The organism is Bradyrhizobium sp. CCBAU 51627 (assembly GCF_028128765.1).
Lineage (GTDB): Bacteria > Pseudomonadota > Alphaproteobacteria > Rhizobiales > Xanthobacteraceae > Bradyrhizobium.
Genome location: NZ_LBJG01000009.1, coordinates 1 through 111,811, shown reverse-complemented (window position 1 = coordinate 111,811; position 111,811 = coordinate 1). Strand labels below are relative to the sequence as shown.

The 111,811-nt window shown below is 64.1% G+C and carries 111 protein-coding genes, 1 tRNA gene and 1 pseudogene (1 of these 113 cut by a window edge); 52 read left to right on the top strand and 61 right to left on the bottom strand.

Going from position 1 to position 111,811, the window contains the following annotated elements; translation table 11 throughout:
- The 3 genes in view from XH88_RS06245 to XH88_RS06235 are tightly spaced (at most 16 nt apart) and all read right to left on the bottom strand, a layout consistent with a single transcriptional unit that may run on beyond the window.
- Positions 1-465, bottom strand: the 5' portion of a protein-coding gene (locus XH88_RS06245; protein WP_271614543.1) for an enoyl-CoA hydratase/isomerase family protein. It extends 354 nt beyond the left edge of the window; the window shows 465 of its 819 coding nt (coding positions 1-465); its start codon is at positions 463-465; its stop codon lies off the left edge, out of view.
- A gap of 15 nt (positions 466-480) precedes the next feature.
- Positions 481-1,641 (bottom strand): acyl-CoA dehydrogenase family protein, encoded by a 1,161-nt coding sequence (locus XH88_RS06240; RefSeq protein WP_271614542.1) that lies wholly within the window; start codon positions 1,639-1,641, stop codon positions 481-483.
- 16 nt (positions 1,642-1,657) lie between these two features.
- Positions 1,658-2,722: an acyl-CoA dehydrogenase family protein gene (locus XH88_RS06235; protein WP_271614541.1), complete on the bottom strand. Its 1,065-nt coding sequence runs from the start codon at positions 2,720-2,722 to the stop codon at positions 1,658-1,660.
- Positions 2,723-2,962: 240 nt separating this feature from the next.
- On the opposite strand from XH88_RS06235, the gene XH88_RS06230 reads away from it, so the two are divergent.
- Positions 2,963-3,748 carry an SDR family NAD(P)-dependent oxidoreductase gene (locus XH88_RS06230; RefSeq protein WP_271614540.1) on the top strand — a complete coding sequence of 262 codons (786 nt, stop codon included), beginning with the start codon at positions 2,963-2,965 and terminating at the stop codon, positions 3,746-3,748.
- Positions 3,749-3,880: 132 nt separating this feature from the next.
- On the opposite strand, the gene XH88_RS06225 is transcribed toward XH88_RS06230, so the two are convergent.
- Together XH88_RS06225 and XH88_RS06220 are read right to left on the bottom strand one after the other, a co-directional pair.
- Positions 3,881-4,153 (bottom strand): GlsB/YeaQ/YmgE family stress response membrane protein, encoded by a 273-nt coding sequence (locus XH88_RS06225; RefSeq protein ID WP_271614539.1) that lies wholly within the window; start codon positions 4,151-4,153, stop codon positions 3,881-3,883.
- Between the two features lie 40 nt (positions 4,154-4,193).
- Positions 4,194-4,760 carry a YidB family protein gene (locus XH88_RS06220; protein ID WP_271614538.1) on the bottom strand — a complete coding sequence of 189 codons (567 nt, stop codon included), beginning with the start codon at positions 4,758-4,760 and terminating at the stop codon, positions 4,194-4,196.
- Between the two features lie 180 nt (positions 4,761-4,940).
- Between XH88_RS06220 and XH88_RS06215 the strand changes: the two genes are divergently transcribed.
- Entirely contained in the window at positions 4,941-5,945 is a 1,005-nt protein-coding gene (locus tag XH88_RS06215; RefSeq protein WP_271614537.1) for a 2-dehydropantoate 2-reductase, read from the top strand.
- Between the two features lie 332 nt (positions 5,946-6,277).
- On the opposite strand, the gene XH88_RS06210 is transcribed toward XH88_RS06215, so the two are convergent.
- Entirely contained in the window at positions 6,278-6,901 is a 624-nt protein-coding gene (locus tag XH88_RS06210; protein ID WP_271614536.1) for a hypothetical protein, read from the bottom strand.
- 254 nt (positions 6,902-7,155) lie between these two features.
- Here XH88_RS06210 and XH88_RS06205 point away from each other — a divergent pair, with 254 nt between their 5' ends.
- From XH88_RS06205 to XH88_RS06190, 4 genes are all read left to right on the top strand, one after another.
- Entirely contained in the window at positions 7,156-7,395 is a 240-nt protein-coding gene (locus XH88_RS06205) for a hypothetical protein (RefSeq protein ID WP_271614535.1), read from the top strand.
- An 83-nt stretch (positions 7,396-7,478) separates the two neighbouring features.
- Positions 7,479-8,996: an AMP-binding protein gene (locus XH88_RS06200; RefSeq protein ID WP_271614534.1), complete on the top strand. Its 1,518-nt coding sequence runs from the start codon at positions 7,479-7,481 to the stop codon at positions 8,994-8,996.
- Between the two features lie 23 nt (positions 8,997-9,019).
- Positions 9,020-9,658, top strand: a complete 639-nt coding sequence (locus XH88_RS06195) for an RraA family protein (protein ID WP_271614533.1) — start codon at positions 9,020-9,022, stop codon at positions 9,656-9,658.
- A gap of 92 nt (positions 9,659-9,750) precedes the next feature.
- Positions 9,751-9,827: transfer RNA gene (locus tag XH88_RS06190), tRNA-Arg, on the top strand.
- 288 nt (positions 9,828-10,115) lie between these two features.
- On the opposite strand, the gene XH88_RS06185 is transcribed toward XH88_RS06190, so the two are convergent.
- A complete protein-coding gene (locus tag XH88_RS06185) occupies positions 10,116-11,375 on the bottom strand; it encodes an NAD(P)/FAD-dependent oxidoreductase (RefSeq protein WP_271614532.1) in 1,260 nt (419 codons plus the stop codon).
- A gap of 43 nt (positions 11,376-11,418) precedes the next feature.
- On the bottom strand, positions 11,419-11,823 hold the full coding sequence (locus XH88_RS06180) for a hypothetical protein (protein ID WP_271614531.1): 405 nt from the start codon (positions 11,821-11,823) through the stop codon (positions 11,419-11,421).
- Positions 11,824-11,892: 69 nt separating this feature from the next.
- Here XH88_RS06180 and XH88_RS06175 point away from each other — a divergent pair, with 69 nt between their 5' ends.
- Complete coding sequence (locus XH88_RS06175) at positions 11,893-12,498, top strand: TetR/AcrR family transcriptional regulator (RefSeq protein WP_271614530.1); 606 nt, start codon at positions 11,893-11,895, stop codon at positions 12,496-12,498.
- Between the two features lie 229 nt (positions 12,499-12,727).
- Positions 12,728-13,867, top strand: coding sequence for an amidohydrolase/deacetylase family metallohydrolase (locus XH88_RS06170; protein WP_271614529.1), 1,140 nt, complete (start codon positions 12,728-12,730; stop codon positions 13,865-13,867).
- On the opposite strand, the gene XH88_RS06165 is transcribed toward XH88_RS06170, so the two are convergent.
- Genes XH88_RS06165 through XH88_RS06155 form a run of 3 tightly spaced genes read right to left on the bottom strand, consistent with a single transcriptional unit; the run spans position 13,864 to position 15,352 of the window.
- Positions 13,864-14,427: a TlpA family protein disulfide reductase gene (locus tag XH88_RS06165; protein WP_333909233.1), complete on the bottom strand. Its 564-nt coding sequence runs from the start codon at positions 14,425-14,427 to the stop codon at positions 13,864-13,866. The two genes, XH88_RS06170 and XH88_RS06165, sit on opposite strands and share 4 nt — an antisense overlap.
- Positions 14,428-14,440: 13 nt before the next feature.
- Positions 14,441-14,902, bottom strand: coding sequence for a DsrE family protein (locus XH88_RS06160; protein WP_271614527.1), 462 nt, complete (start codon positions 14,900-14,902; stop codon positions 14,441-14,443).
- 21 nt (positions 14,903-14,923) lie between these two features.
- A complete protein-coding gene (locus XH88_RS06155) occupies positions 14,924-15,352 on the bottom strand; it encodes a DoxX family protein (RefSeq protein ID WP_271614526.1) in 429 nt (142 codons plus the stop codon).
- Positions 15,353-15,454: 102 nt separating this feature from the next.
- Here XH88_RS06155 and XH88_RS06150 point away from each other — a divergent pair, with 102 nt between their 5' ends.
- Complete coding sequence (locus XH88_RS06150) at positions 15,455-16,339, top strand: LysR family transcriptional regulator (RefSeq protein WP_271614525.1); 885 nt, start codon at positions 15,455-15,457, stop codon at positions 16,337-16,339.
- A 5-nt stretch (positions 16,340-16,344) separates the two neighbouring features.
- Here XH88_RS06150 and XH88_RS06145 read toward each other — a convergent pair whose 3' ends face one another.
- On the bottom strand, positions 16,345-17,490 hold the full coding sequence (locus XH88_RS06145; protein WP_271614524.1) for an acyl-CoA dehydrogenase family protein: 1,146 nt from the start codon (positions 17,488-17,490) through the stop codon (positions 16,345-16,347).
- A 132-nt stretch (positions 17,491-17,622) separates the two neighbouring features.
- On the bottom strand, positions 17,623-18,567 hold the full coding sequence (locus tag XH88_RS06140) for an SDR family NAD(P)-dependent oxidoreductase (RefSeq protein ID WP_271614523.1): 945 nt from the start codon (positions 18,565-18,567) through the stop codon (positions 17,623-17,625).
- A 76-nt stretch (positions 18,568-18,643) separates the two neighbouring features.
- Between XH88_RS06140 and XH88_RS06135 the strand changes: the two genes are divergently transcribed.
- Positions 18,644-19,291 carry a TetR/AcrR family transcriptional regulator gene (locus tag XH88_RS06135; RefSeq protein WP_271614522.1) on the top strand — a complete coding sequence of 216 codons (648 nt, stop codon included), beginning with the start codon at positions 18,644-18,646 and terminating at the stop codon, positions 19,289-19,291.
- Between the two features lie 81 nt (positions 19,292-19,372).
- Complete coding sequence (locus tag XH88_RS06130; RefSeq protein WP_271614521.1) at positions 19,373-20,047, top strand: alpha/beta hydrolase family protein; 675 nt, start codon at positions 19,373-19,375, stop codon at positions 20,045-20,047.
- A gap of 3 nt (positions 20,048-20,050) precedes the next feature.
- On the opposite strand, the gene XH88_RS06125 is transcribed toward XH88_RS06130, so the two are convergent.
- The gene (locus tag XH88_RS06125) at positions 20,051-21,025 is read right to left on the bottom strand and encodes a ketopantoate reductase family protein (RefSeq protein ID WP_271614520.1); all 975 of its coding nucleotides are present in this window, start codon (positions 21,023-21,025) and stop codon (positions 20,051-20,053) included.
- Between the two features lie 155 nt (positions 21,026-21,180).
- Between XH88_RS06125 and XH88_RS06120 the strand changes: the two genes are divergently transcribed.
- Complete coding sequence (locus XH88_RS06120) at positions 21,181-21,984, top strand: enoyl-CoA hydratase-related protein (RefSeq protein WP_271614519.1); 804 nt, start codon at positions 21,181-21,183, stop codon at positions 21,982-21,984.
- 197 nt (positions 21,985-22,181) lie between these two features.
- Here XH88_RS06120 and XH88_RS06115 read toward each other — a convergent pair whose 3' ends face one another.
- Positions 22,182-23,066 carry a LysR family transcriptional regulator gene (locus XH88_RS06115; protein WP_271614518.1) on the bottom strand — a complete coding sequence of 295 codons (885 nt, stop codon included), beginning with the start codon at positions 23,064-23,066 and terminating at the stop codon, positions 22,182-22,184.
- Between the two features lie 108 nt (positions 23,067-23,174).
- On the opposite strand from XH88_RS06115, the gene XH88_RS06110 reads away from it, so the two are divergent.
- From XH88_RS06110 to XH88_RS06095, 4 genes are all read left to right on the top strand, one after another.
- Positions 23,175-24,539, top strand: coding sequence for an FAD-dependent oxidoreductase (locus XH88_RS06110; protein WP_271614517.1), 1,365 nt, complete (start codon positions 23,175-23,177; stop codon positions 24,537-24,539).
- Positions 24,540-24,573: 34 nt separating this feature from the next.
- Positions 24,574-25,578, top strand: coding sequence for an ABC transporter substrate-binding protein (locus XH88_RS06105; protein WP_271614516.1), 1,005 nt, complete (start codon positions 24,574-24,576; stop codon positions 25,576-25,578).
- Between the two features lie 183 nt (positions 25,579-25,761).
- Positions 25,762-26,535, top strand: a complete 774-nt coding sequence (locus XH88_RS06100) for an ABC transporter ATP-binding protein (protein ID WP_271614515.1) — start codon at positions 25,762-25,764, stop codon at positions 26,533-26,535.
- Entirely contained in the window at positions 26,528-27,346 is an 819-nt protein-coding gene (locus tag XH88_RS06095; RefSeq protein ID WP_271614514.1) for an ABC transporter permease, read from the top strand. The genes XH88_RS06100 and XH88_RS06095 overlap by 8 nt, the downstream gene beginning before the upstream one ends.
- Positions 27,347-27,470: 124 nt before the next feature.
- On the opposite strand, the gene gtdA is transcribed toward XH88_RS06095, so the two are convergent.
- Positions 27,471-28,511, bottom strand: coding sequence for a gentisate 1,2-dioxygenase (gene gtdA / locus XH88_RS06090; RefSeq protein ID WP_271614513.1), 1,041 nt, complete (start codon positions 28,509-28,511; stop codon positions 27,471-27,473).
- Between the two features lie 185 nt (positions 28,512-28,696).
- Here gtdA and maiA point away from each other — a divergent pair, with 185 nt between their 5' ends.
- Entirely contained in the window at positions 28,697-29,329 is a 633-nt protein-coding gene (maiA, locus tag XH88_RS06085; protein WP_271614512.1) for a maleylacetoacetate isomerase, read from the top strand.
- Complete coding sequence (locus tag XH88_RS06080; RefSeq protein WP_271614511.1) at positions 29,319-29,831, top strand: MarR family winged helix-turn-helix transcriptional regulator; 513 nt, start codon at positions 29,319-29,321, stop codon at positions 29,829-29,831. The genes maiA and XH88_RS06080 overlap by 11 nt, the downstream gene beginning before the upstream one ends.
- 122 nt (positions 29,832-29,953) lie before the next feature.
- Here the strand turns inward: XH88_RS06080 and XH88_RS06075 are convergent, their stop codons facing one another.
- The 5 genes from XH88_RS06075 to XH88_RS06055 all read right to left on the bottom strand — a co-directional run bounded on the left by XH88_RS06075 (position 29,954) and on the right by XH88_RS06055 (position 35,233).
- Positions 29,954-31,567 (bottom strand): benzoate-CoA ligase family protein, encoded by a 1,614-nt coding sequence (locus XH88_RS06075; RefSeq protein WP_271614510.1) that lies wholly within the window; start codon positions 31,565-31,567, stop codon positions 29,954-29,956.
- Positions 31,564-32,703 carry an FAD-dependent monooxygenase gene (locus XH88_RS06070; RefSeq protein WP_271614509.1) on the bottom strand — a complete coding sequence of 380 codons (1,140 nt, stop codon included), beginning with the start codon at positions 32,701-32,703 and terminating at the stop codon, positions 31,564-31,566. The genes XH88_RS06075 and XH88_RS06070 overlap by 4 nt, the downstream gene beginning before the upstream one ends.
- 190 nt (positions 32,704-32,893) lie before the next feature.
- Complete coding sequence (locus XH88_RS06065) at positions 32,894-33,109, bottom strand: hypothetical protein (protein ID WP_271614508.1); 216 nt, start codon at positions 33,107-33,109, stop codon at positions 32,894-32,896.
- Between the two features lie 129 nt (positions 33,110-33,238).
- Positions 33,239-34,081, bottom strand: coding sequence for a cysteine rich repeat-containing protein (locus XH88_RS06060; RefSeq protein ID WP_271614507.1), 843 nt, complete (start codon positions 34,079-34,081; stop codon positions 33,239-33,241).
- Positions 34,082-34,231: 150 nt separating this feature from the next.
- Entirely contained in the window at positions 34,232-35,233 is a 1,002-nt protein-coding gene (locus XH88_RS06055) for an NADP-dependent oxidoreductase (RefSeq protein ID WP_271614506.1), read from the bottom strand.
- Between the two features lie 208 nt (positions 35,234-35,441).
- Between XH88_RS06055 and XH88_RS06050 the strand changes: the two genes are divergently transcribed.
- A complete protein-coding gene (locus XH88_RS06050; RefSeq protein WP_271614505.1) occupies positions 35,442-36,737 on the top strand; it encodes a dicarboxylate/amino acid:cation symporter in 1,296 nt (431 codons plus the stop codon).
- Between the two features lie 12 nt (positions 36,738-36,749).
- Entirely contained in the window at positions 36,750-37,670 is a 921-nt protein-coding gene (locus XH88_RS06045; RefSeq protein ID WP_271614504.1) for an amino acid ABC transporter substrate-binding protein, read from the top strand.
- Here XH88_RS06045 and XH88_RS06040 read toward each other — a convergent pair.
- Together XH88_RS06040 and XH88_RS06035 are read right to left on the bottom strand one after the other, a co-directional pair.
- On the bottom strand, positions 37,667-38,518 hold the full coding sequence (locus XH88_RS06040) for an ATP-grasp domain-containing protein (protein WP_271614503.1): 852 nt from the start codon (positions 38,516-38,518) through the stop codon (positions 37,667-37,669). The genes XH88_RS06045 and XH88_RS06040 overlap by 4 nt on opposite strands.
- A 197-nt stretch (positions 38,519-38,715) precedes the next feature.
- Positions 38,716-38,868 (bottom strand): hypothetical protein, encoded by a 153-nt coding sequence (locus XH88_RS06035; RefSeq protein ID WP_271614502.1) that lies wholly within the window; start codon positions 38,866-38,868, stop codon positions 38,716-38,718.
- On the opposite strand from XH88_RS06035, the gene XH88_RS06030 reads away from it, so the two are divergent.
- The 3 genes from XH88_RS06030 (at position 38,867) to XH88_RS06020 (ending at position 41,995) form a co-directional block, all read left to right on the top strand.
- The gene (locus XH88_RS06030; protein WP_271614501.1) at positions 38,867-39,640 is read left to right on the top strand and encodes a ferredoxin--NADP reductase; all 774 of its coding nucleotides are present in this window, start codon (positions 38,867-38,869) and stop codon (positions 39,638-39,640) included. The genes XH88_RS06035 and XH88_RS06030 overlap by 2 nt on opposite strands.
- A gap of 340 nt (positions 39,641-39,980) precedes the next feature.
- Positions 39,981-41,678, top strand: coding sequence for an FMN-binding glutamate synthase family protein (locus XH88_RS06025; protein WP_271614500.1), 1,698 nt, complete (start codon positions 39,981-39,983; stop codon positions 41,676-41,678).
- Between the two features lie 77 nt (positions 41,679-41,755).
- Entirely contained in the window at positions 41,756-41,995 is a 240-nt protein-coding gene (locus XH88_RS06020) for a PilZ domain-containing protein (RefSeq protein ID WP_271614499.1), read from the top strand.
- A 175-nt stretch (positions 41,996-42,170) separates the two neighbouring features.
- Here the strand turns inward: XH88_RS06020 and XH88_RS06015 are convergent, their stop codons facing one another.
- Positions 42,171-43,466, bottom strand: coding sequence for a hemolysin family protein (locus XH88_RS06015; protein WP_271614498.1), 1,296 nt, complete (start codon positions 43,464-43,466; stop codon positions 42,171-42,173).
- Positions 43,467-43,707: 241 nt separating this feature from the next.
- Between XH88_RS06015 and XH88_RS06010 the strand changes: the two genes are divergently transcribed.
- Complete coding sequence (locus XH88_RS06010; protein WP_271614497.1) at positions 43,708-45,783, top strand: methyl-accepting chemotaxis protein; 2,076 nt, start codon at positions 43,708-43,710, stop codon at positions 45,781-45,783.
- Between the two features lie 3 nt (positions 45,784-45,786).
- On the opposite strand, the gene XH88_RS06005 is transcribed toward XH88_RS06010, so the two are convergent.
- From XH88_RS06005 to XH88_RS05990, 4 genes are all read right to left on the bottom strand, one after another.
- On the bottom strand, positions 45,787-47,100 hold the full coding sequence (locus tag XH88_RS06005) for an ABC transporter ATP-binding protein (RefSeq protein ID WP_271614496.1): 1,314 nt from the start codon (positions 47,098-47,100) through the stop codon (positions 45,787-45,789).
- 12 nt (positions 47,101-47,112) lie between these two features.
- Complete coding sequence (locus tag XH88_RS06000; RefSeq protein ID WP_271614495.1) at positions 47,113-48,846, bottom strand: ABC transporter permease; 1,734 nt, start codon at positions 48,844-48,846, stop codon at positions 47,113-47,115.
- 170 nt (positions 48,847-49,016) lie between these two features.
- Entirely contained in the window at positions 49,017-50,981 is a 1,965-nt protein-coding gene (locus XH88_RS05995) for a carbohydrate porin (RefSeq protein WP_271614547.1), read from the bottom strand.
- A 464-nt stretch (positions 50,982-51,445) separates the two neighbouring features.
- Positions 51,446-52,252: a creatininase family protein gene (locus XH88_RS05990; protein ID WP_271614494.1), complete on the bottom strand. Its 807-nt coding sequence runs from the start codon at positions 52,250-52,252 to the stop codon at positions 51,446-51,448.
- Positions 52,253-52,391: 139 nt separating this feature from the next.
- On the opposite strand from XH88_RS05990, the gene XH88_RS05985 reads away from it, so the two are divergent.
- From XH88_RS05985 to XH88_RS05945, 9 genes are all read left to right on the top strand, one after another.
- Positions 52,392-53,414, top strand: a complete 1,023-nt coding sequence (locus XH88_RS05985; protein WP_271614493.1) for an ABC transporter substrate-binding protein — start codon at positions 52,392-52,394, stop codon at positions 53,412-53,414.
- A 95-nt stretch (positions 53,415-53,509) separates the two neighbouring features.
- On the top strand, positions 53,510-54,325 hold the full coding sequence (locus XH88_RS05980; protein WP_271614492.1) for an ABC transporter ATP-binding protein: 816 nt from the start codon (positions 53,510-53,512) through the stop codon (positions 54,323-54,325).
- Positions 54,322-55,140 carry an ABC transporter permease gene (locus XH88_RS05975; RefSeq protein ID WP_271614491.1) on the top strand — a complete coding sequence of 273 codons (819 nt, stop codon included), beginning with the start codon at positions 54,322-54,324 and terminating at the stop codon, positions 55,138-55,140. Before XH88_RS05980 ends, XH88_RS05975 begins: the two co-directional genes overlap by 4 nt.
- On the top strand, positions 55,140-56,129 hold the full coding sequence (locus XH88_RS05970) for a 2-hydroxyacid dehydrogenase (protein WP_271614490.1): 990 nt from the start codon (positions 55,140-55,142) through the stop codon (positions 56,127-56,129). The genes XH88_RS05975 and XH88_RS05970 overlap by 1 nt, the downstream gene beginning before the upstream one ends.
- A complete protein-coding gene (locus tag XH88_RS05965) occupies positions 56,129-56,821 on the top strand; it encodes an AprI/Inh family metalloprotease inhibitor (RefSeq protein ID WP_271614489.1) in 693 nt (230 codons plus the stop codon). Before XH88_RS05970 ends, XH88_RS05965 begins: the two co-directional genes overlap by 1 nt.
- A 143-nt stretch (positions 56,822-56,964) precedes the next feature.
- Positions 56,965-57,366, top strand: coding sequence for a YciI family protein (locus XH88_RS05960; protein WP_271614488.1), 402 nt, complete (start codon positions 56,965-56,967; stop codon positions 57,364-57,366).
- A gap of 31 nt (positions 57,367-57,397) precedes the next feature.
- Complete coding sequence (locus XH88_RS05955; protein ID WP_271614487.1) at positions 57,398-58,678, top strand: RNA polymerase sigma factor; 1,281 nt, start codon at positions 57,398-57,400, stop codon at positions 58,676-58,678.
- 88 nt (positions 58,679-58,766) lie between these two features.
- Entirely contained in the window at positions 58,767-59,141 is a 375-nt protein-coding gene (locus XH88_RS05950; protein ID WP_271614486.1) for a hypothetical protein, read from the top strand.
- 82 nt (positions 59,142-59,223) lie between these two features.
- The gene (locus tag XH88_RS05945) at positions 59,224-59,529 is read left to right on the top strand and encodes a hypothetical protein (RefSeq protein WP_271614485.1); all 306 of its coding nucleotides are present in this window, start codon (positions 59,224-59,226) and stop codon (positions 59,527-59,529) included.
- A 60-nt stretch (positions 59,530-59,589) separates the two neighbouring features.
- On the opposite strand, the gene XH88_RS05940 is transcribed toward XH88_RS05945, so the two are convergent.
- Positions 59,590-60,015, bottom strand: coding sequence for a Tautomerase enzyme (locus XH88_RS05940; RefSeq protein ID WP_271614484.1), 426 nt, complete (start codon positions 60,013-60,015; stop codon positions 59,590-59,592).
- Positions 60,016-60,176: 161 nt separating this feature from the next.
- Here XH88_RS05940 and XH88_RS05935 point away from each other — a divergent pair, with 161 nt between their 5' ends.
- Positions 60,177-60,758: a TetR/AcrR family transcriptional regulator gene (locus XH88_RS05935; protein WP_271614483.1), complete on the top strand. Its 582-nt coding sequence runs from the start codon at positions 60,177-60,179 to the stop codon at positions 60,756-60,758.
- A gap of 23 nt (positions 60,759-60,781) precedes the next feature.
- Positions 60,782-61,174: a VOC family protein gene (locus tag XH88_RS05930; protein ID WP_271614482.1), complete on the top strand. Its 393-nt coding sequence runs from the start codon at positions 60,782-60,784 to the stop codon at positions 61,172-61,174.
- Positions 61,175-61,181: 7 nt separating this feature from the next.
- On the opposite strand, the gene radC is transcribed toward XH88_RS05930, so the two are convergent.
- Both radC and XH88_RS05920 read right to left on the bottom strand, forming a co-directional pair.
- Positions 61,182-61,895, bottom strand: a complete 714-nt coding sequence (gene radC / locus XH88_RS05925) for a RadC family protein (protein WP_271614481.1) — start codon at positions 61,893-61,895, stop codon at positions 61,182-61,184.
- A 170-nt stretch (positions 61,896-62,065) separates the two neighbouring features.
- Positions 62,066-62,386 (bottom strand): DMT family transporter, encoded by a 321-nt coding sequence (locus XH88_RS05920; protein WP_271614480.1) that lies wholly within the window; start codon positions 62,384-62,386, stop codon positions 62,066-62,068.
- Between the two features lie 26 nt (positions 62,387-62,412).
- Here XH88_RS05920 and XH88_RS05915 point away from each other — a divergent pair, with 26 nt between their 5' ends.
- A complete protein-coding gene (locus tag XH88_RS05915) occupies positions 62,413-62,559 on the top strand; it encodes a helix-turn-helix domain-containing protein (protein WP_271614479.1) in 147 nt (48 codons plus the stop codon).
- Positions 62,560-62,573: 14 nt separating this feature from the next.
- Here the strand turns inward: XH88_RS05915 and map are convergent, their stop codons facing one another.
- Positions 62,574-63,392: a type I methionyl aminopeptidase gene (gene map, locus XH88_RS05910; protein ID WP_092292883.1), complete on the bottom strand. Its 819-nt coding sequence runs from the start codon at positions 63,390-63,392 to the stop codon at positions 62,574-62,576.
- 127 nt (positions 63,393-63,519) lie between these two features.
- Positions 63,520-64,836 (bottom strand): mechanosensitive ion channel family protein, encoded by a 1,317-nt coding sequence (locus XH88_RS05905; RefSeq protein ID WP_271614478.1) that lies wholly within the window; start codon positions 64,834-64,836, stop codon positions 63,520-63,522.
- A gap of 213 nt (positions 64,837-65,049) precedes the next feature.
- On the opposite strand from XH88_RS05905, the gene XH88_RS05900 reads away from it, so the two are divergent.
- Both XH88_RS05900 and XH88_RS05895 read left to right on the top strand, forming a co-directional pair.
- On the top strand, positions 65,050-66,843 hold the full coding sequence (locus XH88_RS05900; protein ID WP_271614477.1) for a potassium/proton antiporter: 1,794 nt from the start codon (positions 65,050-65,052) through the stop codon (positions 66,841-66,843).
- A 294-nt stretch (positions 66,844-67,137) separates the two neighbouring features.
- Positions 67,138-67,398: a hypothetical protein gene (locus XH88_RS05895; protein ID WP_271614476.1), complete on the top strand. Its 261-nt coding sequence runs from the start codon at positions 67,138-67,140 to the stop codon at positions 67,396-67,398.
- 110 nt (positions 67,399-67,508) lie between these two features.
- Here the strand turns inward: XH88_RS05895 and modC are convergent, their stop codons facing one another.
- The 5 genes from modC to mepA all read right to left on the bottom strand — a co-directional run bounded on the left by modC (position 67,509) and on the right by mepA (position 71,515).
- Positions 67,509-68,171 (bottom strand): molybdenum ABC transporter ATP-binding protein, encoded by a 663-nt coding sequence (gene modC, locus XH88_RS05890; protein ID WP_271614475.1) that lies wholly within the window; start codon positions 68,169-68,171, stop codon positions 67,509-67,511.
- Positions 68,172-68,173: 2 nt separating this feature from the next.
- A complete protein-coding gene (modB, locus tag XH88_RS05885; RefSeq protein ID WP_271614474.1) occupies positions 68,174-68,869 on the bottom strand; it encodes a molybdate ABC transporter permease subunit in 696 nt (231 codons plus the stop codon).
- Between the two features lie 12 nt (positions 68,870-68,881).
- Complete coding sequence (modA, locus tag XH88_RS05880) at positions 68,882-69,667, bottom strand: molybdate ABC transporter substrate-binding protein (protein ID WP_271614473.1); 786 nt, start codon at positions 69,665-69,667, stop codon at positions 68,882-68,884.
- 192 nt (positions 69,668-69,859) lie between these two features.
- The gene (locus XH88_RS05875; protein ID WP_271614472.1) at positions 69,860-70,363 is read right to left on the bottom strand and encodes a hypothetical protein; all 504 of its coding nucleotides are present in this window, start codon (positions 70,361-70,363) and stop codon (positions 69,860-69,862) included.
- Positions 70,364-70,573: 210 nt separating this feature from the next.
- The gene (gene mepA, locus XH88_RS05870; protein ID WP_271614471.1) at positions 70,574-71,515 is read right to left on the bottom strand and encodes a penicillin-insensitive murein endopeptidase; all 942 of its coding nucleotides are present in this window, start codon (positions 71,513-71,515) and stop codon (positions 70,574-70,576) included.
- Between the two features lie 509 nt (positions 71,516-72,024).
- On the opposite strand from mepA, the gene XH88_RS05865 reads away from it, so the two are divergent.
- Both XH88_RS05865 and XH88_RS05860 read left to right on the top strand, forming a co-directional pair.
- The gene (locus tag XH88_RS05865) at positions 72,025-74,109 is read left to right on the top strand and encodes a putative bifunctional diguanylate cyclase/phosphodiesterase (protein ID WP_271614470.1); all 2,085 of its coding nucleotides are present in this window, start codon (positions 72,025-72,027) and stop codon (positions 74,107-74,109) included.
- Between the two features lie 92 nt (positions 74,110-74,201).
- Positions 74,202-75,845 carry an amidase family protein gene (locus tag XH88_RS05860; protein WP_271614469.1) on the top strand — a complete coding sequence of 548 codons (1,644 nt, stop codon included), beginning with the start codon at positions 74,202-74,204 and terminating at the stop codon, positions 75,843-75,845.
- Positions 75,846-75,875: 30 nt separating this feature from the next.
- On the opposite strand, the gene plsY is transcribed toward XH88_RS05860, so the two are convergent.
- Positions 75,876-76,544: a glycerol-3-phosphate 1-O-acyltransferase PlsY gene (plsY, locus tag XH88_RS05855; RefSeq protein WP_271614468.1), complete on the bottom strand. Its 669-nt coding sequence runs from the start codon at positions 76,542-76,544 to the stop codon at positions 75,876-75,878.
- A 290-nt stretch (positions 76,545-76,834) separates the two neighbouring features.
- Here plsY and XH88_RS05850 point away from each other — a divergent pair, with 290 nt between their 5' ends.
- Positions 76,835-77,251, top strand: coding sequence for an SRPBCC family protein (locus tag XH88_RS05850; protein ID WP_271614467.1), 417 nt, complete (start codon positions 76,835-76,837; stop codon positions 77,249-77,251).
- Positions 77,252-77,276: 25 nt separating this feature from the next.
- Here the strand turns inward: XH88_RS05850 and XH88_RS05845 are convergent, their stop codons facing one another.
- From XH88_RS05845 to XH88_RS05835, 3 genes are all read right to left on the bottom strand, one after another.
- Positions 77,277-78,128: a L,D-transpeptidase gene (locus tag XH88_RS05845; RefSeq protein WP_271614546.1), complete on the bottom strand. Its 852-nt coding sequence runs from the start codon at positions 78,126-78,128 to the stop codon at positions 77,277-77,279.
- Between the two features lie 116 nt (positions 78,129-78,244).
- Positions 78,245-78,490, bottom strand: coding sequence for a hypothetical protein (locus tag XH88_RS05840; protein WP_271614466.1), 246 nt, complete (start codon positions 78,488-78,490; stop codon positions 78,245-78,247).
- A 130-nt stretch (positions 78,491-78,620) separates the two neighbouring features.
- Positions 78,621-78,830: a hypothetical protein gene (locus XH88_RS05835; RefSeq protein ID WP_271614465.1), complete on the bottom strand. Its 210-nt coding sequence runs from the start codon at positions 78,828-78,830 to the stop codon at positions 78,621-78,623.
- 202 nt (positions 78,831-79,032) lie between these two features.
- Here XH88_RS05835 and XH88_RS05830 point away from each other — a divergent pair, with 202 nt between their 5' ends.
- Together XH88_RS05830 and XH88_RS05825 are read left to right on the top strand one after the other, a co-directional pair.
- On the top strand, positions 79,033-79,260 hold the full coding sequence (locus tag XH88_RS05830; RefSeq protein WP_271614464.1) for a hypothetical protein: 228 nt from the start codon (positions 79,033-79,035) through the stop codon (positions 79,258-79,260).
- Between the two features lie 215 nt (positions 79,261-79,475).
- Positions 79,476-80,165: an aspartate/glutamate racemase family protein gene (locus tag XH88_RS05825; protein ID WP_271614463.1), complete on the top strand. Its 690-nt coding sequence runs from the start codon at positions 79,476-79,478 to the stop codon at positions 80,163-80,165.
- A 193-nt stretch (positions 80,166-80,358) separates the two neighbouring features.
- Here the strand turns inward: XH88_RS05825 and XH88_RS05815 are convergent, their stop codons facing one another.
- From XH88_RS05815 to lepA, 5 genes and pseudogenes are all read right to left on the bottom strand, one after another.
- Positions 80,359-80,589: a hypothetical protein gene (locus XH88_RS05815; protein WP_271614462.1), complete on the bottom strand. Its 231-nt coding sequence runs from the start codon at positions 80,587-80,589 to the stop codon at positions 80,359-80,361.
- 93 nt (positions 80,590-80,682) lie between these two features.
- Positions 80,683-81,114, bottom strand: coding sequence for a sigma factor (locus XH88_RS05810; RefSeq protein WP_271614461.1), 432 nt, complete (start codon positions 81,112-81,114; stop codon positions 80,683-80,685).
- Between the two features lie 78 nt (positions 81,115-81,192).
- Positions 81,193-81,421, bottom strand: a pseudogene (locus tag XH88_RS05805) (cupin domain-containing protein); the annotation flags it as partial.
- Positions 81,422-81,475: 54 nt separating this feature from the next.
- Positions 81,476-82,903, bottom strand: coding sequence for an alpha/beta fold hydrolase (locus XH88_RS05800; RefSeq protein WP_271614545.1), 1,428 nt, complete (start codon positions 82,901-82,903; stop codon positions 81,476-81,478).
- A 690-nt stretch (positions 82,904-83,593) separates the two neighbouring features.
- Positions 83,594-85,405, bottom strand: a complete 1,812-nt coding sequence (gene lepA, locus XH88_RS05795) for a translation elongation factor 4 (RefSeq protein WP_271614459.1) — start codon at positions 85,403-85,405, stop codon at positions 83,594-83,596.
- A gap of 126 nt (positions 85,406-85,531) precedes the next feature.
- Here lepA and XH88_RS05790 point away from each other — a divergent pair, with 126 nt between their 5' ends.
- Positions 85,532-87,157 (top strand): glycosyltransferase family 39 protein, encoded by a 1,626-nt coding sequence (locus XH88_RS05790; RefSeq protein ID WP_333909234.1) that lies wholly within the window; start codon positions 85,532-85,534, stop codon positions 87,155-87,157.
- Positions 87,158-87,163: 6 nt separating this feature from the next.
- Here XH88_RS05790 and XH88_RS05785 read toward each other — a convergent pair whose 3' ends face one another.
- The 5 genes from XH88_RS05785 to XH88_RS05765 form a co-directional block, all read right to left on the bottom strand.
- Positions 87,164-87,481 (bottom strand): HPr family phosphocarrier protein, encoded by a 318-nt coding sequence (locus tag XH88_RS05785; protein ID WP_271614457.1) that lies wholly within the window; start codon positions 87,479-87,481, stop codon positions 87,164-87,166.
- Complete coding sequence (locus XH88_RS05780; protein WP_007597752.1) at positions 87,478-87,879, bottom strand: PTS sugar transporter subunit IIA; 402 nt, start codon at positions 87,877-87,879, stop codon at positions 87,478-87,480. Before XH88_RS05780 ends, XH88_RS05785 begins: the two co-directional genes overlap by 4 nt.
- Positions 87,880-88,086: 207 nt before the next feature.
- Positions 88,087-88,551 (bottom strand): HPr kinase/phosphorylase, encoded by a 465-nt coding sequence (locus XH88_RS05775; protein WP_271614456.1) that lies wholly within the window; start codon positions 88,549-88,551, stop codon positions 88,087-88,089.
- Complete coding sequence (locus tag XH88_RS05770) at positions 88,548-90,338, bottom strand: sensor histidine kinase (RefSeq protein WP_271614455.1); 1,791 nt, start codon at positions 90,336-90,338, stop codon at positions 88,548-88,550. Before XH88_RS05770 ends, XH88_RS05775 begins: the two co-directional genes overlap by 4 nt.
- 116 nt (positions 90,339-90,454) lie before the next feature.
- Positions 90,455-91,156 carry a response regulator transcription factor gene (locus tag XH88_RS05765; protein ID WP_008542552.1) on the bottom strand — a complete coding sequence of 234 codons (702 nt, stop codon included), beginning with the start codon at positions 91,154-91,156 and terminating at the stop codon, positions 90,455-90,457.
- A gap of 240 nt (positions 91,157-91,396) precedes the next feature.
- On the opposite strand from XH88_RS05765, the gene XH88_RS05760 reads away from it, so the two are divergent.
- The 3 genes from XH88_RS05760 (at position 91,397) to XH88_RS05750 (ending at position 96,724) form a co-directional block, all read left to right on the top strand.
- Positions 91,397-92,143 (top strand): HugZ family pyridoxamine 5'-phosphate oxidase, encoded by a 747-nt coding sequence (locus XH88_RS05760; RefSeq protein WP_271614454.1) that lies wholly within the window; start codon positions 91,397-91,399, stop codon positions 92,141-92,143.
- An 89-nt stretch (positions 92,144-92,232) separates the two neighbouring features.
- Complete coding sequence (locus XH88_RS05755; protein WP_271614453.1) at positions 92,233-94,827, top strand: CHAT domain-containing protein; 2,595 nt, start codon at positions 92,233-92,235, stop codon at positions 94,825-94,827.
- A 280-nt stretch (positions 94,828-95,107) separates the two neighbouring features.
- A complete protein-coding gene (locus tag XH88_RS05750) occupies positions 95,108-96,724 on the top strand; it encodes a phosphoenolpyruvate carboxykinase (RefSeq protein ID WP_271614452.1) in 1,617 nt (538 codons plus the stop codon).
- Positions 96,725-96,825: 101 nt separating this feature from the next.
- On the opposite strand, the gene XH88_RS05745 is transcribed toward XH88_RS05750, so the two are convergent.
- Both XH88_RS05745 and XH88_RS05740 read right to left on the bottom strand, forming a co-directional pair.
- On the bottom strand, positions 96,826-97,641 hold the full coding sequence (locus tag XH88_RS05745) for an acyl-CoA thioesterase (RefSeq protein WP_271614451.1): 816 nt from the start codon (positions 97,639-97,641) through the stop codon (positions 96,826-96,828).
- 146 nt (positions 97,642-97,787) lie between these two features.
- Positions 97,788-100,304, bottom strand: coding sequence for a glycogen/starch/alpha-glucan phosphorylase (locus XH88_RS05740; protein ID WP_271614450.1), 2,517 nt, complete (start codon positions 100,302-100,304; stop codon positions 97,788-97,790).
- Between the two features lie 208 nt (positions 100,305-100,512).
- Between XH88_RS05740 and XH88_RS05735 the strand changes: the two genes are divergently transcribed.
- Both XH88_RS05735 and XH88_RS05730 read left to right on the top strand, forming a co-directional pair.
- The gene (locus XH88_RS05735; protein WP_271614449.1) at positions 100,513-100,740 is read left to right on the top strand and encodes a hypothetical protein; all 228 of its coding nucleotides are present in this window, start codon (positions 100,513-100,515) and stop codon (positions 100,738-100,740) included.
- A 284-nt stretch (positions 100,741-101,024) separates the two neighbouring features.
- A complete protein-coding gene (locus XH88_RS05730; RefSeq protein ID WP_271614448.1) occupies positions 101,025-101,456 on the top strand; it encodes a hypothetical protein in 432 nt (143 codons plus the stop codon).
- Positions 101,457-101,503: 47 nt separating this feature from the next.
- Here the strand turns inward: XH88_RS05730 and XH88_RS05725 are convergent, their stop codons facing one another.
- Entirely contained in the window at positions 101,504-102,283 is a 780-nt protein-coding gene (locus XH88_RS05725) for a DUF2865 domain-containing protein (protein WP_271614544.1), read from the bottom strand.
- A 175-nt stretch (positions 102,284-102,458) separates the two neighbouring features.
- The gene (pyrE, locus tag XH88_RS05720; RefSeq protein ID WP_209967862.1) at positions 102,459-103,022 is read right to left on the bottom strand and encodes an orotate phosphoribosyltransferase; all 564 of its coding nucleotides are present in this window, start codon (positions 103,020-103,022) and stop codon (positions 102,459-102,461) included.
- A gap of 174 nt (positions 103,023-103,196) precedes the next feature.
- On the opposite strand from pyrE, the gene XH88_RS05715 reads away from it, so the two are divergent.
- The gene (locus XH88_RS05715; RefSeq protein WP_271614447.1) at positions 103,197-103,823 is read left to right on the top strand and encodes a glutathione S-transferase family protein; all 627 of its coding nucleotides are present in this window, start codon (positions 103,197-103,199) and stop codon (positions 103,821-103,823) included.
- Positions 103,824-103,910: 87 nt separating this feature from the next.
- Here the strand turns inward: XH88_RS05715 and XH88_RS05710 are convergent, their stop codons facing one another.
- From XH88_RS05710 to XH88_RS05695, 4 genes are all read right to left on the bottom strand, one after another.
- Positions 103,911-104,546, bottom strand: a complete 636-nt coding sequence (locus XH88_RS05710) for a LysE family translocator (protein ID WP_271614446.1) — start codon at positions 104,544-104,546, stop codon at positions 103,911-103,913.
- 91 nt (positions 104,547-104,637) lie between these two features.
- The gene (locus XH88_RS05705) at positions 104,638-105,177 is read right to left on the bottom strand and encodes an NADPH-dependent FMN reductase (RefSeq protein ID WP_271614445.1); all 540 of its coding nucleotides are present in this window, start codon (positions 105,175-105,177) and stop codon (positions 104,638-104,640) included.
- A 9-nt stretch (positions 105,178-105,186) separates the two neighbouring features.
- Positions 105,187-108,249, bottom strand: a complete 3,063-nt coding sequence (gene polA, locus XH88_RS05700; protein ID WP_271614444.1) for a DNA polymerase I — start codon at positions 108,247-108,249, stop codon at positions 105,187-105,189.
- A gap of 82 nt (positions 108,250-108,331) precedes the next feature.
- Positions 108,332-109,174: a LysR family transcriptional regulator gene (locus tag XH88_RS05695; protein WP_271614443.1), complete on the bottom strand. Its 843-nt coding sequence runs from the start codon at positions 109,172-109,174 to the stop codon at positions 108,332-108,334.
- 95 nt (positions 109,175-109,269) lie between these two features.
- Between XH88_RS05695 and XH88_RS05690 the strand changes: the two genes are divergently transcribed.
- Positions 109,270-110,241, top strand: a complete 972-nt coding sequence (locus tag XH88_RS05690; protein ID WP_271614442.1) for a quinone oxidoreductase family protein — start codon at positions 109,270-109,272, stop codon at positions 110,239-110,241.
- Positions 110,242-110,246: 5 nt separating this feature from the next.
- Here the strand turns inward: XH88_RS05690 and XH88_RS05685 are convergent, their stop codons facing one another.
- Positions 110,247-111,317: an acyltransferase family protein gene (locus tag XH88_RS05685; RefSeq protein ID WP_271614441.1), complete on the bottom strand. Its 1,071-nt coding sequence runs from the start codon at positions 111,315-111,317 to the stop codon at positions 110,247-110,249.
- 186 nt (positions 111,318-111,503) lie between these two features.
- Here XH88_RS05685 and XH88_RS05680 point away from each other — a divergent pair.
- Positions 111,504-111,811: 2-dehydropantoate 2-reductase N-terminal domain-containing protein (locus XH88_RS05680; protein WP_271614440.1), on the top strand; the 308-nt coding region annotated here is incomplete at its 3' end.

Here is a 111,811-nt window from a genome sequence, read left to right as displayed (position 1 = left end):
GAAGCCGGGATGGAAGCCGAGTTTGGTGAAATTCGCGGAGAAGCGTGCCTCGGGGCAGGTGACGCGGAAATCGGCCGACACGGCAAGGCCGAGGCCGCCGCCGATGGCAGCCCCCTGCACGGCCGCGACGATCGGCTTCTTGGCGCGGAAGATGCGCACGGCCTGAATGTAGAGATGATTGATCGGGCCGAGGCTGTCGGCCGGATCACCCTTGGCCTTGTTCTCGGCTTCCTTCGCTTCCTGTGCCTGGCGCGCCGGGTCCTGGAAATTGGCACCGGCGCAGAACGCTTTGCCCTGCGCCGACAGAACCGAGGCGCGGATCTCGATGTCCCGGTCGAACTCGTCGAGCGCATCGGCGATCTGGTTAATCAGCGAGACGTCGAAGAAGTTCAGCGGCGGGCGGCGGATCTCGATGGTGCCGACGTGGCCGACCTTCTCGACGCCGATATCTGTGTACGTGCTCATGATGTCCTCGAAGGTTTAGCGCAGGCCCAATCCGCGCGCGATGATGCCGCGCAGCACCTCGGTGGTGCCGCCCTGGATGGTGAGTTTCGGTGCAGTCTTGATGGCGAAGTCGAGCTGCCGCTCCAGCGTCTCGCGATTGGTTGCGGTTTCCTCGACAAAGGCGGCGAGATCGCGCACGCGATGCGGAAGCTGCTGCTCCCAGACCGTGCCGATGTCCTTGACGATCGAGGCTTCGACCACCGGCTCCTTGCCGGCCTGCAGCATGCCGGCAACCGACACCGACATGCGCCGCATGGTGTGAAGCTGTGCCACGAGCCGGCCGATGCCTTCGGCGCTGCGCGTGTCCGGATTGGGACCGACCGCGCGGACCAGCTCGGTCAGCACGTAGTAGGTCTCCAGGAAGCGCTCGGGCCCCGACCGTTCATAAGCGAGCTCTGATGTCGCCTGTTTCCAGGCACCGTCGACCTCGCCGAGCACGTGATCATCGGGAATGAAATGATCGGTGAAGACCACCTCGTTGAACTCGTACTGGCCGGTGATCTGGCCGATCGGGTTCACCTTGATGCCGGGCTGCTTCATTCTGACCAAAAACTGAGTGAGCCCGTGACGGCGGTTTTCCTTGGTCGGTGGCGAGGTGCGGAAGATCGCGATCATGTAGTCGGCGATATGCGCCGACGAGGTCCAGATCTTGGTGCCGTTGATGAGATAGCCGCCGTCGGTCTTGGTCGCGCGGGTCTTCGCCGCGAACAGGTCCGAACCCGAGTTCGGCTCGCTCATGCCGATGGCGAAGCAGATCTCGCCGCGGCAGATGCGCGGCAGGATCTCCATCTTGATGTGTTCGGGCGCATATTTCAGCAGTACCGGCCCGCTCTGGCGGTCGGCGACGAAGAAGCGTCGTGTGGGCGCGTTGGCGACGCGCATCTCTTCCGTCACGACGTAGCGTTCGAGGAAGGAGCGCTCCTGGCCGCCATATTTCTTCGGCCATGTCATGCCGAGCCAGCCCCGGGCGCCGACCTTGCGGGAAAATTCCGGCACGTCGGTGTCTTCGCGGTTGGGCTTGTGCGGATCGAAGGTGCCGGCGGCGATTTCCTCGGCGAGGAAGGCGCGCACTTCCTTGCGCAATTGCTCGCACTTCTCGGGCAGGCGGATGGGATCGAAACGAAGGGCAGCGGTCATGTGTTTCTCTCCTGGATCAGCGCGACGCCACGAGCGGCCACAATTCGTCGGCACCTCTGGAGGCGACCAGCTTGCCGAGCTCGACCGCCCAGTAGCTCTCCGAGCCGAAATCGTCGCGCCAGGCCAGCGCGCGCAGCGAATAGCGGTGCAGGATGTGCTCCATCGTGAAGCCGATCGCGCCATGGACCTGATGGGCGATGCCACCGCCCTTTTCCGCCGCCTCCGCGCAGCGGATCTTGGCCGCGGCGGCTTCGAGATAGATCTCGTCGTTGAAAGACTTTGCATTTGCGATAGCATCGGCGGCCGACGTTGCGGCCGCAAGCGCCGCGGCGGATTCGCCGGCGAGGCGGGCAAGATTGTGCTGCACCGCCTGGAATTTCGAGATCTTCTTCTCGAAGGCGACGCGCTCGTTGGAATAGCGTACCGAAATATCGAGCATGGATTCCAGTGCGCCCGCAATCTGAAGGCTGCGGGCGACGCCGCCCATCAGCATCAAGGTGGTCTGGTCAACGGCATCAGGCGCGGTCTTGATGGTGACGGGCTGCACCTTGTCCAGCGTCACCGTATCGCTCTGGTCGTAGCCGACATTGAGCCCGGATTCGATCCGAGCCTTGCTCGCTTCGATCAGCGCGATGGAGATGCCGTCCTTGCCCTGGGCCAGCACTGCAAAGTGCTTCGCTGTTTTGGCAAAAGGCACGCCGCGAGCGCGACCGGAGAGCGTGCCGTCGGCATCGATCGCGATACGATCATTTGGAGAGGCCGGAAGCACCGTCATCTCGCCTTCGGGCGAGGTGATCTTCGCCCGCGCCAGCAGCCAGCCGGCCAGCATGGTTTCGGCGAGGGGAACCGCGACGGCGAAGCGGCCGGCGGCGTTCAGCAGCGCAAAACCGTCCGCAAGGCTTGCGCCGGAGCCGCCGAGCTCGTCCGGCACCCAGGACAAGGGCAGGCCGGCTTCGCTCAGCGCCTGCCATAGCGGCGCCCGCCACGTACCCTTCTTGTCGTTGTTGATGGTTTGCGGATCGGCGAGATCGGCGAAGATTTTTTCCGCGGTCTCGACGACGATATTGTCACTCTCCGCCACAGCGTTCCCCGTGTTTTGCCATTGGCGCGTCCCGCCCAAGGGACGGCGCGCAGGTTCTTCTTGCGCCCGATGATCCGAAAAAGCCATGGCTCTGACAAGCATTGATCGCAGATCAATCTGCGGTGTCGGCATGGGCGATAAGCTAATTCCGCTTAGCGGAGTTTGCTCGATTTGCAGGGCGCGGCAAACTCGCTAAACAGGGCCAAGAGTTCGCATTCAATCAAGGGGAAGGAAAACCGGATGGCCAAGGACAGTTTGTGCGCAATCGTGACGGGGTCCGCATCCGGCCTCGGGGCTGCGACCGCAGAAATTCTCGCCGCGAGCGGGGCGCGGCTCGTCATCAACTACTCCTTGAGCCAGAAGGAAGCCGAGGCCACCGCAGAACTCTGCCGCAAGGCGGGTGCGGCGGAAGTGCTGGTCGCGCAGGGTGATGTTTCGAAGGACGACGATTGCCGCAGGATCGTTGCGGCTGCGAGCGGCTGGGGCCGGCTCGACATCCTCGTCAACAATGCCGGCACGACCAAGCACGTCGCTCATGCCGATCTCGACGGATTGTCGGCGGAAGATTTCCAGCGTGTCTATGGCGTCAACACCATCGGCCCATTCCAGATGGTGCGCGCGGCACGGAGCCTGCTCGAGGCCGGGTCGAAGGCGTCGGGACGCCCGTCCGCCGTGGTCAACGTCTCTTCGGTGGCCGGCCTCAGCGGGGTCGGCTCGTCGATCGCCTATGCCGCGAGCAAGGGCGCGCTCAACACCATGACGCTGTCGCTGTCGCGTGCGCTGGCGCCGCTGATCCGCGTCAACACGGTCTGCCCCGGCTATATCGACACGCCCTGGTTCACCAAGGGGCGCGGCGAGGCCGGTGCCAAACAGGTCCGCGACAGCGTGATCGCGAAGGTGCCGTTGAAAGTCGCCTCATCTGCCGAGGACATCGCGCAGCTCGTCTGTTTCCTGGCGATGCCGGCCTCCAGCAACATGACCGGCGAGGTCGTGCGCATGGATGCGGGGATGCATTTGATTACGTGAGATCGTCATTGCGAGCGTAGCGAAGCAATCCAGACTGCCTCCAAGGCAACATTCTGGATTGCTTCGTCGTAAGAACTCCTCTCAATGACGACGAGGAGGCGGATGGGCGTCCTCACGCGACGGCGTGCGACATCATCCCTTGATCACGCCGCTCGCGACCAGCCGGTGCCAGATGAACAGCACCACCACGGCGCCGATCGTGGCCATGATGAAGCCTGCGCCCTGATCCGGACCGTAATGGCCGATGGCCTGGCCGACGAAGGTCGCCAGGAATGCGCCGGCGATGCCGAGGATGGTGGTGAGGATGAAGCCGCTCGGATTGTTCGGTCCCGGCGCCAGAAAGCGCGCGATCAGGCCGGCGACGAAGCCGACGACGATGATCCACAACAGACCGCCCAGGCTCATGTCAGTGCTCCCCTTGTCGAATGCGCAGATCCCAACCGAATCAAATCCGTCCCGCGATCTCGTTCTCGGTCGGCAGCCGTCCGTCGGGCGTCAAATGATCGACCACGCGCGGCAGGTACTGGCTGAGGCCGGAGAGCAGCTCATCGCGCGACAGGCCGCTCTGGGCTGACAGGCTGTCGATCTGGTCAGCCCCGAGCGCATTGGCGAGATCGCCGGGTGCGATCGGTTTGTTCTCGCCCTTGCTGACCCACGAGTTCGCCGTGTCGCCGTGCCCGCTTTGCTGGAGCTGGTTGAGCAGATCGCCGAGGCCGCCGCTCAGGACGCTGCCGGCGGCGCCGCCCGCGAGCAGGCCGCCGAGTCCGCCCTTGAGCACGTCACTCAGGCCACCACTTGTGCCTGCATTCACCGGCGGCGGCGCGGGCGCCGGCGATGGTTGCGGCGCTGAGCCGGACTGGGGCGCGCTGAAATGCTTGAACGCCTTCCAGGCGAGCAAGCCAAGGATCGCCATGGTCATCGGCGACATGCCGCCGGAGGACTGTTGTGAACTCGGGGTGCTCGGGCCGCGGGGTCCGTTCTGCATGCCGTTGAGGACGTCGAGTAGACCCATAGCGCTCTCCTTTGGCGTCTCGCTGGCGAGCTCTCGCCGGTGACAAGCCCCCGGGGCAAAAACATATGGGGCTCTCATGACGGTTACAAGGCAGGTGAGCTTTGGCTGCGGTGGGCAGGCAGCCTCGCCTCTGTGTCCTGGCTCTGCTATCGAAGGCCGGTCATTCAGGGAGCAAGTCAGGTGACGGATCGACCGATCGTGGTGGCCGGTGCAGGCGCCATCGGCTGTTTTGTCGGAGGCCAGCTGGCGACCGCCGATCGTCGCGTTGCTCTTCTGGTGCGACCGCGGGTGAAGACCGAGATCGAGCGCTTCGGCCTGCGGCTCACGGATTTCGACGGTTCCGAGAAGAAGCTGGAGGCGGGCCGGCTGGCGCTGTCGGAAGATCCCGCGATCTTTCACAGCGCCGGCATCGTGCTGGTCACGGTGAAGAGCGCCGACACGGCTGACATCGCGGATCGGATCGCCCGGCACGCGCCCCAGGATGCGGTCATCGTGTCGCTACAGAACGGCGTCGGTAATGTCGCTGTGCTGAACGAACGGCTTGGCGGTCGGCGCGTGCTCGCCGGCATGGTGCCCTTCAACGTGGTGGCGATGGGCGAGGGTCGCTTCCATCGCTCGAGCTCCGGCGATATCCATATCGGTGAAGATGCGAACAACACTGCTGCTGCCTTGTCGGTGCCCGGTCTCACCATGCGAGCGAGCCGCGACATCACCGGCGTGCAATGGGGCAAGCTGATCATCAACCTGAACAATGCGCTCAGCGCGCTCTCCGATATGCCGCTCGCCGCGCAATTGGCGGACCGCGATTGGCGAAGGCTGTTTGCCGACCAGATGGCCGAAGGCCTGGCGGCGCTGAAGGCTGCCGGCATCACACCGGTATCGGCAATGCCGATTCCGATGAGCTGGACGCCGGCGCTGTTGAGACTACCCGACGTGATCTTCAACGCGATCCTGGGACGCACGATGAAGATCGACCCCGAGGCGCGCTCCTCGATGTGGCAGGACCTGAAGCAGGGCCGCACGACCGAGATCGACTATCTGCAAGGAGCAGTCATTGCTCTCGCTGAGCAGAACCATGTCGGTGTGCCGTTGATGCGCCGCATTGTTGCGCTGGTGAAGGAGGCGGAGACATCAGGCAAGGGGCCGCCGGGGCTTTCGCCCCAGCAGATCCGCGGTGGGACTTGAAAGCGATGGAGGAACGCGATGAGGCATTGTTTGACGATCGGGCTCGCGCTTGCCGCATTCTGTGGCGCATCGACGCTCACCTACGCCCGGCCGCCGACGGTCACGAATTCTCCCGGTTATGACGCGCGCTTGCAGGAGAGCAGGAAGGCGTTGGGCAACTCGCCGACAACGCCTGAGCCCGCGACTCCGCCGGCTTCCACACCCAAGCACGCGAAGAAGAAGCAAAAGCACTGAGTACCTGGCGCCAATATCCCTCCAGTCGTCCTTGCGAGCCAACGGGTCCGCGCGAAGCGCGGCCTCGTTGGCTCGCAAAGGACGGATGTGGAGACAGCTCAGCTCTTCTTCGCCGGCTTGCTCGGCGTCGGGCTGAACAGTTTCTTGATCTCGTTCAGGCTTTCCGATAGCCGGGGCCACTCGCAGGAGAACGAGCCCTTGGTGCAGGGCGCGCCCTTTGATCGTGCACCGACGGACTGCTGCACCTTTGGCCGCTCGACCGGAACGGGGACACGCTCCACCTCGCTTCGCAGCACGACCTGCTGAAGCCGCTGTGCTTGCTGCTCCTGCTGCTCGCGCTGCTGGCGTGCCATCGCCTGGGCCGCCTCATTGCTGCGGCGCTGATCGGCGAGATAGGCGGTGTAGGATTCGTCGATCTTCTTCTGCTCCTCCGGCGTCGGGTTGGGACCCGCGATGTCGAAGGTGCGATCCTGGAGGAAGTCGTAATAGGTGTAGCCGCCGCCCGCCTTGCGTCGGCCGGCGAATTTTGCGTTACACTCGGCGAGCGCTGCGGTCTTCTCGGCCTTGGTTGCGGATTTCTCGGCAGCGTCGGCGCATTCCTCGAAATCGACAGGTGCGCGCTTCCACCATTGTGCGTGGGCATGCGACGGGGTCAGCAGAAAAAATCCTGCTGCGGCAACGAAAAGCGGCGCTGCACGGCGCGATGCAACCACGTCAGACATTCTGCGAGAGCATACCTTGCAAGACTCAACCCCAACTGAGTCGAGACGGATTTTTGCCTCTTTATCGCCAACTTGTCACCCATGGAACCCGAGAATTTCATGGCTGCGATGCTGACATTTTTTGCTTGACGTGGCCCGAGAGTCACAGCCGCACCGCGCATGATGCGCTTAGAATTTTATCGGTTTGTTGCGGCGAGAAAATATTCCACATGAGGGCGCCGATCTGCTTGGCCGCATTTTGGATTGGCGCTGATTTGTGGTCGCGCGCTTGCCGCAGCGGACGACGTTCCAACAACAAGCCGGTGAAGGACCTCGCCGATGCGCCTCTGCCGGTTGGCGGCGAGGGATTATTGCCGTTCTATCTCTCCAGCGACTGGCCGATGCCGCTGCCGGCGATCTCGCGCGCGGTCATCGTGCTGCACGGACATTTGCGCAATGTCGACAGACTGCGGTGCAGAGCGCTGATGCCGGCACCTTGCAGGCTTGCGCCTTGAAGGTCCAGTTCCGCCTGTTACAGTTCGTCTCGCGAGGCGCCTCATCCTGAGGCGGCGCCAAGAAGACGAAGTGGAAACGCCTGATGTTGCTGCCCTTGTCCGATGTGCCGCGCTGGTACGCTCAACGCAAACCCGAAGGCACGATCGCCGTCCAGCACGGGCAGGACAGACTGACGTGGGACCAGCTCGAGCGCGGCGCCAACCGGCGCGCGCGGGCATTCGCGGCGAAGGGCGTCAAGCCCGGTGATTTCGTCGCGATCGGACTGCCGAACGGCAATGCGTTTTTCGAGACCACGTTTGCGGTGTGGAAATGCGGCGCGACGCCGACCTCGCTGTCATGGCGGTTACCGCGCGGCGAAGCGGCCGCCGTGCTCGACATTCTCAAGCCCGCTCTGGTGGTCGGCGGCGAGGCCGACTGGAATGCGCCGAACCGTCTGCCTGCGGACTTCGCGCCGGAGGGATTTTCCGACGAGTCGCTCGATCCACCGGTGGCGCGCTACTGGAAGGCCATGACCTCAGGCGGATCGACCGGCCGGCCCAAGGTGATCCTCGATCACCATCCGGCCGTGACTGACACGGCTGCCGCGCTGCCGCTCAACATGCCCTTCGGGGCATCGCTGCTCAATCCCGGTCCGCTGTACCACAATGCGCCGTTCATCGTGTCGCACTATGCGCTGTTCGGCGGCGGCAAGCTCACCGGTCTCGTCAAGTTCGACGCCGAGGAGACGCTGCGGCAGATCGAGCGCGAGCGCGTGCAATGGGTCAATTTCGTGCCGACCATGATGCACCGGATCTGGGCGCTGCCGGACAACGTCCGCAATGCCTATGATGTGTCGAGTTTGCAGACCGTATTCCACATGGCAGCTCCCATGCCGCCGTGGCTGAAGGAGAACTGGATCGCCTGGCTCGGGCCTGAGCGGGTGTGGGAGCTCTACGGCGGCACCGAGCGGCAGGGCGCCTGCATCATCTCCGGCAGGGAATGGCTGACGCACAAGGGCTCCGTCGGCAAGATCGGCGAGATGGCCAAGCTCCGTATCATCGGCGAGGACGGCAAGGACGTTGCGCCCGGCGAGACCGGCGAGATCTATTTCCTCAACAATGACGGCAAGGACGCCACCTATCACTATCTCGGCGCCGAACCGAAGCGGCGCGCCGACGGCTGGGAATCGCTCGGCGACATCGGCAGGCTGGATTCCGAAGGCTATCTCTATCTCGGTGATCGCCTCGCCGACATGGTGCTGCGCGGCGGCGCCAACATCTATCCTGCAGAGGTGGAGGCTGCCGTCTCCGAATGTCCCGGCGTGCGCTCCTGCGTGGTGGTGGGCTTGCCGGATCCGGAACTCGGCCAGCGCGTCCACGCCATCATCGAGCCGGAGGCGAATGCGAACGGCCAGGCCATCGCGGATGGCATGGCGGACTTCCTGAAGGACAGGCTCAGCCGCTACAAGCATCCCGAGAGCTTCGAGTTCGTCAGCGCGCCGCCGCGTGACGATTCCGGAAAGGTTCGCCGCACCCTGTTGCGCGACGAGCGCGCGGCGTGGATGAAGGAAGGACGCGCGTTTCGCATCATGCCTGCGAAGGTGCCGGTGCACGCCGAATAGGACATCACAGAAGGACCGAACTCATGCCGATTACCATCGCGGCCAACCGCGTGCCGAAGCCGCCGGCCGAACTCATCGAGGGCTTCAGGAACGCGCCGACGTCGGTCATTTCAGACAATCTCAGCCGACTGCCGGGCGCGGTCGGGCTCAAACCCTATCACCGCAGCGGCAAGCTGGTCGGCGCGGCCTTCACGGTGCGCACCCGGCCGGGCGACAATCTCGCCATCCATCGCGCGCTCGACATGGTCGGTCCCGGCGACGTCATCGTGGTCGATGGCGGCGGCGACGAAACCCGGGCGCTGGTCGGCGAGATCATGAAGAACATCGCGCAATGGCGCAAGGCGGAGGGATACGTGATCGACGGCGCGATCCGCGACGTCGCGGCCTTCGCCGGCGACGACTTTCCCTGCTTCGCCCGCGCGGTGATTCATCGCGGCCCTTACAAGAACGGCCCCGGCGAGATCAACGTGCCCGTGACGATCGGTGGCAGCGTGATCGCGCCCGGCGACATCGTTGTGGGTGACGAGGACGGCGTGGTGTCGTTCCCCGCCGCCGGCGCGGCGGCGCTGCTGGAGGCGGTGCGTGTCCAGATCGGACGGGAGAAGGAAACCCTGAAGGCGATCCGCGAGGGCCGCTACCAGGGGGCCTACGGCAAGTCCTGATCGGGCCCATGTTGCCGAGCGAAGGGCTTCCGATTCGGTCCTCGCTTTGATATGTACAGCTCCAGGCAACCTGCCTTATCGGCGGGTTCCGCGGTCCCGTAGCTCAGCCGGATAGAGCGGCGGTTTCCTAAACCGTAGGTCGCATGTTCGAGTCATGCCGGGATCGCCAGCCTTCGTCTGCTACGTGCAACACGGGCGACCCGACACCTAAGCGAGCGACGAAGAGACGCGCTCCAGGGAGCCCGCAGCCTTCTTCCGCCATCCCAAGCTAATCATGTCGTAGGTCATCCCATGTTCGGGGTCAAAGCCGGCGTGCTCAAGCCGGAGATCCGTGCCCCCAGTCGACGGGAGCCTGAGTGTCCAGGTCACGATCGAATCCAGAGGTCCTCGCTCTTCCCAAAGCGATCCTGGCCCACTTCCACTTCACGCACGCGGGGGGCGCGGCAACGCGCAGGAATCATCGACCAGTCTTGAGTTGGACGTCAGACTGATCGGGGCTCTTCTGAGCGGCGGATGGGGCGGCCGCCCGCGTTCGTCCAGGCCATGTCTGAAGGCCCGGCAGGAGCCGTTCGAAGGTGATGAAATGAAGAACAAGCCAGATCAGTACGCTCCGCAACACACTCGCAGTGCGTCCCCCCATCACGAAAAGCATCTGATGATCGTTCGCATCGAGGAGGAAGAGCGCTGCGAACCGACCGATCGCAACGGCTTGTGCGAAGGTTGAGAAGCTAAATGGTCGGATAAGCAGGCCCTGGTTCCGGGCGATGACCTGTTCCGCCGCATAGACACCCGAAACGGCCGCTGCCAATGCAGATGCGCGAAACGGCGCTCCCGTCGGTCCATTCGGGTGCGCACTATCGCCGACGGCGAGAATCGTGGGATGAGACACCGACCTCAAATCAGTTCCGACGACTACGCGATCTTGAGCATCAACCTCCAGGCCCGCCTGCCTTGCAATCGGGGGAGCACGCATGCCTGCCGCCCAGATGCATATGTCGAAAGGAAAGCGCCGCCCGCTGGCGGCAATCGCCGCATCGCTCTCAATCTCAATGACACGTTCGTTGTCGACAAGCTCGACGCCCAATCTCGTCAGGTCGCGTCTGACGACGGATTGAACCTTGGCGCTGCTGAAATCGCCAGCGCTCGTGGCGCTCAATAGCGTCACGCTCATGTTGGGCCATGTCGACTTGGCTTCGCCCGCAGCCTCGACGGAAAGCGGTCCGCCGCCAACAGCAAGTACGCGCGCGGGGCGTCCAGCAATTTCATGAAGCGCGGCTCGCAACGCGGCGGCAGACCGCGGGCCCTCACCCGGATCAAGGCGAAAGGCATGCTGTCGCGCGCCGGGGGCATTGTCGGTGTCGACATGTGAGCCCAGCGCATAGATCAGTTGCGCGAAGGCAATGGTGCGCGGCGAACCGTCCTCTTCGATCGCGACCTCATTCCGTACCGGATCGAGCGACAGCACGCGGGCACGTATGAACTGGACGTTGGTGCGGCGCAAATATCTTGAAAGGGACGCGATCCGCGGTTTGACCGGAGCAACCATCGACTCCTGCAGTCGAACTCGCTCGACGAACTGCTCATCATTATTCACCAGTGCAACGCGAAGCCCAAGCCGGCGTCGACCCATTCGAAGAGCAGCCATCATACCGGCGTATCCAGCCCCCAGAACAACGACGTCGTAGACTTCATGACTTGAACCGAGTGATGGCGACATCAATGACTTCCTCTGCACGCGCACTTTCCGTTTGGAGAAGAGGCTAGGCGTAGCGCGACGCAGCCATGGCGAGCACTGCGACTGCGAGAAGAGCAGCCGCGCCGCGATAGCCCGTGGCCAATTGCGATCGCGCCCCTGCCTCATCGCCCGAGGATGTCCGCAGCCTGCGCAACGCGCTACGAATGACCGTTATGTGAATAACGAGCGCGACGATTGCCGCCACGGCGCCTGCGGCCAAAAGCTGCTCCGTGGGCCCAAATGAACCCTCGTGCAACGCTTTCCAGAGGTAAGCGCCTGACAGCACTGCCACGGCAGCCGCGCCCAGCTGCGGAGCGAACAGTTGCTGACGATCATTCCCCGTCATCCGAGCGCATGCGAAGGTCGAGCCGGCCCAGAACGTGGCAGCGAGAATGTGGAGCGAAATGGCTATAACCAGAACTGGCTGCATCGGGATTCGCCCTTTTGCGCGAAACGATTTGGATATACACTATGTATATTGAAATTCAAGAGGCGGAGCGTGCCTAAGCGTGCGTATGTCAGCGTGGCGCGAGCCGAGGCCGCCGCCGCGAAGCGGGACCAGGTCATTCAGGCCGCCGCACGGTTCCTTCGCGAGGAGGACAGCATCATCACCTTTTCGCTCGACGCAGTCGCAAAAGCGGCAAATGTGACGCGCTTGACCGTCTACAACCAATTCGGCTCGAGACGCGGACTGCTCGAAGCAGTCTTTGATGATATCGCCCACCGGGGTGGGCTCGCACGCCTGGAGGGCGCCGCCGCCTACCCCGACCCTGAAAAGGGCCTTGAGATGATGGTTCGGATCTTCTGCGAATTTTGGGGCAGCGACCCGGCTGTGGCGCGTCTTCATGACGCCATGGCGATTGACCACGAGTTCGCCCAAGCACTCGTGGCGCGGAACGAGCGTCGGCGGCCCCTTATTGGAGAATTGATCACACGAATAGCTGCCGAAGACACGCCGAGCATCGTCAAGCGCGACGTTGTCGATCTGATTTACGTCCTTACCAGCTGCGCAACGTTTCGGATGCTCTCGGGCGGGAGAACTGCCGCCGAGACCGGTGCCTTGCTCACGAGCGCCACGAAGGCAGCCGTGGCCAAGATCAAGTGAAGGGCATGCAAGCGGGCGAACTCAGCCGTGAAAATCGACAAGGCAAACCAACCAAGTCAGTCTCAGCCGACGTTTCCTGATGGAAAAATGTCCGTCGTCTTTCATCAGGACCCGATGGTCACTGATCGCAGCCGATTTGCTTGGATCTTGTGAAAATTGCTAACAAAGCGGCCCGGTCTGGAAGACACATTCCGGCCCGGTCTGTGCGTGCTGATATCCGGAGCCAATGATGCCTTTCGATTTGATCCTGCGCGGCGGGCGGGTGATCGACCCCTCCCAGAAGCTCGATGCCGTGACGGACGTCGCATTCTCGGATGGCAAGGTTGCCGCCGTCGGCAGCGGCCTCAAGGCCGATCCGGCGACCGAGATTCGCGACGTCTCGCGGCTCATCGTGACCCCAGGGCTGATCGATCTCCATACCCATGTCTATTGGGGCGGCACTTCGCTCGGCATCGATGCCGAGGAATTCTGTCGTACCTCCGGCGTCACCACCTCGGTCGACACCGGCAGCGCCGGCCCCGGCAATTTCGCGGGCTTCCGCAAGCATGTCATCGAGCCGAGCCAGGTCCGCATCCTGGCTTATCTACACGTCTCCCATGCCGGCATCTTCGGCTTCTCGCATCGGATCATGGTCGGCGAGAGCGAGGAATTGCGGCTGATGAATCCGATCGAGGCGGCCAAGGTGGCCGATGCCAACCGCGATGTCATCGTCGGGATCAAGGTGCGCGTCGGGCTGCATTCCTCGGGCACATCAGGGGCGGTGCCGCTCGACATCGCGCTTCAGGTCGCCGACGAGGTCGGCATGCCCTTGATGGCGCATATCGACCATCCGCCGCCGACTTATGAAGAGGTGCTGGCCCGCCTTCGGCCCGGCGACGTGCTCACCCATGCCTTCCGTCCCTTCCCGAATTCGCCGGCGACGGCGCAGGGCACGGTGAAGAAGGCGGTGCTGGACGCGCGCGAGCGCGGCGTGCTGTTCGACATCGGCCACGGCAAGGGCTCGTTCGCGTTCAAGACCGCGCGCGCGATGTTGGCCAACGGCTTCTATGCGGACACGATCTCATCGGACATCCATCAACTCTGCATCAATGGCCCGGCCTTCGACCAGGTGACGACGATGTCCAAGTTCCTGTGCATGGGCATGGAGCTGTCGGATGTGATCGCCGCCTCGACGGTGAATGCCGCGATGGCGCTGCGGCGGCCCGAGCTCGGCAGCCTCAAGCCGGGCAGCGTGGGCGATGCGACGCTGATCTCAGTTAAGCAGGGCCAGTTCGACTATGAGGACGTCGTCGGCGAGCACCTGATCGGCGATCGCAAGATCGTCTCGGAAGGCGTCATCATCGGCGGCCGCTGGTGGCATCCGAACTAGGTTTGCTGGCGATAGAATTGCAGCAGCCGCGCGCCTTCCGGTGAGAGCCAGTCGGGCGCGCCCGCGATGTAGCCTTCGACCCGGCCGCTCGTCCCGACGAGATACGTGATGGGCATGCCGATGATTGGGAACATCTCGGTGGATGCTTGCGCCGCCGCACCATAGGTGTCGGCATAGCAGGCGAGGTCTCTTACGCCGAGGCTGCCCAAGAACGTGCGGACCTCGCGCAGATCCTTCGTGTCCGTGCAGATCGCGACGATGTCGAGCCGGTCGGGCCGCGATCCCGCAAGGCGCGCCAGCGTCGGCAGGTCGAGGCGGCAGGCCGCGCACCAGGTGGCCCAGAAGTTCACCAGGGTGATGCGTCCAGGCTTCGCCGACACGGTAGCATCCCGGCCGCTCGGGTCTTGCAGTCTGAGCTGGGGCATCGCTGCGCGCGGCCGCACCACCGTGAACTGGCTGCGGCCGGCTTCGAATACCGGCGGCCAGCTGTCCTGCGCGCGGCCCGCGCGCAGGGAGGCAAGAAGCGTCGGCGCTGCGATCAGGAGCGATCGCCGTGACATCACGCGAGGCCTCTCACGCATGGATATAGGCCCAGCCCTTGAGTTGCAGGTCGACGACGCGTCCGATGCCGAAGGGCACGAGGTTCGTGCCCGGGATCAGCGGAATCGAGACCTGCTCCTTGGCTTCCGCGATCGCCTTCGACGAGGCGCACATGCTGTAGGTGAGGTTGGGCAGCGATTGCCGCAGCGTTGCGAGCGGCTCGACCAGCGGCGTCTTGTCCGCGCGGAAGACGTCGATGCCCTTGCCGTTGGCGACGACCTCGATCAGCAATCGCGCGCCCTTCTCGGCAAAGTGCTTGGCGAGATTGGCCGAATAGCTGATGGCGTGTCCCATCACATGAGGCTCGTTGCTGTCGATCAGGATCACGACGCCGTCGGCGAGGCGATCCTCCTTGGCCGCGGCCGCGCCGCCGGCCGTGAGGATCGCAGTGCCCGCGAGCAGGCCCCTGCGGGACCATCCATTGGCTCGTATCATAGCGGGTAGGGTCCCGCCACTTTAGAACTGACGTGGCGTGATCGGCGCCTTGCTGTTGCGCCCCCACAGCACGAACAGGCTGAGCGCCAGCAGGACCAGGTTCAGCGGCGTCACCTCGGCTTCGCCGCGCGAGAGGTGGAACACGAGCGCGAACACCTGCAGCACGGAGCAGCCGAGCGCAGCGAGTACGGTCAGGCGCGGCAGGATGCGCGTCAGGGCCGGCAGGAGAACGCCGATGCCGCCGGCGAGATCGACCAGCGCGATGAAGCGAACGAACGTTTCGGAATACTGGCCGGCCCAAGGCATCATCGCGGCCAGCTGGGGAATGGGCGTGGTGAGCTTGACGAACCCCGCGCCGATGAAAGCGAAGGCGATGAGGATCTGCGCGGTCCAGAGGCCGATGCGAAGAGGGCGTCCGGGAGTGGCGGTCTCAAGGGTAGTGGTCGACATGGTGGTTCTCCGGAATGTGGGGCTGCCACCATTTGATAGTTTCCCCATTTTTGATCATTATCGCTTCCGGGATTGGTTCGTTTCCTGGATGTTGATAGTCTTATGGATTCCCTAGTCAGCATGAGGGTGTTTTGCCTGGTCGCGGAGCTGAAGAGCTTTGCGAACGCGGCGCAGCGCCTGCGCATTTCGCCGGCCATGGCGAGCAAGCACGTCATGCAGCTCGAGAAGCGGCTGGGCACGCGGCTGCTCAACCGGACCAGCCGGCGCGTCAGCCTGAGCGAGAGCGGCGCACTCTATTTCGAGCAGGCGCGGCAGATGCTGGATTCACTCGACGAGGTCGAGGCCGTCGTCAGCAACGCGACCGTCGTGCCGCACGGCACGCTACGGATGACGGCGCCAGTGTGGATGGCGAACGCGATGTTCGCGGGTGTGCTGGCAGATTACCAGACGCGCTATCCTGAGGTGCGCCTCGACATCGATCTCAGCGGACGGCTGGTCAACCTCGTCGAGGAGGGATTCGATCTTGCGTTGCGCGCGACCGGTACGCCAGACGAGGCGCTGATCGCGCGCCCCATCACGGGCGTCCCGTTCTACATGGTGGCCGCACCCGCTTTCCTCAAACGTGCGGGGCGCCTGAGGACCTTCGCCGATCTCTCAGGAATCCCGCTGTTGCACTATGCGCTCTATCCCGGCGAGAGCTTTTCCTTCACCGGTGAGAACGGACCTGAGACCGTCAAGCTCAATCCGGTGCTGCGCAGCGGCAACGAAACGCTGCTGCACATGGCTGCTCTCGAAGGCATGGGCCTCGCCTTCCTGCCGAAATGGCTGGTCGCCGACGATATCGCCAGCGGACGGCTCGAGCACGTCCTGCCCGAGCATATCATCTTCGTCGGCAAGCTGTTCGCGGTCTATCCCAGCCGCAAATACCTCTCCGCAAAGGTGAGGACCTTCATCGACTTCATCGCCGCCGACAAGCGGATGAAATAGGCTGACTACAGCGACCTTGCGATCAACAGCTTCATGATTTCGTTGGTGCCGCCATAGATCTTCTGGATGCGGGAATCGATGAAGATGCGCGAGATCGGGTATTCCTGCATGTAGCCGTAGCCGCCGAACAGCTGGAGGCATTCGTCGGCGGTCTGGACCTGCTTGTCCGAGCACCAATATTTCGCCATCGACGCCGTGACGGTGTCGAGGTCCTTGGCGACCAGCCGCTCGATGCACCAGTCGACGAAGACGCGCGCGATCAGCGCTTCGGTCTTGCGCTCGGCCAGCGTGAAGGCGGTGTTCTGGAAGTCGAGCAGCGGCTTGCCGAATGCCTTCCGCTCCTTGGTGTATTCGGTGGTGAGTTTCACGGCCCGCTCCATCGCGGCGACGGCGCCGACCGCGAGTGCCAGCCGCTCCTGCGGCAATTGCTGCATGAGCTGGACGAAGCCTTGGCCTTCCTCCTTGCCGAGGAGGTTTTCCGGCGGAACCGTGACATTGTCGAAGAACAGCTCGGACGTGTCGGAGGCGTGCAGGCCGATCTTGTCGAGGTTGCGCCCGCGCTTGTAGCCGTCTACGCTTGCGGTCTCGACCACGATCAGCGAAATTCCTTTTGCCCCGGCTTCGCCTGTGCGGGCGACTACGATGACGAGATCGGCGGCCTGACCGTTGGTGATGAACGTCTTCTGGCCGTTGATGACGTAAGAATTGCCCTGCTTCTTCGCGGTGGTCTTGACGGCCTGCAAATCCGAGCCGGTGCCGGGCTCGGTCATGGCGATGGCGCCGACCATCTCGCCCGAGGCCATCTTGGGCAGCCAGCGCTTCTTCTGCTCCTCCGAGCCGTAATTGAGAATGTAATGGGCGACGATGGCACTGTGCACGGAGACGCCGGTCGTCAGCTCCGGCACGGTGCTTTCGAGGTCGTCCAGCACCGCGGCGTCGTAGGCGAACGTCGCGCCGAGGCCGCCATATTCCTCCGGCACGCTCGCCAGCAGTGCGCCCATCTCGCCAAGCCCGCGCCAGGCGAAGCGATCGACCATCTTCTGCTCGCGCCATTTTTCGGCGTGCGGCGCCAGATCCTTGGCGAGATATTTCCGGAACTGGTTGCGGAAGACGTCGAGCTCTTCGGTCATCCAGGAGGAGCGGTAGGACATGGTCACCCTCGGTCGATCTTGTCGTAAACGCGCGTGCGCATCATGCGTGCCACAACGGTCAAGGCGGGCGCAAGCCCGCCCGCCGTAGTACGCCAACCCCGGGTGGCGATAATTGTGTTTTCAGGCTGATGGTTATCCCGCCTGCGCGGTCTTGCCGCCATCGATGACGAATTGGCCGCCCGTCGTGTAGGGATGATCGTCCGAGGCGAGCACGAGCGCGAAGGCCGCGATCTCCTCGGCGGTCGCCACCCGCTGCATCCCCGGCACATGGCTTTTGGCCCATTGCGCGATGGCGATGTGCCAGGCCGCATCGGGCAGATTTTCCATACCGGCAAGCCTGCGGATGAACGGCGTATCCGTCGTGCCCGGGATCAGCGTATTGATGCGGATGCCGTGCTGGGCATATTCGAGTGCCGCGGCCTGGACCATGCCGACAAGCCCGCGTTTGGCCGCCGAATAGGCCGAGCGCTTCGCCGTCGTGGCAATGGCGTTGGATGACGAGGTGACGACGATCGATCCGCCCTTCTCCAGCATGTGCGGAATCTGGTACTTCATCGACAGGAATACGCCGCGCAGATCGGTATTGATCACATCGTCGAATTCGGCTGCGCTGTACTGATGCAGCGGTTTCTCGATGGAAATTCCGGCATTGTTGAAAGCGACGTCGAGGCGGCCATGAAGATCGATCGTCTTGTCGACCATTGCCTTGACCTCGGCCTCGTTGCGGACGTCGGCCCGGACGAATGCCGCGTCGCCGCCGCGCGCCTTGATCTGGTCTTCCACCTTCGCTCCGCGCTCGACATTGCGTCCGCAGAACACCACCTTGCCGCCTTCGGCGGCGAACATCAGTGCGGCAGCGCGGCCGATGCCGGACGTGCCGCCGGTCACGATGATGACCTTGTCGATGAAACGCTGGCGGCCGCTCGGTTTCTGCTGGGGCAGCGCCGCACCCTGACCGAGCGCTACGCCGCCGACGAGACCGCCGAGGGCGCTCGTCAGCATACCCAGCACAGCGCCGCCGACCAGATGGCGCCGTTTCATCGGAGAGGTCGCGGTGCTAGGCTCGGTTTCGGTCATTTCGAACTCCAGGGCCGGTCAATCTAAACAGTGTTAAGATAGATAGGCCTCAATCTGAACAGTGTCAAGTTTACGCATGACGAAACCGATCGCGCCCGCGCGCGCCAAGCCGAGCCACAAGGTTCCGAAGCCGGAAGCCGGCTATCATCATGGTGAGCTCCAGGAAGCCCTGATTGCGGCCAGCGAGGCCATTCTCGCCGAGCAAGGGGCCGAAGGGTTCACCCTGCGCGAAGCTGCCCGCCGCGCCGGCGTGTCTCCGGCCGCGCCGTCGCATCATTTCGGCAATGCGCAGGGTCTTTTGACCGAGGTGGCAATCCGCGGCTATGCAGCGCTGGCCGGCGCTCTGAGAGACGCTGCGTCCCGCAAGCAGGGTGCGCGCGAAAAGCTCCACGCCCAGGGCCTCGCCTATGTCGAATTCGCGCTGAAGCATCCTGGCCGCTTCCAGATGATGTTTGCCAACAAGCGCCTCGTCGCGGACGATCCGCGTCTCAGGCAGGCAAGCAGGGCGGCCGGCCACGAGTTCGAAATCATCATCGCCGAGCTCGTCGGTGGGACGCCGAGGCAGGCGAAGACCGCCGCCGCGGCCGCCTGGTCCACCGTTCACGGTTTTGCCAAGCTGGCTCTTGAGGACAAATTCGGTCCAGTGAAGAGCGAGGCCGGAGACCGCAAGATCATGACGACACTCAATCACGTCCTGAACTATCTCTGGCCGGCGAGCCGCTAAAGCGTTTTCTGGCGAAGCGGGCAAGGGTTCGCGTGAAGAAAACGCTCAAACAGAATGAGAGCTATCGAAGGGTGACGCGTCATGACGGCCAAGGCGACAGAGCTCAAGCTCGACATCGAACGGATCGGCACGGTCTCGGCGATCCTGACGCAGCCTGCCAATGCGCGCGCGTGTTACGTGCTGGCGCACGGCGCCGGTACCGACATGCGGCATGTGTCGATGGCCAAGGTCGCGGAAGGCCTGGCGGACCGCGGCATCGCCACGCTTCGCTTCAATTTTCCTTACATGGAAAACAAGCTGGGACGTCCCGACCGGCCGGCGGTCGCGCACGCCGCCATCCGCGCGGCGGTCGATGAGGCGGCGCGGCTGTGTCCCGGCATGATGCTCGTCGCCGGCGGAAAGTCGTTCGGCGGCCGCATGACGTCGCAGGCGCAGTCCAAGGCTCCCTTGCCCGGCGTCAAGGGACTCGCCTTTCTCGGCTTCCCGCTGCATGCCGCCAAGAAGCCGTCGAGCGAGCGCGCTGAACACCTTGCCGGCATCGCAATTCCCATGCTGTTCCTGCAAGGCACGCGCGACGGGCTTGCCGATCTCGGTCATCTCCGGCCCGTCATCGACGCGCTTGGGGCGAGGACGACGCTGCATGAGGTCGAAGGCGGCGATCACTCCTTTGCGGTGCTGAAGAAGTCCGGTCGCACGAATGAAGACGCGTTGGCCGAGGTGCTCGACACGCTTGCGGCCTGGATCGACCAGATTTGAGACTTAGGCCGAATAAAGCCCCTTGTCGCGCGCCTTCTGGATCGCAAGCGCGGCAATCAGGTCGAGCGTCGGCGTCGACAGGCCGGCGGTGCGCGCGAAGGCGGCGGGCGCCTTCACCAGCACGTCGATCTCCATGGCGCGGCCGAGCTCGTAGTCCTGCAGCAGCGACGGCTTGTGGTTGGGCGCAGGCCCGCTGCGGGTCACGCGCTTGACCTCGGGGATGAAGTACTGCGCGATCTCGTTGGCCTCGTTCAGCATGCGCGGGATGACTTCGGAGAACGCCGGATCGTCGCGCACGCCGCGCGCGGTCTGGCCGGTGAGCAGGCACAGCACCGACAACGACATGTTGGTCAGCAGCTTTGACCAGATCGCCTCGCGAATCTCGGCGACCGGCGGCGATTCCAGCCGCGCGTCCTGGAGGACGCCGCGGAGTTTGGTGATGCGTTCACAATTGCGGTCGTCGCATTCCCCGATCAAGAGGCGGTTACGATCTGGCGTCAGGTTCTGCACCACGCCCGGCGCGATGACCTCGTTGGAGGAGAAGACAACACCGCCAACGATGCGTTCTTTCGGAATGCAGGCGCGCAAGCGGCCGCCTGGATCAAGGAACGAGATATCGGGCGGCGTCGGGTGCCGCGGCGGCAGGCCGATACCGTACCACCAGGGAATGCCGTTCTGGGCGAACACGATCGCGGTGTCGTCCTGCAGCAGCGGCTTGATGCTGGAGACCAGTCCGGTGAGCGCGGTGGCTTTCAGCGTCGAGATCACCACGTCCTGCGGGCCGAGCTGGGCCGGATCGCCCGAGGCGTTCACCTTGACGGAAACCTCAGAATCGCCGACGCGGAGCTTGAGGCCGTTGGCGCGCGCCGCCTCCAGATGCGCGCCGCGCATCACGCACGACACCTCATGGCCGGCGCGCGCCAGCCGTACCGCGATGTGGCTGCCGACGGCGCCCGCGCCGAAAATGCAGATGCGCATAATGATTCTGTCCTTGACCTCGAAGTGTCGCCCGGCGTCAGCATGACACAAGCCGCCATGCGATGGGCGCGACCGCCCCACGCCGGAAAGATATGGATCGAGGCGTGGGGGCTCGGCCATAGTGCGCGGCCAACAATCCGACCGGAGGATCGCCGATGAATGCCAACCCTGTGCTGTGGACCCTCGATGAGCGTGGGGTTGCGACCGTCACCTTGAACCGGCCGGAGGTCAACAACGCCTATGACGGTGCCCTGATCGCCGGCGTGCTCGCGGCGATCGACGAGCTGGGCAAGAAGCCCAATCTTCGTATCGTCGTGCTCAAAGGGAACGGCAAGCATTTCCAGGCCGGCGCCGACCTCAAATGGATCAACGGCGTCCGGCCGCAATCGGCTGAGGCTAACGAGGCGGCGTCGCGGGCGACGTTCGAGGCCGTGCAGCGGCTCAACACGCTGCCGATACCGACGGTGGCCCTGGTGCAAGGTGGCTGCTTCGGTGGCGGCACCGGCGTGATTGCAGCCTGCGACGTCGTGATCGCCGCCGACAACGCCCTGTTCTCCATCACCGAGGTGCGTTGGGGCCTGACCGCGGCGATCATCATCCCGCAGCTCTGCGACGCCATTGGTGTGCGGCAGGTCCGCCGTTACGCGCTGACAGGCGAACGTTTCGGCGCCGAGGACGCCCGCCGCATCGGTCTCGTCCACGACGTCGTGCCGCTGGCTGATCTCGATGCCGCAGGCAGCAAGGTGGTCGAGCAGTTGCTCGCCAACGGCCCGGAGGCCCTGGCCGAGACCAAACGTCTGGCGCTGGAAAGCTCGTTCGGCGGAATGGCAGTGGACGATGCGGCTTACACGCGGCTCGTGCAGCTGCATTCCCTCAAGCGCCAGAGTGCGGAGGCGGCGGAGGGACTGGCCTCGTTCGCCGAGAAGCGCGCGGCGAAGTGGGGCGGCGGGAAGGGTTGACCGCGCACGCCGTCGTCGTCGTCGCCCGGCTTGACCGGGCGACCCAGTACGCCGCGGCTTCTCCGTATCCCTTTGGCGTCTCTGGAATACTGGATCGTCCGGTCAAGCCGGACGATGACAGCGGGGCTAAGCCACGCTTCTCTCAAGTCCATCCTTCGAGAGCAAACCGTCATGTTGTGACAGCGGCGCGACCCGGCCTATAGCGACGGCGCGAGTGAGGTTTTCAGCAAGGTCAGCAGCGCCTGCACCGCAGCCGCATTGCGCCGCCGCTCGGGGATCGCGGCCTTCACCCACAATTCCGGAATCGGAAAGTCGCGCAGCACCTGTTTCAGTGCGCCGTCACGCAACGCATCCGCAACCAGATAATGCGAAATCAGCGTGATGCCGTTGCCGGAGATCGCGCTGCGCGCCAGCACATGTCCTTCGTTCGACGACAGTAGCGGGCTGACCTGGATGCTGATGCGGCCGCGCGGCCCGTCAAAGATCCATTCCGGGCCTGTCGGCATGAAGCTGAGGCAGCGATGTTCGACGAGGTCGCGCGGATGCTTGGGTGTGCCGTGCTTCTTCAGGTATGCCGGCGAGGCGCAGAGCAGTCGCTTCAACGGCACCAGCGGCTCGTCGACGACGCCACCGAAGGAATGCGGAAAGGCGCCGATCGCGATGTCGAAGCCTTCGGCAACAGGGTCGACCGGGCGGTCGATCAGCACGATCTCGAGCTTCAGCCGAGGGTTCTGTGTCTGGAAGGCGCTGAAGGCATCCGCGAGCCGTGCGACCGTCAGCGAGGTTGGCGCCTTGATGCGGAGATGATCGACGAGATCGTGACCTTTCTCGCCCATGCGCGAGAGCAGATCGGTGGCGTCGGTCACGACGCCGCGCGCGCGATGGACGTAGCGTTGCCCCGCCTCGGTCAGCCGCAACTGGCGGGTCGAGCGATGAAACAGCGAGATGCCGATCCGCGTCTCCAATTGCGTGACGCGTTTTGCAACGACCGAGGTCGAGACGCCGAGCTTTCGCGCGGCGGCCGAGAAACCCGCCGCGTCCGCAGTCGCAAGGAAGGCCTGCAGGTTCACGAGGATGTCCATTTGACCTTTCTCGATTCGCGAAAGCTGATCGTCTATTTTGGTGGATTGTAGCTCGTTGCGAGTTAATTCATAGTCGGCCCAAGCAAGGAAGTTGGGACGGGACGCGCGATGCGGGCCACGATGATCGAGGAACCGGCACGTCAGGTGCCGCTCTATGGCGAATATGAAATCGTGGTCCTCGGCGGCGGCCCGGCCGGCATCGTCGCTGCGGCCTCAGCCGCGCGCGCGGGGCGCAAGACGCTGCTGATCGAGCGCTATGGTTTTCTCGGCGGCATGGGCACCGCGGCCGGCGTCACCAATTTCTGCGGTCTGCATGGCAATGTCCATGGCGAGGCCGTCAGGCTGGTGCAGGGCCTGGCATCCGATCTGCTGGCGCGGATCGATCATCTGAACGGCCTCAACGCGCCGCATCTGATCCTCGGCAAGGTCTTTGCCCAGGCCTATGACACCGCGGCCTACAAGATCGCGGCCGACGAATTGCTGGCGAGCCACAAGGTGCACATTCTCTTCCATGCGCTCGGCGCCGGCGTTGTGATGGGTGATAACAACCGCATCGATGCACTGATGGTTGAGACCAAGGCGGGCCGGCAGGCGGTGCGCGCAGAGATTTTTATCGATTGTTCCGGCGACGGCGATCTCGCCGTCTGGGCCGGTGCGCCGTTCGAGATCGGCGACGAGCATGGCCATCCCCTGTACCCGTCGATGATGCTGCGCCTCAACGGCATCGACCCCGTAAGGGCGGGCGATGCCTGGCGGACCATTCCGCAATTGATGGAAGCGGCCACGGTGGCCGGCACCCACAAATTCCCGCGCAAGAGCGCAATCGTGCGGCCGCAGAAATCCGGCATCGAATGGCGGGTGAACTTCACGCAAGTCGCCCGCGAGGACGGTCATGCCATCAACGGTGTCGAGCCCGACGATCTCACCCGCGGCGAGATCGAGGGCCGCAGGCAGGCGCTGGCCGCGTTCGAATTCCTGCGCGCCGTGCCGGGCTTTGAAAAATCCTACATCGTCGACCTGCCGCCCCAGCTCGGCATCCGCGAGACCCGCCGCATCAAGGGCCGCTACCAGCTCAGCGGCGAGGACGTGCTCGGCTGCGCCTCGTTCGAGGATTCCATCGGCGTCAATGGCTGGCCGATCGAAGCGCATGTGCCCGGCGACGTCGTTTTCACCTTTCCGCCGATCCCGGAATCGCGCGGCTACAACGAGCTGCCATACCGGATGCTGGTGCCCGAAGGCGTCAACAATCTTCTTGTCGCCGGCCGCTGCGCCTCGATGACCCATGAAGGTCAGTCGGCGGCGCGGGTGTCCGGTGCCTGTTTCGTGATGGGGGAGGCCGCTGGTTCCGCGGCCGCGCTGTCGCTGTCCGGAAACCGGATTCCACGCGAAATCCCCATTGAAAAATTGCAGGAAACGTTGAAACAACAGGGCGCCTTCATCGGGCGGGATCAGCCCGTGCCAAGGGGCCTGTAAACGGACTGCAAGAAGAACCATTGGAGGAAGCGGGATGATCGGGATTGCGCGGCTCGCGGCAGCCAGCCTTTTGGCGATGATGGCGATGAGCACGGCCCAGGCCGAGGACGCACTGAAGGCCAAGATCGGCGTGCTCCGCCTGTCGTCGTCCGCGCCTGTTTTCATCGCGCAGGACAAGGGTTACTTTCGCGAGGCCGGCCTCGACATCGAGCTCAAATTCTTCGACGCGGCGCAGCCGATCGCGGTTGCTACCACCTCGGGAGACGTCGATTTCGGCGTCACCGCCTTCACCGCGGGTCTCTATAATCTCGCCGGCAAGGGCGTGCTGAAGGTGATCGGCGGCATGAGTCGCGAGAAGCCCGGCTATCCCTTGATCGGCTATTTCGCCAGCAACAATGCCTACGCCGCCGGCCTGAAGACGCCGAAGGATCTCGCCGGCAAACGCATCGCGATGACGCAGGTCGGATCGAGCTTTCACTATTCGCTGGGCCTGCTCGCGGACAAATACGGCTTCAAGCTTTCGGACGTGAAGATCGTGCCGCTGCAATCATTGTCGAACGCAGCCGCCGCGCTGAAGGGCGAGACCGTCGATGCGGCGCTGCTGCCGGTCTCGACTGCACGAAAGCTGATGGACGAAGGCGGTGCAAAATTCCTGGGCTGGGTCGGCGACGAGACGCCCTGGCAGCTGGGCGCGGTGTTCGCCTCGCCGAAGACGCTGGCCAACAAGGCACTGGTGACGAAATTCCTTGGCGTCCTCGCCAAGGCCGATCGCGAATATCATGACGTCATCCTGGCCTCGATGAAGGATGGTGTGGCCCCGATCAACGACAAGACAAAACCGCTGCTGGAGATCGTCGCGAAGTACACCAATTTGCCGGTCGAGCAGGTGGTCGGCAACTGCGCTTATATCGACCCGGACGGCAAGCTCGACGTCAAGAACGTCGACAATCAGATCAAATGGCTCCAGCAGCAGGGGTTTGCCGACAAGGGCTTTGATGCGGATACGATCATCGCCAAGGATTATGTGAAGGCGGATTGATGATGCGTGGGCGACTCTCTCCCCGTCATCCTGCGGTGCGAGTAGCGCAGTGTATTGGCGCCGGGCCTCATAGGATGCACGGCCGAGCTGCATCCGGACCGCACGTCCTTCGAGGCTCGACTTGCGGCGTGCCGCAAGCCGAGCGCTTCAGAATGACGGACCAAGAGTGAGAGCGCGCACCCCATGGACCTGATCGCCAACCGCATCTCCCACCATTTCGGCGATCTTGCCGTGTTGGACGATGTCTCCTTCACGGTGAGCGCCGGTGAGGTCGTCGCGATCGTCGGTCCCTCCGGTTGCGGTAAGAGCACGCTGCTGTCGATCCTCGGCGGCCTGCTGCAGCCAACGTCTGGCGCGGCCGAGCTGCGCGGGGCGCCGCCGGCGGACAGTCTCAATCCGCTGACCTTTGTGTTCCAGGACTTTGCGCTGCTGCCCTGGGCCACCGTCGAGGAGAACGTCGAATTCCCGCTGCTGCACACCCAGCTCACGGCCGCACAGCGCCGCGCGCTGGTTGACGATGCCCTGCGCCGCACGGGGCTGACCGATTTTCGTCGAACCTATCCGAAACAGCTCTCCGGCGGCATGCGCCAGCGCGTCGGGATTTCGCGCGCGCTTGCCGTCAAGCCCGCCATCCTGCTGATGGACGAGCCGCTGTCGGCGCTGGATTCGCAGACGCGCGAGCTGTTGATGGAGAATTTCGTCGGTCTGCTCGCCGACGGCGGCATGGGCGCGGTCTACGTCACCCACAATCTCGAAGAAGCGGCGCGCCTTGCTGATCGTATCGTGGTGCTGTCGCGCCGGCCCGGGCGCATCCGCGAGGTCGTTACCGTGCCGATGACGCGTGCCGAGCGCGGCGAAGCGGCTGCGCGCGAAAAGCTGCTGGCGCTGCAAAATCAGATCTGGTCGCTGATCCGCAACGAGGCGATCGATGCCGAGCGCGAGGTCCAGCATGCTTGATCGCGCGGGTCTGCCGGCAAAGGACGAGACGACGCGGCGTGTCCGCTTCCGCGGCGCCGGCTTCGTGCCTGCATCGAGTCGGTTCGGCGGCTGGATCGCGCTCGCGCTGGTGATCGCGATCTGGCAGGCGGCGGGCAGCGCCAAACTTGTCAATCCATTGTTCCTGCCGGCGCCATCGGCGATCGTGCGGGCGATTTACGAACTCGCGATGTCGGGCGCGCTCTGGCAGCATCTGTCGGCCTCGCTGCTGCGCATCGGCGTCGGCTGGCTGCTCGGCACCGCTGCCGGCGTCGTGGTCGGCTTCGCCATCGGCTTGTCGCGACTTGCGCGCAGCGTCGGCATCACCTTTATCTCGGCGCTGTTCCCGATCCCGAAGATTGCACTGCTGCCGCTCTTGATCCTCTGGCTCGGCATCGGCGAAGAGCCGAAGATCGCGACCATTGCGCTGGGCGTGTTCTTCTCGACCGCGATCTCGGTCTATAGCGGTGTCGATGCGGTGCCGCGCAACCTGATCCGCATGGCGCAAAGCTTCAACGTTCCCTTCGCCACCATCGTGCGCAAGGTGGTCTGGCCGGGCGCGCTGCCGGCGATCCTCGCCGGCTTCCGCATCACGGCGTCCGTCGCGCTGTTGCTCGTCGTCAGTGCCGAGATGATCGGCGCGCAATATGGCATCGGCGCCTTCGTGCTGCAGGCCGGCAATCTGATGCAGACGGACCAGCTGCTCGCGGGCGTGGTGATCCTGTCGGTGTTCGGGCTTGCGGTGGGGAAGGTGATCGGCTGGCTCGAGGTGCGGTTGTTGCGCTGGCGATAGCTTGGCTCGACAACAGAGGTCGTCATGCCCGGGCTTGTCACGGGCATCCGCGTTCTTGGTACCGCGGGTGAGGCGTGGGTGGCGGGGTCAAGCCCGGCCATGACGGAGGATGGAGCGGTTACCCTTAGGCGTTGCCACGGTCCTCGCGGAACAGATCCAGCTTCTGCTGCACCGGCCGGTCCGAGAAGCTGAACAGCACGGCATCCTCGTCCGCCTCGTGTGCCACCCAATGCCAGCTCGGCACCACGAACAGATCGCGCGGGCCCCATTCGAACACGGCATCGCCGATGCGGCTGCGACCCTTGCCCTCGATCGGGCAAAACACGGTCGCATCCGTCGAGCGATAGAGTGCGGTCTTGAACCCCTTCGGCAGCAGCTGGATGAAGGTGCCGATCGTCGGCATCGCGAAATCGCCGGTTTCGGGGTTGCTGAACTTCAGCTTCAGCCCATGGCAGGCGTCCCACTCCTGGCTCGTCCTGGCCTTCTCCAGTGCCTCGCGCGTGTAAGTATAGGGATAGCTGAAGATCGGCGAGGTCTTGGACGTCCGCTTCACGTCGACCGGCAGCAGGTTATGGCCATAGCGCGCGAAGCTGTTGCCGGCGGGTTTTGTGATCTTCTGCTGGTCTTCCTTGGAGCCTTCCGCGAAGGAGCAGTCGAAGAACTGCACCAGTGGGATATCGAGGCCGTCGAGCCAGAACATCGGCTGGTCGGTCTCGTTGGAATGATCGTGCCAGGTCATCGACGGCGTGATGATGAAATCGCCGGGCTCCATCGCGGTACGCTCGCCGTCGACGGCCGTGTGGGCGCCCTTGCCTTCGAGCACGAAGCGCAGCGCCGACTGGCTGTGCCGGTGCGCAGGCGCGACGTCGCCGGGTACCACCATCTGCACGCCGGCATAGAGTGAGGTGGTGATCTTGGACTGGCCGCGCAGGCCGGGGTTCTCCAGCACCAGCACGCGGCGCTCGGCCTCCTTGGCCGTGATCAGCTTGCCGGCTTCCGTCATGTAGTCGCGGATCACATCGAACTTCCAGAGGTGCGGCTGGCAAGCGCTCCTCGGCTCCGGGGTGATCAGATCGCTCATCACCGTCCACAGCGCGGTGAGATTCTCGCCGTCGATCTTCCGGTAGAACGCCTCGCGTTCCGGCGTCTTGGTCACCGCTTCCATGGCTGCTGCTCCAGATCGCTTTGTTAATTGACAGTATACTGACAATCTCGGTAGCGTCAACGTGACGGCGCTATGTATAAGGGAGTCATTCCGGGGCGGCTCGAAGAGCCGAACCCCGGAATCCCGAGATTCCGGATTCGACGCTGGCGCGTCGCCCGGAATGACAAACGACAGGGAGGGTTCCGATGAAGCTGCATGGTTATTTCCGCTCCAGCGCCGCCTATCGCGTGCGAATCGCATTGAATCTGAAGGGCCTTGGTGCGGAGCACCTGCCGCACCATCTTCGCAAGGGCGAGCAATGCGCGCCCGCTTATCTCGCCATCAACCCGCAAGGCCTCGTGCCTGCGCTGGAGAACGATGCGGGTGCGGTGCTGACCCAGTCGGTCGCAATCATCGAATGGCTCGACGAAACCCATCCCAATTCGCCGCTCCTGCCGAAGGATCCGCTGCGCCGCGCCAAGGTGCGCGCATTCGCGCTGGCGATCGCCTGCGATACTCATCCCGTGCAGAATCTGAAGGTGCTGGCGCGGCTGCGAGAGCTCGGCCTGCCCGAGGAGAAAGTCCTGGACTGGGCGGCGTGGGTCAACCGCGAGGGCCTGTCCGCCTGTGAAACCTTGATCAAGGACGAGCCCGGGCCGTTCTGCTTTGGCGATGCGCCGACCCTGGCCGATCTCTGCCTGGTGCCGCAGCTCGCCAACGCGCGGCGCTTCGGCGTTGATGTCGCCGCCTATCCGCGCCTGCTGAAGGCCGAGGCCGCCGCCAAGGCGCTGCCGGCGTTCGCCAACGCCGCACCGGAGAAGCAGCCCGATGCCGAGTAAGCCTTCTCCCCCGATCACGATGGATGCGGTCTATGCCGCGCCGGGCTATCTGTTCCGACGCATGCAGCAGATCGCGGTCTCGATCTTCATGGAGGAGTGCAAGGCGTTCGACCTCACGCCGGTGCAATATGCGGCGCTGATCGCGATCCACACCCGCCCCGGCATCGATGCGACGCGGCTTTCGGCCGTGATCGCCTTCGATCGCTCCACGCTCGGCAGCGTGATCGAGCGTCTCCAGGCCAAGGATTTTGTCGAGCGCAGGCCGGCGCCGGAGGACAAGCGGATCAAGCTGCTCTATTTGACGAAATCGGGGACCGCGATCCTGCGCGAGATCATTCCCGCCGTGGAACGTGCGCAGGCCCGCATGCTGGAGCCGCTCAGGCCTGCGGATCGCAAGGCGCTGATGGGGCTCATGTCGCAGCTCGTCGATCTCAACAACGAGGCCTCGCGCGTGCCGCTACGGGCGGAGGATGCGCTGGAGCATCTGGGGAAGGCGGGATGAAATTCTCCGCTGTCATTCCCCGCGAAAGCGGGTAATCCAGTACGCCGCGGCTTCTCGGCTCCATTACTGCTGTCTCTGGAATACTGGATCGCCCGGTCGAAGCCGGGCGATGACAGTGGGAGCTACATCCGCAACAACGCCTGCCGGTCGATCTTCCCCGTGCCAGTCTTGGGCAACTCGTCGATGAAAATCACCTCGCGCGGATATTTGTAGGGCAGCAGCTTGCCCTTGACGTAGTCCTGCAACCGCCGCGTCGCCTCGCCCTGATCCGTCGCGCGGTTGTTCATCACGACCACTGCCTTCAGCGTCATGCGGCGATCCGGCAGCTCGGCCGCGAACACCGCGCATTCGCGGATGTCGGGGTGATCGGCGAGGCAAAGCTCGACTTCGAGGGGATAGACCCACTGGCCCGAGATCTTGATGAGATCGTCGGCGCGGCCACGGAAGAAGTGAAAGCCGTCGCTGTCGCGGACGAAGCGGTCGCCGGTGTAGATCCAGCCGCCCTCGCGGATGGTCTCGGCGGATTTGTCGGGCCGGTTCCAGTACAGCGGCGTGTTGGAATCGCCGCGCACCCACAAGATGCCCTCTTCGTTGTCGCCGACGTCGCGGCCGTCCTTGTCCCGCAGCGCGACCTCGTAGCCGGGCACGCGCAGGCCGGCGGCGCCGAGCTTCTTCCGCTCGGGGCTATTGCTGAGATAGATGTGCAGCACCTCGGTCGAGCCGAGGCCTTCGACGATTTCGAGCCCGGTGAGCGACTTCCAGCCGTTGAAGACTTCGGCGGAGAGCACTTCGGCAGCCGAGAGCGCCATGCGGAGCGATGAGAAGTCGGTCTTGTCTGCGCCGTCCGCCTTGGTCAGCGAGGTGTAGAGCGTCGGCAGGCCGAAGAAGACGGTCGGCTTGTACTGCTCGATCGCAGCGAAGATCGCCGCCGGCTTCGGTTGGCCCGGCAGCAGCAACGTCGCGGCACCTGATGAGAACGGGAAGGTGATGGAATTGCCGAAGCCATAGGCGAAGAAGATCTTCGGCACGGAGAAGCAGATGTCGTGCGGCGTCAGCTTCAGCACGTTCCGCGCAAAGGCGGCCTCGCTGTAGGCCATGTCGTGCTGGAGATGCACGATGCCCTTGGGACGGCCGGTAGAGCCGGAGGAGTACATCCAGAACGCCATCTCGTTGCGATGCGTCGGAGCTTCGGCTAGCTCGGATGGGAATTGCGAGAGCCAGTCTGCGGCAGCGATCGCGTTCCGCGCCGCGTGGTCGCCGACATCGCCGTTGACGATGATCAGCGTGCGCAGTTCCGTGTCCTTGCAGGCCTCGGCATTGAACCGCGCGCAGAACTCGGCATCAGCGACCGCAATGGCCGCACCGGAATCGGCGAGATAGAATTGTAAGAGGTCCGGTGGCGTCAGCGTGTTGATCAGCAGCGGCACGAAGCCGGCGCGCACCGCACCGAAGAAGGCGGCCGGATAAGCCGGCGTGTCGTCCAGGAACAGCAGCACGCGATCGCCGCGCTTCAGGCCGAGCGATGCAAAGCCGTTGCCCCAACGGCAAGCGTCCGCACAGAGCTCGGCATAGGTCCGCGTGCCTGCCGGGCCAATCAACGCGAGCTTGTCGCCGCGCCCTTCGATGAGATTGTCGAACACCACGCGGCTGGCGTTGTAGAGGTCCGGAACGGCAAAGCCGATTTCGCGGACGCCCGCGCTGTCGGCGGGCACCTTGTCGCGTATTTCGTTGCTCATGCCGCGTCTCCGGCATTCTTCTGGGCCTCGTAGCGGGCCATGAAGGTCGGCGACATCGCGCGCAATCGGGAATCATCGATGCGGCCGGAGCGGGTGATGTAGCTATAGGCGAAGTCCATCAGGCCGAGCTGCATGTGCTGGGCAAAGTGCTCGTACCAGAACGCGCTGGTGCGGGCCGCATTGACGAGCTTCTGCACCACCGGCTTGCGCGTCGCCTGGTAGCGATGCAGTGCGGTCGACAGATGCGCATCGGATTCGAGCGCCTTGACCAGCGCGATCGCGTCTTCGATCGCGAGCCGCGTGCCCGAGCCGATCGAGAAATGCGCCGAGTGAAGCGCATCGCCGATCAACACCATGTTCTTGAACGACCAGTGCTCGTTCCACACCCAGGGGAAATTGCGCCAGACCGACTTGTTCGAGATCAGGCAGTGGCCGCCGAGCGTATCGGCAAACACCTCCTCGCACACGCCCTTGGACTGCTCGACGTCCTTATAGGCGAAGCCATAGGCCTGCCAGGTCGCGTGGTCACATTCGACCAGGAAGGTGCTCATGGTCGGCGAGTATCGATAGTGATGCGCGTTGAAGGCGCCGCGATCGGTCTTCACAAAAGTCTGCGACAGCGTGTCGAAGCGCTTCGAGGTGCCGTACCAGACGAATTTGTTGGAGGAGTAGGACAGCGAAGTGCCGAAATCGCCCTCGAAGGTGCGGCGGACCATGGAGTTGAGTCCATCGGCCGCGACGATCAGGTCGTGGCCATTGAGCTGGTCGATGGCCTGGATCTGTGTGTCGAAGCGGGGGATGACGCCGACCGCGAGCGCGCGCTGCTGCAGGAACTGCAAGAGCTCGAGCCGGCCGATCGAGGAGAAACCGACGCCATCGATGGCGACGCTGTCGCCGCCGAGATTCAGCGTGATGTTCTGCCAGCTCTCCATATGCGGCGCGATCGCATCGACCGTCTCGGGGTCGTCGGCGCGCAGGAATTCCAGGGCCTGGTCGGAGAACACGACACCAAAGCCCCAGGTCGCGTCGGCCGGGTTCTGTTCGAACAGGTCGACCTGATCCTCGGGGTGACGCTTCTTCCAGAGATAGGCGAAGTAGAGCCCACCGGGCCCCCCACCAATCACGGCGATCCGCAACGTCTGCCTCCCTAATTGACAGTATACTTACTATCTCAGGGTAGACTAATGGGCTCCGGCCTCCCACGCCAGCGGAATTACCGACAAGGCGAGGTGCGGCGCAGCACAGCCGCGGACACCGGCTTTCCACGGGCCCGAAACCGTCAGGTGCGAATCATAGCCAAACCGCGTCGGCTTGGCCACACGGGCGTCAGACGCAGCGCTTCACGTAGACCCCATTCACCAGCACCCGCGTGCAGCGGACTACCGGCACGGGGTGGCGGACTACGACGGCTCCGTTCGATCCGGCGCAACCGGCGCGGTAGACGCCGCGGGCGCACACCACCGCATTGGCATCGGACGCTTCGAAGGTCATGGTCGCTCCGAAGGCGAGAACCGCAGAAGCAACGAGTAGCAATGAACGCATATTGTCCTCCCGGTCTTGACGTGATTGAAATCGGATATCCGCAAAAGATTGGTCGTGGCAGGCGCGCGAAAATTCATTCGTGGACGCAGTTCACCATTGTGCCTGTGCCGGTGTCTGTGCCTTGGCGCATCATCGCGCCGCAAATGGCGCCAGCACGTCCCTGCACGCTGGCGACAGCGACGCTGCGTTGCTGGCGATGCATTGCACGACGCGGCCACCGCCGGGCGCGACCCCGGCGCAGAGCGAGCGGATGTCGGCGCTGCAGGCGGAGCGCGCGACGAACAACTCTTCGCGTGGCCTGAGCGAACGGAGAACGATCACGGCAGGCGCGGCCGCCGGTGCTGCTCCGGCGGTCGGTGCGGCAGCGGCCGCCGGTGCAGCCCCCGCTGACGCGCCGCCACCTGCGGCCGCCGTCACGGCCTTCTCGCAAGCCGGCGAGACCTTGGTCTTGTTCTTCTCCAGGCATTCGAGGGCGGGCGCACCGCCCGGCGGGACGCTGGCGCACACCTTGGAATAATCGGCGCGGCACGCGCTCTTGACCAACGCAACCTGTGCGCTGCTCGGCTTGGCCGCGGCGGCTTTCGGAGCGGCGCTGGTCGGCTTCGCCGCAGGTGCGACCGCGGGCGCTGCTTCGGTCTTTGCCGGTTCGGGTTTGGCAGCTTCGGATTTGGCCGGCTCGGATTTGGCGGGCGCCGCCTCGGTCTTCGGCGCTGCGGCCGGCTCGACGGCGCGCACTGCGGTCTGGCATCCCGCCGACAGGCTCGACATGTGGCTCTGCAAACACTGATACGCCTCGACGCCGCCGGGCGTCACGCTCGCACAATGCGCCATGAAATCCGAGCGGCAGGCGGAGCGGATGGCGCTCTTCTGAGCTTCGGTCGGCGCTTGCGCGAATGCGCTTGTTGCGGTTGCGAAGAGTGCCGCGGCGAGCAACGCGTGACGCGTCGATGCATGTTTCAACATGTTGAACATTTGAACGAATCCTGCCCTGTCGGTAACGCCGACGCATTATTAAAAGTAATGTAAACAATCTCGCGGCCGATGCCGCGTGCGGCATCCTTGGCCGCGTTCGCCACCACCGCAAGTAGATCATATGCGCAGAATTGCGACGTAACTAGGTCGTCAGAGCCTGACCATGCGCTTGCCGCGGTTCTCGCCGGCGAGCAATCCGATCAGCGCCTTCGGCGTGTTCTGAAGGCCATCGATGATATCTTCCTGCACCTTCAGCTTGCCGGCCTTGACCCAGGCTTGAAGGTCGGCCAGCGCGCGCTGGCTTTCCTTCATGTAGTCCATCACGATGAATCCCTGCATGATGAGCCGCTTCACCACGATCAGGCCGGGCACGCCGCGGGGGCCGTGCGCCGACGGCGCGCCGTCATATTGCGAGATCGCGCCGCAACAGGCGATGCGACCGTAATTGTTCATCTGCGGAAGACAGGCCTCGAGAATGTCGCCGCCCACATTGTCGAAATAGACGTCGATGCCTTTTGGCGCTGCCGCGCGCAGCGCCTTGAACACTGCGCCGTCCTTGTAGTCGACGGCGGCATCGAAGCCGAGTTCGGAGGTCAGCCAGTTGCACTTGTCCGCGCCGCCGGCGATGCCGATGATGCGACATCCCTTGATCCTGGCGATCTGCCCGACGATCGAGCCGACCGAGCCTGCGGCCGCGGAGACTACGACCGTCTCCCCCTCCTTCGGCTTGCCGACCTCGAGCAGGCCGAAATAAGCAGTGAGACCGGCGATGCCGAACACGCTGAGCAGATGCGTCATCGGCTCGAGCTTCGGCATCTTCGTCAAATGTTTTGCCGGCACTGCGGCAAACTCCTGCCAGCCGGTGTCACCGAAGACGAGGTCGCCGGGCGCAAGCCCCTCGGCCTTCGAACTGACGACCTCGGCGATGGCGCCGCCGGCCATCACGCTGTTGGCCTCGACGGCCGAGCGATAGGTTGCGCCGTGCATCCAGGCGCGGTTGGCAGCATCGAGCGAGATGTATCGTACCCGCAGCAAGGCTTCACCGTCCTTCGGCTCGGGCGTGGCGCCTTCAACCATCCTGAAATGCTCGGGCCCGAGCTTGCCGCTGGGTTTTTCGACCAGAAGAATTTGGCGATTGACGTTGCTCGTCATGGCGTTTTCCCCTCGTTGCTTGGCGATTATTGATGCAGGTGCCGCAAAGAAAACGTGCAGACCGCATTGTTGTGCGCTGCACGAAGGCTAGATCGCGCCGTTCCATTTCACAACGGGAACATCCGGCCAACGCGCCCACACGCAAAGCGTGTTGCGTCGCTCTGACATCTGCGACATCATGAAGCGCCGGTGTACGTGGGGGTAAGCAATGTCGAACAGGTTTACGCAATACATTCTGGCAGCGATGATGCTGGGCATCATCGTGGGCTCGGCGATCTACAATTTCCTGCCCGATACCCGCGCCGAGTGGGCCTCCGCCATCAACCTGATCGCCATGATGTTCCTGCGCCTGATCAAGATGATCATCGCGCCGCTGGTGTTCGCCACTCTGGTCGGCGGGATCGCGCATATGGGCTCGGGCGCCAAGCTCGGCCGCATCTTCGCCAAGACCATGGGCTGGTTCGTCAGCGCTTCCTTCGTCTCGCTGTTGCTCGGCCTCCTGATGGTCAATCTGCTGCAGCCCGGCGCGAACTTTCCGGGCACCTTGCCTGCGGCGGGCCAATCGACCGGCCTGCCGGTCTCCGCCTTCTCGATCGAGAAGTTCCTGACCCATCTGATCCCGACCTCGATTGCGGACGCGATGGCGCAGAACGAGATCTTGCAGATCGTGATCTTCGCCGTGTTCTTCTCGGTGGCGATGGGTGCATTGCCCGAGCGCTCCAAGCCGATCCTGGCGCTGATCGACGACATCAGCCACATCATGCTGAAGGTGACGAGCTATGTGATGCTGTTCGCACCGCTCGCGGTGTGGGCCGCCATCACCGCGACCGTGGCCAAGAACGGTCTGCTGGTGCTCTGGAAGCTCGTCGTGTTCATGGGCGGCTTCTATCTCTCGCTGTTCATCCTCTGGGGCATCCTGGTGGTCGTCGGCTTCATCGTGATCGGACCGCGATACAGCCATCTGTTGCGATTGATTCGTGAGCCGCTGATGATCGCGTTCTCCACCGCGAGCTCGGAAGCGGCTTACCCGAAGACGCTGGAAGGCCTCAACCGTTTCGGAGCCTCGTCGCGGATCTCGAGCTTCGTGCTGCCGCTCGGCTATTCCTTCAACCTCGACGGCACGATGATGTACTGCACTTTCGCCAGTATCTTCATCGCGCAGAGCTATCACATCGACATGCCGCTCGGCACACAGCTCGCGCTGCTCGCGACCTTGATGATCACCTCGAAGGGCGTCGCCGGCGTGCCGCGTGCCTCCCTCGTCGTGATCGCCTCGACGCTGGCGCAGTTCAACATCCCCGAGGCGGGCCTGCTCATGATCATGGGCATCGATACGTTCCTGGACATGGGCCGCAGCGCCACCAACGTGATCGGCAACACGCTGGCGACCTCGGTCGTCGCGAAGTGGGAGGGCGAGCTCGGACCCGAGCATGCGATGGGACCGGGCGACGTCGTGCCCGGCGACATGGTGCCGGGCGAAGTGCCTGCGCTGGCCGGCCATTGACGGGAGTGCGTCATGCGCCCTCTGACGGCGATTTCGAGCGGCCTGTTGCTGGCGGCGTGCCTGCTGGCAACGGACGCCTTCGCCCAGACCGGCAGCAGCGAAGGGCTCAGCCCGACGCTGTCGGCCATCAAGAACGCGCACGCCGTGCGGCTCGGCTACCGCGAAAGCTCGCCGCCGTTTTCGTTCCTTGATCAGGCTAACAGGCCGATCGGCTACAGCCTCGAACTCTGCGAGGCTATCGTCGAGGAGATCGGCGCCGAGGTCGACGATCCCAATCTCAGAATCGACTATGTCAAGGTCACCTCGGATGACCGCATCGACGCGCTGCTCCAGAACAAGATCGATCTGGAGTGCGGCTCGACCACGGCCAACTCGGAGCGTGGCAGGCGCGTCGCGTTCTCGCCGCTGATGTTCGTCGCCGGCACCAAGCTGATGGTGCCCAAAGCCTCCAGCGCGCAGTCGCTGACCGATCTGAAGGGCAAGACCATCGTGGTGACGAAGGGCACCACCAACGAGCAGGCGATCCGGGCCGCCGACCAGAAGTTCTCGCTGGGCCTGACCATCGTCGTCGGCGCCGATCACGAACAGTCGTACCAGATGCTGGTCGACGGCAAGGCCGACGCATTCGCGACCGACGACATACTGCTCTCGGGCCTGATCGTCCGGCACAAGTCGCAGGACAAGTTTCGCGTCACCGGCGACTATCTGTCCTACGATCCCTACGGCATCATGTTCCGCAAGGGCGAGCCGCAACTCTCGGCCGTGGTCGAGCGCGCCTTCCGCAAGCTCGGCTCCAATCACGATCTCGTGCCGCTCTACAACAAATGGTTCATGGCGCGGATGCCGACCGGCGAGCGGATGAACGTGCCGATCTCGCTGCAACTGGAAGAAGCCTTCAAGGCGATGGACGATTCCGCGAGCGCGAATAACTAGCGGCAGTTGCTTCTCTCTCGGGATGACGGTGATAGGCCATCGCTCGTGCCGCCTTTCCCGAACACCCGGTCCAGCGCCGCGTCATACGTCGCCTGCACCAGCTCCGGATGGAGCTTGCCCAGCGCCTCCATCATCACGCCGGAATTGATCTCCAGCACGCGCCAATCGCCGTCGACACGCACCACGTCGATGGACGCGAAGGCGATGCTGATGGCGCTCGCGGCATCGATCGCGAGCTTCACGCAAGCCGAGCGATCCGCGCCATCCTCCAGCAACACCGGCTTTGCGCCGGCGTCGAGATTATGCCGCCAATCCGAGCCGCGCTGCTTGCTGTAGACGATGAGAGGCACGCCATCGAGCAGGATCACACGGACTTCATCCTCGATCGCGACATAGGGCGAGATTACGAGCCCGGCGCTCATGGAAAAGACTTCGCCAACCGCGAGGTCGAGGTCCGCCTCTGTCGCCACCCTGAATACCGAGCGCCCCGATGTCCCCTCGTTCGGCTTCACCACCACGCCTTGCGGATGATTGTGAAGCAACTCGATCATGGCCTCGCGCCAGGCGGGGCCGACAACATTCTTGCCCAGCTTCGGGTTGAGGAAGAGGTGATGCGGAATACAGGGCACGCCCGCCATCTCCAGCACCTCTGAGGTCGCCGACTTGTCGTTGGCGAGCCGGTGCGCGATCGCGCTGTTCAGCCCGATATCGTAGCCGAAGGCGAATCGGCGCATCTCGCCCCGGCGCATCGCGATCAGCCAGCCGCCGGCGCGCACATCCAAGGGGATGCCGTGACGTGCACAATAGTGCCGTATCGCCGTTACGAAGATCCGTTCACGAGGGGGCATTGTCGAACCATTTTGCCGGATCGCCGCCGAGTGTGTCGCGGCCTTGCGACACCCTTAATGACTTTTTCGCGAGGGCCGACGGAAATTAAGTGCTGTTCCGATGGCCATTTGAGCAAAGAAATTGCCGCAATGCGGCATGGAAGAGAAAATCGTTAATTCTTTAGTGATTTCAAGCCGAAATGCGCATTTGATCGGCGTCAATTGCATGCCGTTTCAGGTTGATTATTGATCTCAATGGCGTAGATCACACACGCGAAATCCTCCGCCATGGCGATGGTGTCCGCCCCGTTTTCAGGGCCGGGCAACGCTTTTGCCCTAAAACCGCAGACATTCGGAATATCGAAAATCATGAGCGCGTTTTACCGAGAGAAGGTCCTTTCCGTCCAGCACTGGACCGACACGTTGTTCAGCTTCCGCGCCACGCGCGATACCGGCTTCCGCTTCCAGAATGGTCAGTTCGCCATGATCGGCCTCGAGGTCGATGGCCGCCCGTTGCTGCGCGCCTACAGCATGGCGAGCGCCAACCACGAGGAAGAGCTCGAGTTCTTCTCGATCAAGGTGCAGGACGGCCCGCTCACCTCGCGCCTGCAGAAGATCAAGGAAGGCGACACCATCCTGGTCGGCCGCAAGGCGACCGGTACGCTGATCACCGACAATCTGCTTCCCGGCAAGCGGCTGATGCTGCTGTCGACCGGCACGGGCCTTGCGCCCTTCGCAAGCCTGATCAAGGACCCCGAGGTCTACGACCAGTTCGAGAGCATCGTTCTGGTGCACGGCTGCCGCCAGGTCTCCGAGCTCGCCTATGGCGAGAGGCTGGTCGCGAATCTGCGCGAGGACGAGCTGTTCGGCGAGCTGCTCGCGGACAAGCTGGTGTACTATCCGACCGTGACCCGCGAGCCGTTCAAGAACCGCGGCCGCATCACCGACCTCATCAACTCCGAGCAGATCTTCAACGACATCGGCCAAGGCCCGCTCGACATCGCAACCGACCGCATCATGATGTGCGGCAGCCCGGCGATGCTCGAAGAGCTCAAGGTGATGTTCGAAAGCCGTGGCTTCATCGAGGGCTCCGGCAACAAGCCCGGCCATTTCGTGATCGAGAAGGCCTTCGTGGAGCGCTGATTGGCGCTCGCTCTCGGGGACGTCGTCTCGATGCCGCGGTGGCGAAAGCCAGGACCCATAGCCACCGAGTCAAATTTGGCGAAGACTGGGTCGTCGTCAGTCTTCGCACGACCCCGTTCAGGGGTGACGAGTCCCGGCTTTCGCCAGGACGACACGGGTGGGTAAGGCATCCTGCCCGGCCAGCCACCCCTTGATCTTCCCCTATCTGCTGCACTGCAATAGTCCCATCCTCTCGGCGGATTGATCTGCGCCCGTCGAATTCGCTAGCCTGAAACAAGTGCTGCGTCATATCCGTATGACAGGCGCGGGCGTATCGTACCGCCTCCAAGCTGGCGAGAGGATGGCAATCGTGGCCGACGACACCAAGACGCAGGAATCTCCAAAACGGTTGCCGCTCGCGGAAGAGGGGATCGCCGAAATCCTGCTGCTTCCTTTCTCGCCGCGCTTCATCGTCCTGACGATGTGCGCCGTCGTCACGGCGCTGCTGGTCGGCATCGGCATCGCCGACCGCAAGATCTTCGACATCCTGCTGGTCCCGATCCTGATCTTCGGTGCCCTGACGCTGCTCGGCGTCCGCGATCTCATGCAGAAGAGCCACGCGGTGCTGCGCAATTACCCGATCTCGGCGCATATCCGCTTCCTGCTCGAAGAGATCCGTCCGGAGATGCGGCAATATTTCTTCGAGAGCGAGAAGGACGGCATGCCTTTCTCGCGCGACACCCGCGCGGTGGTCTATCAGCGCGCCAAGATGCAGCTCGACAAGCGTCCGTTCGGCACCCAGGAGGACGTCTATCGCGAGGGCTACGAGTGGATGCATCACTCGGTGTCGCCGAAGGCGCATGCCGAGGAGAAGTTTCGCGTCACCATCGGCGGGCCGGATTGCGCAAAACCCTATTCAGCTTCGGTGTTCAACATCTCGGCGATGAGCTTTGGCGCGCTCAGCCCGAATGCGGTGCGCGCGCTCAATGCCGGCGCCAAGAAGGGCGGCTTTGCCCATGACACGGGCGAGGGCGGCTTCAGCCCTTATCACGCCGAGATGGGCGGTGACATCATCTGGGAGATCGGCTCTGGCTATTTCGGCTGCCGCCATCGCGACGGCAGCTTCGATCCGGAGGCATTTGCGCGCGTTGCGAGCCGCGACCAGATCAAGATGGTCGAGCTCAAGATCAGCCAAGGCGCCAAGCCCGGCCATGGCGGAGTGCTGCCGGCGGCGAAAGTCTCCGAGGAGATCTCCAAGATCCGCGGCGTCTCGATGGGCGAGGATTGCATCTCGCCGGCCTCGCACCGCGCCTTCTCCACGCCTGTTGGCATGATGCAGTTCATCGCCGAGATGCGAAAGCTCTCCGGCGGCAAGCCGGCAGGCTTCAAGCTCTGCATCGGCCATCCCTGGGAGTTCCTGGCGATCTGCAAAGCGATGCTTCAGACCGGCATTTATCCGGACTTCATCGTCGTCGACGGCAACGAGGGCGGCACCGGTGCCGCGCCGCTGGAGTTCATGGATCATCTGGGCATGCCGATGCGCGAGGGCGTCAATTTCGTCCACAACGCGCTGGTCGGCATCAACGCGCGTGACCGCATCAAGATCGGTGCCTCCGGCAAGATCGCGACGGCTTTCGACATGGCGCGCGCGATGGCGATCGGCGCCGACTGGTGCAATTCGGCGCGCGGCTTCATGTTCTCGCTCGGCTGCATCCAGTCGCTGAGCTGCCATACCGACCGATGTCCGACCGGGGTCGCGACCCAGGATCCGACCCGGGCACGCGCGCTCTACGTGCCGCTCAAGATCGATCGTGTGCATAATTACCACCACGCCACGCTGCAATCGCTGACCGAACTGATCGCCGCGGCGGGCCTGGAGCATCCGCAGGAGCTGCGCCCGATCCACTTCACCCAGCGCACCTCGACGACCGACGTGAAATCCTTCGCCCAGCTCTATCCGGCGCTGCGCCCGGGCGAGCTGCTTGAAGGCACCGAAGACCCGCGGTTCCGCGATGCCTGGCGGATGGCGCGGGCGGAGACGTTCCAGCCGGCGCCATAAGCGCCCGGGTTGCACAAAATTGTCGCCATTGGGCTGGCACTTAAGGTTTGGTTCAACTTTGGGTGTACATTGCGCACATGAACGAGCGGCGCGACAAACCCAGGCATCGTGTCTTGAAAGCCGGAACCATCGAGTTCGGCGGCGGCGCGATCGACTGCACCGTCAGGAATTTTTCCGACACCGGCGCGGCGCTCGACGTGACCAGCCCGGTCGGGATTCCCGAGCACTTCACCCTCGCCATCAAAGCCGATGGAGCGTATCTCGCCTGCAGGGTGGTGTGGCGCAAAGAGAAGCGGATCGGGGTGCGATTCGGGTGAGAGTTTTTCCGTGAGCCGAGTTCTCGCCAAACACTCAGCCGTCGTCCCGGCGAAGGCCGGGACCCATACCGCGTGATCTATCGATCGCGGGCAGGTCGCAATACCACGCAACTAACCGTCTTCGTCAAACTCAATTCGGTGGTTATGGGTCCCTTCGCCGGGACGACAGTGGGGGCTATCCCGTCTCCACTTCGCTCAGCCGCGTTGCCAAGATCTTGTCGATCCTGCGCCCGTCGAGATCGACCACTTCGATATGCCAGCCGGCGAAGTCGAAGGCGTCGCCGACATCAGGCAGCGCATTGAACTGCTGCAGCACGAGGCCGGCCACCGTGTTGTAGCGGTGATGCGGCGGCAGCTCGATGCCGAGCAGGTCGCCGAACTCGTCAACGGGCATCCAGCCGGAGACGAGCAGAGAATCATCCGCGCGCTTCACATAAGCCGGCTCGGGCGGTCCCTCCTCGGAATGGAAGGCGCCCACGATCGACTCGAGAATATCCGCCGCCGTCACCACGCCCTCGAACCCGCCGTATTCGTCATGCACGAGGCCGATGTGCACCGGCGCGGCCTTCAGGATCGCGAGCACGTCGCGCGCGTCGGCGGAGGCGGGGATGATCGGCGTCTCGCGCACCAGCGCGCGCAAATCGGGCGTGCGCTCGCGCATATAGGCGACAAGCAGATCCTTGGCCTGCAGCACTCCGATCGGGTTGTCGCGATCGCCGTCGCAAACGGGAAAGCGCGAATGCGGGCTCTTGGCGATCAGCGCCTGGATCGCGTCCTGGTCGTCGTTCAAATCGATCTCGTCGACCTCCGTGCGCGGCGTCATCACGGCGCCGACCGGCCGGTCGCCGAGTCGCATCACGCCGGCGATCATCTCCTTTTCGCCGGGCTCGAGGATGCCGGCGTTCTCGGCCTCGCTGACGAGATGATGGATCTCGTCTTCCGATACCTTCTCCGCCTTGCCGCCGCGGCCGAGCAACGTCAGGATCAGCTTGCCGGAGACATCGAGCAGAAACACCAGCGGCAGCGAGACCCGCGCCAGCACGTGCATCGCCGGCGCGACCTTGACCGCGATGCTCTCAGGGTCACGCAGCGCCACCTGTTTCGGCACCAGCTCGCCGACGATCAGGGTCGCATAGGTGATGATGGTGACGACGATGCCGACGCCGACGATGTCGGCGATGCCTGAGGACAGGCCGAGCTCGATCAGCCATTGCGTCAGCCGCTGCCCGAGCGTCGCGCCGGAGAAGGCGCCCGACAGCACGCCGACCAGCGTGATGCCGATCTGCACGGTCGAAAGGAACTTGCCGGGATCGGCGGCCAGAATCAGCGCGCGCTCGGCGCCGCGCACGCCCTTGGCGGCAAGCAGCGACAGTCGCGCCGGGCGTGATGAGACCACGGCCAGCTCGGACATCGACAGCAGACCGTTGATGACGATCAGAACGATGACGATGATGAGTTCGACGGTGAGCATTGATGTTCCAGGGTAACGGAGTGTGGCTTCGCACCACACGCATTGATATAGGTATTTTGGGGGGAAGTGCTGGGAATGCTGTCGCATCCACTCCGCGAGGGAACCTCACAGCTGCACGCGTTCGAGCCGACCCGCGACGACCTGACACTCCGCGGAACTACGGACTGATACTTAACGGGCTCTTAGTGGCCGCCAGTTAGGTTTTCCCGACAATCATAGAAGCATAGTCGGGGACCTGAGGATGCGGATCGGGAAGCTTTTTGCGCTGTCGATGCTGACGGTGACGGTTTTTGCAGTCATCCTTGGCGCCGAGGTGCTGATACCGCAGGCGCGTATCTTCACCGGCCGCTCTGACGCGATCAAGCGGGTCGATGCGTTCGGCGCCATCCTGATGGTGAGCCAGCAGGTCGCCGGCCTTCGCGCTCCCTACATCTCCCCGATTTTTCAGGAGAGCGCTGCGACGCAGGCTCAGACCGATGCTGCGACGAAGGTCGCGAAGGCGGCCGAAGCCTCGTTCGAGAGCGCAAGGCGGGCCCTCACGGTGCTGGATGACGGCGGAGCGATGGCCGAAAATCTCGACCGTGCCGCGCGGCGGCTGAAGGAAATCACCACGGCTGCCGATCGCGCGATGAGCGTTCCTCTCGCTACGCGCGACAGTGTCTTGATCAAGGGGTTCCTGCCCGGTGTGGCCGAGGTCATCGCCAACATCGAACCGATCATGAACCGGCTGGAGGGAAGGGTCGTCGATGCCGATTCCTCGCTGGCGGCGCTGTTGAGCCTGGCGCGAACGGCGCAGGATCTTCGTGTCTCCGCGGGCAGCCGCGCCGCCACGTTGTCACCGGCGCTGAGTGCACGCCGTCCGCTCATGGCGGCTGAATTCTCGCTGATGGATCGCATGCAGGGACGTGTGGAGGCCGATCGCGAACGCATCGAGGCCGGCATCGTCCAGCTCGGCAGTCCGTCCCGCATTGCCGCGGCGTTCAAAGCAGCGACGGATTCCTATTTTGGCAAAGCCGCGCCCGTGGTCGACAAGGAGATGCCGGCTGCGCGCGGCGACGGCAAGTACGGCGTCACCGCCGATGAGTTGGCGAACGTGATCGTGCCCGCCATCCAGATGTTCTACGGCGTGCGCGACGCCGCGCTGGCGGAAGCGGCCGAGCGCGCCTCGGCCGCACGCGATGGCGCGCTGGCGATGCTCGCGCTCGCGGGCGTTGCCGTGCTGGCGCTGCTCGGCACGCTCGGCGGCGTGACCATCATGCTGCGCCGTCGCGTGGTGACGCCGCTGGCAAGGCTCGCGGACGTGATCGGCACGCTTGCCGCCGGACAGCAAGAAGTCGAGGTTCCGGCGACGGGCCGCGACGACGAGATCGGCCAGGTCGCCGGTTCGTTGCAGCATTTCAAGGATTCGCTCCTCGCCCAGAAGTCCGCCGATGCGGCCGCTGCGATCGAAGCCGAGGCGAAGCTCCAGCGGAGCCAGCGCATGGATCAGATCGCGCGCGATTTCGAGGCTATGATCGGCGACGTCATCAACACCGTCTCGTCAGCATCGTCGGAGCTGGAGGCCTCGGCGGGAACGCTGACGAGCGCCGCCGATCAATCCGAAAAGGTCACTGCAACCGTTGCGGCCGCCTCCGAACAGGCTTCCACCAACGTGCAGACCGTCGCCGCGGCGGCCGAGGAAATGGCGTCCTCGGTCGACGAGATCAGCCGGCAGGTCCAGGATTCCGCGCGCATCGCCGGAGAAGCGGTGCAACAGGCCGGGCGGACCAACGATCACGTCGGCGAGCTCGCCAAGGCTGCGGGGCGGATCGGGGACGTCGTCGAGCTCATCAGCCAGATCGCCGGCCAGACCAATCTTCTGGCCCTCAACGCCACGATCGAGGCGGCGCGCGCCGGCGAGGCCGGACGCGGCTTTGCCGTCGTCGCCTCCGAGGTCAAGGCGCTGGCCGAGCAGACCGCCAAGGCGACCGGCGAGATCAGCCAGCAGATTACGGGAATCCAGTCCGCGACAGAGGATTCCGTCGGCGCCATCAAGGCGATCGGCGACACCATCACGCGCATGTCGGAGATCGCCGCCGCAATCGCCTCGGCGGTCGAGGAGCAGGGCGCAGCCACGCGGGAGATTTCCCGCAATGTGCAGCAGGCCGCGCGCGGCACCCAGCAGGTGTCCGCCAGCATCGTCGAGGTGCAGCGCGGCGCGAGCCAGACCGGATCGGCCTCTGCCAACGTGCTGACGTCAGCCAAATCGTTGTCGGGCGAGAGCACCCGGCTCAAGGCCGAGGTCGGCAAATTCCTGGATGCGATCCGCGCCGCGTAAGGGTCAGGCACTCTCGCCGGGGTTTTCCAGGCTGAAGGTTTCGGACTGCTCGTCATAGGCGAACAGTTCGGCATAGCGTCCCCAGGAAACCACGGTTTTCAGCGTTTCGTCGGCGTATTCCTCGGACATGTAGTCTTCGAGCTCGTTGCGGAAGCGCGCAGCGGGAGCAGTGTGTGAGGGGCGTTCGTCGAGCACGCGGCGGATCAGGCCCATTACGGGCACGAATGCGACGAGATGCTCGGCGAACAGCCTTTTGCGCGAATCAGTCTCCAGATTGGCGAAGCGTTTTCCCGCGTCGGTAAGCATCAGGTCACCTTCGCTGAGGTGAGCGAAGCGCAAGAGCTGAAGCGATTCGCCGAGATGCAGGATATCGTCGGCCTCGAGCTGAAGCTGACTCGCAATAACCGGCAGGTCTGCATGTCCGTGATAGGGAGCTCCCGCCAGCGTCTCGATCAAGCCTGACAGCACGTTGGACGAGACGTGATGCAGTGCTAGGCCGATGCCTGAGCCCGGGATGCCCTCGGTCGAGGGCGCCTTGGGTTCGGCGCGCTGGGTCATGCGGGCATAGATGCTGTCGACGAGTTGGCGGAAATGCGGGTCGAGACGGTTGCGAGGGTGGGTCATCTCGACCTTGATCTCGGCAGCGACACGGCCAGGATTGGACGAGAACACCAGGATGCGGTCGCACATCAGCACCGCCTCTTCGATATTGTGGGTTACCATCAGGACCGACTTGATCGGCAGCCGCCCCTCGATCCAGAGGTCGATCAGATCAGTCCGGAGTGTCTCGGCGGTGAGCACGTCGAGCGCCGAGAACGGTTCGTCCATCAGCAGAAGGTCGGGATGCACGACCAGGGCGCGAGCGAAGCCGACGCGCTGCCGCATGCCGCCCGAAAGCTCTTTCGGGTAGGCCGATTCGAAGCCGTCGAGGCCGATCAGGTCGATCGCGGACAGCGCACGCTTGCGCCGCTCGGCGGCATCGATGCCGAGCGCCTCCAACCCGAGCTCGACATTTTGCAGCACCGTCAGCCAAGGAAACAGCGCGAATGACTGGAACACCATGGCAACGCCATTCGGGGGCACTACGATGGTCTGGCCGCGGCAGCTTGCCTGCCCCGAGGACGGTTTGACCAAGCCGGCGATGATGCGCAACAAGGTCGACTTGCCGGATCCCGAGCGGCCGAGCAGTCCGACGATCTCGCCGGACCGGATCGTGAGATCGACATTCTCGAGCACGAGAAGCTCCTCGCCCGAGCCCTTCGGAAAGGACCGGCAGACATTGCGGATATCGATAAGGGCAGAGACTTTATCCAGCATGATGCTTCCTCGTCAGCCGAGCCGCAGGCGGCGCTCCCCGAAGGCATAGAGCGGCCGCCAGACCAGACGATTGAACAACGTTACCAAGATGCACATCGCGGCGATTCCGAGAACGACGCGCGGAAAGTCGCCGGCCTCCGTCGCAGAAGCGATATAGGCGCCGAGCCCGGAGGCTTTCAGGTGCGTGTCGCCCCAGCTCGCCACCTCGGCCACAATCGACGCATTCCAGGAGCCGCCGGAGGCGGTGATCGCGCCGGTGATGTAATAGGGAAAGACGCCGGGAATAATTGCCTTGAACCACCATCGCCATCCGCCAAGGTGGAGACTGCTGGCGGCCTCGCGCAGGTCGGTCGGAAAGGCGCTGGCGCCCGCGATGACATTGAATAGGATGTACCATTGCGTGCCGAGGATCATCAGTGGGCTCAACCAAACGTCGGGATTGAGCCTGAAACTGACAATCGCGACGACGAAAACCGGAAAGGCGAGATTGGCCGGAAACGCGGCGAGAAACTGTGCCAGCGGTTGGACGCGTTCGGCGAGCTTCGGACGCAAGCCGATCCAGACGCCGACCGGCACCCAGATCAATGTCGCGAGGCTGATCAGGATGACGACGCGCAACAACGTGATCAGCCCGTCGCGGATGACGAGGACGACGTCGGGCAGGCCGAGACTTGCCGAGAGGTAGCGATAGGTCATCCAGGCCGCATAGGCGGTTCCTGCGAGAATGAACGCGATCCAGGTCCCGTCGAGCAGCCGAGACGGACGGCTTTTGGCCTTGGTCGGCGGCTGCAGTCTAGGCAGTGGAATGCGCAGATTAGAGATCACGCGATTGAACGCGGAGAAGGGCAGCGTCAGCGCGCGCAGCGCCCGCGTGCGGCGAAACAGGTCGAGCACCCATGACGCCGGCGCCTCGCCGGACGCGGTCTGTTCGAAGCGGAATTTGTCGGCCCACGCGACAATGGGGCGGAACAGCAGCTGATCATAGGCGATAATGACGAACAGCATCGTCAGGATGGCGTAGAAGATCGCAGGCAGATCCCGCTGCTGGATGCCAAGCGCGACATAGGAACCGATTCCGGGCAACGTCACGGTCGTATTGCCAACCGTGATCGCCTCCGAGGCGACCACAAAGAACCAGCCGCCCGACATCGACATCATTGCGTTCCAGATCAAGCCCGGCATCGCAAACGGGACATCGAGGCGCCAGAAGCGCTGCCAGCCCGACAAGTGGAAGCTCTGCGCGGCTTCTTCCAGATCCTTCGGCACGTTGCGCATGGACTGATACATGCTGAAAGTCATGTTCCAGGCCTGGCTGGTGAAAATTGCGAACACCGATGCAAGCTCGGCGCCGAGCACCTGGCTCGGAAACAGGTTCATGAAGAAGACGACGGTGAAGGTCAGGAAGCCCAGGATCGGCACCGACTGGAGGATGTCCAGCACCGGGATCATGACCATTTCCGCGCGCCGGCTCTTGGCTGCGATCGCGGCATAGATAAACGTGAAAATCGTGGAGCAGACGATCGCGAGCAACATCCTCAGAACGGTGCGCAGCGCATAGAGCGGCAGGTTCGCTGGATTGAGCGATACCGGCGTCCGTTCAAGCTCCGAAAGAGGCGCGGTAGTCTGCTCGCCGCCGTAGACGATCAGCACCATCGCGCCGATCACAAGCAGCAACGCTACAACATCCCAGACATTGGGAAGCAGCGTCCGGCCGATTGCGGTCGTCCTGAAATCCACAGGCTTCATGCGGCCAGTCCCAGGGGGCGAGAAATTCGACGTGCAGGCGCCCCGAGAAAATCGAGCCGGCCTATGGCCGAGCTTATAGGCCGGGTTTGTGATCAATTGATAGTCGGCGGTCTGGATTTGACCACGGCCGACCACAAGTCCTGGCTGGGGGCGGCCAGGGTTTCGCGCGCTCAGAACTCGCCGTGCAGGCGCCCTGAGAAAACCGACACCGGGCCGCGGTCGGCGTTGTAGGCAGGATTGACGATGAGCTGGTAGTCGGCGGTGAAGGTCAGCGCCTTGTTCAGCGCATAGGCGTAATAGGTTTCCAGCACGCGTTCGCGGCGGTAGTTGAGCTGGCCATCGCCGATCAGCGGGCCGAGCCCGCCCGCCGCGATGAAGTCGCGATGGTCGTGTGACAGGCTGTTGATGGCGCCGGCGACGCCGACGACGTCATCGGGCCGACCCCACTTGGTGCCTTTGACCGAGACGCCGCCGGACAGGCTGCTGTCGATATCAGTGAAGGCCATGATCTCGTTGCGGCCGTCGTTCCAGCTCCAGCGCCCGAACAAGCCGATGTCGTCGGTGACGGCCTGTTCGAGGTTGAAGGCATAGCCGTATTTGAGGCGGCCGCGGCGGGTCTGGGTGATGTCGACGCCGAAGGCGGGATTGTCCAGCGTCTCACGATAGCTGCCGGAATAGGCGCTGTTGACGAAACCGAGCGTGCGCAGCTTGCCGGGCTGGCCGAACAGGGAATAGCGCATCTCGAGCTCCGCGACATATTCGCCGCGGCGGCCGATATTCATGTCGAAATTGTTCGAGTTGGACTCCGCGTCCATCAGGAAGTAGCCGGCGCGAAGCGCCCATTGCTTCTGGTTTAGCTCGGCGGTCGCGCCATAGCCGAGGCCGAGCTTGTCGGCGGCATAGTCGAAGGCGCCCGAGGCCCAGATCGACCAGTTCATGAAATCCTTGCGCGGGTCGTGCGCGTAGGAATTGCCATCGAACACGTCGACCACGGAGAACTTGCCGACCTGCAAGGTCAGGCGCGACACGTCAGCTTTGCCGGCGAGCTGCATCTGGCCGCTGGTGAGCTCCTCCTGCTCGCCGCCGAAGCCAAAGGTCTGACGCACGAACAGCCGCGAGGCATTGAAGTGCGGATAGGGGAAGCCGGATTTCTGCGCCTCGCCATTGGGGAACCCTCCAGCGCCCGTCGTGTTGTTGAAACCAAAGCCCTGCAGCAGCTCGGGATTGAAATAGACCTCGCCTCCGTCCCACAGCCGCGCATTGAGATAGAGCGAGTTGCTCCAGGTCTCCTGCAAATCCGGTGACGTCGTCAGGCTGTTCGGCCCGGTGTAGGGCGCGCTGAACGACGGATGCCCCTGCGGCAGGAAGGTCGACTGGCCGTGGATCTCCCAGCGGCTCGACTCGGTGTCCGTCACATCCGACTTCGGATTGTAGGTCGGTACGCCCGGCCAATCGATCTTGCGATTGAGGCCGATCCGCAGGCTCTGGAAATCCATCGAGGACGAATATTGCGCGCCCGAGGGGAAGCTGACGCCCACGTTCTCGAACTTGCCGTAGAGATATTCGAGCCGCGCGCTCCAGTGCGTCGCGAAGGCGTATTCGACGCCGCCGCCGGCGGTCCAGCCGAACCGCGTGTTCAACACCTTCTGTTCATTGCCGCCTGTCGGAGTCGCGAGAAAGCGCTCGCCGGCAAAGGCGGCGCCACCAGTCGCGTAGAACAGCCAGTTGCCGGTGGCGTAGCCGAGCCGCGCGCGCAAGGTTGCGACATAGTCCCATCGCTCCTCGGCGCTCGACAGCGCGTTCACCGCCGACGACACGACGTGGTTGGAGGGCAGGTAGTTCGGAAAGGAGATATCGCCTTCGACGCCGAGCAGGAGGCCTGAGTCGAGGCGCCAATTGTAGCCCGCCTGGACACCGCCGGTCGCGCCGGTGAAGGCGTTGTTGTCGGTCGCGACCGTGGGGTCAGTCAGCGTTGCGGAGGAAGAGCCACGGGTTACGCCGGTGTGCGCGCCGATATAGAGACCCGTCCAATCATAAACGGCTTTCAGCGCCGGCCCCTTCAGTGGCAAATCGGCAGCGCGGCCGGAGACGGGCAGCACGAGCACGCCCGAGGCGAGCGCTGCGGCGGTCCGCAAATACCTGTAACGGTGAACACTCAACGTCAAAACCACGCCCCCAGAGGCGACCGCACCCCGACCGCCCCGACATCCCTGCCAATTCGCGGCGATCCTGTCATCAGGCTCCTGGCTGTTCAGGCGACCGGGCGAGATGATCTCGCTGCAAGGCGATTGCATCCCAAGGTCTTGCCAAGTCCCTGGACTTGCTGCGAACATTATTGCTAGTCATTCGCAATAGCAACTAGCGCAGAATGTCGCAGACGATGGTTCGCATCCTTCTGTGACGGGACTGCAACAAACTCCCGATGTGCAAAAAGGATGATCCGGCCCGGGGGACGCGGCGCGGGTCGGGGGCAGGACACGGATCAGGCGTCGAGGCGGTCCGCGTGCCAAGTGGGACGGAGGCTTGCCGGACCAGGTTGAAGCGCCTGAGGTGGACTGAGACGTCGACTAAGTCCTGAATGATTCCGCGAGGATAAGCGCTAGCCGAGGGGGCCTTTGGCGAGCCTGTTCACGTCGAAATTATCGACTTCAGCCAGCAGCTCGCAGAAGGCGCGCGCGCCCTGGTCGAGGAGCTGCTCGCCCTTCTCCGCGACGGCCAGCGTCGCGTTGCCGACGGCGCCGCTGGCGTTGAGGTCCTGCGCCTGCCAGGCAAAGGGCGCGGGCCGCTGCGTCGACAGCCAGCGATATTGTTTCTCCATCGCGATGCTGCTTGCGGGAAAATCCGCGATCGCGTCCTCACGCACCTGCTCGGGATAGCGCGCCAGCATGATCGAGGTTTCGACCGCGCCGCCGTGAATGCCGTGGCGCACTTCATCCGGCGGGAACAGTTTTTCCGCGCCTGACAGCCGCGACCACGACGTCGTCACCACGAACAGCTTTTGATGCGCACGAAGATCCTGCGCTACCAGCATCATCGCTGCGCTGTTGCCGCCATGGCTGGTGATGATGACGAGCTTTCTTAAGCCGCGCCGCGCGATGTCCGCACCGATCCCTGTCCAGCGCTTCAGCGCGATCTCGGTCGGCAGCGTCTGCGTGCCCGGATAGTCGATATGCTCGGTGGAGATGCCGACGGGTTCGACGGGCAGGAACGTCGCCGGGGTGGACACGGGCAGCACCTCCCGCACGCGCGCAAGATAGGCCTCCCCGATCAGCACGTCGGTCTCGTATGGCAGATGCGGGCCGTGCTGCTCGGTCGCTGCCAGCGGCAGCACCGCGATCCAGCGCGAAATGTCCGCTGGCGCGGCGTCGGCCCAGCGGATCTCGGTCCAGTCGCGGGAAGGCATCATCAAGGTTTCTTTGCCCGAATTTGTCACGTAATTTGGTGTTATCAGGGGACGCGGGCCCGGCCGGTTCGCGTCCCCTGATATGTTGCGGTTTTATCGCGTTGTTTTCACATCGGCTAGAAGCGATCGACGGAGTGCATTCATGAGCCCCTCTCATCTGCGGCGAGCGTTAACGGCGGGCCTGATCGCCACTGTCGTGTCGATCCTGCCGGTGCGCAGCGAGACGCTGGACAAGGTTACCTTCGGCACCAACTGGGTCGCCGAGGCCGAGCATGGCGGTTTCTTTCAGGCGGTCGCCGACGGCACCTACAAGAAATACGGGCTCGACGTCACCATTGTTCCGGGGGGTCCCAACGAGAACAACCGGATGCTGCTGATCGCCGGCAAGATCGATTTCTTCATGGCTGCGAACACGCTGATGTCGTTCGACGCCGTGGCGAATAACGTCCCCGTCGTGACCATCGCCGCGGTCTTCCAGAAAGATCCGCAGGTGTTGCTGACGCAGCCTGATGCGAAGGTCACCAAGATTGAGGATCTCAAGCCGCTGACGCTGTTCGTCTCCAAGGAGGGCATGACCAGCTACTTCCAGTGGCTGAAGTCCGAATATGGCTTCAGCGAGAAGAACGTCCGCCCCTATAATTTCAATCCGCAGCCCTTCATCGCCAATCCCAAGAGCGCGATGCAGGGCTACGTCACCTCCGAGCCCTTCGCGGTCGAGAAGGCCGCCGGCTTCAAGCCCAATGTCATCCTGCTCGCCGATGCCGGCTTCAACACCTATTCGACCCTGATCGAGACCCGCCGCGAGCTCGTCGAGAAGAAGGCGGACATGGTGCAGCGCTTCGTCGATGCCTCCATGATCGGCTGGTACCATTACATCTATGGCGACAATTCTGCCGGCAATGCCATGATCAAAAAGCTCAACCCGGAGATGACCGATGAGCTGCTCGCCTACTCCGTCGCCAAGATGAAGGAATACGGCATCGTCGATTCCGGCGACTCCGTGAAGAACGGCATCGGCGCGATGAGCGACGATCGCTATACCTCCTTCTTCAACAAGATGGTGAAGGCGGGCGTCGTGAAGGGCGATCTCGATTTCCGCAAGTCCTACACGCTGCGCTTCGTCAACAAGGGCGTCGGCGTCGAGCTGCGCCCGAACAAGCCGTAACGCATGCTGAGCTTAGGCCAAGCGACATCGGCGTCGCTCACCTCTCCCCGACGGGGAGAGGTGAAGGTTGCCCGAAACGCAGCAGCCCGCCCTCAATGGTAGAGAACAAAACGTCCCCCTCTGTCGAAGCCAGCCTGACGGCGCTCGCCGTCAGTCTGCGCGGCGTGACGAAGGTCTATGACAATGGCGTCGTGGCGCTCGGTCCGCTCGACCTTGCCGTGGGCAAGGGCGAGTTCGTCTCGCTGCTCGGTCCGTCCGGCTGTGGCAAGTCGACCGCGCTGAGGCTGGTTGCAGGGCTCAGCGCAGCATCGTCGGGCACCGTGCGAGTGGCGCGCCACGAGGGTGAGGTGCAAATCGGCCATGGTATCGGTTTCGTGTTCCAGGAGCCGACCCTGATGCCCTGGACCAGCGTGCGCGAAAACGTGCGGTTGCCGCTGAAGCTCGGCGGCATTCCGAAGGCCGAGGGACGCGCGCGGGCGGATGCGGCGCTCGCCAGCGTCGGGCTTGCCGATTTCGCCGACGCCTTTCCGCGCGAATTGTCCGGCGGCATGAAGATGCGGGTGTCGCTGGCGCGCGCGCTCGTCACCGACCCCGATATCCTGCTGATGGACGAGCCCTTCGCGGCGCTCGACGAGATCACGCGCTTCCGCCTCAACAACGATCTGCTCGCGCTGTGGCGCAGCCTTGGCAAGACCGTCATCTTCGTCACCCATTCAGTGTTCGAATCCGTGTACCTGTCGCAGCGCGTCGTGATCATGACGGCGCGGCCCGGCCGCATTCAGGCCGACATCCGCATCGAGACCGTCGAGCCGCGCGGCGAGGAGTTTCGCACCTCGGCCGCCTATTCCGATTATTGCCGACGCGTCTCTGCCGCGTTGGCGCCGTCTTATTCAGGCCAGTCGACGCTATGAACGCGCAAGCTCCCGTCATCGCAAAGCCGGCAGGCGCGCAAAGCGTGGTGCGCTTTGTGCTGCCCATCATTGTGTTCGCGGCCGGCCTTGCCGCCTGGGAGCTGGTGGTCCGCATCCGGGAGATCCCGCCCTACGTGCTGCCGGCACCCTCGGTGATTTTCCTGACGCTGATCAAGGACTGGGCGGTGCTGTCGCAATCGCTTGCGACCACGCTGCTGACGACGCTTGAAGGGTTTGTCGCGGCCAGCATCGGCGGCATCGCGCTGGCGCTGCTGTTCAACCAGTCGAAATGGGTGGAATATTCCCTGTTCCCCTATGCCGTCGTGCTCCAGGTCACGCCTGTCATCGCGATCGCGCCGCTGCTCCTGATCTATCTGGAGCAGCAGACCGCGGTCGTCGTCTGCGCTTTCATCGTCGCCTTCTTTCCGGTGCTGTCGAACACCACGCTCGGGTTGAATTCGGTCGATCGTAACCTCGCCGGCCTGTTCCAGCTCTATGGCGCATCACCGCCGCAGATCTTGCGCTTTCTGAAGTTGCCCGCAGCGCTTCCCTATATTTTGGGTGGCCTGCGCATCGCAGGCGGTCTGTCGTTGATCGGCGCCGTCGTGGCCGAGATCGCGGCGGGAACAGCGGGCGCCGGATCGGGCCTCGCCTACAGGATCGCCGAGTCAGGCTATCGATTGAACATACCCCGCATGTTCGCAGCGCTGCTTCTGTTGTCGCTGGCCGGGATTGTCATCTATGGGGTGCTGGCGGTAGTTTCCCACCTCGTTTTACGGCGCTGGCATGAAAGCGCGCTTGGAAAGGAAAGCTGATGTCCACCGGTTCGATTTCGTCCGACAAGATCGACCTTCTGATCTATGGGCCGGTGCGGCCGATCCTCGAGAACGGGTTTTCCGATCATTTCGTCGTGCACAAGGCCGAGACTCGCGGCGACCTCGAACGGCTGACGCCGGCGATCCGTGAAAAGATCCGCGGTGTCGCCGTGACCTATCACACCGTCCGCGCCGACAGGGACTCGCTGTCGCAGCTGCCCAAGATCGAGATGGTGGCGAGCTTCGGCGTCGGCTACGACCACATCGACGCCAAATACGCCGCCGAGCACAACATCATCGTCACCAACACGCCCGACGTGCTGACCGAAGAGGTCGCCGATGTCGCAATCGGCCTCTTGATCTCGACCTTGCGCGAATTCATCAAGGCCGACCGCTACGTGCGCTCGGGCCTCTGGCAGACCCAGAACTATCCGCTCAGCGTCGGCTCGCTGCGCGACCGCAAGGTCGGCATCGTCGGCATGGGCCGGATCGGCCAGGCGATTGCGCGCCGTCTCGATGCCTCGCTGGTGCCGGTGGTCTATCACTCCCGCAATCCGTCCAAGGACGTTGCCTACAAGCACTATCCTGATTTGATCGAGATGGCGAAGGCGGTGGATACCTTGATGGTGATCGTGCCCGGCGGCGCCTCGACCGAAAAGATGATCAATGCCGAGGTGCTGAAAGCGCTCGGCCCGCGCGGCGTGCTGATCAACGTCGCGCGCGGCTCTGTCGTCGACGAGCCCGCGCTTGTCCAGGCGCTCAAGTCAGGCACCATCCTCGCCGCCGGTCTCGACGTATTCGCGGCCGAGCCCAACGTGCCTGATGAACTCAAGACCATGCAGAACGTGGTGCTGCTGCCGCATATCGGCTCCGCCTCGGTCGTCACGCGCAACGCGATGGACCAGCTCGTGGTCGACAACCTCAAGTCCTGGTTCTCCGGCAAAGCGCCGCTGACGCCGGTTGCGGAAACGCCGTTCAAGGGGCGCTGATGACAGCTCTTCGGGTCGTTGCATTCGCCGTCGCAGCCTGCTTGGCCGCGATCGGCATCGCGCATGCGCAGGACGCGGCGACCCTGAAGAAGGAGATGGTCGGGCAGTGGGAGCTTTCGACCACCGAACGCAGCAAGACCTGCGTCGTCACGATGAAGGGCGATACGACCGCGCAAGGCTTCAAGCTCGAGCTCGAGCCGGCCTGCAAGACCGCGCTGCCCTTCACCAAGGATATCGTCGCCTGGAGCATCAAGGGCCTCGACATCGTCCGTTTGCAGGATGCGGCCGGTGAATCCGTGATCGATTTCACCGAGGTGGAAGCCGGCATCTTCGAAGGCCTGCGGCAGGGCGAGGGCGTCTACATCCTTCAGGACCTCGCCGCCGCCCGCTCGATGGCCAAGTCGATGGACCAGATGATCGGCGACTGGGCCATGGTCCGCGGCAACGGCCAGCCGATCTGCGGATTGACGCTGACCAACACGGAAGCCGACCAGGACAATTTCCAGGTCTTCCTCAAGCCGAAATGCGATGCGGCGATCGCCCAGTTCAACCCGACGCAATGGCGGCTGGAGCGTGGCCAGATCATCCTGATGTCGAAGTCCGGCGAGGTCTGGCAGTTCGAGGCCGACGACAACGCGCAATGGCGGCGGGTTCCCGATACCGCCGATCCCCTGATCCTGCTGCGCCAATAGGCGCGGTTCCGTTTCCTGCGATTGTTCTGTTGCCCAATTTTTTCCGGGGGGCTTGTCGATCCGGCGCCGGGTGGATCGTCATCCCTGTAGCGAGCTGATCGCGCGGCCGAACCGGCTGCGTCTCGCCTTATCAGGAGTTTTGCATGCGCTTCATGTACATCGTCACCTCCAGCCAGCCGATGAAAGGCCCGACGCCTGCGCTGATGGAGGCCATGCAGAAGATATCCGAGCGGGAGATCAAGGCCGGCCGGATGATCGACAATGGCGGCCTGATGCCGCTTGCGACCGGCGCCCGGGTGCGGATCGTCGACGGCGAGCTCAGCGTCATCGATGGTCCCTTCATCGAGGCCAAGGAAGTGGTTGGCGGCTACGCCATTTTCGAGCTGCGCGACAAGGCGGAGGCCCTGGCCATGGCCAAGGAGTTCATGCAGCTGCACCTCGACCACATGCCGGGCTGGGACGGCACCTGCGAGTTGCGGGCGTTCGCCACGCCGGGCGTGGACGGCGCCTGCGAGGTCAACGCGAAAGTAGCCGCCCACGCCTGATGGACGGCATCGCGCGCAACGGTCGGCGGTGATGACGACCGCCGACATCGATCAGACCATCCGCGCTGCGATTCACGCAACCTGGCGCGTCGTGCAGCCGCGGCTGATCGCGACGCTGTCGCGGATGCTGCGCGACGTGCCGCTTGCGGAAGAGCTGACCCAGGATGCGCTGGTTACGGCGCTGGAAGCCTGGCCTAGCATCGGTGTGCCCGACAATCCCGGCGCCTGGCTGATGACGACCGCAAGGCGCCGCGCGTTCGATCATCTGCGCCGCGGCAGGATGCTCAGCGACAAGCACGATATGCTGGCGCGAGACATGTTGCAGGAGCAGGAGACCGTGCCGGATTTCGATGCCGCGCTCGACGATGACATCGGCGATGAATTGCTGCGGCTGATCTTCACCGCCTGCCACCCGATTCTGTCGCGCGAGGCCCGCACGGCATTGGCGCTGCGCATGATCTGCGGCTTGACGACATCCGAGATCGCGCGCGCCTATCTCGTGCCTGATACCACCATCTCCCAGCGCATCGTCCGCGCCAAGCGGACGCTGTCGAATTCCGGCCTCGCCTATGAGACGCCGAGCGGAGAGGCACTGTCGGAGCGTCTCGCCTCGGTGCTGGAGGTCGTCTATCTGATCTTCAACGAGGGCTATCTCGCCGCGCGCGGCGACGAATGGCTGCGGCCGCAGCTCTGCGACGAGGCGCTGCGCATGGGCCGCGTGCTCGCAGGCCTTGCGCCCGGCGAGCCCGAGGTCCACGGCCTCGTCGCCCTGATGGACCTCAATGCGTCGCGTGCGCGTGCGCGCACCGATGCGAATGGTGATCCCATCCTGCTGATGGACCAGGATCGCACACTCTGGGATTGGCTGCAGATCCGCCGTGGCCTGCGGTCGCTCGAACGCGCCGGCGAGCTCGGCGGGTCCGGCGGCTTCTACGCGCTTCAGGCCGCGATCGCAGCATGTCACGCCAGATCGGAGTCCGCTGGAGCTACCAATTGGCAACGCATCGCGCAGCTCTATGCCGAGCTGGCCCAACTGGTGCACTCGCCGGTGATCGAGCTCAATCGCGCGGTAGCGGTCGGGATGGCCTGGGGACCGCAAGCCGGCCTCGATCTGCTGGACGCGGTCGCCGACGCGCCTGCGCTCGCTGCCTATCACCATCTGCCGGCGGTTCGCGGAGACTTCCTGCAGAAGCTCGGACGGCTCAAGGAAGCGCGCCAGGCGTTCGAAGCTGCCGCACGTCTTGCGACCAACGGGCGCGAACGCGCGCTGATGCAGCGTCGGGCCGCGGCGCTTGACGCCGAGAATATCTAGCTCGTCGGCTTGATCGCTGCATCAGTGCCGGAACCGGCCGGCTGTCCATCCGTTAGCAACGGAGACGGTCTGCTCAGGGAATCCCGCGATGGCCAAGCGCGTGCTTGCGATCGGCATCGAACCCGGCAATGCGGACTACAGCGCGTTTCCGCAGCTCACGCCGGACCTGGTGCGCAACTATATCGAAGCGCAGCTGCTGCGCCTGCGCGGCCTCGGCTACGAGATCACAAGCTGCCTGATCGATCTCGATGCAGCCGCCGAAGCTGCTGTCACGGCGGCGCTGCGCGACGAGCGCTTCGATTGCATCGTCATCGGCGCCGGCCTGCGCGAGCCTAAGGAGCGGCTGCTATTGTTCGAGAAGGTGCTCAATCTCGTCCACCGCCTGGCGCCGCAGGCCGCAATCTGCTTCAACACGACGCCCGCCGACACCACCGAAGCCGTGCAGCGCTGGGTCGAGCCGTAGCTGCGGCGCTCGCCTCGCATATTATTCTGGCCCGGAACCGCGCCAAACGCTATGACTGCGCGATCAAACGGGAGGACTCGGAATGCTTCGACGTCTTGGAATTGCAGCATGTTTCGCCGTCGCCATGGCCGTCCCGGTCCATGATGCGATGGCGCAGGACGCTGTCGGCGGTGCCATTCTCGGCGGTGTAGGTGGAGCGATCGTGGGTGGCGCGCTTGGCGGCGGCCGTGGTGCGGCGATCGGCGCGGTGGTCGGCGCCGGCACGGGTGCTGCGATTGCCGCCGAAGGCGAACGCCGCCGCTCCGGCTATTACGCCTATCAGCGCGGCTGCTATATGCAGCGGCGGGACGGCCGCTACGTCCCGGTCGATCCGCGATACTGCTACTGAACCAGGCCGCTGCCGGCGACATTCCACACGCGCCGGCAGCTGCCATTCCGACCGCGGCGCCTAAGCCGCGCTGGCCCGGCTGACGGCGTCGCCGAGTTCGGCATTGGTGTAGGCCCTGCCGCCGATGCCCCATAGGCCGTCCACCGCATAGACCATGTTGACGAAAATCCGCTCGCGCGGATGACGGCCTTCCGCGGCCTTGAACGCGATGTCGGTGGCCTCCTTGATGAAGTCGGCCTTTTGCCCGGCGCTCGCCAGCGCGAAAGACGGCACTTTCAGTTCGACCACGACGATGTCGTTGGACGTTCCGCCGGCGAAGGACCGGCCTTTCGGGATGGTGCTGATCTCGCCGATCACGTTCGGCGTGAGGAACGCATTGCCTGTCAGATCATGATGCCTGAGGAACGAGGCGGTCAGCGCGGCGAACATGGTCTTCTCGGCGGCTGCACTGAAGATGCCTTCGGTGGCGACGACGGTGATCGGCATGATTGGAGCTCCCTTCGTGATGTCTACGCCGCGAACGCCGGCTGCGATCGCGACTTGCGATAATATTGCGATCGTTATATAACGACCGTGATTGCATTCGCATGGGAGGGGCGGGGCCGTCAACAGTAAAATAACGATCGTTATGTAAAAGGGTGCGAAGGGTGCGATACAAGTCCGGACACAAGGAAGAGGCACGCGCGCGCATGATCGCCGCCGCTGGCCGCGGCTTTCGCCGCCAGGGTTATGGCGGCATTGGCGTCGACGGGCTCGCCAGGGAGGCCGAGGTCACGTCAGGCGCGTTCTACGGACACTTCTCGTCCAAGGGCGAGGCGTTCAAGGCCGCGTTGGTCGCGGGCCTCGAGGAGCTGCGTATCGCCGTCGAAAATCTGCGCACCGAGCACGGTACCAAATGGGTCGAGGTGTTCATCGATTTCTATCTCGGACAAAAGCGGGTCTGCGAGCTGGGATCGAGCTGCGCCTTGCAGAGCCTGACCTCGGAGGTGCAGCGCGCGGATGCGGGGATCAAGACTGTGTTCGAGGCCGAGATCGAGGGCGTGGTGAACGCGGTTGCGGACGGCCTGCCGGGTCGCTCGTCCAAGGACAAACGCGCGCGCGCCTGGGCGCTGCTCTCGATCCTGTCCGGCGGTGTCACCATGGCGCGGGCCGTCGCCGACAAGGATGTCAGCGCGGCGATCGCGTCCGCATGCCGCGTGGCCGCGCTCAAGGCTTGCGCCGAGTCCTGATCGGCTGGAGATGGGAGCCGCGGATGCAGATGTCGAACTATCTCTTCTTCACGACGCAATGCGAGGCGGCGCTCGCCTTCTACACCGCTTGCGGTCTCGGCAAGGTAACCGAGATCAAGCGCCACGGCGACGCCGGACCGATGCACGGCAAGATCCTGCACGCGAAGTTCGAAGGACCGGGCATCCAATTCTATGCATCCGACAATGACGATGCCGAGCCGATGCGCGGGTCGGCTCACATCCTGATGATGGACGACGCGCAGGCGATGACGAACCTGTTCGCGCGTCTCGCCGAAGGCGGCACGATCACCACGCCGCTCGGCATCCAGCCCTGGGGCGACTACTACGGCAAGCTCACCGATCGCTTCGGCGTGCAGCGGATGCTGAACTGCAGGCTGGCGCACGCGACGGCGTGAGAGCTGCTCAGATCAGCCGCATGCCCCGCAGGCTCGCATGCCCGCTCTTGCCGACGATGATGTGGTCGTGCACGGCAATCCCCAGCGGCTTTGCGATCTCGATGATCGCCTTGGTCATCTGGATATCGGCCTGCGAGGGCGAGGGGTCGCCGCTGGGATGGTTGTGGACGAGAATGATGGCGGTCGCCGATAGCTCCAGCGCGCGCTTGATCACCTCGCGCGGATAGACCGGGGTGTGGTCGACGGTGCCGGTTTGCTGCACCTCGTCGGCAATCAGCTGGTTGCGCTTGTCGAGGAAGAGCAGGCGAAACTGCTCCTTGTCGGCGAAGGCCATGCTGGAGCGGCAATAGGCGATCACCTCGTTCCACGACGACAGCGCGTTGCGGCTGTTGACCCCGCCCTTGGCAACGCGGTGCGCCGCCGCCGCGATCAGCTTGAGCTGGTTGATCGCGGCCTCGCCGACGCCGTCGACCTCGCGCAAGCGCGCCACCGGTGCATGAACGACTTCGGCGAACGAGCCGAACGTCTTGATCAGCAGCTTCGCCAGCGGCTTGGTGTCGCGCCGCGGCAGCGCCGGAAACAGCGCCATCTCCAATAGCTCGTAATCGCTGAGCGCATCCGCGCCGGCGCTGTAGAAGCGCTCGCGCAGCCGCTCGCGGTGGCCGAGATAATGCGGCGTGTCCTCGGGCTTGCTCTTGTCGTGGTCGGCTTTGGCGGGCATCGACCGCCAGCATTGCCTTGTCGCGGGCGTTTTTCAACCGGCAATTGCAAGGGCGTCCCTCATGGCTTCCGCACGGGCACGGTCACCGCCAGGACGCCTCGCGCCGGCGAGACCCAGCGCGACGCCGATGACCTTCTGGCCGTTGATCGTCCGGCGCCCGCGCCCGGTCATCAGCGCATGAGCACGAACAGCGGCGGAGTCGCGTTGAGCACCCCGGCGAGACCGCTTGGGATATGCGTTTCGCCCCAGCTGATCAGTGTGAAGGGCAATGCGCTCTGCAGCAGTCCCTGCACGAGGAGGGCCGCCCAGATCGATCTCTGGCGGGGAAAGGGATGTCCCTGTGCGATCGCGGCGCAGATCAGGACCATTGCCGCGATCGTGACCCGCGCGGCAACCATGGTGAACGGCGGTACCGTCGCGAGCGTAATCTTGATCAGCGCGAACGAGCTGCCCCAGATCAGCGAGAGCAACAGCCCGACCTCCAGGGACAAGGTCGTTCGCGGCGAAATTGCCTGGGGTGCCTGCCAAGCGCCTGATCGACCAGACCGATATGACCTTGGCGGAGATTGCCTTCGCCGCCGGGTTCGGCAGCGTCCGCCGCTTCAACGATGCGATTGCCGCCACCTACAAGCGGCCGCCGTCATCGTTCCGCCGGCGGCGATAGGCCAGGCGACAAGATCACCCGATCTGCTTCTCGCCGTGCCGCTCCGACAGCGTGAAGATCTCGACGCCCGTCGCAGTCACGCCGACCGAGTGCTCGAACTGCGCCGACAGCGAGCGGTCGCGCGTCACCGCGGTCCAGCCGTCGGACAGGATCTTCACATGCGGCTTGCCGAGATTGATCATCGGCTCGATGGTGAAGAACATGCCGGGCTTGAGCTGAACGCCTTCGCCGGGCCGGCCGATATGGATGATGTTCGGCTCGTCGTGGAACATGCGCCCGAGGCCATGGCCGCAGAAATCGCGCACTACGCTCATGCCCTGCGGTTCCACAAAACTCTGGATGGCATGGCCGATGTCGCCGGTGGTGGCGCCGGGCTTCACCGCGGCGATGCCGCGCATCATCGCTTCATAGGTCACTTCGATCAGCCGCTCGGCCTTGCGGGCGATCGGGCCGACCGCGTACATGCGGCTGGAATCGCCGTACCAGCCGTCGACGATGAAGGTGACGTCGATGTTGACGATGTCGCCTTCCTTCAGCGGACGGTCGCCGGGCATGCCGTGGCAGACCACGTGGTTGAGCGAGGTGCAGGTCGAATAGCGATAGCCGCGATACATCAGCGTCGCCGGATAGGCGCCGTGGCTGAAGGCGAAGTCGCGGACGAATTCATCGATGCGCTCGGTCGGCACGCCCGGCCCGACGATGTCGGTCAGCTCGTCGAGGCACTTCGCCACCAGGGCGCCCGCCTTGCGCATGCCGGCAAAGGCGGCCGGCCCGTGCAGCTTGATCTGGCCGGTCTTGCGCAGGGAGGTATCGGTGGCTTCGACGTAGCTCATGCGGATAATTGTCTCTGGGCTCGAGGGCCCGGTTTCAGTGTGGCGGAAAGGCTTGATTTCTTGGCCTAATTTAATGATTGCCGGCCCTGGTGCAAGCCAAGCCTACCCGCCAGACGCCGGAAAGGGCTCAATTCGGGACTTCTACGGTGGTTTCGACCGGCAGTGCCCCGCCACGGACGCGGATTTCGCGGACGGGATAGGGAACCCGGATGCCCTCGCGCTTGAAGGCGTCCCATAATGCCAGCATCACGTCGCTCTTGACATTGTCCATGCCGTCGGGGTCCGCAAGCCAGAAGGTGAGCGAGAATTTCATGCCGGCCTCGGCGAACTCGATCAGGATGCAGTTCGGCGGCTTGGCCTTTTGGGCGCGCGGATGGGTGGCCGCGGTGGCGATCGCGAGCCTGCAGACCAGCTTCGGGTCGGCGTCGTAGTTGGTGCCGAAGGGAATCTTCACCAGCGTGTTCTTGTCGGTGTAGGTCCAGTTGACGACCTTCTGCGTCACCAGGTCCTCGTTCGGCACCAGGAATTCGCGGCCGTCGCCGGCGGCCACGGAAATATAGCGCGTCTTCATCGCGCTGATGCGCCCGGTGTTGTCGCCGATGGTGACGAGGTCGCCCGGCTTCACCGATTTGTCGGCGAGCAGGATGATGCCGGAGATGAAGTTGGCGACGATCTTCTGCAGGCCGATACCGATTCCGACGCCGACCGCGCCGGAGAAAACGGCAAGGGCGGAGAGGTCGATGCCGACGGTGCCGAGCGCGATCACGATCGCGACCGCAAGGAGCCCGATGCGGATGATCTTGATCAGCAGCACCTGCACCGAGGGCGTCAGATCGGTCGTCGAGTTGATCTTGCTCTCGGCGAAATTGCTGGCGATGTTGGTGAGCCAGAGCGCGAAGATCAGCAAGGCGCCGGCCTTGAGCACCAGGAGCGGTGTCAGTCTGAGACCGCCGAGCACGATGGCGTAGGAATCGAGCAGGTCGACCGTGGCATCGAGCTGGCCGAGGATGGACAAGGCTGCGACGAACCAGGCCGCCACCGACACCAGCCTGACGAAGAAGGCGTTGCGCAGCACCGAGGTCACCAGCCGGACCGCGAGCCAGGCAAGCCCGAGCTTGGCGGCGACCATCAACAGATAGCTGCGGCTCGGCCAGGTCGCGTGATACATGACCACCCGGGCGATGATCACGAGCAGGGTGAACACCGCGGTCGAGCCGCTCGCGACCATCACGCGGGCAAAGTGCCGGAGCGGCAGCGGCCAGCGCATCGCCAGCGACGTCATGTCGATGCGACTACGAATGGCGGCTTCCGCCGCATAGGCGATCCCTGCGGCCGCCAGAATGAGTCCGAATTGCAGGTAGAACCAGGGCGAGGAGATTTCCGCCCCGACGCTGCGCGCGGTGGCCTGCACGAACTCCATGAGGTCTTTGAGGTCCATGTCCATCGGGGCGGTCTCGTCGGGAAGCAGGCGGGAGGAATGATTCGAAGGCGCCGCAGAATCCCACAAGGGCAGCAGCCGGGCCATCGATACACCGCGAAGTGAAGCGCGTTAAGCCCGCAAAATACGGTCAGATTGCCGCGAGCGGCGAAAATGGGTTGGCGGGCTGGTGCGGCGACGATAAGGATGCAAATCCAGCGATTTGTACCCGGAAGGTGGATGGCCTCCCTCGACTCCTTCAGCATCGCCATTCTGCTCGGCGCCGTCCTCGTCATGGCCGGTATTCTGTCGAGCCTGCTCGCGCTGCGCTTCGGAGCGCCGTTGCTGCTGGTCTTCCTCGCAATCGGCATGCTGGCGGGTGATTCAGGCCCCGGCCAGCTCCAGTTCAACGATGTCGGCACCACCTATCTGGTCGGGTCGGTGGCGCTGGCCCTGATCCTGTTCGACGGCGGCTTGAAGACGCGCTTTGCCAGCATCCGCACCGTGCTCGCGCCATCCGTGATGCTCGCGACCGTCGGCGTGCTCCTCACCGCGCTGATCACGGCGCCGTTCGCGAAATACGCGCTCGACCTCAACTGGGCGGAATCGCTGCTGGTCGGCGCGGTGGTCGCCTCGACCGATGCGGCAGCCGTGTTCCTGCTGGTGCACACACAGGGCCTGCGTCTGCGTCCGCGTGTCGGGGCGACGCTGGAGGCGGAATCCGGCACCAACGATCCCTTCGCGATCTTCCTCACCCTGATGCTGGTCGAATACATCTCGCTGGGCGCGAGCACGCCCGGCCATGTGGCGATGGAGTTCGTCCAGGAGGCGGCGCTCGGCGCCGTCGTCGGCGTGATCGGCGGACGTCTGGTCGTCATCGGGCTGAACAAGGTCGCGCTGCCGCAGGGCCTGCATGCGCCGTTCGTCACCACGGCCGCGCTCGTCATCTTCGGCGGTTCGCAGATCATGCATGCTTCCGGCTTCCTCGCCGTCTATCTCGCCGGCATCATCATCGGCAACCGGCCGACGCGGGCGCATAATTCGGTGGTGGCGTTTCTGGATGCCGCGACCTGGCTGGCGCAGATCGTGATGTTCGTGTTGCTCGGCCTCCTGGTGTCGCCGAGCCGGCTCGGCTCCAGCGTGCTGCCGGCGATTGCTGTCTCGCTGGTGCTGATGCTGGTGGCGCGGCCGATCGCGGTGTTCGTGTGCCTCGCGCCCTTCCGCTTCAACTGGCGCGAAAAGATCTTCATCGCCTGGACCGGCTTGCGCGGTGCCGTCGCGATCTTCCTGGCCTCGATCCCGATGCTGGTCGGCCTGTCGAAGGCCTATCTCTATTTCGACGTCGCCTTCGTCGTCGTGATCATCTCGCTGCTGCTGCAGGGCTGGACGCTGGCGCCGGCCGCCCGCAAGCTGCATGTGGCGCTGCCGCGTGCCGAGCGCGGCCCGCGGCGTGTCGAGCTGGACCTGCCCGGCCAACTCGAGCAGCAGCTGGTCGGCTATCCGGTGCGGCCCAAGAGTCTTTATTTCCGCCGCGGGCTGATTCCGTCCTGGTCCAAGCCGACGCTGGTGATCCGCAACGAGAACATTTTATCGCCGACCGAAGCCGAGCCGGTCGCGCCCGGCGACTACATCTACCTGCTGGCCCCGCCGGAAAAGGCCGAGGCGCTCGACCGCTTCTTCGTCGACATGCAGCCGAGTACGGCGCCCGACCCGCATCTGCTCGGAGACTTCATGGTGTCGGGTGAGCACACGCTTGCCGAGCTCGCCGAGATCTACGGCGTGAAGGTCAGCGAAGATGAAGGCAAGCTGACGCTGGCCGATTATTTCGACGTCCATCTCGACCGTGCGCCGAAGGAAGGCGCCGAGCTCGCACTTGACGCAATCGTGCTTGTTGCACGCTCGATCTCCGGCGGCCGCGTCAGCGTCATCGGCCTCCGCCTGCCGGAAGAAGACGAGACACCGGCGCCGCTGACGCGGAGGCAAGCGCTGCGGGAGAAGCTCGCGGAGATATGGACGTCGGTGGCGGGGGTTTGACAGTGCGGTAGGGTGGGCAAAGCGAAGCGTGCCCACGCATTTTTCGTGATCGAGAGAGATGGTGGGCACGGCGCAAGGGCGCCTTTGCCCACCCTACGAAAGTCGCCGCGAGGATATGGGTGTATAACGTCGTGCTCGCCCGCCTCCGTCGTGGCGACTTTGCCCGACAACCGCCACCAAATCGCCGCATCAGCCGAAGATTTGCGCGGCTTCGTGACTCCTGGTTCCGGAACGCTCCGCGACGTCAGTAGTTCTAAGCCGCATAAGGGTCAACGCATCTGACAGGAGCAATCCATGCGAAAACTCATTCTGCCCGCCATCATCGCAATTGGCCTGGGATCAGCGGCGCCGGCCATGGCCTATGACACGGGCGATCAGGTCTCGATGCAGGCCGCGCTCGACGCCGCGACCGACCTTGGTGTGGTCACGGTCTCGGAGACGAACTTCCTCGGCGACGAATGGCAGATCGAAGGTCGCGACATCAGAGGTCGCTGGATGGAGGTCGACGTCGACGCCCGGACCGGCGATGTGCGCAACGTCGATCGCGGCTGGTAGTCAGCCGCCAGTCATGTGACGTAGCCCGGATGGAGCGTAAGCGTAATCCGGGGACAGTCTCTCCCGCAGCACCGTCCCGGATTGCGCTCCGCTCCATCCGGGCTACATGCCTATGTCAGCACCTTCACCCCGCCGAACGACGTCACCCGGCCCTGCCTCAGCATCACGATCTGCGTTGCGAGCTGACGCAACTCGGCGACGTCGTGGCTGACATAGACCATGGGGACATTGGCTTCGTCGCGCAGCCGCACCAGGTAGGGCAGGATCTCGAGCTTGCGGGCCTCATCGAGCGCGCCGAGCGGCTCGTCGAGCAGCAAGAGGCGCGGCTTCGACAGCAGTGCGCGGCCGAGCGCGACGCGCTGGCGTTCGCCACCGGAGAGCTTTCCTGGACGCCGATCAAGCAGCGCGCCGATGTCGAGCAGCTCGACGACTCGCGTGTGCTGCGCCGGATCCGACGCGAGGCGGTTCATCCGCCGGCCATAATCGAGATTTTGCGCGACGTCGAGATGCGGAAACAGCCGCGCGTCCTGGAACACGTAGCCGATGCGGCGGCGCCAGGTCGGCACATGAATGCCGGCAGCGGTGTCGTCGACGGTCTCGCCGTCGATGACGATGGTGCCGCGGTCAGGTCGCAACAGGCCTGCGATCATGTTGATCAGCGAGGTCTTGCCGGCGCCGGAGGCGCCGAACAGGCCGGTGACGCGCCCCTGGCTCGAGAACGAGGCTTCGAGCGAGAATTCGCCGAGCTGTTTTTCGACGTCGACGCGCAGCATGGTCAATTCCCGTGCAGGCGCTGCGTGGCGCGGCGGGCGAACCATTCGGCGACAATGAGCGCGCCGAGGGCGAGCACGATCGAGACGATCACGAGCCGCCCCGCGGCGGCGTCGCCATCCGGTGTCTGGATCAGGGAATAGATCGCCGACGAAATCGTCTGGGTCTCACCGGGAATGTTGGAGACGAAGGTGATGGTGGCGCCGAACTCGCCGATCGCCTTGGCAAAGCCGAGCACCATGCCGGCGAGCACGCCGGGCAGTGCCAGCGGCAGCGTCACCGTGAAGAACACCTTGAAGGGCGCGGCGCCCAGCGTCTCGGCGGCCTGCTCGAGCCGGCGATCGATCGCTTCGATCGACAACCGCATCGGCCGCACCAGCAGTGGAAACGACATCACGCCGCAGGCGAGCGCAGCTCCAGTCCAGCGGAAGGCGAAGACGATGCCCAGATGGTCGGCGAGAAAGCCGCCGACGAGGCCGCGGCGGCCGAAGGTGAGCAGCAGCAAATAGCCTGTGACGACCGGCGGCAGCACCAGGGGAAGATGCACGAAGGCATCCAGCACCGACTTGCCCCAAAAGTCCTTGCGCGCGAGCAGCCACGCCAAGGCAATGCCGAATGGCGTTGCCACCAGCGTCGCGATGATGGCGACCCTGAGCGAGAGCAGGATCGCCGTCCATTCGGCGGGGGAGATGTCGAGCATCAAGCGATAAAGCTAGGTCGTCGGGGTGATCAGGAATTTAAAACCGTATTTCTCGAAAATGGTCTTGGCGGCCGACGAGCGCAGGAAGGTGAGATAGTCGTTGGTCTCGCCCTTCCCGGTCGTGGTCGCCGCCACTGGATAGATGATCGCCGGATGGGAGTCCGCCGGGAAGGTGCCGACGATCTTCACGCCGGGTTCGACCTTGGCGTCGGTGGAATAGACGATGCCGAGCGCGGCCTCGCCGCGCGCCACCAGCGTCAGCGCAGCGCGCACGCTCTCGGCCATGGCGAATTTCGGCTCGGCCGCCTGCCAGGCGCCCAGCTTTTCAAGCGCGGCCTTGGCGTACTTTCCGACCGGCACCGACTTGACGTCGCCGGTCGCGATCCTGCCGTCGCCGGCGAGCTTGGCGAGGTCGAAGCCCTGTGAAATGGTGACGTTGTCGACCTTCGAGTCCTTCGGCGCGATCAGCACGATGCTGTTGCCGAGCAGGTTGGCTCTGGAAGCCTCGTTGATGGTCTTCTTGGACACCGCATAGTCCATCCAGTCGGTGTCGGCGGAGACGAACACGTCGGCCGGCGCGCCCTGCTCGATCTGTTTTGCCAGAACCGAGCTCGCCGCGTAGCTGACGCTGAACTTGATGCCTGACTTGGCCGTATACGCGGCATCGACCTCGTCGAGCGCGTTCTTCATCGACGCCGCGGCGAACACGGTGATGGTCTTGTCCTCGGCGCTGGCTGGCGAGAGACTCGTGCCCGCGAGCATGATGAAGGCGGTGAAAAGTCCGGCAAGTCGAGACATGGATGGCGCTCCGTGCGAGCCCGCGCGCGCAGGACGCACGCGCAAATCTGGCGTTGGGTGGGTCGGTCGCGACGGGCGGAAGCGCTGTTCCACGTGTCCCCACGACGGCTTACGGCCGGCAGGGAGATCGCAATTGCGAAGATAGCAGGCCGGCGCCGAAGGTCAAAGCCGGGTGTTTGTCCCAAGCTCAAGCTATTGCGTCGGCAGGATCGAAATCGAGAGCGAATTGTCCCTGGCGCCGCTGATTTGCAGCACGAACGGCTTGTCCGAGAGCTGGTATTTCATGGTCTTGCGGATGCCGTCGCAATCGGTCGCGCCGCTAAAGGCCACGGGCTTGAGGAAATGGCCGTCCTGGACCAGATCGACCCAGGCGCCCGAGGACAGGCTGATCGTGTAGAGCCCGGCCTTCGCGTCCTTGATGCTGGTGAAGCCGGCATAGGTGCCATCCTTCGGTGCCCGCTCCGGCGGCGAGGGTAGTTTGACCTCCTGCTGCGCGACCAGCGCCAGCGTGATCGCCGATGACGGGATCGCGGCCTGCTCGCTTCCCGAAGCCAGCCTCGCACGATCAGGTGCGGTCAGCGCGGCGCGATCACGCTCAATCGGCCATTTGAACTTGTCGCAGCCGCTCGGCTCCTCGGCGGCGAATGCGGAGGTTGCGCCGACCGAGAGTACGGCAAGGAGAGCGAGGACGCGCATGTCAAATCTCATCATTGGCCACGCGAAGACGCGGGCGTGCGGTCAGTTTCTTGTTGGTGGCGGGATGCGCATTCCCGGAAATGCTGCGGGCTTACGGCCGAGCGGCGCGGCGATCCTAGCGCATTTGGGACGAGCGGACCAACCAACGACTCTGTCATCCCGGGCGCGCTTCGCGCCCAACAGCGGTGTGTGTGGCGTCGGCCCCACGCCCTATCGCTTCGCGTCCGGCGCGTGCAGCACGGCTTTGCAGGCCGCCGGCATCTGCGCCAGTGTGATCGGGGGCTTCGGCTTCGGCGGCTCCGCCGGCGGCTTGGGATGCAGCACGCCCTCGCTGAACCAATAGGCGAGATCGGAGGGCTTGCAGCCTTCGTCCTCGGATTGCGACGGCTGGCCCTCGCATTCGCCTGATCCCGCCGGGCAGCGCATGCGGATGTGGAAATGATAGTCGTGGCCCCACCAGGGGCGGATCTTCGACAGCCAGGAGCGGTCGCCCTTGGCCTCGCGGCACAGCGCCTTCTTGATCGCGGGATTGACGAAGATGCGCTGCACCGCAGGTTCCTGCGCCGCGTCGCGCAGCACCAGCACATGGCTCGGCGTGAACACTTTGGGATCGATGTCGAGGCGGTCCTCGCGCACCATCATCACCGCGGACATCTCCTCGCGCTCCTCGCGCGAGAGCCGATGATCCGGCATCGGCGTCAGCCAGATGTCAGCATCCAGTCCGATCTGATGGCTGGCGTGGCCTGACAGCGCCGGCCCGCCGCGCGGTTGGCCGATGTCGCCGACCAGAATGCCCGGCCATCCGGCGTCCTTGTGCGCCTTGGCAGCGAGGCGCTTGATCAGCGCGATCATGTCCGGATGGCCGTAATTGCGGTTACGCGACAGCCGCATCACCTGCCAGAAGTCGCCGTTAACAGGCATCTGCTGCGCGCCGCCGATGCAGCCCTTCACATAGGAGCCGATGACACGCGTCGGCCCCGTCGAGGGCAGGAGCTTGCGCGCGAACAGCTCCTTGGCGGCGGTCTTGGGATCGTTCGGATGGGCGAGCGGCGGCAACGGCTTCGGGTTGACGCTGCCCTTGTCCTGGGCCAGTGCGCCGCCGGCCAGGAGCGTCATGACAAGCAGGAGAGGGACGGTACGGCGGGGACTCATGCTGATTCCTTATAGCCCAACGCAGCGCCAGGGTCACCGAACGATCCGGCCCCCTCATCCGGGCGGGATTCTTAACGGCGTGATAACTTTATCCTGCATTGACCAAAATTCATGCGCGGAACGCGATACGCTTGCTTTCTGCATGCAAGTGGACCCGCGTTCCGGAACTGATTCATGGAGACTGCGCGTTTTTGTATCTCCTCTCGCGCCGATCGCGACGCGGGGAGCCGGTTCGGCGCGCCTGATGACGCATCTCGCGCCTCGCAAACGGGCAAATCAGTCCGGCGCGCAGCGGCAGCTCCGTGACCCGCCGACCCAGGATTACTTTTCTTTCAGACACTTGGAGCAAGACTTGCGGCCGCTGGGTGCGGCTAGGACGCGTGAAGTTGAGTTTGGGGTCGAAAGAAACAAAAAAGCGAAAGCGCACCGTGCTTGCTGGAGGCGGCCGACAGCCGCGCAAGCCGCGATTTGCGCCCACGCCTCGTCCGCTCATCCAACGCGACCAGCTCATGCAGAGCCGTGCGGAGGCTGAAACTGTTATCGCGGAGGCGCGCAAATCGCATGAGCGGCTGCGCCAGGCCGTCGACCTCCTGCCGCAGGGCATCGTGATTCTGGATCCCGAAGGCCGCTACGTCCTCTGGAACAAGCAGTACGCCGAGATCTACAGCAAGACCGCCGATCTGTTTCAGGAAGGTGCGCGCCTCGAAGACACGCTGCGTGTCGGCGTTGCCCGCGGCGACTATCCGGAAGCCGCAGGCCATGAGGAGGAATGGATCGCCGCGCGGCTGAAGAAGCTCTACGAGCCCGGCAAGCGCCACGAGCAGACGCTGTCCGACGGCCGCGTCATCCTGATCGAGGAACGCCGCACCGATGACGGCGGCGTGGTCGGCCTGCGCGTCGACATCACCGAATTGAAGCAGCGCGAGGCCTCGTTCCGCCTGCTGTTCGATGGCAATCCCGTCCCCATGATCGTCTGTGCGCTGGATGACGAGCGCATTCTCGGCGTCAATGATGCCGCGATCGCGCATTACGGCTATAGCCGCGCCGAGTTCGAGCGGCTGAAGATCCGCTCCCTGCAGGCCTTCGACAGCGAGCCGCCCTGGACCGATCGCTCCGGTGAGGAGCAGGCCGGCCGCACCTGGAAGCACGTCAAGGCCGACGGTGCGCTGATCGATCTCGCGATCTATTCGCGCGAACTGACCTATCACGAACGGCCCGCGGTGCTGCTCGCGCTGATGGACATCACCGAACGCAAGCGCGCCGAGGCGCGGCTCACCTTCATGGCTCAGCATGACGGGCTGACCGGGCTTCCGAACCGCAACAAGTTGCGCCAGGCCATGGACGAGATGCTGGTGCACACACGCCGCAGCGCCGAGAAGGTCGCGGTGCTGATGCTCGGGCTCGACAATTTCAAGTCGGTCAACGACACGCTGGGTCATGCGGTCGGCGACAAGCTGCTGCGCGGCGTCGCCAAGCGCCTGCGCTCGACCTTGCGCGAGGAAGACGCGCTGGCGCGGCTGAACTCCGACGAGTTCGCGGTGGTGCAAAGCGGCCTGACGCGGCCCGAAGACGCCGTGATGCTGGCGAAGCGGCTGCTCGAGGCCATCGCCGATCCCTATCTGCTCGATGGCCATTCCGTGGTGATCGGCGCCTCCATCGGCATCGCGATGGCGCCCGGCGACGGTGATGAGTCCGAAAAGCTGCTCAAGAGCGCCGGCATGGCGCTGTCACGCGCCAAGCTGGACGCGCGCGGCAGCTTCGCCTTCTTCGAGGCCGCGCTGGATGCAAAAGCGCAGAGCCGCCGCAAGATCGAGGTCGAGCTGCGCGATGCGATCCAGAACGACGTGCTGCGACCGTATTACCAGCCGCTGATCGACCTCTCGAGCGGCCGCATTACCGGTTTCGAGGCGCTGGTGCGCTGGCCGCATGCCGAGCGCGGCATGGTCTCGCCGGCCGAGTTCATCCCGGTTGCGGAAGAAACCGGCCTGATCAATCCGCTCGGCGGCCTGATGCTGCGCCGGGCCTGTCTTGACGCGGCGACCTGGCCCGATGACGTTCGCGTTGCCGTCAACCTGTCGCCGCTCCAGTTCCGCAGCGGCAATCTGCTGTCGATGGTGACGGACGCGCTGAAACATTCCGGGCTGCCGCCGCGCCGGCTCGAGCTCGAGATCACCGAGACGCTGCTGCTCGAGAAGAGCGCGCAGGTGCTGGCGACGCTGCATGCGCTGCGCGCCCTCGGGGTGCGCATCTCGATGGACGATTTCGGCACCGGCTATTCCAGCCTGAGTTATTTGCGCAGCTTCCCGTTCGACAAGATCAAGATCGATCAGTCCTTCGTGCGCGATCTCGGCGCCAACCGCGAGGCCCAGGCGATCATCCGCTCCATCGTCAGCCTCGGCAGAGGCCTCGGCGTCATCATCACGGCCGAAGGCGTCGAGACCGAGGCCGAGCTGAGCTGTCTGCGCACCGAGGGCTGCGACGAGGGTCAGGGCTTTCTGTTCAGCAAGGCCCGCCCGAACGCCGAGATCATCGGCCTCCTGGCGGCGCAGCGCGGCATCGACGCCGCGGACGAGGACGCCGCGCTGGTCGCGTGAGGCGGACGCTTTCACCTGGCTCCTGATCAGCTTGTCGCGCCATCGGGATCAATGCTACGTTTTGTAGCATAGAACCCTCCAGGAGGCACGCCATGAAGAAGCCGGTCCGCCGCAGTGCGGCTGCGGTTCGCGCCGAGGCGCCGGACCTGGAGCTCGAGGACGCGTCGATGAGCGATATCATCGACGCCCTCGCAGGCGGGCGCGTTACCGCAACCACGCTGACGAAAGCCTATCTCGCGCGCATCGCGGCCTATGACCGCAGCGGATCGATGCTGAACTCCGTCCGCGCGCTCAATCCGGACGCGCTCGCGATCGCTGGCACGCTCGACGGCACCAGACCGTCGGCCAAGCGCCCGCTGGCCGGCGTGCCGATCCTGGTGAAGGACAACATCGCGACATCAGACAAGCAGCCGACGACGGCAGGCTCGCTGGCGCTGGAAGGCGCGCGCGCGAGGCGCGATGCCACCGTCATCAAGCTGCTGCGCAAGGCCGGCGCGGTGATCCTCGGCAAGGCGAATTTGACCGAGTTTTCGAACATGCTCGCGATCGAGATGCCCTCCGGCTACTCGTCATTGGGCGGTCAGGTGAAGAACCCCTATGCGCCGGCACTGATGGACGATCGGGGCATCCCGCTCGTAACCCCGGGCGGCTCGAGCGCGGGTTCGGCGGTCGCCGTCGCAGCGGGTCTGTGCGCGGCGTCTGTTGGCACCGAGACCTCCGGTTCGCTGTTGTTCCCCGCGAGTCAGAATGGCCTCGTCACCGTCAAGCCGACAGTCGGGCTGATCAGCCGCGCCGGCATCTTGCCGATCGCGCACAGCCTGGACACGGCGGGGCCGATGACGCGCACGGTGCGTGATGCGGCGATGTTGCTCAACGTGCTGGCGGCGAAGGATCCGCGCGACCTCGCGACAGAAAAGCAGCGGCGGCCCGCCGATTACACCGCCGATCTCACGCGTGATGCGCTGAAGGGGGCGCGCATCGGCGTGCCGAGCGACCCCGCTGACCCCTTCAACGATCCCTTCTACGGCAAGCTGCCGTCCGAATGGACGAAGGTGATGGCGCAGGCGATCAAGGCGCTAGCGGATCTCGGCGCCGTCATCGTGCGCGCCGGCATGCCCACCGCCGGCTGGATGAGCGGACCGGGTACGATCATGGCCGTGCTCAACCGCAATCCGCTGAGCGGCAACAAGAGCAATCCGGTCACGCAGCGGATCGTGTTCATCTACGAGCTGAAGCGCGATCTCAATCTCTATCTGAAGGATTGGGCGACCAATACCGACATCAAGACCATCACCGACATCGTCGCCTTCAATGCGGCGAATGCGGACAGGGCGATGCGTTTCGGTCAGGACCTGTTTCTCGCCGCCGACCTCACGAGAGGCGATTTGCGCGAGCGCGAGTACAGGTTCGCACTTGCCATGGACTTTCTCAGCGCCAGGACCCGCGGCATGGACGCCTACATGAATCAGCATAGGCTCGATGCCGTCCTGTTCCCCGGCAGCGGAGGTGCGGCGATCGCCGCCAGGGCCGGCTATCCCAGCGTCATGGTGCCCGCGGGTCTCGTTTCGGGCGTCGACGGCAAGGATACGCCCGACTATCCGCTCGGCGTCACCTTCGCAGGCAGAGCCTGGAGCGAGCACAAGCTGTTGCGCCTGGCTTACGCCTACGAGCAGGCCTCGAACATGCGCTGGGCGCCGCCCGGCCTGCCGGCCCTCCGCGCACCCGCGCAGGCCTGAACCTTCGGGCGGGCGTGATCGCCGCTGCGCTCAAGACGGTGAACTGCTTTGCCCCAGCCGCGGCTCCGTGCCCGCCAGCAGCCGCCCAATGTTGGCGCGATGGCGCATGATCACGTAGAGCGCGCCTGCGGTCACCAGCAGCCGATAGGGCAACGGCTGCGGCAAGCCGCAAACGAGAACGATGGCTGTCACCGCTGCGAGCATCGAGCTGAGTGAGACGATCCGCCCGATCGCCAGCGCGATGCCGAACACGGCCGCCGCCCCGAGTCCCACCGGCGACGACATCGCCAGCAGCACGCCGAGCCCGGTCGCTGCCGATTTGCCGCCCGTGAAGTTCAACCAGATCGAGCGGCCATGGCCCAGCAGCGCGGCAATGCCGGCGAGGCACACGATCCATGGCACCCAGACTTGCAATTCGGCCGCTGTCGGTGGCGTCTGCGATAGCACTGTCGCGAGCCAGGGACACAACCGGCGCGCAACGAGGACAGCAGCCATGCCCTTCAGCACATCGATGATCAGCACCGCAAGCGCGGGCCATTTGCCGAGCGTCCGCAACACATTCGTGGCACCCGTGGACCTGGAGCCGTGCTCGCGAATGTCGATTCCTTGAAGCAGTTTTCCGGCCAGGTAGCCCGTCGGGATCGCGCCGAGCAGATAGGCGATCACCGATCCAATTGCGCCCGCAATCCAGAAAGCCATCGTTTTCTGTCCAAGGAGTTTGAGTCCAATGTGCCGCAGTCGACATTTTATCGCGGACCTCATTCAACCGCCATGGGCGATCTGGCATCCATGCGCTATTCGAATGCTGCCATCATGCCTGCGATGCTTTCCTCAAAAAAAAGCGCATTCACGGCCCGGCCATGTCGGCACGGACCGGTCTCGACCGTCCTTGGGTGGACTACCTCGCAAGACATGCCGGATATGAGCTCCGGCGCGCGTGAAGCGATGTCGTCCCGCCGAGCTGATGAAATCGAACTGGAGCAATACCCATGAGGATCACCGTCGAAACCAGCATCGCAGCCCCGATCGCTCAGGTCTGGCGCACCTATACGACGCCTGCCGACATCGTGAAGTGGAACGCCGCGTCGGACGACTGGCACACGACCAAAGCGACCGTCGACCTGCGCGAAGGCGGCGTGTTCTCGTCACGCATGGAGGCCAAGGACGGCAGCATGGGGTTCGACTTCGCAGGCACCTACACCAAGATCGTCGAGCACAAGCGGATCGAATATGCGTTCGGTGATCGCAAGGCGGAAGTCGACTTCGTGCCGGTGGCGAAGGGTGTGACCGTCCGCGTCGTCTTCGATGCTGAATCGACCCACTCGGTCGAGCAGCAGCAGGGCGGCTGGCAGGCGATCCTCGACAATTTCGCGCGATACGTGGAAGCGAGGCAGAAGGCGTCGTAAGTCGCGCCAGCGGCAGCGCGCGGCCTTACTGGGCTTCGGCGACCTTCGGTCCAGATGAGGGCATCTGCGCGTTGGCCGCCGGGGTCCTGTTCGACGGCGATGGCAGGTCCGGCGATCGCGAAGCGGTGTCAGATGGCCGGCGGGCAACGGTCGCGGGAAGCACGATCACTTTCGCTCCGACTTTCACCCGCTCGTAAAGGTCCGTCACGTCCTCATTGGTCAGCCGGATGCAGCCGGACGACACGCGCTTTCCGATCGTATCGGGCTTGTTGGTGCCGTGAATTCTGTATTCGGTCTCGCCCAGATACATCGCCCGCGCGCCGAGCGGGTTGGTGGGGCCACCTGCCATGAACCGCGGCAGATAAGGCTGACGCACCAGCATCTCGGCAGGCGGACGCCAGTCCGGCCATTCTGTCTTGCGGGCCACGGTCTGTTCGCCGGACCATGTGAAGCCTTCTCGGCCAACACCGATGCCGTAACGCATCGCCTGCGTTTCGTTCAGGATGAGGTAGAGAAACGTGTTCTTGGTGTCGATGATCACGGTGCCCGGTGCCTGGTGACTGGCGTAGTCGACCACCTGCCGAACAAAAGCTCCGGGACCCTCAACGGCTTTGGGCGGCTCGACCAGAGGCGCCGGAGCCGGACTCGGAGCCGGAGCCGGAACTGGCACCGATGCATGAACTGGAGTTGCCACGTATACCGGCGACGACGACGCCATCGCCTGGTGCGCAGCCGGCTTCTGGGTCGGCTGAATCGCGGCCGGGCGGAACAGCAAACCATATCCCAATGCGGCGACTGCCACGGCGCCGATGACAACTCTCGCGGCCATTGGCAGTGCAAGCGCCTCCGTCTTTCCGCGCTTGGCCCGCTTACCCATGTCTTTCTCCGGATCGCTTCTAGCCGGAAGAGGTACGCAGTAAAATTTAAGAAACTTCGAAGCGATCTCGCCCAAGCGGGAACCGTTGAACGTCGTTAACGCCAATCCTGCTGCGATCAGCAGCCTCGACAGATGCCGCTGATCTTGCGGTCCACATTGGCATCCTCCTGATCGAGGAAATCCCGCGGTCCCATCGTCGTTGAGGGGATGTCGGCCGCGTGAGGCTGACGGTGGCCGATCGGGGCCGTCCAGGGTTTTGTGGTCGTTTCCTTTCCGGCGGCCGCCGGATGGAACGATTGCGCCGCTACGGCGCCGATCGTCGATGCGAGTGCGAGCGCAACCAACAGCTTCGAAGTGATCATCGCGGCCTCCAAATGGCAGCCCGCGCGGGATGCGCGGTTCTGACATTCAAATTTGCGCGGAAGACGCGTTATTCCGCTCATGGCGGAGGCGTGATGTCGTCGTGACCAGGCCTTGCGCAGCGTCGCCTTGTCAGACCGGCGCTTTGCGGCCGATCAGGCCGAACGCGATCATGACGAGGCTGATGCCGCCGACGCCGCCGGACACCTCTCCGACCGTGCGCATCAGAGCGACAGGATCATTGGACCACGACGTCATGTCGCGCATCGAGAGGAAGAACAGCACGGCCAGCACCAGCAGCACCGTGCCCACCGCAATCAATCGCCAGTTCCGTTGTCGCATGCGAGATGCTCCCCGTGTCGCCCCTGAACGGGCGAGACCGTTCACTGTGCCGAGATAGTGTCGTCGGTTTCGCTTCGGGTTCGACGGGACCGGCGAAATAGAGCCGGCTCAGGCCGATGATCGCCGGCGCCGGGATTGCGGCTGCAAGTTTGGGTTGTGCCGGTGAAGTGGTGATGCGAAAGTTGGACATCGAACGGAGGTCATGCAGGGCGTGAACACCATGGAGTTCGCGGCTATCGATCTCGGGGTTCGCGGCGCGACGAGCGGCGTGTTCCTGATGATCATTCTCGTGGCTTGGCTGCGTCGTGCCAGCAACCAGCAGGCATTGCTGGGCATGGCCATGTCCGCCGGCGGCATTTTTTACGCTATCGCGACCGCCCCCTTCTCTATCACCTGCTGGTGCGCTTCACCTTCGTCGGCGTGGTGCTGAATGGCCGTCGCGCGCCGCGGCAGACGGCCCCCGCCGCGGCAATCACCGGCCCGGCCGTGTCGTGATTGTCAAAGGACTTGGGCTTGTCAGACCAAGTCTGCCTTTTCCGACATGACCATTTGGCGTTGGAAGCGTGGCTGCGTCAACCGGCGCGCATGGCGGGCCTCGACGGCTTCGGCTACGATCCCATCGCGCGATTTGCGGGAGACGCTGGGATGCAAACGATTGGCCTGATCGGCGGCATGAGCTGGGAGAGCACCGCGCTCTACTACAAGCTCATCAACGAGCGCGTCCGGGATCGCATGGGCAAGCTGCATTCGGCCCCGCTGCTGATGTATTCCTACGATTTCCAGCAGATCAAGGAGATGCAATATGCCGGCCGCTGGGCCGAGGCGGGAGCGAGCCTTGCCGAGGTGGCGCAGCGGCTCGAGCGCGCCGGCGCACGCGCGATCGTGCTGTGCACGAACACGATGCACAAGCTGGCCCCGGATATCGTCGCGAAGCTGAGCGTTCCCTTCATCGACATCGGCGACGCAACGGCGAAGCGTATCAGGGCGAGGGGACATCGGCGGGTCGGGCTGCTCGGCACCATCTTCACGATGGAGCAGAATTTCTACAGCGATCGCCTGCGCGCGCATGATCTCGATGTCCTCATTCCCACGGCCGAGGAGCGGGCCGACGTGAACCGCATCATCTACGACGAGCTGTGCCTTGGTGTCGTCGCCGCGCCCTCGCGCCGCCGCTACCAGGACGTGATGGCCGCGCTGGTCGGGCGCGGCGCGGACTGCATCATCCTCGGCTGCACCGAGATCACGATGCTGGTGGGGGCTGCCGATACATCGGTCGAGACGTTCGATACCACCGCCATTCACGCGGAGACCGCGGCCGATTTCGCGATGGGGTGATGCCGACGAAAGCCGCCTTCACGGGCTGCGCCTGGCGCTGTGGGCGGATCCGGAATCCGCGATCGCGCACAACGAATGCGATGCGCTCGTCAAGCGCCTTGGGCCTTATTCGGCCGGAACGTTCCAGTTCCGTGAGCCCGTGAAGCGCGGCCCGGAAACTCTCTGTCACAACGGCGACATTTCGACTGATCGACTATGAGAATTGATTGTACTCCGCGATGATTGCGCCAATCTCGGGATGGAATTTCATAAGGCTTAAAACGACGAGCAACATAGCCAGGGCGACCGCGACCTTGACAAGGATCGGATATCTCCCCTCTGCCGATGTCGCCGAACGCGCCACATCTGATGTTAGGAATTCGAGTGCCATAACAGGAGTGAACGTGAGGGCAACCTGAAAAAGTAAATAGAACGATTGATGCATTATATCCTCCGCCGCTCGGCGCGCCGCGTCGGCTGGTCCAGGAAGATATCCTGATCGGCGGAGTCGTGAAGTGAGGCAGCTCACATTTTCCATTCAGGAAGCTTGAGGCCACTTGGCAAATCTGTCTCTGCGCCCGGACGAAGGCCGACTAATGAGTAGACGGCCTGGATCGCAGCAAGATCGCCGAGGTCGCCGGCGCCAGCTACCGAATTCGTCAGTCGACAATCTTCTGATCCGCAGATGATCGATTGCGGTATTGCGGACGATGGTGGACATCCATGCCATTGCCGGGGCGCGCTCGGCGTCGAAGCGGCAGGCATTGCGCCAGATCTTCAGATAGGCATCTTGCAGGATGTCTTCGATCTCGTGAGGGGGAGCTCGGGCGGCGAGAGCCGTCCTGCGCAGCCTGCCCCGCGTCAGCATGTGCAGCGCCGAGAACGCGCGTGCATCGCCGCGTGACACGCGCGCGAGCAGCTCGGGCAACGTGTCGCCCGGTGCCTGTCTTGCCGGATGTGGGCAGGCCATATCCATCTCCCTTGCGTCTGGCCTTGAAACGCTTCGGGCCTGCGCTCGGATCACCCGCGGAGGAGGCAGTGAAGGAAATCAGAGCCGCACGAAGGGGCTGATCAGCCGGCCAAGCAGACCGTTCATGCGCAGATCGCCGGTCATCGCAACCAGGCGAAGACACGGACCTTCGTCGCCCACGATCGGACGATGATCGACCTCGTCATCACCATAGTCGAAATCGCCGGGGCCAAAACGGCCGCCTTCGTGGCTGAAGCTGCCTTCCAGCACGAGTCAACTCGGTGTCGGTGTGCGTGTGTTCCAGGACAATCCTTGGCAGGCCGGCTTACACGGCGAAACTGCGGTGACCCGGCCGCACGAACTAGAGTAGAAAATTACGCACTTCCTCCTGGAAGATTGGTGCGCCGGGATCCTGCGACAGCAGCATGTGATTTTGACCCGGCAGCGAGACGAATCTGGCGCCCGGAATTTCCGCGGCCATATCTCGGCCCAAAGAGATTGGAACCCTGCGGTCGTCTCGAACGTGCATCACGAGCGTAGGGGCTTTGACCTGTTTGAGCAGGGGGCGGACGTCGAAATCGGCTACTGTTTCGAGGTAACGTACCGCAGACTCCGCCGAGGCACTGAGACGCTGAAGCTCATTGAAGGCGTCGACCTGTTCCTTTGTGGCGCTCGGTAGCATCGAGGATGTAAAGAGCTGCCGGAAGGTCGGCTCATCCGCGCCCCACCCCAGCTTCATCAATGTTTTCATTGCCGCAAACCGCTCCCGATCGGCGGCCGAAAGATTTGGATTCTTGTTGGCGCCGACCGCGAATCCACCATACAGGATCAGGTGCGACACGCGCTGCGGATGCCGGACCGCAAACGCAATCGAAACGGCGCACCCCTGCGAGAACCCGAGAAGCGGAAACCTGTCAAGGCCGGCCGCATCGGCCACGGTTTCCATGTCCTTGACCCATGCGTCAAGCGAGAGCTCGCCGACGTCCCAATCCGACAGGCCATTGCCGCGCGCATCGTACCGGACGAGCGTGAATGACGAGGCAAGTCCAAGCAGAAAATCACGGTAGAGCGGAAGGTTCCAGTCATACTCCAGATGGCCAAGCCAATGTGCCGATCTCAATAATCCCGGGCCGCTTCCCACCTTCGCATAGGCCAGCCGCACGCCATCCACGGCCCGACAATAACGGATGTCCTGCTTGAGGTTGGCTGCCGACAAGACCCGCTTCGCGGGCGATCCCTCCTTGTCCAGGTCGATGGCATAGACTTCGATCGGTCGCGCGATGTTCTTGAGGTTCTGCCGGCCCAATTCGCGAAAAGGCAGCTTCAGCTTGCCATCGATCTGATCAAGGACTTGACGGGAGATGCAGATTCCGCCGCGCATCGCCATGCCTTCAAGCCGAGCGGCGACGTTGACGCCGTCTCCGAAGATATCGCCCTCATCCTCGATGATGTCTCCAACATTGATTCCGACTCGGAATTCAATACGTCGATCAAGAGGGATGCTTGCGTTCCTGCCGACCATCCCGCGCTGAACTTCGACGGCACACTTCACCGCTTCGACGGCGCTTGAAAACTCCACCAGCATTCCATCGCCGGTCGTCTTGATAAGGCGCCCGCGATGCGATTTGAGCTTGTGATCGAACAGCTCCCGGCGGTGCGCCTTCAATCCGGCAAGAGTGCCTTCCTCGTCATCACCCATAAGCCGTGAATAGCCGGCTACGTCAGCCGCCAGAATTGCCGCCAGCCGGCGCTCGACGCGCGCGCGAACCACGAACGTGTCCTCCGTCACCTCGCCCAAGCAAATCATATGCATTGGACCTGCGCCAGTAAAAACCCCCGTTGGCCGCCGTCGGGGTCTATCCGCTTCGGATCATTCCCAACGATTTGGTCGCGTCAGCCATGTCTGGTCTGGATTCGACGGATGAAGCGCCGGGTGTCGCCCCGACCGTCGCACCTGGCGGGTACCGGTCGAGCGGTTGAGCTTGTTGATAGCACCCTGCGGGGTCCATCACCTTCAGCGCGTGCTCTGGAGCATCGATCGGAGGGCGTCATTCTGCGAGAGGGCGTCATTCGGCGAATTGCCGGGCGAGTTCGCCAATCAGGCGGCGGACATGCAGGAGACGCTCTATGACGCGCTGGACAGCATCCTGACCCAACCGGATGCCATACGAGCGCGACCGAGATCAGATGGTCGCCATCGCAAGCTCATCGCCCAACTGGATGCACTGGTCCAGGAATATTCGGGCGCTCACGCAGGCCCGAACAGTCGGATAGCTCCTGCGCCGGCACCTCCGCCGGTCTGTCCCCTGCCTGCACTTCGCAGGTCGTCATGATACCACCATACCCCTGTTTTGCCCGACAGGTCAAATAATTTTCGTAAAAGCCGAAAATCTCAACGTCGTCAGTGCGTCGGCTACTGTGCATGGGGTTGTTTTCGAGTTTTGTCGTCGGGCTTGCGAGCCGGGCCCCTCGATCGCTCTCAGCTGTCCACCTTGAGCGCGGCAATGAAGGCTTCCTGCGGGATGTCGACCTTGCCGAACTGCCGCATCTTCTTCTTGCCTTCCTTCTGCTTCTCCAGAAGCTTGCGCTTGCGCGTGATGTCGCCGCCGTAGCACTTCGCGGTGACGTCCTTGCGCAGCGCGCGGACGGTTTCGCGCGCGATCACCTTGCCGCCGATCGCCGCCTGGATCGGAATCTGGAACATGTGCGGCGGGATCAGCTCCTTCATCTTCTCGACCATGGCGCGGCCACGCCCTTCGGCGCGGGTGCGGTGGACCAGCATCGAGAGCGCATCGACCGGCTCGGCATTGACCAGGATCTGCATCTTGACGAGGTCAGCCGGCTTGTAGTCGGTGAGATGATAGTCGAATGAGGCGTAGCCCTTGGAGACCGACTTGAGGCGGTCGTAGAAATCGAACACCACCTCGTTGAGCGGCAGGTCGTATTTCACCATGGCGCGGGAGCCGACGTAAGTGAGCTCCTTCTGCGCACCGCGGCGGTCCTGGCACAGCTTCAGCACGCTGCCGAGATATTCGTCCGGGGTGAGGATCGTGGCTTCGATCCAGGGCTCGTCGATCTCGGCGATCTTGACCACGTCGGGCATGTCGACGGGATTGTGGATCTCGATCTCCTGGCCGTCGGTGAGCTTCATCTTGTAGATGACGCTCGGCGCGGTTGCGATCAAATTGAGATCGAATTCGCGCGACAGCCGTTCCTGGATGATCTCGAGGTGCAGGAGCCCGAGGAAGCCGCAGCGGAAGCCGAAGCCGAGTGCGGCCGAGGTCTCCATCTCGAATGAGAAGCTGGCATCGTTCAGGCGCAGCTTGCCCATCGCGGCGCGCAGCGTTTCGAAATCGTCGGCATCGACCGGGAACAGCCCGCAGAATACCACGGGGATCGCCGGCTTGAAGCCCGGCAGCATCTCGGCGACCGGCTTCCTGTCATCGGTGATGGTGTCGCCGACGCGGGTGTCGGCGACTTCCTTGATCGCGGCGGTGATGAAGCCGATCTCGCCGGGGCCGAGCTCGTCGACCTGCTGCATCTTCGGCGTGAAGAAGCCGACGCGCTCGACGTCATAGGCTGCGCCGGTGCCCATCATGCGCACGCGCTGGCCCTTCTTCATCACGCCGTCGACGATGCGCACCAGCACGACGACGCCGAGGTAGACGTCGTACCAGCTGTCGACCAGGAGCGCCTTCAGCGTCGCGTCGCGATCGCCCTTCGGCGGCGGCAGGCGGGTGACGATGGCCTCCAGCACATCGGGAATGCCGAGGCCGGTCTTGGCCGAGATCATCACCGCGTCGGAGGCATCGATGCCGATGACGTCCTCGATCTGCTGCTTGACCTTCTCCGGCTCTGCCGCCGGCAGGTCGACCTTGTTCAGGACCGGAACGATCTCGTGATTGTTGTCGAGCGCCTGGTAGACGTTGGCCAGCGTCTGCGCCTCGACGCCCTGGCTGGCGTCGACCACGAGCAGGGAACCCTCGCACGCCGCCAGCGATCGCGAGACCTCGTAGGCGAAGTCGACATGGCCGGGCGTGTCCATCAGGTTGAACACGTAATCCTTGCCGTCCTTGGCGCGGTACTGCAGGCGCACCGTCTGCGCTTTGATGGTGATGCCGCGCTCGCGCTCGATGTCCATGGAATCGAGCACCTGCTCCTTGCCCGCCATTTCGCGGTCGGAGAGGCCGCCGGTCATCTGGATCAGGCGGTCGGCCAGCGTCGATTTGCCATGGTCGATATGGGCGACGATGGAGAAATTGCGGATGTTGGAAATCGGGACGGTCGTCATGGGCGCGGGATACCACTCACATCCCCGTGCGGCAACCATATTGCTGTATTTTCAGGGCCTTTCTTCACGCCAAGCTGATTCCACGATGGTCCAAAACGCGCTACGCAGGCGCCCATGTCCAGGCTCATGTCAACGACCTCGATCCCCTCCGCCCGCGCGCGCGTAAAATCCCGGGTTAGCTTCGACCGCTTCCGGGCCTGGCTGGTCGCCTGCGCGACCCACCCCTCGGCCCGGATCTGGCTGGTGATCCAGCTCGCCATCCTGCATGCGGTGATCTGGACTTTCATCCTGATCAATCTGAAGGCTGCGCAGGACGTTCACATGGACGTCGCAGAAGCCTATGGCTGGGGTCAGAAATTCCTGTGGGGCTACGGCAAGCATCCACCGCTGTCGGGCTGGATCGCCGGGCTCTGGTTCAGGGTTTTTCCAGCGGCGGACTGGGCCACCTATGCGCTCGCGATGGCGACGGTCAGCATCGGCATGGTGATCTGCTGGCTGGTGGCGCTGCGCGTCGTCGATGCGCGCCGCGCGTTCCTGGTCGTCGTGATGGTCGCGCTCTATCCGATCTTCAATTTCAAGGGCTTCAAGTACAACCCCGATCTGCTTCAGCTCATCACTCTGCCGCTCGTCGTGCTCGCTTATCTCGACGCGTTCGAGAAGCGGAGCTGGCAATCAGGCGTCTGGCTCGGGCTTGCCGGCGCATTGGCGCTGATGACCAAATACTGGGTGCTGACCATGATCGGCGCCATCGGCCTTGCTGCGCTGATCCATCCGGAGCGCGCGAGATTCCTGCTGTCCCCGGCGCCATGGGTCGCGATCGCGACGATGGTGGTGGCGATGATCCCGCACATCGTCTGGCTGGCGGACGCACATTTCGTGCCGCTGATCTATGCCGGCGACACCTACAGCATCGAAGATGCCGGTGAGGTGCGGCAGCTGGTGTTCGGCTATGTGCTGCACAATGCCGCTTTGCTGGCGCTGCCGGTGGCGCTCGCCGCGCTCGCGATGGCCTGGGTGCCGCCCTGGCTGAAGCTGCTTGTGCGCGCTCCCGCGCGCGTCGTTACCCGGGCTTGGGCGCGCGGTGTCAATCCGGGCGTCAACGTCTCGCAGGCGCTGAACATCTGGATCATCCAGATCATCGTCGCCGCCGGGCCGCCGCTCGGCGCGCTTGCCTTCAGCATCTACATGAAGACCGATTGGGGCATCTCGCTGTTCTTCCTGGTGCCGCTTGCCCTGGTCGCGATCCCGGCATTGCGGGTGCAGAGCGCGGTGCTGTTCAACATCGCCGCGATCTGGCTCGTGCTCAGCGTCGCAACGCTTGTCGCTTCGCCCTGGATCGCTGCGCGCGAGATGGCGGCGAACGCGGGCAACACCGCGACCTACGGCGCGCGCTCGGAGCTTGCGCGCGAGCTGACGCAAACCTGGCACACACGCTTCGCCTCGCGTTGGGCGATCGTCGCCGGCACGATGGAATCGATCCAGCCGATGGTGTTCTACAGCCCAGACCATCCAGCCGCGTTCACGCCGAACGAAGCGTGGAGCTCCGGGCTGACGTCACTCGACGACGTCAAGACATACGGATTCATCGGCGTGTTCGATCCCACCGACGGCCGGTTGCCGGCGTTCGAAAAATGGGTGTCGGAGACGGCGCCGAACGCCGAGCGCATGGTGATGACGACGCGCCGCTTCACCCACGGCAAGGCCGGCCCGTCGATGACGTGGAACATCTATATCGCCCCGCCGGCGAAATGATCGGGACTAAACCCCTTCCTCGTTGAACTTGCTTTCAACGAGCTCGGTGATCGCTGCAAGCGCGGCTTCCGCATCAGCGCCGGCGGCCGCGACCGTGATGGTCGTGCCGGGTCCTGCAGCCAACATCATCAGGCCCATGATCGAGGTGCCGCCAACGGTTTCGCCGCCGCGCGTCACCCATACCTGCGCGTTGAAACGCTCGACCGCCTGGACGAATTTCGCCGAGGCGCGCGCATGCAGGCCGCGCTTGTTGATGATCAGGAGCTCTTTGGAGACCGCGCCCGCGGGCACGCCAGTCCCCGCTTGTGGCGCGTCGTCACTCATTTGCCGGCGAGCACGCGGCTGGCGATGGTGACGTATTTGCGGCCGGCTTCCTGCGCCATCGCGATCGCGTCCGGCAGCGGACGCTCCTCGCGCACCTTGGCGAGCTTCACCAGCATGGGCAGGTTGATGCCCGCGAGCACTTCGACCTTGGGTCGGCTCATGCAGGAAATCGCAAGGTTCGACGGCGTGCCACCGAACATGTCGGTGAGGATCGCGACGCCATCGCCGGAATCGACGCGGTTAACCGCCTCGATGATGTCGCTTCGACAGAGATCGGAATCATCTTCGGCGCCGATCGTAATCGCTTCGATTTGCTTTTGTGGGCCCATGACATGTTCAAGCGCTGCCTTGAATTCGTCGGCAAGGCGCCCGTGGGTCACAAGTACTAGACCAATCATCGGAAAACTCCCGCGGGCGCTCTTGGTGCGCCGCACGAACGCGCCACTTTGACCATCCAGAGCCCCCGCGCAAGGGGGGATGTTGCGTATCTCCCTGAATCTAGACGGATGGATGAGGGGAGCTGCGCCGGTCTACTCGGTCGCGAGTGTGGGGTTCATATGGTTACCAATTCCCTTCAAACAATCGGCGAAAGGGTCAGCGGGAGGTTAACTCTTGGTAGTGGTCAAGATCGCGACAACCAGTGGGAGGGGCAAATAGTCGCGGCCAACGGGGATTCGCGGTATTTCGACACCAAAAATGGCTGTTTTCAGCGATTCCGCCGGCGGCAGGCGTTCGGCGTCGTCGGCGTGGAGATCGACCACGAGGCCGACCGTCGCATGCTCCACGAAGTCGCAGCGGCGGATTCCAAGCCCGCGAATCTCGATGAGCCCGGCCAGGGCGGGTGCGGGGCGCACCACAATTTCATGGCCGACTGTCGCCAGATGGACACGGTCGTCGCCGACCAGAACGGCGCTTGCGATCACGCCGGAGCGCCCGGCCGTGATCAAATCGAAGGCAAGGCGCGACTTGCCGGAGCCCGAGGGCCCGCGGATCAGCACCGCCAGGGGCCCGACCTTGACCGCCGAGGCGTGAATGCTCGGGCTGCCTTCGTTCAGACTGCCTTGGCTCATAGCGCCGGCAGCCTCACCACGAAGCGGGCGCCGGCGACCGTCGGCGCCCCATCTTCGTCGGCAGGGCCGGCGCGATTCTCCGCCCAGATGCGTCCGCCATGGGCGTCGACGATCTGTTTTGAGATCGACAAGCCGAGGCCGGAGTTCTGGCCAAAGCCTTGATGCGGCCGATCAGTGTAGAAGCGCTCGAAGATGCGCTCCAGCGCGTCATCGCGAATGCCGGGGCCGTCGTCGTCGACCACGATCTCGATCTCGCCCCGGACACGGCGGCAGGTGAGCCGCACCTTGCTGCCGGCTTCCGAAAACGACTGCGCGTTGGAGAGCAGGTTGGAGACCACTTGCCCGAGCCGGGAATCATGGCCGCTGACGGAGAATGTGTCGGTCGGGCCTCGGCCCTCGAAGCGCGCCTCGACGGCGACGTCGTGGCCAAGCTTCGTTTCATTGGCGACGGCAACCAGCGTGCCCAGAAGCCGCCTGAGATCGACCGGGATCGCATCCTGCCGCTGTAACTCGGCATCGAGGCGGCTTGCATCGGAAATGTCCGAGATCAGCCGGTCGAGCCGCTTGACGTCGTGTTCGATCACATCGAGCAGACGCGCGCGGCTGTTCTCGTTGCGCGCAAGCGGCATCGTCTCGACCGCGGAGCGAAGCGAAGTCAGCGGGTTCTTCAGCTCGTGGGCGACGTCGGCGGCGAACATTTCGATCGCTTCGATCCGCTTGTAGAGCGCGCTGGTCATGTCGCGCAGCGCGCCGGAGAGATGGCCGATCTCGTCGCGGCGACGGGTGAAGTCCGGAATCTCGACGCGGCTTTTGATGCGGCGGCGGACGCGTTCGGCGCTGTCGGCGAGCCGGCGCACGGGTCCGGCGATCGTGCTCGCAAGCAGCAGCGACAGCATGATCATGACGGCGGCTGCGACGCCGCCGACCTTGAGGATCGCGAGGCGCTCGGCCGTGACCATCTGATCGATTTCATCGCCCTGGGTCGACAGCATCAGCGCACCATGGATGGCACGCGCTCGCTGCACGGGGACTGCGACGGAGACGATCACCTCGCCGCGCGAATTGACCCGCACCATCGAGCGCTTCTGGCCCTGGAGCGCATCGGCCACCTCTACATAGCCCTTGCCGTTCTCGCGGCCGAGCTCGCGATAGAGCGGCAGATCGCCGCGATTGAGCCAGGTCCGCACCGGGACCATGATGCGTTCGGCCAGGCCCGGCTTTTCCGAGAGCGGCGGCAGCGGAAAGCCCCGCACACTGTCGAGATCACGGCTGTCGAGCAGCACGCTGCCGTTGGGATCGAAAATCCGCGCGCGGGTCTTGGTCGGCGAGATCAGCGTGCTCAACACCGGCGCCACGCGCTCGGGATTGATCGGAAAATCCAGCGAATCATCCATTCCGCCGTAGCTCTCGCCCAGCTTCAGGTCGAGCAGCTTCTCGGGGTCGACGGTGATCGCGTTGGTCTGCACCGTTGCCGACGCGCCGATGGCGCCCGCGATGATCTCGGCCTGCACCAGCAGGCTCTGCGCGCGGGCGTCGATCAGGCCGGCGCGGAACTGCGACAGATACAGGATGCTCGCGACCAGCGCGACGAGACCGGCGAGGTTGAGCGAGACGATGCGGCGGGTCAGGCTGGAGAAGGACAGCGCGAAGAAGAACTGACCGGCTCGCTTGAGCCAGTTCAGCGGCCCCCAGCCTTTTGCAACAGGCTTGTCCTCATGATCCGGGGCGCCGTGGGAGGCAATCTCCTCGGCGTTCGAACTCGGGTCAGGCTGCGTTCGGTCAAGCAATGCTTATGCCCGCGTTAGGACAGCTCGTTGCGACGGTCCCCGCATCCTAGAGCATGCCCGGTTCTGATGGAATCAGAACCGGCGCAGCCCTCATCTGTTGTGAAGGCGCGAGCGCCTCAGGCTTCCTTGAAGCGGTAGCCGACGCCGTACAGCGTCTCGATCATCTCGAACTCGTTGTCGACCACCTTGAACTTCTTGCGTAGCCGCTTGATGTGGCTGTCGATGGTGCGGTCGTCGACATAGACCTGGTCGTCATAGGCGGCGTCCATCAGCGCGTTGCGGCTCTTGACCACGCCCGGCCGGGTCGCCAGCGCCTGGAGGATCAGGAATTCGGTGACCGTCAGCGTCACCGGCTCGTTCTTCCACGTGCAGGTATGCCGTTCCGGATCCATGCGCAGCAGGCCGCGATCGAGCGCCTTGGCGTCGTTCTCCTTCGGCGCGACGGTCGGGTCCTTCGGCGCCGAGCGACGCAGGACCGCCTTCACGCGTTCGACCAGGAGGCGCTGCGAGAAGGGTTTGCGGATGAAATCGTCCGCGCCCATCTTGAGGCCGAACAGCTCGTCGATCTCCTCGTCCTTGGAGGTCAGGAAGATCACGGGCAGGTCGGATTTTTGCCGCAGACGGCGCAGCGTCTCCATCCCGTCCATGCGCGGCATCTTGATGTCGAGGATGGCGAGATCGGGCTGGGTGGTGCGGAAACCGTCAAGCGCGGAGGCGCCGTCGGTGTAGGTCATGATGCGGTAGCCTTCGGCTTCCAGCGCGATCGAGACGGATGTGAGAATGTTGCGGTCGTCGTCGACCAAAGCGATTGTGGGCATGAGCCTCTGCTTTCTGCTTTCCGTTTGGGTCGTGGCTTAAACGGCGAGCAATCCAGTGATGCGCCGCATACATGGGTGCCGAATTTGGCGTTCGAACCTTGTCACCGAGCAATGCAAGCTGGGCTGAAGTGTGACCAAGTTCCACGAAACACGGCGGATTCGCCGCGTATCGACCCATAACCGGGTTCGGGTTTACCCGAAAAAAGGCCCGTCTTGCAACCACCTGAACCGAGAAAGCCGATGCAACCGACCCCCGATTTCGTTCCCCAAGAGCTCGCCAAATCGCTGCTGAGGCGGTCGCGCCAGGGGGCGCTCGCCACCCTTATGGCCGGTAGCGGCGATCCCTATTGTTCCCTGGTCAATCTGGCCAGCCACCCTGACGGTTCGCCAATCCTGCTGATCTCGCGATTGGCCGTCCATACCAAGAATATCCTCAATGATAGCAGGGTTTCCCTGATGCTGGACGAGCGCGCCGCCGGCGATCCGCTGGAGGGCGCCCGGATCATGCTGTCGGGCCGTGCCGAGCAGGATGACAATGAGACGGATTTGCTCCAGCGGCGGTATCTCAGTGCCCATCCGTCGGCGGAAGCCTTTGCTTCATTCAAGGATTTCTCGTTCTTCCGAATCCGACCCACGGGAACCCATCTGGTCGCCGGCTTTGGCCGAATCGTCGATCTCAAGCCGGAGCAGTTCCTCACGGATCTCAGCGGTGCAGAGGACCTGCTAGCGGCGGAGGAGGGGGCGGTCGAGCACATGAACGCCGACCATCGCGACGCCATGCGCCTCTACGCAACCAAGCTGCTCGGCGCCGCCGAGGGCGATTGGCGCTGCACCGGCTGCGACCCCGAAGGTCTCGACATGCAGCACGGCCAGACCGCGCTGCGGCTGGATTTTCCCGAGCGGGTGACGGATGGTCCGGCGCTGCGCAAGATGCTGGTCCGCCTGGTCGGCGAAGCGCGCGCCAAGGAAAGCCAGGAGTCGATCTAGAGACGGGAACCATCTGCGACAGATTGAACGTCGCCTGCGATCGCTGCGACCCAAGATCGTGATCGGTCTGAGGTTGGCAGCGAGGGGGCATGACAAATCGTTGTTTGGCATTGGTCGCAAGCCTGGCGCTCGGGATCACCGCGTCGCTTGCCACGCCGAGCTTCGCCCAGAAAAGCGGTCTCTCCGGGCAAAGCGTGCGGATCAATGCGCTCAGAACTGCCGGGAAATATGCGGAAGCGCTGCCACTGGCGCAGGCCATGGTGGCCTCGCTCGAGAACACCGGCAACAACCGCGATCTCGCCGCCGCGCTCAACAATCTCGCCCAGGTCCATGCCGACCAGGGACACGACGATCAGGCCGAGCCGATTTACAAGCGCGCGATCGGACTGATGGAGAAGGGGGCCGGCCTCGACAGCGTCGAGCTCGCGCCCGTGCTGAACAATCTCGCCGCACTCGATCAGCGGCAGGGCCGCTTCACGGATGCCGAACCGCTGTTCAAGCGTGCGCTGGCGATCCGCGAAAGGGCGCTGCCGCGCGAGCATCCCGATGTCGGCCAGTCTCTTAACAATCTCGCCACACTTTATGTGAAGCAGGAGCATTTTGCGGAGGCCGAACCGCTGTTCCAGCGCGCGCTCGCAATCTTCCAGAAGGTCGGCGGTCCCGCGCACCCCGCGGTCGCGACGCTCCTGAATAACCTCGGCCAGCTTGATCGTGATCTCGGCCGGGATGCTGACGCCGAAGCGCCGATCAAGCGCTCGCTCGCAATCCGTGAAAAGGTTCTCGGGCCGGATCATCCCGACGTCGCACGTTCCCTCAACAATCTTGCTGGTCTCTACGAGCACCAGCAGCGCTATGCCGATGCCGAGCCGTTGTATCGTCGCGCGCTTGCCATCCGCGAGCGTGCGCTAGGTCCGGATCATCCCGACGTCGCGACATCGACGAGCAATCTCGCCTATTTCCTCCATGTGTCCGGGCGAACTGCCGACGCGTTGCCGCTCGCGGAAAGGACGCTTGCGAGCAATCGCGCGCAATTGCGCGTGGTGCTGCCGGTCCTGTTCGCAGCACGCCAGCAATCGCTGTTGCCTGATGACAGGGCGCTCGACGAGGCGCTCGCGGCGATCCAGCGCGGCACGCAATCCTCCGCCGCATCAGCGGTGAACAAGCTCGCGGTGCGGCTTGCCGCCGGCAGCGACCGGCTCGCCGAGCTGGTGCGCAAGGATCAGGACCTCGCGGCCGAAGCCGAGATGCTCGACAAGGCGATCATCACGGCGGTGTCGAAGTCGTCAGCGCAACGCGATGTCGGCTCCGAGCAGCGCAGCCGCGCGCGGATCGCTGCCATCGTGAACGAGCGCACCGGCTTGCAGAAGAGGCTCGCGGTCGAGTTCCCCGACTACGCCTCACTCTCCAACCCGCTGCCGCTGACGGTGAAAGACGTTCAGCTCCTGCTGTCGGCCGATGAAGCCATGGTGCTCTTTTCCGTCGTCGACAAGCGCAGCTATGTCATCGCGATCACGCAGGAGAGCGCCGACTGGAAGGAGATTCCGCTTGGCGCGGACGCGCTGGCGCAGAAGGTCGCCGTATTTCGCCGAGGTCTTGATGTCGGCAAGGCGCACGATGGCTCCGGCAAAGCCGAGCTGTTTGATCTCTCGCTCGCCAACGAGCTCTACGTTGCGCTGCTCGGGCCGGTCGAGCCACTGACCAAGGGCAAGCGTAGCCTGCTTACGGTGCCCTCGGGCGCGCTGACGGCGTTGCCGTTTCACCTGCTCGTCACGGAGCCGCCGCAAGCTGCGATCCCTGATACGCTCGCGGGCTATCGGGGCGCGGCCTGGCTGCTGCGGCGTCAGGCCGTCTCCGTGCTGCCCTCGGTGGTCAGCCTGAAATCGCTGCGCGCCTTTGCGCGCAAGGAGGAGGGCGTCAAGCCGATGACCGGTTTCGGCGATCCCGTGTTCAATCCTGCCGAGGGCGGTCCTTCCGACCGTCGGGCGGCAGGCGGCAAGGTGGCCGCACGTAGTATTGCGACGGTGGCCTACACCGATTTCTGGCGCGGCGCGGGTGTTGATCGCGTACGGCTTGCGCAGGCGCTGCCGCAGCTACCCGATACCGCGGACGAGCTGAACGCCGTGGCGAAAGATGTCGGTGCGAGCGATGCCGACATTCATCTCGGCCGCGATGCCAGCGAAGCGACGCTCAAGCGTGCAGCGCTTGCTCAATACAGCATCATCTACTTTGCGACACACGGCCTCGTCGCCGGGGATATCAAGGGTGTGGGCGAGCCGTCGCTCGCGCTCTCCATTCCCGAACAGCCTTCCGAACTGGATGATGGTTTGCTTACGGCGAGCGAAGTTGCGCAGCTCAAGCTCAATGCAGATTGGGTCGTGCTGTCGGCTTGCAACACGATCGCCGGTGACAAGCCCGGCGCCGAGGCCTTGTCGGGGCTGGCCCGCGCCTTCTTCTATGCCGGAGCGCGCGCGCTGCTGGTCTCGCACTGGGCTGTCGATTCGGAAGCTGCCACCCGCTTGACCACGTCGACTTTCGATTTGCTCAAAAACGAACCAAACCTCGGCAGAGCCGAAGCTCTGCGGCGCGCGATGTTGACGTATGTTGATGACACAGCGTCGCCGCGCAATGCCTACCCAGCGATCTGGGGAGCGTTCGCGCTCGTCGGAGAAGGTGCGATACGATAAAGCGGCGCAGCATTTGTGCGTCGCAAAACAACTGACAACGCTGAAACAGCCATTTGGTTGCGCGATCATCGGTGATTTCCGCATCGCGCTTCGCGAGGCTGATATGCGCGACGTTTGGCGCGGTCCTTGAATAAACCAAATCCTGCGGGATCAGCTTGGCAACGCCAGCGTTCATCATTATTAGGTCATCAGCCGAGGCCGGACGGCCTATAATTCACGGTGACCGCGAAGGTGCCAAAGCTGGTTGCGCTTGATGTCGCGGGTTCTAGGAGGATTTTTCGTGCAAGAGACGGGCGTGCGCAACGGTGCCTTCGGCGCCGACAAATTCGGCTTAAAGAATCTCAGACGGGTTCACTGGAACCTCGGCGCGCCGCAGCTCTACCAATATTCGCTCGCTGCGGGCGAGGCGGTGCTATCCGCTGACGGCGCACTCTGCGCCGACACCGGCGAATTCACGGGCCGCAGCCCGAAGGACAAGTTCACGGTGCGTGATGCCACCACCGACAAGAAGATGTGGTGGGCCGGCAACCAGTCGATCACCGCAGAGCAGTTCGAGACGCTCTATCAGGACTTCCTCAAGCACGCCGAAGGCAAGAGCCTGTTTGCGCAGGATCTCTATGGCGGCGCCGATCCAGCCTACCGGATCAAGACGCGTGTCTTCACCGAGCTCGCCTGGCACTCGCTGTTCATTCGCACGCTGTTGATCCGCCCTGCGGCGATCGAGCTGCCGACCTTCGTGCCCGAGCTCACGATCATCGACATGCCGAGCTTCCGTGCCGATCCCAAACGTCACGGCTGCCGCTCCGAGAACGTTGTCGCAATCGATTTCGCCCGCAAGATCGTCCTGATCGGCGGGTCTTATTATGCCGGCGAGATGAAGAAATCGGTCTTCACCACGCTGAACTACTATCTGCCCGAACGCGGCGTGATGCCGATGCACTGCTCGGCCAATGTCGGCGCCAAGGGCGACACCGCGATCTTCTTCGGGCTGTCCGGCACCGGCAAGACCACGCTGTCGGCCGATCCCAACCGTACGCTGATCGGCGACGACGAGCACGGCTGGGGCCCGAACGGCGTGTTCAACTTCGAAGGCGGTTGCTACGCCAAGTGCATCAAGCTGTCGCAGGAAGCCGAGCCGCAGATCTATGCGGCGTCGACGCGGTTCGGTGCGGTGCTCGAGAACTGCGTGCTCGACGAAGACACCCGCGTGGTCGATTTCGACGACGGTTCAAAGACCGAGAATACCCGGTCTGCCTATCCGCTCGACTTCATCCCGAATGCTTCGCGCACCGGCCGCGCGCCGCAGCCGAAGAACGTGGTGATGCTCGCCGCCGACGCTTTCGGCGTGCTGCCGCCGATTGCCAAGCTGTCGCCGGCGCAGGCGATGTACCACTTCCTCTCCGGCTATACCGCGAAGGTCGCCGGCACCGAGCGCGGTCTCGGCAATGAGCCGCAGCCGGAATTCTCGACCTGTTTCGGTTCGCCCTTCCTGCCGCTCGATCCATCCGTCTACGGCAACATGCTGCGCGACCTCATCGCCCAGCACAATGTCGATTGCTGGCTGGTCAATACGGGGTGGACCGGCGGCAAGTACGGCACAGGCAGCCGCATGCCGATCAAGGTGACGCGCGCGCTGCTCACCGCGGCGCTGGATGGCTCGCTTCGTAATGTCGAATTCCGCACCGACAAGTATTTCGGCTTCGCGGTCCCGACCGCGCTGCCGGGCGTGCCGAGCGAAATCCTCAACCCGGTCAACACCTGGAAGGACAAGGACGAGTTCGACAAGACCGCTCGCGCGCTGGTCGGCATGTTCCAGAAGAACTTTGCCAAGTTCGAAGCCCAGGTCGATGCCGAGGTGCGCGCGGCCGCTCCGGACGTGAAGCTGGCGGCGGAGTAATTGCTCTGTCTTCAATGTGAAAGGGCGGCCGCGAGGCCGCCCTTTTTGTTTGTGGCACGATCTCTCCCCTCGTCATCGCGTTCGCAATGACGAGGAAGCAGCTACGCCTTGAAATACGCGATCTGCGTCGTGGTCGCGAGCAAGCGGCCGTTTGGTGACCAGAGCTCCCCGTTCTGGTCGCCATAGCTCTTGTGGAAGAGTTTCGCGTCCGCCGTCGCAAGCACGCGGGTGATGTCCTCGGATGCAAGCTCGTCGCTATCGGTGTGAAAATAGGTGGTCAGCGATACCGTGCCGAACGGCACCAACTCGCGGCGCGCATGGAAAACGCGGCCGAAGAAGGCATCCGACATCGACATCAGCGACAGCATATCGAGCTTGCGCGGCTCGCGATCGCTGATCCAGATCTTGGAATAGGTGCTGGCGGGTTCGGCCTGCGGGGGCCCGATCCGCATCTCGCCCTCGACGAAGCGGAATTCATACTGGTTGGACCAGGACGCCCCGATTTTCGGGAACGGCAGCGTCGCTTCGAACGGCTTTGCGCCAGGATAGGGCGCGGCCCTGTGCTCCCACGACGGCTTCCGCTCGGCGAACACGGCGGTGGCGAGCGTTGCGACGTCGCCGCCGCCCTGCGACAGTTCGACGCTCCAGTGCTGGCTGGAGCGGTTGGCCTTCACCAGTCGCACGTCAAGATCGAACGAGCCCTTCGCGATCGGCGCGCAGTAATTGACGGTCACCGCCAGCGGATCGCCAGCGCGTTCCGGATGGTCGATCAGCGCGCGCAAAATGGTCGCGGCGGTGGCGCCGCCGAACGGGCCGACAAAGGCCCAGTAAGCGTCACTGGTGTGCCCCTGCCAACTGGAGTCGCCGGCGGTGACGCGCGTGGCGTCGTCGAACGGGTGGGGGAACTTGGCGTTCATCGTCGGTCCTCGATGTCCCCCGACGGTGGTTAATGTCTCGGCGTCGTGTCACCGGTGCCGCTCTGGGGATGACGATGATCATATCACCATCCCTCGCGGCCGATGCAATAACGTCGCAGGTAACGTCGCTTCCACCTCGCGGAAAATCAGCCGGCGGCGTCGCGCAGGTTTGGCAGCAGCGGCGTGCTCGGATTGACCGGCACGTTCCAGATTTCCTCGGCGTATTCGCGGATGGTGCGGTCCGAGGAGAACCACGCCATGCGCGCGACATTGAGGATGGAGGCGCGAGTCCAGGCCGGCGAGACCTGCCAGCGCGCATCGACCGCGCGCTGCGCCTCGTAATAGGAATCGAAATCGGCACTGACCATGTAATGGTCGAGATAGCGCAGCGCATGCGCGATGGATTCGAAGCGGCCGGGATCGCCCGGCGAAAATTCGCCGGCGCCGATGGCATTGATGGCGCGCTGCAGCTTCGGTGAATTGCGGATCACGTCGGAGGCATCCAGCCCCTGCTTGCGCCGGATCATCACGTCGCCGGCCTCCATGCCGAAGATCGCGATGTTCTCGACGCCGACCTGGTCGCGGATCTCGATGTTGGCGCCGTCGAGCGTGCCGATGGTGATGGCACCGTTGAGCGCCAGCTTCATGTTGCCGGTGCCCGAGGCTTCCATGCCGGCGGTCGATATCTGCTCGGAGAGATCGGCTGCCGGAATGATCACCTCGGCGAGGCTGACATTGTAGTCGGGAAGGAACACGACCTTCAGCTTGCCGCCGATCGAAGGATCGCTGTTGACGATTTCCGCGACGTCGTTGATCAGCTTGATGATCAGTTTTGCATATTTGTAGCTCGCCGCCGCCTTGCCGGCGAAGATCTTCACCCGCGGCACCCAGTTGCCGTTGGGATCGTCCTTGATCGACTGGTACAGCGCGACGGTCTCGATGATGTTGAGGAGCTGGCGCTTGTATTCGTGGATGCGCTTGATCTGCACGTCGAACAGCGCGGTCGGATCGACCCTGATCCCGAGCCGTTCGCCGATCAGGCGTGCAAGCGCCGTCTTGTTGTGAAGCTTGACGCTGCGGAATTTCTTCTGGAACTCGACGTCGCTGGCGCGCGTCTCGAGCAGCGAGAGCTGCGTCGGGTCGTCGAGGACGGCCTCGCCACAGACCTCGCGCAACAAGTCCGTGAGCTTCGGGTTTGCCAGCATCAGCCAGCGGCGGAAGGTGATGCCGTTGGTCTTGTTGGTGATGCGGCCGGGATAGAGATGGTTGAGATCGTGGAACACGGTCTCGCGCATCAGATCCGAATGCATCGCCGAGACGCCGTTGATGCGGTGCGAGCCGACGAAGGCAAGCTGGCCCATGCGGACGCGGCGCCCGCTCTTCTCGTCGATCAGCGAAACCGAGGCGCGGAAATCGATGTCGCCGGGCGCGCGGGCTTCGGCGAGCGCCAGATGCTGCACGTTGATGCGGTAGATGATCTCGAGATGCCGCGGCAGTAGCCGCTCGAACAGCTCGACCGGCCAGGTCTCCAGCGCCTCCGGCAGCAACGTGTGGTTGGTGTAGGAGAGCGTCGCCACCGTGATCTTCCAGGCATCGTCCCAGCGGAAATTGTGGAGGTCGACCAGGATGCGCATCAACTCGGTGACGGCGAGACTCGGATGGGTGTCGTTGAGCTGCACCGCGACCTTGGATGACAGGCTGCGCAGCTGACCGTCGGAAGCGAGATGCCGCTTGATGAGATCCTGCAGCGAGGCCGAGACGAAGAAATATTCCTGGCGCAAGCGCAGCTCGCGGCCCGCCGGGCTCTCGTCGTTCGGATAGAGGAATTTGCAGATGGCTTCGGCGCGCGACTGCTCGGCGCTGGCGCTGACATAGTCGCCCATGTTGAACGCGTCGAGCTTCAAGGGGTCGGGCGAGCGCGCCGACCACAGCCGCAGCGCGTTGACGTGCTGGCCACGCCAGCCGACGATCGGCGTGTCATAGGCGATCGCCTGCACGGTCTCGCTCGCGTGCCAGATCGCGCGGTCGCGGCCCCTGTCGTCGATGTGTTCGACGCCGCCGCCGAAATTGACGTCGTAGATCACTTCCGGCCGCTGCAATTCCCAGGGATTGCCGAAGCCGAGCCATTCGTCCGGATATTCCTGCTGCCAGCCCTGATTGATGATTTGCCGGAACAGGCCGTAATCGTAGCGGATGCCGTAGCCGATCGCGGGGATCGACAGCGTCGCCATGCTCTCCATGAAGCAGGCGGCGAGACGGCCGAGGCCGCCATTGCCGAGCGCAGCATCCGGTTCGCATTTGCGCAGCTCAGGCAGCGACACGCCGAGGTCGCCGAGCGCGACCTCGAAGATCTTGAGCAGCCCCATATTGTTAAGCGCGTCGGTGAAGAGGCGGCCGATCAGGAATTCGAGCGAGAGATAATAGACGCGCTTGCGCCCCGCGTCGTAGCTGTGCTTCTCGGCCGTGAGCCAGCGATGCACGATGCGGTCGCGCAGCGCCAGCGCCGCGGCCTGATACCAATCGTGCTTGGTCGCCATGCCCGCATCCTTGCCGATGGCAAGGCGCAGCTTCGCCAGGATCGCGCCCTTGATCTCAGCCAGCGCAAGTTCGTCGATGGGCTGGCCCGCAGCGGGCGAATTTGGCTGGAACGATTGATCTTGCAAGGCCGTCACTTCCTGGTCGACAGAAAACACCACTGAACCTACGCGTCTTGCCCCTGCACCGGAACCATCCCTGGCGCGGCCGTGCACTGCGCTGGCGTAAAATTATGCAAGGAACGGGCCGCTTTGGGAACCCGGAGCAGCACGGAGGAACGCCGATTTGGTGTTAGATTGAGCACAGATTCAGCCATCACTGTGGAGGAGACGCCTCATGAGACTGCCGATCGAAATCGCCGCCGCAGCACTTCTCGTCACCTGCATCGCCATATCGAGCGCGGCCTTCGCTGCCGGCAAGCGCAGCGCCGATCGTCTCAGCTGCGCCGTCTCCCTCCCGCAGAACGCAACGCCCGCGCAGCGCTGTACCGCCATCGAGCGCCAATGCGGCGGCAAGTTTTACGCGAGTGCGTGCGGGGACAAGCTGATGTCGGCGGTGAATTGAGCGTAGTCGTGCGCGGATGACATTGGTGACGCCATGTACAGCGAACCGTGATGACGGCTCGCGAGGATGTAAACGAAGTAGCTGACTGTGCTCATGGCTCAAGCTCGCAAGAGCAATGCTGACCGGGGTAACGGGTCCTGCTTTCGCCAGGCCGACGGTCTCGACAATCTTTCGCTCAGCGCTAGAACAAATTAAGAACACTTTAGCAAGTCTTTGATATATCATTGTGATTCGGCGCATTGCCGACACAACATCTAGGGTCTGACATCAGTCGCGAGGACTAAATGTCCACCATTGCCTTCGATCAATTCGCCCTCACCCGGATCGCCGATTTCGCGCGGTCGCTGTCGCGGCTGCATCAGGCGGCGCGGCGCCAGAGGATCGACGACGACCAGTTCGACCGCGAGTTCAACGCGGTATGCCAATCGATCTGGGGCTATACCATCGACGATATCAGCGACGATCTGTTTGCGCCCGAGGATCATCATTTCCTCGACACGCTGGACGAAGCGCATGCACGCATCTTCGCCGCCGAGCAGGGCTATGACCTGGTCAGCGAGACGGGCATGCTGACCGACTGGTGGGGTTTCTGCTGGATGATCCTGGCCGAGAAGCGTGGCCTGCTGACGCCGGACAACCGCGCCGCCGCGCGCGCGGCGATCGAGGAGAAATATCTGGCGGCGCCGAATGTGATCGGGGTGATCATCGGGCGGTGATGCAACATCCTCCGTCCTTGCTGTGACGCCCTGGCTTAGGCCAGGCTCTAATCCAATCCCGCCCGCTTCGCCGATTTCGCCGTCGCCTTCGGCGCGGCCGTCACATCGGGCAGCGCCTCGCGCACGATCTCGGCGGCCGGGGCATCCGCCGCGACCGTCTCCGCACGCACCGGGGCCACCTTCATCTCGCCGAGCCGGGCGCGGACCTGTGCCGTGAGGCCCGGATAGGAGGCGACCGGGGTGAACTCAGCGGTCTGATCGTTGCCGAGGCGAACGCCGGTATAGGCGACGAGGCCGTCGGTGGTGGCGATGACGTCGCCGGCCTTCAGCGAGGAGTCGAGCGCCAGGTCGACAGGAGCGAGCCCGGCCGGTTCGCGGCCATTGCAGGTGCAGTCGGCGCGCAGCGCCTTGCGATAGGCGAACGCGTTCTCGCTGTCGGCGTAGCGCTCGCCGGTCTGGCTGTAGGCGCCGTCGATCGAAGAGCCGAAAAACACCTTCGTCGAGCTTGCAGGACAGAAGGCCTGACACATCTGCGCCGGCGAGGCGAGGCCGCGCATCAACGGAAAATATTTGCCGTCACAGCTGCGCACGCAGAACGCCGGGCCCGAGCCGCCCGCTGCCGCCGAGCGGGTCGGCGGCACATATTGCGGCTGAACGGCCGGGTTCTGCTGACCGGTGAAGGGATCGGCGTAGGAATTCGCCTGCTGCGGCACGTCGCGCTGCGGGCGCTGCTGCATTCCGCCGAAGAAGAAGTCGAAAAGGCCTTCGGCCGAAACCGGGGCGGGAGCCGCAAGCAGCGGGCTTGCGAGAGTGGCGGCCACAAGCATCGCGCGACGCCGCCGGCGCGCATGGGACACGATCGTACGCAACGCTTACTCCACCCGACGCTACCGAACCGCCGGGACCTCTCAGGTCTCAGCGCATGATTCACCATAAAACGGGATGGTAAATGAGGGGTTGAGGAGGGCCCGAATGCTGCGCAGCGCGCCGCAGCGAGAGCCTTCACGCGTTCAAGAATTCCGACGCCTTGTACAGCGAGCGGAACGGCAGGCCGGCCGCGCCGAACGTATCGGTGGCGCCTTCCTCGCGGTCGACCATGGTCAGCACCAGCACCACCTCGGCGCCGGTCTCGCGCACGGATTCCACCGCCTTCATCGCCGAGCCGCCTGTCGTGGTGACGTCCTCGACGATCACGACGCGCTTGCCGGCCAACGTCTCACCTTTCGGGAGCCCCTCGATCGCGAGTCTGGCGCCATGCTCCTTCGGCTTCTTGCGGACGAAGAAGGCCGCGATCGGATGGCCCTTGATCCAGGAGATCTGCGCCAATGCGCCGGCCAGCGGCACCGCTCCCATCTCGAGGCCGCCGATGAAATCGAGATTGTCGTCCTTCAGCGCCTCATAGGTCAGCTCGGCGAGCAGGGTCGCGCCTTCGGGGTCGAGCATGGTCGGCTTGAGGTTGAAATAGAAATCGCTCTTGCGGCCCGACGCGAGCGTCACCTCGCCGCGCCCGAAGGAGCGGCGGCGGATGATTTCGAACAGGCGGGCGCGGGAGGCAGATTTCGACACGGTGGTCCTCAGCGGCGTTTTCAGAAGAGTGGCGGAATTTATCCGCGACGGCCGCGACATTCCAGAGGGGGCCTCCCTCGTCAACAGGGATCGGCCATCCCGGTCCGACGGTTGTGGGCGCGCAACTTTCCGGAGTAGGTGGATGCCCGCCATCCCGGGGAAGGAAACAGGCAAATGACCATCGAGCTGCACACCTGGAACACGCCGAACGGCCGCAAGATTTCGGTCGCGCTGGAGGAAATGGGGCTGCCTTACAAGGTGATCCCGGTGAACATCACCAAGGGCGAGCAGTTGGACCCCCGGTTCCTCAAGCTTTCCCCCAACAACAAGATCCCCGCGATCCTCGATCCCGAGGGCCCGGATGGAAAGCCCGTCAGCGTCTTCGAATCCGGCGCCATCCTGCTTTATCTCGGCGAAAAGACCGGAAAGTTCCTGCCGAAATCGCTCGGCGCGCGCATCCCCGTCTACGAATGGCTGATGTGGCAGATGGGCGGTTTCGGCCCGATGCCCGGCCAGGTGCATCATTTCATCGCGCTGGAAAACGAGCAGGACCGCGCCTACGGGTTGAAGCGCTTCATGGCCGAGACCCGCCGGCTCTATGGCGTGCTGGATCGCCGCCTGGAGGGCCGCGACTTCGTCGCCGGCGATCTGTCGGTCGCCGATTTCGCCATCCTGGGCTGGGCCTGGCGACATCCCCGCCACAAGGTTGATCTGGCCGATTTCCCCAACGTCAAGCGCTGGTACGAGGCGTTGATGGCCCGCCCGGCGGTGAAGCGTGGGATGGAGGCGAAGCTGGATTGAGTTGGCGCATCGTGCCCCGGACGCAGCGCAGCAGCGCAAGAGCGCTGCTGCGCGTCCGGGACACGAGAGCCCTCCGGGTGGTTGAAACTAAACCTTCCGCGCTTCCACGGCCATCCGCACCGCAAGGCCGGCCAGCACCGTGCCCATCAGCCAGCGCTGCACCACCATCCAACTCGGCCGGTTTGCCAGGAACAGGGCGATCGAGCCGGCAGCGAGCGCGATCATCGCGTTCACGCTGACGCTGATCGCGATCTGGATCGCGCCCAATGCCACCGATTGCGTCAGCACACTGCCGGCTGTGGGATCGATGAACTGGGGCAGCAGCGCCAGATACAGCATCGCGATCTTCGGATTGAGGAGATTGGTGACGAGCCCCATCGCGAACAATTTGGGCGGGCTGTCGATCGCGAGCTGCTTCACCTGGAACGGTGAACGTCCGCCCGGCTTCACCGCCTGCCAAGCCAACCACAGCATGTAGCCGGCGCCGGCAAAGCGCAGCGCGTCATAGGCAAAGGGAATGGCGAGCAGCAGCGCAGTGATGCCGAACGCCGCGCACAGCATGTAGAACACAAAGCCGAGCGCGACGCCGCCGAGCGAGACAATGCCCGCCGCCGGACCCTGCGTGATCGAGCGCGAGATCAGATAGATCATGTTGGGCCCGGGCGTGAGCACGAGGCCGAGGCAGACGAGGGCGAAGCCGAGCAGGGCGGAGGTGTGAGGCATGGATGAACCGGTACGGGAGCTGTCCTGGTTCTAATATGCACGGCCTTGCTGAGCCATCGCGCAATTGCACGGAGGACAATTCAATCTGGCCCTACGCCTCGGCCTGCATGGTAGCGATGAACGCCGCGAAACGCTCCATCGCCAATCGCAACGGTTCTGCCAGTGCAGGATCGGCGGCGATGCTGTGTTCGTTCCAGGCGCCGCCAAGCAACGGCAGCGTGACGCAGGCGTCCCTGGCGAGCCGGGCGGACATCGTCTCCAGCGTCAGCGTCAGGGCGGCCAGTGCGTGCGTTGCGCGCGGTGAGGTGTTGATCAAGGCCACCGGCTTGTCGGGAAATTCGTGGCTGCCGACCAACCAGTCGAGCGCGTTCTTCAGCACCCCGGCGACACCGCGGGCATATTCGGGGCTCGAGATCAGGAGCCCGTCGACGCGTCCGATCAGCTGGCGCATCGCGCCGACCGGCGCAGGCACGTCATCGCCATCCAGGTCCGGATTGAAAAAAGGCAGGTCCGCAATTCCCTCGAACAGGACCACCTCGACGCCAGCAGGCGCGAGCCGTGCCGCCGCGCGCAAGACCGCGGTGTTGCTCGAGCCTGTGCGCAGGCTGCCGGAGATGGCCGCGACCTTCATTGGGATGGCCTAATGCGCCTCGTCCCAGTTCGTGGCCGCGCGCGCGTCGACATGCAGCGGCACCGACAGCAAAACGGCCGGGAACGGCGCGTCCTGCATGACGTGCTGCACGACGGGAAGCGTCGCCTCGACCTCGGCGTCCGGCACCTCGAAGATCAATTCGTCATGCACCTGGAGCAGCATCTGCGCCGAGAGCTTCTTCTCGGCCAGCGCGTCCTCGACCCGCGTCATGGCACGCCGGATGATGTCGGCTGCGGTACCTTGAAGTCGCGCGTTGATCGCTGCGCGCTCGTTGAAGGCGCGCACCGAGGCGTTGGAGGCCTTGATATCGGGGTAGTGGCACTTGCGGCCGAACAGCGTGGTGACGTAGCCGTGGCTCCGGCAGAAATCGCGCGTCTCGTCCATATAGGCGCGGATGCCGGGGAAGCGCTCAAAGTACTTCTTGATGTAGGCCGACGCCTCTTCACGGGCGATGCCGAGCTGGTTGGCGAGGCCGAACGCCGAGATGCCGTAGATGATGCCGAAATTGATCGCCTTCGCGCGGCGGCGGATCTCGCTCGGCATGCCCTTGATCGGCACGCCGAACATCTCCGATGCGGTCATGGCGTGAATGTCGAGACCATCCTTGAATGCCTGCTTCAGCACGGGAATGTCCGCGATCTCCGCCAGCAGCCGCAGCTCGATCTGCGAATAGTCGGCGGAGACGAGCTTGTGTCCGGGTGTTGCGATGAAGGCGCGGCGGATTTTGCGGCCGTCCTCGGTACGAACAGGGATGTTCTGCAGGTTCGGCTCGTTCGACGACAGGCGGCCGGTCGTGGTCGCCGCCAGCGCGTAGGTCGTGTGCACGCGATGGGTCTGCGGATTGACGTAGGTCGGCAGTGCGTCGGTGTAGGTCGATTTCAGTTTCGAGACCTGGCGCCATTCCAGAATCTTTTTGGGGAAGTCGTGGCCCTGCTCGGCGAGGTCGTCAAGCACCTGCGCAGTGGTCGACCACGCCCCGGTCTTGGTCTTGGTGCCGCCTGGCAGTCCCATCTTGCCGAACAGGATATCGCCGATCTGCTTCGGGCTGCCGACGTTGACCGGCTCGCCCGCGATCTCCTGGATCTCGGCCTCGACGCGCGCCGCGGTCTGGGCAAAGTCGCCTGATAGCCGCGACAGCACCTGTCGGTCGATCGAGATGCCGCGACGTTCCATGCGGGCGAGCACCGGAACCAGCGGTCGCTCCAGCGTCTCGTAGACGGTGGTCATGTGCTCGGCGACGAGCCGCGGTTTCAGCACGCGCCAGACGCGCAGGGCGATGTCGGCGCCTTCGGCGGACAGGGGCGCGGCCTTGTCGACCGGCACCTGGTCGAATGTGATCTTGCCCTTGCCGCTGCCGAGCAACTCGCTTTCCTTCAGCATGGCGTGGCCGAACCAGCGCTCGGAAAGCTGCTCCAGCGCATGCGAGCCGCGGCCGGCATCGAGCACGTAGGAGATCAGCTGCGCATCATCGGTGTTGCGCAAGGTGATGCCGTGCTGCGCCAGCATCACCGCGGTGAACTTGACGTCGAAGCCGATCTTGAGAATGCCTGATGATTCCAGCACCGGCCGCAACGCGTCGATCGCCTCGGCGTGCTTGACCTGATCGGGCGCGAGGCCGGCGTCGAACAGGCCGCCGTCGCCTCCGGATTGCTTGTGCGCCAGCGGCACATAGCAGGCCTCGTTCGGGGCCAGCGCCAGCGCGATGCCGCAGAGATCGGCCTGCATCGGATCGATCGAGTTTCCACGCAGTTCGACCGCGACATGACCGGTGTCATGGATCCGCGCGATGAAGGCGTTGAGCTCGTTCAGCGTCTTGATGGCCTGATACTTGGTGCGGTCGACCGGGAGCTTGCGCAGCGCCTCCTCGCGCGCAGCGGCGAGTGAGGCCGGCGCGCCCTTCGGACTCGCAGCCTTGTCCTCCTTGGCCGCCGACGGGTTGCGCTCGCTCGGGATCCCCTTCGCAGGCGTACCGGATCCCGGAGCTGGCACGACGTCCGAAGGCGGCAGCGGCGAGAAGACGCTCGCGCCTTTCGCGTAACCGGGATCGGCATCCACATTGGCCGGATCGATCTGTGAGTATTCGGCGACGCGCCGCGTCAGCGTCGTGAACTCCATGGCCTTCAGGAAGGCAATCAACTTGCGCGGATCGGGCTCGTGGACGGCCAGATCGTCCAGTGGCACCTCCAGATCGACCTTGTCGTCGAGCAGCACCAGCTGGCGCGAGATCCGCGCCTTCTCCGCGTTCTCGATCAGCGCCTCGCGGCGCTTGGGTTGCTTGATCTCGCTGGCGCGGAACAGCAGCTGCTCGAGATCGCCATATTCGACGATCAGTTGCGCCGCGGTCTTGATGCCGATGCCGGGTACGCCAGGCACGTTGTCGGTGGAATCGCCGGCCAGCGCCTGCACCTCGACGACCTTCTCCGGCGGCACGCCGAACTTCTCGATCACCTCGGGGATGCCGATGCGGCGATCCTTCATGGTGTCGTACATGGTGACGCAATCGGTGACGAGCTGCATCAGGTCCTTGTCGGAGGACACGATGGTCGCGCTGGCACCGCGCTCGCAGGCCTGTCGTACATAGGTTGCGATCAGATCGTCGGCCTCGAAGCCGACCTGTTCCAGGCAGGGCAGATCGAACGCGCGCACCGCCTCGCGGATCAGGGCGAATTGCGGGATCAGATCGTCAGGCGCCGGCGGCCGGTGCGCCTTGTAGTCGGGGTAGATCTTGTTGCGGAAGGTGACTTCCGACTTGTCGAAGATGATCGCCAGATGCGTCGGCCGGTTGTCCTCGGGCATGTCGCGCAGCAGCTTCCACAGCATGTTGCAGAAGCCCAGCACCGCGTTGACCTGCAAGCCGTCGGATTTGCGGTTCAGCGGCGGCAGTGCGTGATAGGCCCGGAAGATGTAGGAGGAACCGTCGACCAGGAAGACGTGGTCGCCCTTGCCGGCCGCCTTCGCCGCGACCGGTTTGGCGGCAGCCTTGGCAGCAGCGGGCTTGGTCTCGGATTTGGCGGAAGTTTTCGAGGATGTCTTTGGGGAGGTCTTTGGCATGGCCGCAATGTATGAATTTTTGCGGCAAAAGACAGCCTCGATGGATCGCTATTTTAGCGACTCGCACAGGCAAATGACGGCGTCAGGCCAGGCATTCCTCGATGAAACCGGCAACGGCGCGCACGGTGGGCGCGCGGCGCAGGTCGCGATGGACAACCAGCCAGACCTCGCGCCCGACGGGGCGGCCGCCGATGTCATGGCGCTCCAGCTGCGGATCGGCTTCGCCAAGGAATTTCGGCAAGGCCGCCAGCCCAATTCCGATCCTCGCGGCCGCAGCCTGGTTCTCCAGATCGTTCGTGCGGAGCACGATCTCTCGCGAGGCGGCGAAACGCATCAGCCATCGCTGCTGAGGAACTTCATCCATGCTGGCATCGTAGGCGACGAATGCGAAGGCATGCGGTGGCGTCGTCTTCAAATAGTCGGGCGAGCCGTAGAGGGCGAACTCGAAATAGCCGATCTTGCGCGCGATCAGACCCGGCTCCGTCGGACGCGACAGGCGAAGCGCCAGATCGGCCTCGCGGCGGTTGAGCGAGGCCGTACGCTTCTCGCCGATCAGCTTGATCCTGATACCGGGATGCTGTTGTCGCAGCTGGATCAGCCTGGGCGCGATCAGCAGGTTGGCCAGCGAAGGCGGTGCGCTGATCGTGACCTCCCCGCCGATCCCGGATTTTGAGGCCTGCACGGCGCGCTCCACCGCAAACGCCGTCTCCGTCATGGGAGCCCCGATCTTGGCAATGCGCTTGCCGTCCTCGGTGAGCTCGTAGCTGCGTGGCCTGCGATCCACGAGCTTGAGCGACATGGAGGCTTCCAGCGCGGCGACGCGACGGGCCACGGTGACGTGGTCGACGTTGAGGCTTCGCGCCGCGGCGGACAGGGTGCCCTCGCGCGCGAGCGCCAGGAAATGCTGCAGATCGGTCCAGTCCATCTGTGCGAATTCTCACAACATGATCTCAATATTGAGCAGTTTCGCAGGTTTTCACGGCATCCCATAGTCCTTTCGTGATCGACAGGAGGACCGACATGGCCGTGATCGTGAGATTGAAGACGCCCGGCGGCGTAGAGCAACTCGAATTGGCGAACACCGATCTGCCACCGCCAGGCCGCGGCGAAGTCCGGCTGCAGCAGACCGCGATCGGGGTGAATTCCATCGATATCTATCAGCGCATGGGTCTCTACGCGCTTCCGCCCGAGCGTATTCCCGGCGTCGAAGCGGTGGGCGTCGTTGCGGCGCTCGGGGCGGAAGTGACCGGTCTGGAGGTCGGGGACCGCATCGCCTATGCGGGCGCGCCGGTCGGCGCCTACGCGTCCGAACGCAACCTGCCGGCCTGGCGTTGCGTGAAGCTTCCCGCCGGCCTCGCGGATGAGGCGGTCGCCTCGGCGTTCGTGAAGGGCATCACGGCCGACATGCTGCTCAATCGCGTTTTCCCGGTTGTCGCCGGGACGACGATTCTGGTCCATAGCGCTGCAGGAGGACTCGGCCAGCTTCTGACGCGCTGGGCGAGCGTAACAGGGGCGACCGTGATCGGGACGGTCGGTTCACCGGCCAAGGCCGAGATCGCCCGCGCTGTCGGTGCGTCTCATGTCATCGTCGGGCGGGACGCCGATTTCGCCGCTGCGGTCGGCGATCTCACCGCGGGGCGTGGCGTCGATGTTGCCTATGATGGCGTCGGCGGGACGACGTTGCAGAAGACGCTTGGCTGCGTGCGGCCATTCGGCGTCGTGGCCAGCATTGGCCAGTCGGCCGGGCCGATTCCATCCATCGATGTTCACGATCTCGGGCCACGGCGCAGCCTCATGCTGGCGCGGCCGAGCGTCATGGCTCACATGAATGATGCCGATGCATATCGCCGTTCCGCCGGGCGTGTGCTGGCTGCGATAACTGACGGCGTGCTACAGGTGAGCGGGAAAGCCTACAGTCTGCGGGATGCGGCGCTGGCGCAAGGGGATCTCGAAGCCGGGCGTACGACGGGAGCTTTATTTCTGCGACCTTGACCGGTCTATTCCGCCGCCTGCAACACTGGCCCGGCCTTCTTCGGCGCGATCCAGAATGCGAGGGGCCGCTCGAACAGGAAGTCGGCGTGCAGCCGCAACGCGGCCCGCCAGATCGCAAGCGATCCGAGCACGCCGACGATGGTGACGATCAGAGACACCATGCCGACATCGGCAATGATGCCGCTGCGCAGCAGCAGGGTGCGCGTTGCCGCCATCGGCAGGAAGAAGGCGAGATAGATCACGATCGAATGCTCGCCGCAGAAGCGCAGGGCATTGAGCCAATGCACGCGCGCGAGCAAGGTGCCGATCGTGATGATCGCGCAGGCGCCGGCGAAGCCGAGCAGCAGCGACACGATCTTCCACTCGCTTGCGCCAAGGCTCACGAGGCCGGCATCCACCAATGCCCAGGTCGTGAGCGCGGCGAGTGCAAGCGCGGGATGGTTTCGCGCGCGATCCGATAACGCGAACACGTAAGGCGCGAACAGATAGCCCGAGTAGAAATAGACGAAGCGCGCGCAGAACTCGTCGATCGCAGTCCAGCCGGTCGAGACGCGCGCGGTCTCCAGCGCGGCTGCGACGAGCCAGATCGCGAGCGGCGGGAATTTGCGTGTCAGTTTTGTGACGATGAAGAAGATCGGCAGCAGGTAGATGAACCAGAGCGTGCCGAACGGTTCGATGAAGGATTCGAGATACAGCCAACCCGCGTCACGCCAGCCGGTTTCGGCTGCAAACGCGGGGGCCTTGAAGCCGAACTGGATTGTCACCCAGAGGACATAAAAATAGGCGAAATGCACCACTTTGCGGTCGAGATAGGTTCGCCAGTCGCGATCGATCACCAGCGGCAGGAACAGGCCGGAAATCAGGAAGAAGTCCGGCATCCGGAATGGCTTTGCGAAGGCTACCACGACATGCATGAAACCGGTTTTTCCGGCCGCGAGCTCGACCCCCAGCACCGAATGCATCATCACGACCATGACGATGCAGATGCCCTTGGCGTAGTCGACCCAGTCGACACGCGCGGCAGCAGAGGCTTCGGGAAACCCGTTGCTCGCAGCTGATATGCCTGATGGTGCCATGTGTCCCTTTTGGAGGCGGGTTTCGCCAGGTTCTGTGCGGTCGTGGGGCAGTTTGGGGCCCAGTGGTTTCCGACTTCTTTACCCGTACAAATCGCGTGCCGGTTTCCGACCGCGGGGTCTACTTCCCGGCGGGAAAATGCTAAACCGCCTCCTGATTGGGGCTTCGTTAACCACACAGGGATTTTCATGCGAATCGCGATGATCGGCACGGGCTATGTGGGACTGGTGTCCGGAGCCTGCTTTGCGGATTTCGGCCACGACGTCACCTGCGTCGACAAGGACGAGAAGAAGATCGCTAGCCTGCATCGCGGCGAGATTCCGATTTACGAGCCGGGCCTCGACGAACTGGTCGCCGCCAACGTCAAGGCCAAGCGGCTTGACTTCACCACCGATCTCTCCAAGCCGGTGGCGGATGCCGACGCGGTGTTCATCGCGGTCGGCACGCCTTCGCGTCGCGGCGACGGCCACGCCGATCTCTCCTATGTCTACGCCGC

Excerpts from the sequence above, each read along its gene's own strand:
- XH88_RS06240 (WP_271614542.1), bottom strand. The coding sequence starts at position 1,641 with ATGACCGCTGCCCTTCGTTTCGATCCCATCCGCCTGCCCGAGAAGTGC.
- XH88_RS06230 (WP_271614540.1), top strand. The coding sequence starts at position 2,963 with ATGGCCAAGGACAGTTTGTGCGCAATCGTGACGGGGTCCGCATCCGGC.
- XH88_RS06225 (WP_271614539.1), bottom strand. The coding sequence starts at position 4,153 with ATGAGCCTGGGCGGTCTGTTGTGGATCATCGTCGTCGGCTTCGTCGCC.
- XH88_RS06220 (WP_271614538.1), bottom strand. The coding sequence starts at position 4,760 with ATGGGTCTACTCGACGTCCTCAACGGCATGCAGAACGGACCCCGCGGC.
- XH88_RS06210 (WP_271614536.1), bottom strand. The coding sequence starts at position 6,901 with ATGTCTGACGTGGTTGCATCGCGCCGTGCAGCGCCGCTTTTCGTTGCC.
- XH88_RS06200 (WP_271614534.1), top strand. The coding sequence starts at position 7,479 with ATGTTGCTGCCCTTGTCCGATGTGCCGCGCTGGTACGCTCAACGCAAA.
- XH88_RS06195 (WP_271614533.1), top strand. The coding sequence starts at position 9,020 with ATGCCGATTACCATCGCGGCCAACCGCGTGCCGAAGCCGCCGGCCGAA.
- XH88_RS06185 (WP_271614532.1), bottom strand. The coding sequence starts at position 11,375 with ATGTCGCCATCACTCGGTTCAAGTCATGAAGTCTACGACGTCGTTGTT.
- XH88_RS06180 (WP_271614531.1), bottom strand. The coding sequence starts at position 11,823 with ATGCAGCCAGTTCTGGTTATAGCCATTTCGCTCCACATTCTCGCTGCC.
- XH88_RS06170 (WP_271614529.1), top strand. The coding sequence starts at position 12,728 with ATGCCTTTCGATTTGATCCTGCGCGGCGGGCGGGTGATCGACCCCTCC.
- XH88_RS06165 (WP_333909233.1), bottom strand. The coding sequence starts at position 14,427 with ATGTCACGGCGATCGCTCCTGATCGCAGCGCCGACGCTTCTTGCCTCC.
- XH88_RS06160 (WP_271614527.1), bottom strand. The coding sequence starts at position 14,902 with ATGATACGAGCCAATGGATGGTCCCGCAGGGGCCTGCTCGCGGGCACT.
- XH88_RS06155 (WP_271614526.1), bottom strand. The coding sequence starts at position 15,352 with ATGTCGACCACTACCCTTGAGACCGCCACTCCCGGACGCCCTCTTCGC.
- XH88_RS06150 (WP_271614525.1), top strand. The coding sequence starts at position 15,455 with ATGGATTCCCTAGTCAGCATGAGGGTGTTTTGCCTGGTCGCGGAGCTG.
- XH88_RS06145 (WP_271614524.1), bottom strand. The coding sequence starts at position 17,490 with ATGTCCTACCGCTCCTCCTGGATGACCGAAGAGCTCGACGTCTTCCGC.
- XH88_RS06140 (WP_271614523.1), bottom strand. The coding sequence starts at position 18,567 with ATGACCGAAACCGAGCCTAGCACCGCGACCTCTCCGATGAAACGGCGC.
- XH88_RS06135 (WP_271614522.1), top strand. The coding sequence starts at position 18,644 with ATGACGAAACCGATCGCGCCCGCGCGCGCCAAGCCGAGCCACAAGGTT.
- XH88_RS06130 (WP_271614521.1), top strand. The coding sequence starts at position 19,373 with ATGACGGCCAAGGCGACAGAGCTCAAGCTCGACATCGAACGGATCGGC.
- XH88_RS06125 (WP_271614520.1), bottom strand. The coding sequence starts at position 21,025 with ATGCGCATCTGCATTTTCGGCGCGGGCGCCGTCGGCAGCCACATCGCG.
- XH88_RS06120 (WP_271614519.1), top strand. The coding sequence starts at position 21,181 with ATGAATGCCAACCCTGTGCTGTGGACCCTCGATGAGCGTGGGGTTGCG.
- XH88_RS06115 (WP_271614518.1), bottom strand. The coding sequence starts at position 23,066 with ATGGACATCCTCGTGAACCTGCAGGCCTTCCTTGCGACTGCGGACGCG.
- XH88_RS06110 (WP_271614517.1), top strand. The coding sequence starts at position 23,175 with ATGCGGGCCACGATGATCGAGGAACCGGCACGTCAGGTGCCGCTCTAT.
- XH88_RS06105 (WP_271614516.1), top strand. The coding sequence starts at position 24,574 with ATGATCGGGATTGCGCGGCTCGCGGCAGCCAGCCTTTTGGCGATGATG.
- XH88_RS06100 (WP_271614515.1), top strand. The coding sequence starts at position 25,762 with ATGGACCTGATCGCCAACCGCATCTCCCACCATTTCGGCGATCTTGCC.
- XH88_RS06095 (WP_271614514.1), top strand. The coding sequence starts at position 26,528 with ATGCTTGATCGCGCGGGTCTGCCGGCAAAGGACGAGACGACGCGGCGT.
- gtdA (WP_271614513.1), bottom strand. The coding sequence starts at position 28,511 with ATGGAAGCGGTGACCAAGACGCCGGAACGCGAGGCGTTCTACCGGAAG.
- maiA (WP_271614512.1), top strand. The coding sequence starts at position 28,697 with ATGAAGCTGCATGGTTATTTCCGCTCCAGCGCCGCCTATCGCGTGCGA.
- XH88_RS06080 (WP_271614511.1), top strand. The coding sequence starts at position 29,319 with ATGCCGAGTAAGCCTTCTCCCCCGATCACGATGGATGCGGTCTATGCC.
- XH88_RS06075 (WP_271614510.1), bottom strand. The coding sequence starts at position 31,567 with ATGAGCAACGAAATACGCGACAAGGTGCCCGCCGACAGCGCGGGCGTC.
- XH88_RS06065 (WP_271614508.1), bottom strand. The coding sequence starts at position 33,109 with ATGCGTTCATTGCTACTCGTTGCTTCTGCGGTTCTCGCCTTCGGAGCG.
- XH88_RS06060 (WP_271614507.1), bottom strand. The coding sequence starts at position 34,081 with ATGTTCAACATGTTGAAACATGCATCGACGCGTCACGCGTTGCTCGCC.
- XH88_RS06055 (WP_271614506.1), bottom strand. The coding sequence starts at position 35,233 with ATGACGAGCAACGTCAATCGCCAAATTCTTCTGGTCGAAAAACCCAGC.
- XH88_RS06050 (WP_271614505.1), top strand. The coding sequence starts at position 35,442 with ATGTCGAACAGGTTTACGCAATACATTCTGGCAGCGATGATGCTGGGC.
- XH88_RS06045 (WP_271614504.1), top strand. The coding sequence starts at position 36,750 with ATGCGCCCTCTGACGGCGATTTCGAGCGGCCTGTTGCTGGCGGCGTGC.
- XH88_RS06040 (WP_271614503.1), bottom strand. The coding sequence starts at position 38,518 with ATGCCCCCTCGTGAACGGATCTTCGTAACGGCGATACGGCACTATTGT.
- XH88_RS06030 (WP_271614501.1), top strand. The coding sequence starts at position 38,867 with ATGAGCGCGTTTTACCGAGAGAAGGTCCTTTCCGTCCAGCACTGGACC.
- XH88_RS06035 (WP_271614502.1), bottom strand. The coding sequence starts at position 38,868 with ATGATTTTCGATATTCCGAATGTCTGCGGTTTTAGGGCAAAAGCGTTG.
- XH88_RS06025 (WP_271614500.1), top strand. The coding sequence starts at position 39,981 with ATGGCAATCGTGGCCGACGACACCAAGACGCAGGAATCTCCAAAACGG.
- XH88_RS06020 (WP_271614499.1), top strand. The coding sequence starts at position 41,756 with ATGAACGAGCGGCGCGACAAACCCAGGCATCGTGTCTTGAAAGCCGGA.
- XH88_RS06015 (WP_271614498.1), bottom strand. The coding sequence starts at position 43,466 with ATGCTCACCGTCGAACTCATCATCGTCATCGTTCTGATCGTCATCAAC.
- XH88_RS06010 (WP_271614497.1), top strand. The coding sequence starts at position 43,708 with ATGCGGATCGGGAAGCTTTTTGCGCTGTCGATGCTGACGGTGACGGTT.
- XH88_RS06005 (WP_271614496.1), bottom strand. The coding sequence starts at position 47,100 with ATGCTGGATAAAGTCTCTGCCCTTATCGATATCCGCAATGTCTGCCGG.
- XH88_RS06000 (WP_271614495.1), bottom strand. The coding sequence starts at position 48,846 with ATGAAGCCTGTGGATTTCAGGACGACCGCAATCGGCCGGACGCTGCTT.
- XH88_RS05990 (WP_271614494.1), bottom strand. The coding sequence starts at position 52,252 with ATGATGCCTTCCCGCGACTGGACCGAGATCCGCTGGGCCGACGCCGCG.
- XH88_RS05985 (WP_271614493.1), top strand. The coding sequence starts at position 52,392 with ATGAGCCCCTCTCATCTGCGGCGAGCGTTAACGGCGGGCCTGATCGCC.
- XH88_RS05980 (WP_271614492.1), top strand. The coding sequence starts at position 53,510 with ATGGTAGAGAACAAAACGTCCCCCTCTGTCGAAGCCAGCCTGACGGCG.
- XH88_RS05975 (WP_271614491.1), top strand. The coding sequence starts at position 54,322 with ATGAACGCGCAAGCTCCCGTCATCGCAAAGCCGGCAGGCGCGCAAAGC.
- XH88_RS05970 (WP_271614490.1), top strand. The coding sequence starts at position 55,140 with ATGTCCACCGGTTCGATTTCGTCCGACAAGATCGACCTTCTGATCTAT.
- XH88_RS05965 (WP_271614489.1), top strand. The coding sequence starts at position 56,129 with ATGACAGCTCTTCGGGTCGTTGCATTCGCCGTCGCAGCCTGCTTGGCC.
- XH88_RS05960 (WP_271614488.1), top strand. The coding sequence starts at position 56,965 with ATGCGCTTCATGTACATCGTCACCTCCAGCCAGCCGATGAAAGGCCCG.
- XH88_RS05955 (WP_271614487.1), top strand. The coding sequence starts at position 57,398 with ATGACGACCGCCGACATCGATCAGACCATCCGCGCTGCGATTCACGCA.
- XH88_RS05950 (WP_271614486.1), top strand. The coding sequence starts at position 58,767 with ATGGCCAAGCGCGTGCTTGCGATCGGCATCGAACCCGGCAATGCGGAC.
- XH88_RS05945 (WP_271614485.1), top strand. The coding sequence starts at position 59,224 with ATGCTTCGACGTCTTGGAATTGCAGCATGTTTCGCCGTCGCCATGGCC.
- XH88_RS05940 (WP_271614484.1), bottom strand. The coding sequence starts at position 60,015 with ATGCCGATCACCGTCGTCGCCACCGAAGGCATCTTCAGTGCAGCCGCC.
- XH88_RS05930 (WP_271614482.1), top strand. The coding sequence starts at position 60,782 with ATGCAGATGTCGAACTATCTCTTCTTCACGACGCAATGCGAGGCGGCG.
- radC (WP_271614481.1), bottom strand. The coding sequence starts at position 61,895 with ATGCCCGCCAAAGCCGACCACGACAAGAGCAAGCCCGAGGACACGCCG.
- map (WP_092292883.1), bottom strand. The coding sequence starts at position 63,392 with ATGAGCTACGTCGAAGCCACCGATACCTCCCTGCGCAAGACCGGCCAG.
- XH88_RS05905 (WP_271614478.1), bottom strand. The coding sequence starts at position 64,836 with ATGGACATGGACCTCAAAGACCTCATGGAGTTCGTGCAGGCCACCGCG.
- XH88_RS05900 (WP_271614477.1), top strand. The coding sequence starts at position 65,050 with ATGGCCTCCCTCGACTCCTTCAGCATCGCCATTCTGCTCGGCGCCGTC.
- XH88_RS05895 (WP_271614476.1), top strand. The coding sequence starts at position 67,138 with ATGCGAAAACTCATTCTGCCCGCCATCATCGCAATTGGCCTGGGATCA.
- modC (WP_271614475.1), bottom strand. The coding sequence starts at position 68,171 with ATGCTGCGCGTCGACGTCGAAAAACAGCTCGGCGAATTCTCGCTCGAA.
- modB (WP_271614474.1), bottom strand. The coding sequence starts at position 68,869 with ATGCTCGACATCTCCCCCGCCGAATGGACGGCGATCCTGCTCTCGCTC.
- modA (WP_271614473.1), bottom strand. The coding sequence starts at position 69,667 with ATGTCTCGACTTGCCGGACTTTTCACCGCCTTCATCATGCTCGCGGGC.
- XH88_RS05875 (WP_271614472.1), bottom strand. The coding sequence starts at position 70,363 with ATGCGCGTCCTCGCTCTCCTTGCCGTACTCTCGGTCGGCGCAACCTCC.
- mepA (WP_271614471.1), bottom strand. The coding sequence starts at position 71,515 with ATGAGTCCCCGCCGTACCGTCCCTCTCCTGCTTGTCATGACGCTCCTG.
- XH88_RS05865 (WP_271614470.1), top strand. The coding sequence starts at position 72,025 with ATGCAGAGCCGTGCGGAGGCTGAAACTGTTATCGCGGAGGCGCGCAAA.
- XH88_RS05860 (WP_271614469.1), top strand. The coding sequence starts at position 74,202 with ATGAAGAAGCCGGTCCGCCGCAGTGCGGCTGCGGTTCGCGCCGAGGCG.
- plsY (WP_271614468.1), bottom strand. The coding sequence starts at position 76,544 with ATGGCTTTCTGGATTGCGGGCGCAATTGGATCGGTGATCGCCTATCTG.
- XH88_RS05850 (WP_271614467.1), top strand. The coding sequence starts at position 76,835 with ATGAGGATCACCGTCGAAACCAGCATCGCAGCCCCGATCGCTCAGGTC.
- XH88_RS05845 (WP_271614546.1), bottom strand. The coding sequence starts at position 78,128 with ATGGGTAAGCGGGCCAAGCGCGGAAAGACGGAGGCGCTTGCACTGCCA.
- XH88_RS05840 (WP_271614466.1), bottom strand. The coding sequence starts at position 78,490 with ATGATCACTTCGAAGCTGTTGGTTGCGCTCGCACTCGCATCGACGATC.
- XH88_RS05835 (WP_271614465.1), bottom strand. The coding sequence starts at position 78,830 with ATGCGACAACGGAACTGGCGATTGATTGCGGTGGGCACGGTGCTGCTG.
- XH88_RS05830 (WP_271614464.1), top strand. The coding sequence starts at position 79,033 with ATGCAGGGCGTGAACACCATGGAGTTCGCGGCTATCGATCTCGGGGTT.
- XH88_RS05825 (WP_271614463.1), top strand. The coding sequence starts at position 79,476 with ATGCAAACGATTGGCCTGATCGGCGGCATGAGCTGGGAGAGCACCGCG.
- XH88_RS05815 (WP_271614462.1), bottom strand. The coding sequence starts at position 80,589 with ATGCATCAATCGTTCTATTTACTTTTTCAGGTTGCCCTCACGTTCACT.
- XH88_RS05810 (WP_271614461.1), bottom strand. The coding sequence starts at position 81,114 with ATGGCCTGCCCACATCCGGCAAGACAGGCACCGGGCGACACGTTGCCC.
- lepA (WP_271614459.1), bottom strand. The coding sequence starts at position 85,405 with ATGACGACCGTCCCGATTTCCAACATCCGCAATTTCTCCATCGTCGCC.
- XH88_RS05790 (WP_333909234.1), top strand. The coding sequence starts at position 85,532 with ATGTCAACGACCTCGATCCCCTCCGCCCGCGCGCGCGTAAAATCCCGG.
- XH88_RS05785 (WP_271614457.1), bottom strand. The coding sequence starts at position 87,481 with ATGAGTGACGACGCGCCACAAGCGGGGACTGGCGTGCCCGCGGGCGCG.
- XH88_RS05780 (WP_007597752.1), bottom strand. The coding sequence starts at position 87,879 with ATGATTGGTCTAGTACTTGTGACCCACGGGCGCCTTGCCGACGAATTC.
- XH88_RS05775 (WP_271614456.1), bottom strand. The coding sequence starts at position 88,551 with ATGAGCCAAGGCAGTCTGAACGAAGGCAGCCCGAGCATTCACGCCTCG.
- XH88_RS05765 (WP_008542552.1), bottom strand. The coding sequence starts at position 91,156 with ATGCCCACAATCGCTTTGGTCGACGACGACCGCAACATTCTCACATCC.
- XH88_RS05760 (WP_271614454.1), top strand. The coding sequence starts at position 91,397 with ATGCAACCGACCCCCGATTTCGTTCCCCAAGAGCTCGCCAAATCGCTG.
- XH88_RS05755 (WP_271614453.1), top strand. The coding sequence starts at position 92,233 with ATGACAAATCGTTGTTTGGCATTGGTCGCAAGCCTGGCGCTCGGGATC.
- XH88_RS05745 (WP_271614451.1), bottom strand. The coding sequence starts at position 97,641 with ATGAACGCCAAGTTCCCCCACCCGTTCGACGACGCCACGCGCGTCACC.
- XH88_RS05735 (WP_271614449.1), top strand. The coding sequence starts at position 100,513 with ATGAGACTGCCGATCGAAATCGCCGCCGCAGCACTTCTCGTCACCTGC.
- XH88_RS05730 (WP_271614448.1), top strand. The coding sequence starts at position 101,025 with ATGTCCACCATTGCCTTCGATCAATTCGCCCTCACCCGGATCGCCGAT.
- XH88_RS05725 (WP_271614544.1), bottom strand. The coding sequence starts at position 102,283 with ATGCTTGTGGCCGCCACTCTCGCAAGCCCGCTGCTTGCGGCTCCCGCC.
- XH88_RS05715 (WP_271614447.1), top strand. The coding sequence starts at position 103,197 with ATGACCATCGAGCTGCACACCTGGAACACGCCGAACGGCCGCAAGATT.
- XH88_RS05710 (WP_271614446.1), bottom strand. The coding sequence starts at position 104,546 with ATGCCTCACACCTCCGCCCTGCTCGGCTTCGCCCTCGTCTGCCTCGGC.
- XH88_RS05705 (WP_271614445.1), bottom strand. The coding sequence starts at position 105,177 with ATGAAGGTCGCGGCCATCTCCGGCAGCCTGCGCACAGGCTCGAGCAAC.
- polA (WP_271614444.1), bottom strand. The coding sequence starts at position 108,249 with ATGCCAAAGACCTCCCCAAAGACATCCTCGAAAACTTCCGCCAAATCC.
- XH88_RS05695 (WP_271614443.1), bottom strand. The coding sequence starts at position 109,174 with ATGGACTGGACCGATCTGCAGCATTTCCTGGCGCTCGCGCGCGAGGGC.
- XH88_RS05690 (WP_271614442.1), top strand. The coding sequence starts at position 109,270 with ATGGCCGTGATCGTGAGATTGAAGACGCCCGGCGGCGTAGAGCAACTC.
- XH88_RS05685 (WP_271614441.1), bottom strand. The coding sequence starts at position 111,317 with ATGGCACCATCAGGCATATCAGCTGCGAGCAACGGGTTTCCCGAAGCC.